This window comes from Cognatilysobacter terrigena, from assembly GCF_004361065.1.
Lineage (GTDB): Bacteria > Pseudomonadota > Gammaproteobacteria > Xanthomonadales > Xanthomonadaceae > Cognatilysobacter > Cognatilysobacter terrigena.
On sequence record NZ_SELT01000017.1, the window covers coordinates 1 to 81,383 of the forward strand.

The following is an 81,383-nucleotide window of genomic DNA, read 5'->3' on the forward strand; positions in this document are numbered from 1 at the left end:
CGCCTCCGGCGAGTGGCGCGGCCTCGGCGTGCTCGAGGCGTCGAGCACGTCGCGCGATGGCGACTAGTGCACCGGTGGCCAACGCCCAGCCCAACGCGAGTGCGACGAGTGCGGGGCGCGGTGCGACCAACGCGATCGCACCGAGACGCTCCGCGGCGAGATACGACAACGGACCGCCGACCGCACCCAGCACGGCGGCCATACTCGGGCGCAGCGCGGCGAGCGCATGGTTCAGCGTGATCGCGAAGGCGGCCCACAGCGCGAGGATCCACGCCGGCGCAGGCAGAACGCCCGAGTCCGCGGCGTAGGTCACCCAACCGGAGCGGACCAGCGCGCCGTCGAACAGCAGGCCCATCGCGACGGCGGCCGCCACCGTGCGGACATCCGCTACTCGGTGCGGCGACGCCATCGCCTGCACGATGACGAACACCGCGCAGGCGAGCACGCCGAGCGCAGCCCCGCCGCGCGACGCGGCGAGCACCGTCGCCCACCACGCGAGCTGGAAGCCGACGACGTTGAGCACGCGCGCCATCACGCCTCCAGTGCGACGCGGCGGTCGTGCGTCGACGACGACGGCCGGTAGCCCGGTCGCGCGAACAGCATCTGCGCGACGCCGATGGAGCGCTCGCGGAAGCCGCCCTCGCAGTACGCGAGGTAGAACGTCCACATGCGCATGAAGCGGTCGTCGAAGCCGAGCGCGCGCACCTGCGGCAACCCCGCGAGGAAGCGCTCGCGCCAGGCTTCGAGCGTGCGCGCGTAGGAAAGGCCCATGTCCTCGAGGTGCAGCAACGCGAGGTCGCTCGCGGTCGTCTTCGCCGCCATCATCGCGGCGATCGACGGGATGAACGAGCCCGGGAAGACATGGCGCTTGATGAAGTCGACCGAGCGCAGCGCCTGCGCGTAGCGGTGGTCCTCGATGGTGATGGCCTGCACGAGCGCGAGGCCTTCGGGACGCAGCCGGTCGCGCAGGCAGGCGAAGTAGCGCGTGAGGTTCTCGGGCCCGATGGCTTCCACCATCTCGATCGACACCAGCTTGTCGTACACGCCGTCGAGGTCGCGGAAATCGCGCAGCAGCACGTCGACGCGATCCTCCAGCCCGGCTTCCGCGATGCGCGTGCGTGCGAGGTCGTACTGCTCGCGCGACAGAGTGGTCGTGGTGACGTGGCAGCCGTATTCGCGTGCCGCGTGCAGTGCGAACCCGCCCCAGCCCGTGCCGATCTCCAGCACGCGATCGCCGGGCTGCAAGTGCAGCTTGCGGCAGATCATGTCGAGCTTGCGGGTCGAGGCGACGTCGAGCGTGTCGTCGTCGCGTTCGAAGAGCGCCGACGAGTACATGAGGTCGTCCGACAGGAACAGCCGGAAGAAGTCGTTGCCGAGGTCGTAATGCGCCGCGATGTTGCGGCGGGCGCCCGCGCGCGTGTTCATGCGCAGGGCATGCAGCCCGCGCAGCAGCACGCCCGCGAGGCGCGCGGGGCCGCGTTCCATGCCGTCGAGCAGATCGCGATTGCGCACCAGCAGGCGCACCAGGCCGACGAGGTCGTCGCAGCGCCACAGCCCGTCCATGTAGGCCTCGGCCGCTCCGACGCTGCCGCCCTGCGCAAGCGCGCGATAGAAGCGCAGGTCGTCGACGTGCAGCACGGGCGTCGGCGTATCCGGCATCGGCTCGCCGAAGGTTTCGCTGCCGTAGGCGTCACGCAGCGTGACGGTGCCCGCGCGCAGGGCGCGCAGCTGCCGCAGGACGCGCTCGCGCAGCAGGCGATCGAAGGCGCCGAGGGTCGGCGCGGAGGCCAGCGATTGCGTGGTGTCGTTCATGCGGACGGTCGCGAAGTCGGGTGGTCGTGGACGGGTGTGCGCTTGAGCCAGAGCCGCAGCGCCTGCCAGTGGATGGCGCCGAGCACCTGCAGGGTCATCGCCGGATAGCGCCAGAGCAGGCGCGACAGGCCGGCGCGGTCGAGGGGGCGACGCTGCAGCACGAGCGTGGCGTCGAACTCGCGGCTGTCGCCGTCGCGAACGTCCATGTGCACGAGCAGTGCATCGCCCGGTGGCGTGAACGTCCAGTGGTACTCGCGCTGCATGGCCATGAAGGGCGAGACGTGGAAGCTCTTGTCGAAGGTCCAGCGCAGGGCGCGGCCGCGCACCTCGGCATCGGCGACCGGCAGCACGTAGGCGTGCCGTTCGCGCCACGGCGTGTTGGTGATCTCGGCGACGATGAACTCGAGCGTGCGGTGGTCGAGGCCGTAGCAGTAGTAGAAGCTGACCGGGTTGAACGTGTGGCCGAAGTAGCGCGCATGCGTGAGCAGGCGGATCGGGCCGAAGGTCTGGCGGCCTGTCGCGTCGTGGATGCGTGCGCGCACCGCGTCGGCGAGCGGCATGGTGTCGGGGCCGAGGTAGTCGCTGCGACGGAACTCGGCGACGTTGCGGCCGTGCGTCGACCACAGCGGGTGTGCGTCCAGTACGGCGTCGATCTCGTCGAGGTCGACGAACAGCTGCGCCATGCGGTACTCGAACGCATGGGGCGAGGGCCGGTGCCGGCGATGCCGCACCGTGCCTTCGTACAGCGCGCTCGCGCGACGCCGCAGCCGTTCGCCGCCGTCGCTCATGCGCCGCTCCACGCGGGCGACGATGTCGCGATGCGGCCATCCGCACGTTCCGTGGCGTCGTCCGTCCACGGCCATGGCACGCCGAGCGCGGTGGCGACGTCGACCGCACTGCGCAGGCCGTCTTCGTGGAAGCCCCAGCCCCAGTACGCGCCGGCGAACCACGTCGCGCGTCGTCCCTGGATTTCGTGGCGACGCGCCTGCGCGGCCACGGCCTCGGTGGTGAACACCGGATGCGCGTAGTCGACACGTGCCAGCACGCGGCATGGATCGATCGCGTCGCCGCGGTTGAGCGTGACGACGACGGGCGTGGTCACGGGCAGGTGCTGCAGCAGGTTCATGCAGTAGCTGACGGTGCACGGCTGCTGCGGGTCCGGGTCGACGTATGCGTTCCATGCGGCCCACGCCTTGCGGTCGCGTGGCAGCAGGCGCGCCTCCGTGTGCAGTACCACCTCGTTGCGCTGGTAGCCGATGGCACCGAGCACTTCGCACTCCTGCGGATCGGCGTCATTCAGCAGCGCGAGTGCCTGGTCGCTGTGGCAGGCGAGCACGATCTGGTCGAACGTTTCTTCGCCCTCGTCGGTCGTGACGATGACGCCACCGGCTTCGCGGCGCACCAGCCGGACCGGCGTGCGCAGTCGCACCGACGCCGACCACGTGCGTTCCAGCGCTTCGACATAGCGGGCCGAGCCGCCCTGCACCACGCGCCACGGTGCGCGACCGGTGAGCTGCAACATGCGGTGGTTCGCCATGAACTGCACGAGATGGCGCGCCGGGAAATCGAGGATCTGCGCGGCCGGCGCGGACCACAGCGCCGACGCCATCGGCACGAGGTGGTCGTCGCGGAAGGCGTCGCTGTAGCCTTCGTCGCGCAGGTAATCGCCCAGCGTCGGGCCGGGGGACGCCACCCCGAGCAGCCGCGGCGCACGACGATAGAAGCGCACGAGGTCGGCGAGCATCCGCCAGAAACGCGGCGACGCGAGGTTGCGGCGCTGGCAGAAGAGCGTATCGAGCGACGTCGCGTTGTACTCGAGCCCGGTGCGCGCGTTGTGCACCGAGAAACTCATCGTCGTTTCGCGCGTCGGGACGTCCAGCTCGCGCAGCAGGCGCGTCAGCAACGGATAGTGCTCGGGGTTGTGGACGATGAAACCGGTGTCGACGGCGAACGTCTGCCCATCGACCTCGACGCGATGCGTATGCGTGTGGCCGCCGAGATAGTCGTTGGCCTCGAACAGCACGACCTCGTGCGCGCGCGACAGCAGCCACGCGCTGGCCAACCCGGCAATGCCTGAACCGACGACCGCAATGCGCATATCAGCCGCCCGCCTTCGCCCGCACCCACGCGGGCACCGGCTTCAGGTCGTGCACGAGGCCGAGCGCGGCGAGCAGGCGCAGCCCGTACCAGGTGATGTCCACTTCCCACCAGAAGAAGCCCTGTCGCGCGGTGCCGGGGAAGAAGTGGTGGTTGTTGTGCCAGCCCTCGCCGAGCGTGAGCAGCGCGAGCAGCGCGTTGTTGCGGCTGTCGTCGCGCGTGGCGAACCGGCGCGAACCGAACTGGTGCGCCAGCGAGTTGATGGTGACGGTGACGTGGAACAGCGCGACCGTCGACACGACGAAGCCCCAGACGACGAGCTGCGCGCCGCTCGTGCCGAGCCCGGGCGCGACGCGTTCGAGCAGCGCGCCGACCGCGTACAGCGCGACCATCAACGCGACCGGCACCACGATGTCGAACCGGTCGAGCCAGCGGAGCTCCGGAAACCGCGCGAGGTCCGGCACGCGCGTGAGATCGGTGGCGAACGCGCGTCGCGTCAGGAACCAGCCCATGTGGCTGCGCCAGAAGCCGTGCACGCGCGGGGAATGCAGGTCCTGCGCATCGTCCGCGTGCACGTGGTGATGCCGGTGATGCGCCGCCCACCACAGCGGCCCACGCTGGACCGACGACGCCCCGATCACCGCGAATGCGAACTGCATCGCGCGCGATGCACGGAACGTACGGTGGGAGAAGTAGCGGTGGTAGAAGCCGGTGATCGCGAACATGCGCACGAGGTAGAGCGCGAGCGCGACGACCAGCGCGGTCGTCGACACGCCCACCCACAGGACCGCTATGCAACCGAGGTGAAGCGCGACAAATGGCAGCGCGCGCACGAGGTCGATGCGGTCGGCATCACCGTCGTCGGCGCGCGTATCGGCAGAGGTGTCGAACCACCGGAGGACTGAAGCGGCAACAGGGCTGCGCGCAGGCAGGACACGGGACATGGCGGACATCGAAAGGCGACGGCCGCTTTATGGCATGCGCCTGCGGGCCGCCACATCCGTAGATTTGCGTAGAACCCGCGTGGGTTGCGGAAAGTACGGACATCGCGCGGAGGGCCCCTGCGTAGTTGTACGGACGGCGCGCGCGATGACCGGCGCTAACGTCCCGCCTCGCGGTGGCGGAGCGTCCACCGCGCCCTTCCCCCACGACGAGGTCGATGCATGAAAGCGTTGCTGATCGCAGCCGCCGCGCTGCTCGCCACCTCCTCCGTCCATGCCGCCGGGCCCGATGCGGGCCGCTGGTCGTTCACCGTGTTCGGCGGCGCCGACGCGCCCGTCAGCGGTGACGTCCACGACGGCGCGACGGTCGACGTCCCGGATCTGGGCCCACTCAATCCCGCGCTGGCGGGCGTGTCGGCGCAGCTGCGCATCGGCTCGCGCAGCCATTCGCGTGTGTACGACGTCGCCCCGTCCGGCGGCCTTGGTTTCGCGTGGGGCGTGAGCGATCGAATGGAAGTATTCGGCGACGTCCGCCAGTCGCGTGCGTCCGAAGGGCGCCTGCAGGTCGGCGATGCCTTCGTGCCTGCGCTCAACACCTCGCTGCCCGTGTACGGCACGTTCTCGACCTACAAGGCGCTGAGCGTCGAAGGCGGCGCACGCTGGTACTTCATGACGCCGAAGTACGCGCGGCCCTACGTGGCGGCCCGCATCGGCGGGACGCGCACCGATGACATCAAGGCGACGTTCGAGATCCCGGCGGCGGGCATCACCATTCCCGACGCGCCGTTCTATTCCAGCAACTGGGCGCTGAGCGCGGGCGTGGACGTTGGCGTCAACGTGCCGATCTCCGAGCGCGCGAGCTTCGTCGCCGAAACCGGCATTCGGTACGTCGATAAGCTCGATGGCGACGACAGCGCGATCGGTCCGCTGGGACTCGCGGGCATCAACGACACCGGAAAGCGCGTGTCGGTGCCCCTGACCGTTGCGTTGAGGTGGGATTTCTAGGCGAGCGGACCGAGCTCGCGCGCTGGACGCGCAAGGCCGTATTCCTCGGCCTTGCGCACCAGCTCGACGGTGCTGTGCACGTCCAGCGCCTGCATGATCGCGTAGCGATGCGATTCGACGGTGCGCACCGACACGCCGAGTTCCGCCGCGACCTGCTTCGAACGCAGTCCCGCGCAGACGAGCTGCAGCACCTGCTTCTGCTTTTCCGTGAGCGCCTGCTTGCGGCCATGCACCGGCGCGGCGATGACGTGCGCGGCCAGCGTCGGCGTGATGTAGGTGCGCCCGCCACGCACCGCATGGATCGCACGCAGCAGCTCCTCGCCCGCCGAACTCTTGAGCACGTAGCCCGACGCACCGGCACGCAGCGCCTGCTCGGCGAGCGCGGGTTCGGCGTGCATGGTCAGGAACACGAACGGCACAGTGATGCCGCCGTCGCGCAGTTCGCGCATCACGCTCAGGCCGTTACGATCGGGCATCGCGAGATCGGTGACGACGAGGTCGGGCGCGTACTGGCGCACCGCATCCAGCAGCGCCGCACCGCTGGCCACGCATGCGACCAGCTCGAACTCGTCCTGCAGCAGGCGCTGCACGCCTTCGGCCACCAGGCGGTGGTCGTCGGCAAGCACGATGCGCGGGCGGTCGGACGTCATCTGCGGCATTCTCGGCGCGTTCGGACCGGGCGTAGGGCCCGGCCGCGAGCGTACTCCACGACCGTCTCGCCTTGCCGCCTCCGGAGCCCATGAGCACACGCCCGCCGATGCCCTCGCTCGCGCTCGCCGCCGTGGTCACGGCGTCGGTGGCGTCGTCGCAGTGGGCCTCGATGCTGCTGTGGATGCCGAACCCGCACAGCCACATGGTCTGGTTCCCGGGCGCGGTGCTGCTCAGCGCGCTGTTGCTGCAGCCGCGTCGCCGCTGGTGGGCCTGCCTCGTCGGGACGGCACTCGGCGAAGCGGCCGCATTCGGCGTCCTCGGCGTCCCGCCGCTCGCGGTGACGCGCGCGATGCTCGGCTCGCTGCTGCTGACCCCCGCGGTGGCGGTGGGCCTCGACGCCCTGCGCAGCCGGCTGCGCTCGCCGCTCGAGGATTTCCGCCTGCTCACCGCGTTCGTGGTCCTCGCGGGACTCGCGCTGCCGATGCTCAGCGCCGGATGGATCGCGTGGTCGATCCGGGGCACGGTGCTGGCGCCGTATCTGTCGGACTGGCCGAACGTCACCCTCGCGCAGAGCCTCGGCAATCTCATGCTGGTGCCGGCGGTGGTGTGGACGGCGCTGCGTCGGCGGCGCGCGGTGCCCGTGGATGCGAGCGGCGTGAGCGTCGCGGTCGGTGCGGCGCTGCTCGTGCTGCTCTGCGTGCTCTGGACCTGGCGCGTGCCGATGGACCGCCTGCAACCGATGCTGATGGTCGCGCCGGTGCCGTTCCTGATCTGGGCGATGGTGTCGTTCCGCGCGGTCGGCGCGTCGCTGGCGATGCTCGCGGTGGGTCTGCTCGCCATGCATTTCAGCGCGGCGGGCATCGGTCCCTTCATTCGCGACGACCTCGCCACCACCACCGTCGCCGTGCAGCTGTGGACCGTCGCGCTCACCGTCGCCCTGCTCTACATGACCGTGGTCGTCGAGCAGCGCGCCACGCGCACGCAGGCGCTTCAGCATGCGCATCGGCGTCTGCAGACGATGACCGTGCAGCTGATGCGCGCCCAGGAGGATGAACGCGCGCGCATCGCCCGCGATCTGCACGACGGTATCAACCAGTCGATCGCGTCGATCGCCATCCGCATGAGCATCGAGCGCCAGCACGCGGAAGGCTCAACGCGCGCGCTGCTCAGCGACCTCCAGACCGCCGTGACCGATGTGTCGGAAGACGTACGTCGCCTCTCCCACGAACTCCACCCCAGCCTGCTGCGCTACACCGGCCTACCGGACGCACTGCGCGCGTTATGCGATGCACAAGCGGGTGCGGCGCAGGTTCGTGCCCGCATCGAAGACTTGCCCGAGCTGCCCTTGGACGTCGCCACCGCGCTGTATCGCATCGCGCAGGAAGCGCTGCAGAACGCGCACAAGCATGCATCGGCGACCGTCATCGACGTCCGCCTCGAGCGTTTCGATGGAGGCGTGCGATTGGAAATCGAAGACAACGGCGTCGGCTTCCGCGATGACCCGAGCACGCATGTCGACGGCCTCGGGTTGCTCAGCATGCGCGAGCGTGCGCGCGAGATCGGTGGGGAGCTTCAGTTGCGTGCCGGAGGGTCGGGCGGAACGAGAGTGACGGTCGTCGTCCCTCCAGCAAGACGCTGACGGCCTTGTCGCATCGTCGCTCGAACGTTGGAGCGCCGTACGGACGCTGGATTTGCGCTCAGGCAGTCGCGCCGGTCGGCCGCGGCTCGACGACCGCTGTGTCGAGTCGGAAGCCGAGACCGGCAAGTGGTCCTCGACGAAGTTGCCGGCGAGCGCTGATGTGCGCATCTCGCCTCGCTATCGCATCCGGATCGGATCAACGGCGGCGGCATTGCATACCGGGCACTGAAACATGGGCCCACCAGGATTCGAACCTGGAACCAAGGGATTATGAGTCCCCTGCTCTAACCGTTGAGCTATAGGCCCGCAGCGATTGGATTGTAGCGGCTGCAGAAACGACGAGCCCGCCATGTCGGCGGGCTCGTGCGTATTTCGATGATGCGATCGATCAGTCGATGTCGAGGAACGAACGCAGCTGTTCCGAACGGCTCGGATGACGCAGCTTGCGCAGCGCCTTCGCTTCGATCTGGCGGATGCGCTCGCGGGTGACGTCGAACTGCTTGCCGACTTCTTCCAGCGTGTGATCGGTGTTCATGTCGATGCCGAAGCGCATGCGCAGCACCTTCGCCTCGCGCGGCGTCAGGCTGGCGAGCACGTCTCGGACCGTTTCCGACAGGTTGATGTCGGTGGTTGCGTCGATCGGGGACATGACGTTCGTGTCCTCGATGAAGTCGCCGAGATGCGAATCTTCGTCGTCACCGATCGGCGTCTCCATGGAGATCGGTTCCTTCGCGATCTTCATGACCTTCCGGATCTTGTCCTCCGGCATGTCCATTTCCTTCGCCAGTTCTTCCGGCGTGGCCTCGCGGCCGTAGGTCTGGAGCATCTGGCGGGAGATGCGGTTGAGCTTGTTGATCGTCTCGATCATGTGCACCGGGATACGGATGGTGCGTGCCTGGTCGGCGATCGAACGCGTGATGGCCTGGCGGATCCACCACGTCGCGTACGTCGAGAACTTGTAACCGCGGCGGTATTCGAACTTGTCGACCGCCTTCATCAGGCCGATGTTGCCTTCCTGGATGAGGTCGAGGAACTGCAGGCCGCGGTTGGTGTACTTCTTGGCGATCGAGATCACGAGGCGCAGGTTGGCCTCGACCATCTCCTTCTTCGCCTTGCGCGCCTTCGCTTCGCCGTAGGCCATCGCGCGGCTGATTTCCTTCAGCTCGGCGAGCGTGACCTTCATGCGCTGTTCTTCGTCGATCGTCGCCTGCTGTTCGAAGACGATGCGATCCTTGACGTCGCGCAGCGCCGACGCCCACTTCTGCTTGCGCTTGAGCAGCTCGTCGACCCACTCGAGGTTGGTCTGGTTGCCTTCCCACGCGCGGATGAAGTCCTTGCGCGGCATCTTCGCGACGCGCACGGACAGGTCGAGGATGCGGCGCTCGTGCTCCTTCACCTTGGCGACGGAATCGCGCAGGTTCTTGACCAGCGCGTCGGTCAGGCCGAGCGGCAGCTTGAGCGTGACGAAGATCTCCGCCATCTCCTCGCGGATCTTCTTGGTCGACTTGTGATCCGGGCCGTTCTTGGCGTGCGACTTCTCGAACTTGCCGTAGAGGTCGGCCAGCGCGCCCATGCGGTTCGCGACTTCGAGCGGATCCGGACCGGTCGGGCCGGTCTCCTCGGCGGCGTCATCGCCGTCGACGTCGTCCTCCTCGTCCTCGGCTTCGACGTCCGTCACTTCGGCAACGGGCGGCACTTCCGGCACTTCGTCGATCAGGTCGTTGAAACCGACCACGACTTCGGCGAGGCGCTTCTTGCCGCCCTTGTGCAGTTCGTAGTCGCCGAGGATCCAGGCGATCGTGCCCGGGAACGACGCGAGCGAGGCCTGGACCTGCGAGAGGCCCTCCTCGATGCGCTTGGCGATGGCGATTTCGCCTTCGCGGGTCAGCAGCTCGACCGTGCCCATCTCGCGCATGTACATGCGCACCGGGTCGGTCGTGCGACCGCCTTCGGTATCGAGCGAGGTGAGTGCGGCCGCGGCTTCTTCCGCGGCGGTCTCGTCGACTTCGCGGTTGCCGCTGGCTTCGCCGGCGAGCAGCAGGGTCTCGGCGTCCGGCGCAATTTCATGCACCTGGATGCCCATTCCGTTGATCATGCCGATGATGTCTTCGATCTGTTCGGGATCGACGACGTCGTCGGGCAGGTGATCGTTGACCTCGGCGTAGGTGAGGTAGCCCTGCTCCAGACCCTTGCTGATCAGTTGCTTGATGTCCGACACCTGGGTCTGACGTTCGTTGGCCATGGGCTGCGCCACCTGAGTAAAGGGGTCGAGGGAACCGTGCATTATACCAGCGGGACCTGCCGGACTGGTCCGGAAAGGCGCCCGGAGGCTGAGCGGGTCAGGCCCGCAGCAGGAAGGTGACCGGGCCGTCGTTGACCAGGCTGACGACCATATGGGCGCCGAAACGTCCGGTTTCCACCGTCGGATGCGCCAAACGGCAGGCTTCGACGAGCCGGTTGAAGAGGGGTTCAGCGATCTCAGGCGCCGCGGCGGTCTGGAACCCCGCCCGCATGCCGGACGACGTGTCCGCGGCCAAGGTGAACTGGCTGACCAGCAGCAGGCCGCCACCGGTCTGGCCCAGGCTCCGGTTCATGCGGCCGCCGTCGTCCTCGAAGACCCGATAGCCCAGCAGGCGTTGCGCCATCCGCGCGACCTGCGCCTCGCCGTCGCCGGGTTCGACGCCCACCAGCGCGAGCAGCCCGGGGCCGATCGCCCCGACCATCTCGCCCGCGACGACCACGTCCGCGCGCGTGACGCGCTGGATCAGGGCGAGCATGGGCTGCGGCGAACGGGCATGCGCTCAGGCTAGCAGAGCCTCCGACGGGCCCGCCCGCTCGGCCGCGCGCGGTCGCCCGTAGACTGGCCGGATGCCGCGTGTCTTGGCCGCCCTTCTCTACGCCCTCGCCGTCGTCGTCGCCCGCCTGCCCTGGCGTTGGCTGGGCGCGCTCGGCGACGCCATCGCCGCCCGCGCCGTCCGCCGAGGCAGCCGCGAATCGCGCATCACCCTGCGCAACCTCGAGCTGATCCAGCCGGACGCGACGCCCGCGCAACGCGAGTCGCTGCGTCGCGACGTGCTGCGCGTCACCGCGCGCCAGGCGCTGGAGACGCTGCGGTTCTGGACGCGTCCGCATGCGCGCAACCTCGAGGACATCGTCGAGCACCGCGGCGCGGAACGCCTCGACGCCGCGATCGCCGCGGGACGGGGCGTCATCGTCGTCGCGCCCCATTACGGCAACTGGGAGCTGCTCAACCAGTGGCTCGCCTCGCGCACGCCACTCGCCATCCTCTACGCGCCGCCGGAATCCGCAGTGGGCGACGCCTTCCTGCAGCGCGTCCGCGCCGCGCACGGCGACGCGTCGCGCGTCACCCAGATCCGCGCCGAGGCCGCCGGCGCGCGCCAATTGTTCAAGTGGCTGCAGGGCGGTGGCGTGGTCGGCATCCTCCCCGACCAGCAGCCCAAGCAGGGCGACGGCGAATTCGCGCCGTTCTTCGGTCGCCCCGCGCTGACGATGAGCCTGCTCGGCCGCCTCGCCTCGCGCACCGGCGCGGCGGTCCTCATCGCGTGGTGCGAGCGCATCGGCGAGGACGCACGCGGCCCGCGCTTCGCGCTGCACGTGGAGCCGGTCGACGCCGCCGTCGCCGATCGCGACATCGCGACGTCGGTCGCCGCGCTCAATGGCGCGATCGAGCAGGTGGCACGTCGCGATCTCGCGCAGTATCAATGGACGTACAAACGCTTTTCGATACAGCCCGACGGAACCAACCCGTACTGGCCGGACTGCTACTGACGAAGGGGAACGACATGCGGACGATGTGGGGATCGGCCGTGCTCGCACTGGCGCTCACCGGTTGCGGCGCCGTCGACACGATGAAGGAGGGCTTCGCCCACGCGGGCGAAGTGGCATCGGATCTCGAGAAATCCGTCGGTCGGCGGCCGCAGGTCGGCTTCAACTGGACCAACGGATCCCTCGCGAGCGTCACCGTGGTGTTCGACGGCATTCCGCCCGGCGCGAGCAACGAACGCATCGCTCGATTGAGCCGCGACGCCATCGCCGCGCACTTCAAGCAGGCGCCGCGCAGCGTGACGATCAGCTACGTACTCAGCGAGTGACGCCTGCTTCGGCGGCGACGTCGCGCAGCATCGCCTCGTAGTTCGCCGCCATGCGCTCGCGGCTGTAGCGCGTGAGGGCCGCGGCACGCGCCGCGGCCCCGAGTCGCGCGGCTTCGGCGTCGTCGCGCAGCAAGTGCTCGATGGCATCCGCGAGCGCGACCGGATCATTCTCCGGCACGATGCGTCCGTCGACACCGTCGTTGAGTGTCTCGCGCACACCGGGCACGGCGCTTCCGATCACCGCGCATCCCGCGGCCATGCCCTCGATCAACGCGAGCGGCATGCCTTCGTAATGCGTCGACAGCACGCACAGGCGATGGCGCATCAGCAGCGATGGAACGTCGCGATGCAGGCCGAGGAACTGCACCTGGTCACCGAGTCCCAGCTCGCGCGCCAGCTTCTCGACCGGCTCGCGATGCACAGGCTTGCCCGCGCCCGCGAACATCACCGGCGGTGCAAGGCCGCGCTCGCGCAGGATCGCCACGGCACGCACCAGCGTCGCGTGATCCTTCTGCTTGGAAAACCGCGCGACCATCACGATGCCCGGCACGCGCGCCTGCACCGGCAGCATGTCGGTGCGCACGAACGGCGTCACGCGAATGCCGTTCGGAATGGCAATGGTGCGATCGGCCGGCATGCCCATGTCGAGCAGCACCTGCCGCACGCCTTCCGAGCAGCCGACGATGCGGGCGGTACGTTGCGCGAGCCAGCGCGTCTGTCGACGACGCCATGCGGTGTAGCGCTCGCGCGTGTTGTGCTCGACGTGCACGAGCGCCGGTACTTTCGCGAGCAGGCCGGCATAGCGGCCCCAGAGATGTTCCGAGAACCCGTGTGCGACCAGCACGTCGGGCTGCCAGCGTCGACACAGCCGCACGAGCGAGAGGATCGTCGCGATGTGCGTCGCGCCAGTGACGACTTCCAGCGGCACGCCGGCGTCGCGCAGTTCTTCGATGCGCGCGGGATCGGTGCGGCGCTTGCGACGAAGCACCAGCAGCGGCTCGATCGCCCCGCCCGCGCGATGCGCATTCACCAGCGCGATGGCGACCTGCGTCGCGCCGCCGGAGAACCCGCCGGTGACGAAATGAATGACGCGCAGGGGTCGATCGCCGGCCATCGGAGCTCCTTGGTGCGCACAGCGTAAAGCGCGACGCAGCGGCCGCCTATACTCGCAGCGTCTCCGCTGACGATCCCCCATGCCCGCACCGCTGCCCCTCTCCGGCGTCGTCATCACGCTCAACGAGGCCGACCGCATCGGTCGCTGCATCGCGTCGATGCGCGAGGTCTGCGACGAGATCATCGTGCTCGATTCGGGCTCGACCGACGAGACAGTCTCCATCGCACGCAGCCTCGGCGCGCGCGTCAAGCATCGCGACTGGGACGGTTTTGCACGCCAGAAGAACGCAGCGATCGAACGCGCGCGGCATCCGTGGGTGCTTCTGCTCGACGCCGACGAATGGCTGGAACCCGTGGCGCGAGACGAAATTCGCAAGCTGTTCGCCAGCAATATCGAGTCCGCCGACTGCTGGCTCCTGCAACGCCGCACGCACTTCCTCGGCCACGCGATGCGTGCCGGCAGCTTCGCCCGCGAACCCGTGCATCGTCTGTTCCGTCAGGCCATGCGCCATGGCGACGTGCCCGTGCACGAATATCTCGACGTCGACGGGTGGAATGTCCGGCTGTCGTCGATTGCGCTGGAGCATGACACTGCGCGCAGCGAGGACGAGTACTCGGCGAAGTTGCAGCGCTATGCGCGGCTGTGGGCGGATGCGCGCGCGACGCGTGGGAAGCGCCCGTCGGCATTACGTGGCCCGGCCGCCGGTGCGGCGTATCTATTGAAGAACCTGGTGCTGCGCGGCGGCTTCGTCGATGGGCACGCCGGATGGCGCTTCCATCGTCTGCATGCGCGCTATTCCGTGCTCAAGTACCGCCTGCTTCGGGAACGGCTGCGGCCGGGCTGACCACCGGCTTCGCGGCGCATCGCGCGGCGGCGTCCGACGGCACCAGCCACCACTCGCGACGATTGCTGTGGCCGACGAACGTGGCGCGGGCGCGGTCGATGCACGACGCCAGAGCGTCGTCTTCGAGGAGGATCCACCGGCGCGACGGCGCCTCGCGTTGCCAGACCAGTGCATCGCGTAGCTGCAGCGCGGGATCGCGCACGAAGCCGAATGTGCGCGCCGGCCGATCGGCCATCAGCAGGTTCTGTTCCTTCCACGCGACGAGCGCGAATTCGTCGGTCGGCCCGACGATGTGCGCGGCGCGTTGCATGAGGCCGCGCGCGGAGCTGGCGTCGTTGAGCAGGGGTTGCGCGGCGAGGCCGACCAGCAGCCAGAGTCCGGTGAGCGTGCCGAGGAGTGCGGCGACGCCACGACGTACGCCGAACGCGAACACCATTGCCGCCCCCCAGGCGGCGATCGCAAGCATCATGCGACCTAGCGCGTCGGCGCCGCCGACCATGCCACGCGCCTCGTCCAGACGCTGCTCGAAGCCCGGATGACCGAACACGACCATCGCCCCGGCGATGCCGAGCAGCAACGTCAGCGCTGTCGCCAGGCCGAATGCGAGACGCCGGGCATTCGGCTGTTCGATCGCCGCCGGCAACCACGCGCCGAGCGCGAGGCAGAACATCGGCAGCGCCGGCAGGATGTAGACCTCGCGCTTGCCTGCGCTGAGGCTGAAGAACACGACGACCAGCGCCACCCATGTCAGCAGCAACGCGAGCCGGCCGTCGCGTGCACGCCATGCATCGCGCCAACCGCTCCACACCCACGGCAGCGCCAGCCATGCGGGCAGCCACTGCGTGAGGATGACGACGGGGAAATACCAGACCGGCTGGATGTGATGGGACGGATCGACGTAGCGCTTGGCCGTCTGCCGCAACAGGATGTTGTCGGCGTAATCGTGCAGCGCAGGGTCCGTGCTGTGTTCCACCGCCCAGAGCATCGGCCCGAGCCACACGGCGATCGGCAGCACCAGCAGCACCGGGCCGAGCCAGGTCGCAGGACGTCGCCACCCCTGCGCACCGATCGACGCCCAGCCGCGTGCATGCAGCACCGCGGCGGGAATCAGAACGAGCAGCGCGATCACGCCGACGCCCTTCGTGATCACGCCCAGGCCGGCGGCGAACCAGCCGAGGTACCACATGCGCAGGTCCGGCCCGCGCACGAGGTGGCGCACGAGGCCGTACACCGACAGCGTCACCCAGAACACGAGCAGCGGGTCGATCTGCGCGCGGCGCGCCTGGAACGTAAACGCGAAGGTGAAGAGCAGTGCCCATGCGGCGTACGCGCCGGCGCGACGGTCGTACAGACGCGCACCGAGATCGCGCAGCAGCGCGAGCGTGCCGAGCGAGGCGAGCAACGACGGCAGCAAAAACGCGACGCGCAGGTTGCCGACCACCGTCAGCGCGATCGCCTGCAGCCACATGAAGAGCGGCGGCTTGTCGGCGTAGAGCTCGTTGCCACGCATCGGGAACAGCCACTGATGGCTGTCGACCATCTGTTTCGCGACGAGCGCGAAACGCGGCTCGTCTGCCGGCCACGGATCGCGCAGGCCGAGCCCGGCGCCGAGTACGAGCAGGGCGACGAGCCAGAACAGCCAGCGTTCGCGGGATTCGGCAGTCTTGAGCATCCGCCGATGATACGGGCGGCGCGGCTGCGCGCCGTCAGCGTTTGACGAGGCGCGCGTAGAAGAAGCCGTCGCGACCGCGCTCGCCCGGCAGCACCTGCCGACCGACGCCGCTCTCGCGACCGAAGCGCGCATCCAGCGGCTCGGCGACAGCGTCCGGCGTGCGCGCGAGAAACGCGTCGACCTGGCGCTCGTTCTCGTCGCGCAGGATCGAGCAGGTGGCGTAGAGCAGCACGCCGCCGGGCGCCACGGTCGTCCACAACGCGTCGAGCAGCTTGGCCTGCAGCGCGACCAGCGCATCGAGATCGCTTTCGCGACGGTGCAGCACGACGTCGGGCTGGCGGCGGACGATGCCGGTCGCGGAGCACGGTGCGTCGAGCAGCACGGCATCGAACGGCGTGCCGTCCCACCACGTGGCGACGTCCGCTGCGTCCGCGGCAATCAGCCGCGCGCGATCGCCGAAGCCGAGCCGATTCATAGCCTTCTCGACCTGCGCGAGACGCGCGGCGTCGACATCGATCGCGGTCATTGCGAGCGACGGATCGCGCTCGAGCAGGTGCGTGGTCTTGCCGCCAGGTGCAGCGCAGGCATCGAGCGCGCGCGCACCGCTCTTTGGCGCGAGCGCGTCCGCGACCGCCTGCGCCGAGGCGTCCTGGACGGTGACGAGGCCGTCGTCGAAGCCCGGCAACGTCGACACGGGCACGGCATGTGCCAAGCGCAACGCGTCGGGCAGCACGTCGTCGGCGAGCGCTTCGATGCCGACTTCGGCGAGGCGCGCGAGGTAGTCGTCGCGCGTGATCCTTTGCCGATTGACGCGAAGCCACATCGGCGGCGCGTGCGTGCTCGCGTCGAAGATCGCGTCGACATCACCGGGCCAATCGGCTTCGATGCGCGCGCGCAGCCAGCCGGGCCAGTGTGCGCGTGCATCCGCCATCGGAACACCGTCGCGCTGCGCGCGGCGCAGCAGCGCATTCGCCAGGCCGGCGCGATGCGCCTGCCCACTTGCGCGCATCGCGTCGACCGTCGACGCCACCGCTGCGTGCGCCGGAAGCGCGAGTGGATCGAGCTGCGCGAGGCCGACCATCAGCAATGCCCGCACGGCGCCGTCGCGGCGTGGCAACGGTTTCGGCATCCATGCATCGAGCGCGGCCGCATAGCGCGACGGTGCGCGCAGCACCGCGAGCACGATGGCTTCGGTCAGCGCACGATCGCGCGGATCGGCGAGCGTCGACAAGGCGGGGCCGAGTTCGGCACGCAGCGAACGATGACGATGCAGCACGGCGTCGAGCACACGCGCCGCCGCCAAGCGTGGCGCGATGCCGGGCGCATTCGTCGACGCATGCTCGCGTGCGGCCATCGGCACGCGTCAGGCGACGCGCAGGTCCTGCCGCGCGTTGAGGAAATCGGCGACGGTGATCGCACGCCCGCCTTCGCGCTGCAGCACGCGCACGCGCAACGCGCCGTCGCCGCAGGCGATGTCGAGGCCCTCGCGACCCGCGCGCAGCAGCGTGCCGGGCGCGGCGTTCGACGTGTCGTCGATCGCGACGGCGCCGTGCACGCGCACGCGTTCGCCGGCGATCACGGCTTCGGCCATGGGCCACGGATTGAACGCGCGCACCTTGTTCGCGAGGAAGCGCGCCGGCTGCGACCAGTCGAGGCGCGCTTCGCTCTTGTCGAGCTTGTGCGCGTAGGTGACGCCGACCCCCGGCTGCCGCTGCGGCACCGGACGGATGCCGGCACGCAACAGGCCGATGCCGTCACGCAGCACCTGTGCACCGAGTTCGGCAAGGCGATCGTGCAACTGGCCGCCGGTTTCGTCGGCGCCGATCGGCAGCGACTGCGACAGCAGCACCGGGCCGGTGTCGAGGCCCTTCTCCATCTGCATGAGGCAGATGCCGGTTTCCGTGTCGCCGGCTTCGATCGCACGCTGGATCGGCGCGGCGCCACGCCAGCGCGGCAGCAGCGAGGCATGCACGTTCCAGCATCCGTACTGCGGGATGTCGAGCACCGACTGCGGCAGGATCAGGCCGTAGGCGACGACGATCATCACGTCCGGCTGCAGCGCACGCAGCGCGTCCTTCGAGACCTGCGCCTTGAAGTTCTCCGGCTGCAGCACCGGAATGCCGCGCAGGAGCGCTTCCTTCTTGACCGGCGACGGCGCGAGCCCGCGGCCGCGGCCCGCCGGACGATCGGGCTGCGTGTAGACCGCGACGACTTCGCCGCGCTGCGCGGCGGCGCGCAGGCAGGGAACGGCGAACTCGGGCGTGCCGGCGAAGACGATTCTCATGCGGATCGGCGAAGTCGAAGGACGGCGGAGGATAGCGAGCGCCGCGCGACGGTCGCGCTACGGCGAATGTGCGCGTCGATGCGCGCGAACGAGTCCCGGTGCACGCCGCGGGTCAGCGCGACGCGGCCATGCGTCGTCAGGCGCGCTTACGCTTGGCGAGCTTCTTGCGGACCATCTCGCGCTTGAGCGGCGACAGGTAGTCGACGAACAGCTTGCCGGCGAGGTGGTCCATCTCGTGCTGGATGCAGACCGCGAGCAGGCCATCGGCCTGCATCTCGAACGACTGGCCGTCGCGGCCGATCGCACGCACCTTGATGAGGTTCGCGCGGGTGACGTCGGCGAAGATGTCCGGCACCGACAGGCAGCCTTCCTGGTAGACCTGCTCGCCCTCGCGCTCGAGGATCTCCGGGTTCACGAACACGAGCGGTTGCGAGCGGTCCTCGGACACGTCGATCACCATGAAACGCTGGTGCACGTCGACCTGGCTGGCGGCGAGGCCGATGCCGGGCGCCTCGTACATGGTCTCGAACATGTCGTCGAGGCGCTTCTGGAATGCGGGCGAGGTGACCTCGGCCGGCTCGACGGGCTTGGCGACCGTGCGAAGGCGGGGATCGGGGAATTCGAGGATGTCGAGAATGGCCATGGCGGAGTCCGGGGCGTCGCCGGCGGTTCGGGCGATCGCGGCGCGTTCATGAAATCGACGCGCGGGAAATGGGGGTCACCGTCACAACCGCAGGACGGGAGCACATTCTACCGCCCTGCGGGCATTGCATCCGTCGAGGCGGCGTGGGCTATAGTGCCAGCGCCCTTCAAGGAAGGGGCTCCGCCTGCTGGGGAATCAGGTCCATGGCCATGATGAAGACTTTCCGCGCGGTGGCTGCTGCCGCGCTGCTGACCGTTGCCGCCGCAGCTGTATCGGCGGACCATCCGGACACCTACACCGTCAAGCGCGGTGACACGCTCTGGGACATTGCCGGCCGCTTCCTCAAGAAGCCGTGGCTGTGGCCGGAGATCTGGCAGGCGAACCCGCAGATCCGCAACCCGCACCTGATCTATCCGGGTGACGTGATCTCGCTCGCCTATCTCGACCGCGTGGCCGTGCAGCCGGGTCCGCGCACCGAGGCGCCGCTCACCGGCGTGCCGCTGGCGGAAGTGGAGCCGTTCCTCAAGAACCTCCGTGTCGTCGACCGCGTCGACAACATGCCGTACGTGGTGGGCGTCGAGGAAGATCACCTGCGCGCCGTCGGCCAGCAGGTCGTCTACATCACCGGCGTCGACGCGCAGCCCGGCCAGCGCTGGGCCGTGGTGCGCCCGACGGTGCGCTACACGCATCTCGACCGCACCGCCTGCTGCGACCTCATGCACAAGGACGACCTGGATTTCCGCGGCGATCACGTGATCGACTTCGAGAACTACTGGACGTCCGCCGTGCTGCCGGACAAGGGCAGCGAGGAGCTGGGTTACGAGCTGCGCCAGCTCGCCACGGGCACGGTCAGCCGCGCCGCCGGTGGTGGCGTCGACACCGCCACGCTCGTGCTCGACGGCAACGGCCGGGAAGTGCGTGTCGGCGATCGCCTCATCCCGGTCGCGGCGCAGGAGTACGACCTGCAGTTCTTCCCGCACCCGCCGAAGGCGCAGTTCGAATACGGCCGTGCGCAGATCCTGGCGGTGGCCGATGAAATCAGCCACGGCGGTCCGCACGACGTGGTCGCACTGTCGGTCGGCGCGCGCGACGGCATCGACAACGGCACGGTGTTCTCGACCTGGCGCGTCGGCAGCCTGACGCCGGATCGCGTGCGCATGGGCGACGAACGCGATGCCGACACCATCGCGCGCACCGACCACGTCCGCCTGCCGGACGAGTTCGCGAGCCACGTGATGGTGTTCCGCACGTTCGAGAAGGTCAGCTACGCGCTCGTCATGGACGGCATCCGCCCGACCGCGGTCGGCCAGGAGCTGAAGCACCCGGACGCGACGCAGTAACGCTCGGACAAATCCGACAGTTCCACGCGACGGCGCCTGAGGGCGCCGTCGTCGTTTCGGCGCGACGCTGTGTCGATGCATGACGCGCTCGCTCTCGCCATTCTCGTCGCCGCCGGCGGCCCGCTCGCACCGCGGCGTGCGCTTCTCGAAGCCGCGGGGACGGCATCGCAGGCGCTCGGTGATCCGGCCGTCTGGGGCGCATGCGGGCTGAGTGCTGCACAGATCGCGGCATTGCGACGCCCGGCGCCGGAAATGCTGAGCACCGTCGAGGCGTGGGTTCGCAAGCCCACGCATCGCATCGTCGGCTGGACCGATCCGGACTACCCGCCTGCGATGCGCGCCGCGGCGAGTCCGCCTGTCGCGCTCTTCGTCGACGGCGACAGCTCGCTGCTGTGGCGACCGGCGATCGCCGTGGTCGGCAGTCGCGGGCCGACGCCCGGTGGTCGCGAGCACGCGGGCGACTTCGCGCGCGCGTTCGCGCACGCCGGCTTCGTGGTCGGCAGCGGACTTGCTGCGGGCATCGACGCCGCCGCGCATGCCGCCACGCTCGACGCAGGCGGTGCGACCGTCGCGGTGCTCGGCACCGGGCCGGACGTGGTGTATCCGCGATCGAACGCCGAGTTGCATGCGCGCATCGCCGAGTCCGGTGCACTGGTCAGCGAGCATCTGCCCGATACCGCGCCGCGCAAGGAGCACTTCCCGAGCCGCAATCGCCTGCTCGCGGCGTTGTGCCTGGGCACCGTGGTCGTCGAGGCCGCGGAGCGCTCGGGCGCGATGATCACCGCGCGACTCGCGGCCGACGCCGGTCGCGAGGTGTTCGCGGTGCCCGGCTCGATCCGTAACCCGCTCGCGCGTGGCTGCCATCGCCTGATCCGGGACGGCGCCACACTGGCTCAGTCCCCGATGGACGTGATCGACGCCCTGGGCGATGCCGCCGCGGCGCAGGCCGCGTCGCATCGCCTAGCGCTCGACGTCGACGCGCTGCCGAACGCTGAACCGTCGCCCAGCGCACCCACGTACACCGACGACTCCGACCACGATCTGTTGTGGAAAACGCTCGGCTTCGACCCCACGGATATGGACAGGCTCATCGAGCGGACTGGATTGACGCCCTCCCGGCTGTCCTCCATGCTGCTCGTCATGGAGCTGGAGGGTCGCGTGGCCCAGCAGCACGGTCGGTTCTTCCGGGTGGCGTAAGTCGCACGGTTCGGGTCGGCCCTGCGGGTCCCGCGCAAGGGGTTCCGGACCCACCGCGTCGCGCACGCGACGCAGGCCGAGGGACATGAAAGAAAACATCCTCGACGTACTGCTCTACCTCTTCGAACACGTTCTCGATGGCGACACCGCGCTTCCCGGCGACCCGGATGCGCTGCAGAGCAGCGCCCTGCTCGGCGAGCTGACCGACGCCGGCTTCTCGCCCGCCGAAATCAACAAGGCCTTCGACTGGCTCGATGAGCTCGCCCGCGCGCGTCCCGCGGCGCAGCCGGCGCGCGCGAACGGGCCGGTGCGGGTGTACGCCGGGCCCGAGCTGACCAAGCTCGACGCCGAATCGCGCGGCTTCCTGATGTTCCTCGAGCAGCACGGCGTGCTCGACGCCGGCCAGCGCGAACTCGTGCTCGACCGCGCGCTCGCGCTGGAGCAGGACGCGATCGATCTCGACGATCTGAAATGGGTCGTGCTGATGGTGCTGTTCAACCAGCCCGGCAGCGAGGCGGCGTACGCCTGGATGCAGACCCAGATGTTCGACGACGAGCCCGAACCGGTACATTAGTCGCGGGCCCTGGGGAGGGCCGCGAACGTATCGGGGGATACCTTGGATTGGTTCTATCACGACCCTGGACAGGGTCGCGTCGGCCCGTTGACGGCCGACGAACTGCGTAATCGATATCGCGACCGCCGCATCCAGCTCGACACGCTGGTCTGGCGCGAAGGCCTGCGCGAATGGCAACCGCTCGATCGCGTCGCCGACGAGCTGGACCTGCTGTCGGTCAAGCCGGACGCGAGCCGTCCGCCGCCGTTGCCGCCCGGCCCCGCCGCCGGCGTAGGCGGTACCGCGTACGCGACGAATGCGTCGCCCGGCTATGCGCCGGCCTACGCGAACCGCGCACCGGGACCCGGCTATCGCGCCGCGCCGCCGCCGAAGCGCGGAATGTCGGGCTGCCTGATCGCATTGATCGTCGTCGGCGTGCTGGCGATCCCGATGATCGGCATCCTCGCGGCGATCGCGCTTCCGGCCTACAACGATTACGTCATCCGCTCGAAGGTCGCGCAGCAGGCCGACATGCGCGCGAAGATGATCGAGATGCAGTTCGCGGAAGCGAAGCAGCGCCTGGGCCGTTGCCCGCAGGACGCGTCCGAACTCGGCGCGCAGGACGCCGGCAACATCAAGTTCGGCCAGATCGGCGATGGCCGCTGCGGCTTCGAGATCACGCTGCGTGATCCCAAGCCGCAGATCGACGGCAAGACCATCCTGTACGTCGAGCCGACACCGCCGTCGACCCAGTGGGACTGCACCGGCGGCGACCTGCCGGCGCGCTATCGCAACCGCATCTGCAAGCCTGAAACGGACGGCACGCCATGAGCACCTGGTACTACAGCGACACGCAGCGCAATCGTCTTGGTCCCGTCGCTGCCGACGATCTGGCGCAACTCCATCACAACGGGCAACTCACGCCGGAAGTCCTCGTTTGGCGTGAAGGCATGCCCGAATGGAAGCCCTGGCGCGAGGTGATGGCGGAGGTGCTCGGTGCCGGCGCCGTGGCGGTCGGGGCTGCTGCTCCGGCTCGCGCCACATTCGCAGTGGCGGACGACGGCGGCGGTCGCAATCCCTACGAGGTCGTCCAGCGTGTCACGCACGACGCTTCGCCTTACGCCGCACCCGGGGCGGCAGTCGGCAACGTGTATGCAGCGGCAGTGCAGGACGGCGAGGTGGTGTACGCGGGCTTCTGGAAGCGCTACGCCGCGTACTGGATCGACGCCTTCATCGTCGGCGCCGTCGGCTTCCTGGTGCAGATGATGGTCGCTGCCGTCGTCTTCGGCGGCATGTCGGCCTTGCAGAGCGATCCGGCGGGTGCACTGGGAACGGCGGGCGGCATCGTTGGCCTCCTCGCGATGTACGTGACCCCACTGCTGCTGCAGGCCGTCTACTTCGGGTTCTTCCACGCCTCGGCCAATCAGGCAACCCCGGGCAAGATGGCGATCGGCATCAAGGTGACCGACGACCATGGCGATCACATCTCGTTCTGGCGCGGCTTTGGGCGCTACTTCGGTCTGCTGCTGTCCGGTATTCCAATTGGCATTGGCTACATCATGGCCGGCTTCACCGACCGCAAGCGCGCGCTCCACGACATGATCTGCAGCACGGTCGTGGTCGATAAATGGGCTTTCACGAGCCACCCCGAGCGCCAGCGGACGGAACTCGGCACGGTCGCCACGGTGATCATCGTGCTGTCGGTTCTGGCGGTCGTGGGCTACTTCGTTTTGATCGGCGTTTTCGTGGCCGCGATGGCCAGCGCGGGCGCCCACTGACCCCCGGTCGCGCTCGCCCGGCTTGACAGCCGTGGGCGGTGCGTGATGACACTAGATATAGAGAATCAGCGCGCCCGCGGACCCGTCCGCGGGCGTCGCCGCTTCCACGCCCCGGTTTTTTACGCTGTCCTCTCGCTGCCGCGCGGACCCTCGCGCGTCGGGAGCCCCGGGCCGCCCGCCCCCACGGAGCGCCGCCATGGCCAAGAACCTCCTCATCGTCGAATCGCCTGCCAAGGCCAAGACGATCAACAAGTACCTCGGCAAGGACTTCACCGTCCTCGCCTCCTACGGCCATGTCCGCGACCTCGTCCCGAAGGAAGGCGCGGTCGATCCTGACCACGGCTTCGCGATGCGCTACGAGCTCATCGACAAGAACGAGAAGCACGTCGATGCGATCGCCAAGGCCGCCAAGAGTGCCGAGCACCTCTATCTCGCGACTGACCCGGACCGCGAGGGCGAGGCGATCAGCTGGCACATCGCGGAAATCCTGAAAGAGCGCGGCCTGCTGAAGAACCGCTCGCTCGAGCGCGTGGTCTTCACCGAGATCACCCCGCGCGCGATCAAGGAGGCGATGACCAAGCCGCGCGCGATCGCCGAGCCGCTGGTCGACGCACAGCAGGCGCGTCGCGCGCTCGACTACCTCGTCGGTTTCAACCTGTCGCCGGTGCTGTGGCGCAAGGTGCAGCGCGGGCTGTCCGCGGGTCGCGTGCAGTCGCCGGCGTTGCGGATGATCGTCGAGCGCGAGGAAGAGATTGAAGCCTTCATCGCGCGCGAGTACTGGACGATCGAAGCCGAGGCGACGCATCCGTCGCAGCCGTTCACCGCCAAGCTGACGAAGCTCGACGGCAAGAAGGTCGAGCAGTTCACGCTGACGAACGAGACCGACGCGCATAGCGCGCGCGACCGCATCAAGCGCGACGCGCAGGGCATGCTGCAGGTCACCGACGTCACCAGCAAGGAACGCAAGCGTCGTCCGTCGCCGCCGTTCATCACGTCGACGCTGCAGCAGGAAGCCGCGCGCAAGCTCGGCTTCTCCACGCGTCGCACGATGCAGGTTGCGCAGAAACTGTACGAAGGTCTGCCGATCGGTAGCGAAGGCACCGTCGGCCTGATCACGTACATGCGTACCGACTCGGTGAACCTGTCGCAGGACGCGATCGTCGAGATCCGCGACGTGATCGCGCGCGACTTCGGCACGCGCGCCGTGCCGGACAAGCCGAACGTCTACACCACCAAGTCGAAGAACGCGCAGGAAGCGCACGAAGCGATCCGTCCGAGTTCCGCGCTGCGCACGCCGGCATCGGTGGCGAAATACCTGCCGGACGACGAGCGTCGCCTGTACGAGCTGATCTGGAAGCGCGCGGTCGCATCGCAGATGGTGCCGGCGACGTTGAATACGGTGAGTGTCGATCTCGCCGCGGGCAGCGATCACTCGTTCCGCGTGTCGGGCACGACCGTGGTCGACCCGGGTTTCCTCGCCGTGTACGAGGAAGGCAAGGACACGAAGAGCGCCGAGGACGACGAGGAAGGCCGCAAGCTGCCGGCGATGAAGACCGGCGATCGCATTCCGCTCGCGCAGGTCGTTGCGGACCAGCACTTCACCGAGCCGCCGCCGCGTTATTCGGAAGCATCGCTGGTGAAGGCGCTGGAGGAGTACGGCATCGGGCGTCCGTCGACCTATGCGTCGATCATCGGCACGCTGCTCGCGCGCAAGTACGTCGAACTCGAGAATCGCCGCTTCCGTCCGACCGACGTCGGCCGCGCGGTGAGCAAGTTCCTGTCGGCGCACTTCACCCGCTACGTCGACTACGACTTCACCGCCAAGCTGGAGGACGAGCTCGACGCGGTGAGCCGCGGCGAGGAAGAGTGGGTGCCGTTGATGGAGCGCTTCTGGTCGTCGTTCAAGAAGCTGGTCGACGACAAGAAGGACAACATCGATCGCACCGATGCCGGTTCCGTCCGCGTGCTCGGCACCGATCCCAAGTCGGGTCGCCCGGTCAGTGCGCGCATCGGCAAGTTCGGTCCGCTCGTGCAGATCGGCACGAGCGAGGACGAAGAGAAGCCGCAGTTCGCGTCGCTCAAGCCCGGCCAGAGCATCTATTCGATCTCGCTCGAGCACGCGCTGGAACTGTTCGGCCTGCCGCGCGATCTCGGCGAAAGCAACGGCGAGAAGGTCACCGTCGGCATCGGCCGCTTCGGTGCGTTCGCCAAGCGCGGTTCGACCTATGCATCGCTCGCGAAGGAAGACGACCCGTACGCGATCACCTTCGAGCGCGCGGTCGAGCTGATCGAGCAGAAGGAAGAAATCGCGCGCAACCGCATCATCAAGCAGTGGGACGGCTACGACGTGCAGGTGCTCAACGGGCGCTTCGGGCCGTACCTGTCCGACGGCAAGTTGAACGGTCGCATTCCGAAGGATCGCGATCCGGCGTCGCTGTCGCTGGTCGAAGCGCAGCAGATGTTGGAAGCCACCGGCAAGCCCATGCGCGCGCGGTTCGCGAAGAAGGCGACGAAGAAGGTCGCCGCGAAGAAGACCAAGGCCTCATCGGATGCACCGGCGAAGAAGGCCGCGACGAAGGCGGTGAAGAAGACCGCCGCGAAGAAGTCGACCGCGAAGAAGGCCACGAAGAAGACCGCAGCCAAGAAGGCGGCGACGAAGAAGACGGTCGCGAAGAAGGCGGCCGCAGTCGACGCGTCGGACGACGCGCCGTTCTGACGCGATGACCACCACCGCGCCGCGGCACGACGCGACGGCCTCCGACGAGGTCGTCGCGATCGATGCGCTGGCAGCGGCGTTTTATGCACTCTTCGACAACCGCCAGGGGTTGTCGCCGCTGCTTGATTCACCGCAGGCGTTGTTCCTGCACGACGCGGTGATCGTGCGTCGCGATGGCGACGTCATGACTGCCATGTCGCTCGATGCGTTCCTGACGCCACGGCGTCGCTGGCTCAGCGATGGAACGCTCGTCGACTTCCATGAGTTCGAAACGCAGTCGCGCACCTTCGTCGCGGACGGCATCGCGACGCGGCTGTCGCGCTACCGCAAGCAGGGCCAGCGCGACGACCAGCGCATCGACGGCGAAGGCGCGAAGTCGCTGCATCTCGTGCGCACCGAAGCGGGTTGGCGCATCGCATCGGTGGTCTGGCAGGACGGCGACGATGTCGCGTGGCGTGAGGCGGCGCCATGACCGCGCTCAACATCGCCACCGCCGTCGCCGTGCTCATCCGCGGCGGTGTGATCGCGTATCCCACCGAAGGCGTCTGGGGCATCGGCTGCATTCCGTTCGACGGCGAAGCGGTGCATCGACTGCTCGCGATCAAACGTCGGCCGGTGGAGAAGGGGTTGATCCTCGTCGGCGCCGACGCGTCGCAATTCGACTCGGTGGTCGACTGGACCGCGCTCGAACCCGACACGCGCGATCGCGTGCTTGCGAGCTGGCCGGGGCCGCATACGTGGGTGGTGCCGGCATCCGCCGCCGCACCGTCGTGGGTCACGGGCGGCCACGGGTCGATCGCGGTGCGCGTGAGCGCGCATCCCGTCGTTGCCGAGCTGTGTTCGAAGCTCGGCGGTCCGCTGGTGTCGACCAGTGCGAACCTGACGGGGCAACAGCCGGCCACCCATCGCGCGGAACTGTCGGCCGCGTTGATCGCGCTGCTCGACGGCGTCTGCGACGGCGAGACCGGCGGCCGCATCGCGCCGACAACGATCCGCGACGCGCGCACCGGCGAGGTCCTTCGCGAAGAGCGGCGGTCGCTGAACCGGCGGCGACCGCAGCCGTCGGGCGGCAAGCGGCCCTCACGCAGGCGGGCGCAAGATGCGCGCATGTCGCGACGCACGGCGCTCCTGCTGACGATGGCTCTCGCTGCGACGCCAGCGGGCGCCGCATCGCCCGCGTCGTCGGCGCCCGTCACCATCTATCGCTGCACCAACGCGAACGGACAGCTGGCCCTGCGCGACTCGCCCTGCCGCGCCGGCGAGCGACAGGAAGTGCGCACGATGCTGCGGCCCACCGACCCCGCGCCCCGCGCACGCGTCACCACGTCGCGCACGCCCGCGAAGACGCCGAACGTCGTCGCGCCGACGATCGTCTACCGCACCGCGCCGCGTCCGCTCTACGAGTGCACGACGCCCGACGGTGAGAGCTACACGAGCGAGAACCCCGAGGGAAATCCGCGCTGGGTGCCGCTTTGGACACTCGGCTATCCGCTGGTCGTCGGTGTGCCGCGGCCCGTCCCGATGCCGCATCGCGGCGCGGTGGTGCAACGCGGTGGCGGCACGCTGATCCTCGACGGCGGACACGTGCCGCCACCGATCGCGTATCCGACCGTGCCCGCGGGCAGCTGGATCCGCGACATCTGCCACCCGCTGCCGGCCGCCGAGGTCTGCGCGCAGATGCGCGACCGTCGCGACGCGCTCGATCGTCGCTGGTTCAGCGCGCTGCAGGGCGATCGCGACGCGATCGAACGCGAGCAGCGCAGCCTGGACGCCCGTCTTTCGGAGGAATGTGGATGAAGCCTGTCGCGATGCTGCTACTCCTCGTCACCGGACTCGCCGGCGCGGCATCGCCGACGGTGGTGATCTACCGCTGCGTCGGCGCGGACGGACAGGTGACCATCCAGAACGGCACCAAGTGCCCGAAGGGCACGCGCGAACAGAAGCGCGTGGTCGAGACGCCCAAACCGGCGCCGGTGCCGCGCCCAGTCGTTGCCCCGGCGGCGCCGGTCACACCGGTGGTGCCTGTGGTCGCGCAGCCGGTCGTCGATGCGACGAATGCGACGACCTCGAGCACGGCGGGCAGTACGCCACCTGTAACGCCGGCCCCGCCCCTGCCTGCGCCGCCGATCTTCGTCTGCCTGACGTCGGACGCGCAGCGCTACTACACCGAAGCCGAGCAGAGCTCGCGGTGCGCGCCCATCAGCACGGTCGGGCTCGACGGACAGAGCACTACCGATGCGCAGGCCTGCGAGATGGTCGAGGACCACTGCGAGGCCGTGCCCGAAGCGGACCGCTGCGCGGCATGGACCGAACGCCGGCGTCGCGCCGAGCAGGCGCTGACGTTCTCGCCGGAACAGATCGACCAGGCGCGCGCGGAGCTGGCGCACGTCGAGGCGATGACGGCGAAAACGGTCTGCGGGCGCTGAGGCGGGATGTGCTCACCGGTTGGCGAGGTCGGACCTTCGATCATCCGCGGCCTTAGTCGACGTCGACGCGCCTGAGCGCAGTGATGCCGTGCCCGAGAGCGAGGGATCGACGGCTCCCGGCAACGCAATCACCGGCCTCGACCACGACGCCCTGCAGTGACCCGCGCTACTGCCCGTCGTCGTCCGAAGGCGGCGGCGCTTCCGGTGGAGCCGGCTGCGGTTCCGGCTCGGGCTGCGGCGGCGCGGGAATCGCGGGCTCGTCGACCGGCACGTCCTCGATCGGCGGGTCCCCGGTTTCGGGCGCGGTGAGGTCCTCCGGGTTCTCCCCGTCGACGGGCTCGGGCAGCACCTCGCCCTCGCCGCCCACCATCGATCCATCGTCCGGCATCGCCACCGGCGCGGGCAGCGCGGCGACGATCGGCCGCTGCAGCGGCGCGCCCGGGGCGAGCCGCACGGCGCTGCTCATGAAGTCGCGCCACATGCGCGCCGGCAGCGCGCCGCCGGTGACCCCGCGCATCGGCGTGCCGTCGTCGTTGCCGACCCACACGCCGACCACCAGGTCGCCGGCCATGCCGACGAACAGCGCGTCGCGGTGTTCCTGCGTGGTGCCGGTCTTGCCGAAGGTGGGCATGCCCAGCCGCGCGGCGCGCCCGGTGCCGCGGTCGACCACCTGCCACAGCATGTCGAGCATTTCCGAGCGCAGCACTGGGTCGAGCGGCGTCGATGGCGCCACCGGCGCGTTCGGCAGCCCGTGCGGCGTCACCGGCGTGGCGCCCTGCGCGAATGCGGCGTAGGCGGAGGTCAGCTCGAGCAGCGTGACCTCGTAGGTGCCGAGCGCGATCGATGGGTCGCGCCCGAGCGGGCTCGCGACGCCCAGGTCGCGAGCCGCCTGCACCACCGCGTCCGGGCCGACCTGCTCGACCAGCCGCACCGCCGCGACGTTGCTCGACTTCGCCAGTGCATCGCGCAGCGGAATCGCGCCCGAATAGTGCCCGTCGTAGTTCGACGGCGACCACTTGCCGACCGTCACCGGCGAGTCGTCGACGAGCGTGTCCGGCGTGGCGCCACTGCGCAGCGCCGCGTAGTAGGTGAAGAGCTTGAACGCCGAGCCCGGTTGACGACGCGCCTGCGTGGCGCGGTCGAACTGGCTCTGCGTGTAGTCGCGTCCGCCGACCAGCGCCATCACCTCGCCGTCGGGGCGCATGGCGACCAGCGCCGCCTGCGTCGCGCCGACGCGCCGGCCCTCGCCGGCCAGCCAGTGCTGCACCACGCGCTGGGCGAGCTTCTGCATGCGGGCGTCGAGCGTGGTCTGCACGCGGATCTCGCCGTAGTCGGCGTCGAACGCCTCGCGGGCCTGCGAGGACACCCAGTCGGCGAACCACGTGCCCCCGGTCAGGCGCTCGTTCGAGGGCAGCACGCGGGGGTCGCGCACCGCCTTGGCCTCGGCCTTGGTGATGACGCCGCCGTCGACCATCGCCTGCAGCACCACGCGCATGCGCTTGAGCGCGGCCTTGCGGTCGTGCGTGGGCGACAGCGCGCTCGGCGCCTTGATCAGGCCGGCGAGCATGGCCGACTCGCCGATCGACAGCTTCTCCGGCTCCTTGCCGAAGTAGTGGTGCGCGGCCGCGCGCAGGCCGTAGACGCCGTCGCCGAAATAGATCGAGCTGAGGTAGCGCGAGAGGATCTCGGGCTTGGACAGCCGCGTCTCCAGGTACAGCGCGATCATCGCCTCGCGCACCTTGCGGCGGATGGTGCGGTCGGGCTCGAGGAAGGCGGTCTTGGCGAGCTGCTGCGTGATGGTGCTGCCACCCTGGCGCACGCCACCCGCGTGCCAGTTGCTCATCAGCGCGCGGGCGATACCGCGCGGATCGATGCCGAAGTGGCGGTAGAAGCGCCGATCCTCGATGGCGATGACCGCGCCGGTCACGTGCGCCGGCAACGTGCGGGCATCGACCGGGGGCTCCTTCACGGCGCCGCGGCGCGCGAACGTCACGCCGTTGCGATCGACCAGCACCAGCGTCGGATCCGGCAGGGGCTGCAGCGCGCGGTCGAGCGGTAGGCGCCACGCGATCCACGCGAACATCAGCACGATCACCGCGAGCGCGATCAGCGCCACGCGCACGAGGCGTCGCTGCAGGAAAGGCATCGGGTGGTCGGAAACGGAGGGCGTCGCGTAATCCGGAGGCGGCGCCTCGCCGTCTCCGTCGTAGGGCATCTTCAGCATGGCGACGGTGTACCACCCCGCGCGTGAGCGCGACAGGTGCGCGATGCATTCCGCGCGCGCGTTCACATGCTCGCGCGCGGCCCGCCAACACTGAAACAGCTGAACTGCGTTAGCTGCGCTTTCACCATGTCAAAGCCGCCTGCTAACGGCCGTGTGCATAGGATCGGACGCGGATCGGGTGGTGAGCGGACCGCGGCGATCCGGAGACGAAGACCCTTTCCCCCCACGCGACCCAGATCGCAGACAAGGAGCTTTGGACATGGCGAGCAACAACGACGGCAACAATTCCGGCCGCAGCAATCGCGGATTCGCGGCGATGGACCCGCGCGAGCAGCGTGAAATCGCGCGCAAGGGCGGTGAAGCGGTGAGTCAGGACCGCGAACACATGGCCGCGATCGGCCGCAAGGGCGGCGAGGCGTCCGGTGGCGGCAACCGCCGCGGCAACCAGAACAACCTGGACCAGGGCGGTCGCGGCAACGAGTAAGCCGACGCAATTCGGCAATCGGGATGAAAAGCGCCCTCCGTGGGCGCTTTTCTTATTGGGCGACATCGAATCGCGGCGTCGAGCTTCGGCTTCCTTTAGGATGTCCGGTCCGGACATCGTGACTCCGCGGCGGTCAGCGAAGGACGCGCCGTCAGAACCCGTAGCGCAGGAATCCGCCGTCCACCGCAATGCATTCGCCGGTGACGTACGCGGCCGCGGGCAGGCAGAGGAACGCGACCGCCGCAGCGACCTCCTCCGGCTCGCCGACGCGCCCGAGCGGCGTGCGCACGAGCACGTCGTCGAGATAGTCGGGGTCGGACAGCTTGGTCGAGGTGCGCCGCGTGCGGATGTACCAGGGCGCGACCGCATTCACGCGCACGCCGTCGTCGGCCCATTCGACCGCGAGGTTCCTGGTCATCTGGTGCAGCGCGGCCTTGGCCATGCCATAGGGCGCGCCCGTTCGAACGTGCGTGAGGCCGGACACGCTGCCGACGTTGACGATGCTCGAGCTCGCATGCCGCGTGAGCAACGGATGCGCATAGCGCGACAGCTCGAACGCGGAGAAGAGGTTGACCTCGAAGATCTGCCGCCACTCGTCGTGGGCATAGTCCGTGGCGGGCTTGCTGAGGTTGCCGCCCGCATTGTTGACGAGGATGTCGAGCTGGCCTTCACCCTGGTCCTCGACCCAGTCGAGCAGCTCGCGACGCTGCTCCTCGACGCCGACGTCGGCGGTGAACGCCATGACCAGCCGATCCGGATATTCCTCCGACAACTCGAGGCGCGCCGTCTCCAGCGCATCGCCGTCGCGTGCCGCCAGCATCACGTCCGCGCCGAAGCCGAGCAGCTCGGCCGCGATCGCGCGCCCGATGCCGGCGCTGCCACCGGTCACCAGTGCGAGTTGGCCGTCGAGTCTCCAGCGTCGATCGTCCATGCGTCCTCCGTCGGGCTGGCGCGTAGGATAGCCGTCGACGGACGCGCCCCGTCCGCTGGAGATCGTCATGACCCGAGCGTTGTCCGCCGTCGCCGCCCTCGCCCTGCTCGCCGCGTGCTCGAAGCCTGCGGTGCCCGACAAGGACAAGCCCGTCGAGCCGCAGGCCACCGCGCGCCACGACGACCTCAAGCGCGCGATCGATGCACCGCTCGACAAGGCGCGCGGCGCGCAGGCGTCGGTCGACGCCGCGGCGAAATCGCAGAACGACGCGATCGAGGCGGCCGAATCGGGGAACTGACGCTCAGTGCAGCGTGGGGCCCGGCGCGTCGTCCTGGCAGCTGCGGGCGACTCCGAGCAACGCATCGACCGAGGCCGGCTTGCGCAGCACGCGACAGCCGTAGCGCGTACGCAGGTCGCGCGACACATTGGCGTCGACATTCGCGCTCAGCACGGTCACCGGAATCTCCGCACCGTGTTCGCGCGAACGCAGTGCGTCGAGGAACTGCCAGCCGTCCATCACCGGCATCGACAGGTCGAGCAGGATCAGGCACGGCGCCTCGTCGCTGCTCTCCAGATTGACGAGCGCGTCCTCGCCGTTCTCGGCAAGGCGCACGTCGAAACCTTCCAGCTCGAACAGCGTGCGGAAGGTGTCGCGGATGTCGGCGTTGTCCTCGACGATCAGGATGGCCCGACCGCCTGCGCGAGGCTCCTTGCTGCGAAGGTCCATGGAAGGCGTGTAACGCGATATGCGGTGAGTTCAGACTCTCGCGTGCAGCGGCCATAGCACGCGTGAAACGGCGCGGTTTCGTGCGTCCGTGTTCAGCGCACGAACAGGCTCGACAACGCGGCGTTCAGTCACGCGAGGAGCGCGAGAAGCGCGGTGGGATCGACCGGTTTCGTGAGGTGCGCATCGAAACCCGCGGCGCGCGTGCGATCGCGATCCTCGTCGCGGCCCCAGCCGGTAAGCGCGACCAGTCGCGTCGACGCCGTGCGCGGATCCGCGCGAAGGTGGCCGGCGAGTTCGTAGCCGCTCATGCCGGGCATGCCGAGGTCGAGGAAAGCGACCTCGGGCGCGAAGTCGTCGATCAGCGCGAGCGCGCCCTGCCCGCTGCCCGCGCTGCGCACGTCGTGGCCGCCGAGTTCGAGCAGCGCCGTGAGCGTCATCGCCGCGTCGGCGTTGTCGTCGACGACGAGCACACGGCGGCCGTCGGCGCGGCCCCGCGTGGCGACCGCGGCCAGGACGTCGTCGCGCGGCGATGCGGCGATGGGCAGGTCGAGCAGGAAGCGACTGCCGCGACCGGGGCCTTCGCTCTCCGCACGCAGACGGCCGCCATGCAGCTCGGCGAGGCGCCGCGCGAGCGTGAGGCCAATGCCGAGCCCGCCATGGAGTTCGGAGCCTTCGCCGCGCGCAAACATGTCGAAGATGCTGTCGAGCTGCGTGGGCGCGAGGCCGATGCCGGTGTCGGCGACTTCGATGCGCACGCACTCGCCGTGCTGGCGCACGCGCACGTCGACGCGGCCGCCAGATGGCGTGAACTTGGCGGCGTTGTTGAGCAGGTTGGTGAGCACCTGCGCGAGGCGCGTGTCGTCGGCTTCGAGCGGCGTGCGCGGCTCGTCGATGTCGACGTGAAGCGCGACGCCCGCGGCATCGAGCAGCGGTCGGCTCGCTTCGAGCGCGATGTTCACCACGTCTCCGACTTCCAGCCGGCGACGCTGCAACACGATCGCGCCGCGCGTGACGCGCGAGAGGTCGAGCAGGTCGTCGATGAGCCGCACCATGTGGCCCAGCTGGCGCTCCATCACTTCGCGCGTGCGCGACGTCATCACCGGATCGTCGGTGGCCTGCAGGAGCGCGAGACCCGTGCGCAGCGGCGCGAGCGGGTTGCGCAGCTCGTGCGCGAGCGTGGCGAGGAACTCGTCCTTGCGACGATGTTCGTCCTGCAGCTGCAGGTGCAAACGTGCGTTGTCGACCGCGGTGGCGGCCCGGCGCGCGAGATCGAGCGCGAAGGCGACGTCGGTTTCGTCGTAGCGGCACTGACTCTCGGCGTAGACGAGCGTGAGCACGCCGATCACGGTGTCGCGCGCGATCAGCGGCACGATGATGTACGAATGCAGCTGCAGGTCGAGCAGCATGCGTGCATGCTCGGCGTCGATCGCGTTGTCGAGGATGAGCTGCTCGGGAAGTTCGCGCAGCCAGTCCGGCTGGCGCGTCTCGATCACCTTCCACGCACCCTGCCCGCGACGCGGTGGATAGCGGCGGAAGAACTCTTCCGCGATGGCGATGCGCGACGGATCCGGGTGGTACACCGCCACGCGTTCGAGCTCGCCGTCGCTGGTGAGCAGATCGACCGCGAACCAGTCCGCCACCTGCGGCACGACGATGCGCGCGAGGTTGTCGAGCGTGGTCGCGTAGTCCAGCGACGCGCCCAGCGCCTCGCCCGCGTCCGCGAGCAGGCGCGTGGCGGCCGAGGCGCGGTGGCGCTCGCTCACGTCGACGGTGATGCCGAACATGCGCACCGCGTTGCCGTTGGCGTCGAACTCGACCTGGCCGCGCGTCTGCACCCAGCGTTCGCGACCGTTGCTGGTGCGCAGGCGGTATTCGATCGTCTTGAACTCGCCGGTCTCCATCGCGCGACGGGACACCTCCTGCATCGCGGGCAGGTCGTCGGGATGGATCGTGCGGATGAAGTCCTCGCGCTGGCCGACCTCCATGCCGAAGAACTCGCGCGCATTGCCCGAACACTCCACGCGGCCGGTCGCGATCTCCCAGTCCCACGTCAGCAGGCCGCCCGCGATGAGCACCTGGTTGAGGCGTTCTTCGCTGTGCAGCAGCCGCGCCTCGGCACGGCGCGCGTCGGTGACATCGTTGTGCACGAGCACGACTTCGCGGATGACGCCGGCGTCGTCGCGCACCGGGTACGCATACGCGGTGATCCAGCGCGTCGCGTCCTCGTACGCACTCACCGATGGCAATGTCCGGTGTACGTCGTAGGCGATGGCGGGAAGCGCGGTCGGCGTGCCGGCGAACGCCTGGCGCAGCAGCGTCGCGATGCCCTTTTCCTCGAGCTGCGGATCCTCGAGCACGTTGTAGTGTTCGAGCGCTCCGAACGGCAGGCCCCAGAGCCGGGTGAACGCGTCGTTGACGCCGATGGTGCGGCCGTCCGGCGCGAAGCGCTGCGTGGACAGCGGCGACTGCTCCATGATCGCGCGGAAGCGCTGTTCGGACAGGCGCAGGTCAGACTCGGCACGTTCGCGCCGTTGCAGTTCGTCCTGCAGGGAGCGGTACAGCCGCGCGTTCTCCACCGCGAGCGCCGCGCGGCGCGCGAGTTCTTCCGCGAGCAACTGGTCTTCGGCGTCGTAACGACGATCTGATTCGGTGACGCCCAGCGACATGACACCGACCACGCGACCGTGCGCGATCATCGGCACCGCGAGGCTCGATCGGATGCCGATGTCCTCGACGATCCGCAGGTGTGCGTCGTCGAGGGTGTGCGAGGCGAGCGACTCCGGCGTGATCCGCTCGATGCGCTCGGTCATGCCGCTGGACAGGACCCGGCCCGCCGGTGCCGGCGATCGCGCGGGATCGGGATTGGCGTCGGCCAGCGATTGCACGAGCGCGACCTTGTCGGCACGCACGTGCTCCGCAGCGACCCGATGCAGGCGTTCGCCTTCGACGACGTCGACGATGCAGAAATCGCCGAGCTCGGGAATCGCGAGCCGCGCGACTCCGCCGAGCGTAGTGGCGTAATCGAGCGACGCGGCCAGCTGTTCGCCCGCCCGCGCAAGAAACGCGAGCCGGTGCAGCGCGCGTGCACCGGCGTCGGTTTTCAGGCGGGAATCGTCGGACATGCGCAAGCGACCGAGCGGAGGCGGGCCACTATAGCCGCGGCTCGTGCAACGTCATGTCGCCTTCTTCACGACGCCCAAAACGACACGGGCGGCCGAAGCCGCCCGTGTCGCAATGCATCGCGAGTCAGAGCCCGCAGAAGCAGTAGGCGACCGCCTTGACCGGCGCGCCGCGACGATCGCTCGCCGAGGCCTCGAGGAACTGCAGGTCGCGTGCGGCCTGTGGCGCGGTCTTGACCAGCAGCGCGCGCGCCATGTCGGACTCGCGCAGCATGCCCATGCCGATACGGCTTTGTGCGAGGCCGGTGAAGAACTTCTCGAACGGCGTCGGCGTCTTCTCGATGTAGCGCACGTCGTACTCGCCGCGCTTGCCGAGCTTGGCGCGCGCCGCTGCGTCGTCGAGCGCGTCCTGCAGGCCGCCCATCGCGTCGACGATGCCGCGCTCCTTGCCCTGCGCACCGCTCCACACGCGGCCCTGCGCGATCGCGTCGATCTGCTCGACGGTGCGGCCGCGCGCCTTCGCGACGCGACCGGTGAAGTCTCGGTAGCCCTTCTCGATCACGGTCTGGATCACCGTGCCGACCTGCGGGTCGAGCGGACGCGTGAGGTCGAACGCACCGGCGTACGGCGACGTGCCGACGCCATCGGTGTGCACGCCGATCTTCTCCAGCGCGCGAGAGAACGTCGGGATCACGCCGAAGATGCCGATCGAACCGGTGATCGTCGACGGATCGGCGTAGATGCGATCGGCGTTCATCGAGATCCAGTAGCCGCCCGATGCGGCGACGTCGCCCATCGACACCACCACCGGCTTGCCGTCCTTCTTCAGGCGCTCGACTTCGCGACGGATCTGCTCCGAGGCGAACACTTCGCCGCCCGGCGAGTTCACACGCAGCACGACCGCGGCGACGTTGTCGTCGTCGTGCGCCTGGCGCAGCAGTTCGCTGGCCGAATCGCCGCCGACTTTGCCCGGAGGCGCGTCGCCGCCGGTGATCTCGCCTTCGGCCACGACGACCGCGACGTGCTTCTCCGGCACCACGCTTTCGAGGCCCTTGTCGAGATGCGCGATGTAGTCGTCGAGGTCGATGCGGCGGAAGCCACCCGTCGCGTCATCGTCGGCCACGCCGCGCTCGCGCATGAGGTCCCAGACCTGCTGGCGCGTCTTCAGGCCGTCGACGAGATGCTGGTTGAGCGCGAGCTGCGCGAGGTCGCCCTGCGTCGCCACGACGCCCTGCGGCAGCGTGTTGACGTCGTTGTTGAGCGTGGCGACGTCGAGCTTGCGCGCCTTGGCGATGTCGCCGAGGTAGCGCTGCCACACGTCGTTCATCCAGAACAGGTCGGCTTCTTTCGACGCCGGCGACGCGGCGTCGAGCACGTACGGCTCGGCGGCCGACTTGTACGTGCCGACCTTGAACAGGTGCACGTCGACGCCGAGCTTGTCCTGCAGGCCTTCGCGGAAATACTGGCGATAGCGCGCGAGGCCTTCGAGCGTCACCTGGCCCATCGGATCCAGGTACACCTCGTTCGCCTGCGCGGCGAGCAGGTACTGCTTCTGGTCCATCTGTTCGGAGAACGCCACCACCTGCTTGCCGCTCGCACGCAGGCGCGCGATCGCCGCGGCGACTTCGCGCAGCGAGGCCATGCCGCCGCCCTGCAGGTCGTCGACGTGCAGCAGCACGCGCTCGACGTTCTTGTCGCGCTGTGCGCCATCGAGCGCGCGCAGCACGTCGCGTAGCTGCAGCTCCTCGTTGCGGCCGCCCATGCTCTTGTTGAACGCGCGGCTCAGCGGATCGCTGGTGTACTGCTCGACCAGCGTCGCCTGCGGCGCGATGACCAACGTCGTGCGCGGCTGCAGCATCGGACGCGCATTGCCGCCGATGACGGCGCCGATGAACAGCAGCGCGAACAGGATCAGGAGGCCGAAGAAGACGATGTTGACGATCAGCCGGCGCGTGAAATTCATCACGTCCCACAGGCCGACGAAAACGCTCGCGATGGGGCCGCGACGGGTCGAAGTCATCAGGGGGTGTCTCGGAAAAATGCAGCTACAGGTTACCGATCCGGCGGTGACCGGTCATGCGCCGAAGGTCACCGGGCCGTTTCGCCCGGCGCCAGGCGGGCCACGCGCTCCGGCCGGCTGGACCGGGCGAAGCGGCCGCAGAGCAGCACGGCGGCCACGGTGAGCCCGGCGATCAGCCCCAGCCACATGCCGCGCGGCCCCCACGGCGCATTGCCGAGCAGGCCGAGGCCGAGGGTCGCGCCCAGCGGCATGCCGACGCCCCAGTAGGCGAACGCCGCGAGCCCCATCGGCACGCGCGTGTCCTTGAGCCCGCGCAGCGCGCCGGCCGACAGCACCTGCACGCCGTCGGGGAACTGGAACGCCGCCGCGTAGAGCAGCAGCGACGCCGCGAGCGCCGCGACCTGCGCGTCGTGCGTGTACAGCCGCACCAGCGCGTGGTTGCCGGCGAGCAGTACGATCGCCGACATCAGCTGCGTCAGCAGCACGATCACGTAGCCGGCGAGTGCGGCGCGCCGCAGCCCGGCGGGATCGCGGCGCCCCAGCGCATGGCCGACGCGCACCGTCGTCGCCTCGGCCACCGCCAGCGGCACCATGAAGCAGAGGCTCGCGACGTTGATCGCGATCTGGTGCGCCGCGGCCGGCACGGGACCGAGCCGGCCGATCAGCAGCGCCGTCGCGATGAACAGCCCGCCCTCCATCAACACGGTCACGCCGATCGGCAGGCCCGTGGCGAGCAGGCCGCGGATCGTCGTCCAGCGTGGGCGGTCGAACTGCCCGAAGACGCGGATGTCGCGCATGCGCGGCGCTTTCGCGTGCACGACCGCGAAGGCCAGCGCCTGCATCCACATCATCACCGACGAGGCGATGCCGAGCCCGCCGGCGCCGAGCTCCGGCAGGCCGAACGCACCGAAGGTCAGCACGTAGCCGAGCGGCACCAGCACGAGCAGGCCGCCGCCGCCGAGCAGCATCGTCGGCAACGTCCAGTGCAGCCCTTCAGCGAGATAGCGCATCGCCAGGTAGCAGGTCAGCGCGGGCACGCCCCAGCGGATGCCGTGCAGGAAGGCGGTGGCGCCCGGAATGATGTCGGGCGCGATGCCGAACGGCGCGAGTGCGAGCGGGACGAACGTCAGGAACAGGAACATCAGCAGGCCGAGCGCGAACGCGAGCCATAGCGCCTGACGGAACAGCGGGCCGATCTCGCCGCGACGGCCCGCGCCATCGAGATGCGACACCGACGGCGGCATCGACATCAACGTGCCCATCGGCACCATCATTGGCAGCCAGAACAGGCCGGTGCCGACCGCGACCGACGCCAGCGTGAGCGTGCCGTGCCGCCCGGCGATCGTGCTGTCGACGAAACCGATCAGGCCGGTCGAGACGTGGCCGGCCACCAGCGGCGCGGCGAGCGTCGCGGTGCGGCGGATCTCGTGCGGGAAACGGGCGGACGCGGACACGGCGATCCCGGAGGCGGCGGGCCATCGTAGGCCGCGGGCGCATCCACCGCCACCGCGATGCATCGCGAGGTCGCGCAAAAGGCGCGCGCATGCTGCAATGCGTGTCCACCGCGAGGGGACCGCGATGACCGATGCCATAACCGCCTGCGAGAACTGCGGCACTGTGCTGCAGGGCCATTACTGCCATGCCTGCGGGCAGAACTCGCACAACCCGCTGAGCAGCTTCTCGCACGCCGTCGAGGAAGTGTTCGAATCGTTCTGGCATCTGGACGGCCGCGCGTTCCGCACGATGCGCGACCTGCTGGTGCCGGGCCGCGTCGCGTGCAACTACCTGCGCGGCCAGCGCGTGCGCTACATCCCGCCGCTGCGCATCTTCCTCGTGCTCATCGTCATCACGTTTTTCGTCGGCCGCCTGATCGTGGGCGACGGCGACGACGGTACGTCGACCGACAAGACGAACGTGCACTTCGTCGAAACCGGCAAGGGCAATTCCCCGTTCGCGTCGGCGAAGACCGAAGCCGAGGTGCAGAAGAAGCTCGACGCGACACTGGTCGGCATCCAGCAGGCGCGCGTGCAGGCCAAGGACGTGCCGTTCATGGCGACGGCCATGGACAAGGCCGAGAAGGACGCGCGCGAGAAGGCGACCGCACGTGTCTCCGAGTTGCGTCGTCAGGCCGGGAAGCCCGCCACATCGGTGCCCGCGTCGACCGCCACACCGAGCGCGCCTGCCGCGATCACCACGACGACGAATCCGGCGACACCCGGCAGCGTCGTCCGACCCGCAACATCGAAGCCGAGCGCATCGCACAAGGACGGCGACGATCAGGACGGCGACGACACGCGCCGCGCAATGGACGAGATGGTCCGTCACATCAACGGCGCGACGTTGCGCGATCCGAAGGTGCCTTGGGACGCGCGCACGAATCCGGTCGACGTGCCGTGGCTGCCCGACTTCGGCGATCGCTGGTTCAACCACCGCGTCGGCAACTTCGCCGACAACGTGGATCGCATGCAGAAGAACGGCAACCTGATCTTCGATTTGATGTTCGCGGCGATCCCGTCGGCGCTGTTCCTCATGCTTCCGGTGTTCGCGCTGATGCTGAAGGTGCTTTACCTCGGCAGCGGGCGCACGTATCTCGAGCACCTCGTCGTCGCGCTTTACAGCCACGCCTTCCTGCTGCTCACGCTGTTCGCGAGCTTCGTGCTCGCGCTGTCACCGCTGCACGTCGCGATCACCGCGCCGCTGACCGTGTTGCTGTGGCTGTGGGCGGCGGTCTACCTGCTGCTGATGCAGCATCGCGTGTACGGCCAGCACTGGGGCATCACGCTCGGCAAGTACGTGATCGTCGCCTTCCTCTACCAATTCCTGATCATTCTCGCGGCGATGTACGTCGGCCTCGCGGGACTCACCAGTGGGCACTGATATGCTGACCTACGAAGTCACCGCCGACGTCGACGCGACACTGCGCACGCAGTACCTCGACTGGCTGCAGCGACACGTTGCCGAGATCCTCGCGCTGCCGGGTTTCACCGGTGCGGATGTCGACGAGGTGCTCGATCCGGAAGAGCCCGATCGCATGCGCGTCTGCATGCGCTATCGGCTGGTCGACGCCGAAGCGCTCGACGCCTACCTGCGCGCGCATGCACCGCGGCTGCGCGCGGAAGGCGTCGCGCTGTTCGGCGACCGCGTACGCACGCAACGCCGGGTCATGCGACCGCTCGTCGCGTTCGCGTAACGCGTCAGCGCTCCAGGCGCAGCATCAGCCACGCCGCGCGATTCGCGTCGGACGTCGACATCAAGTCACGACGCAAGGCCTCGCGCGATTGCGGCGGCGTGCGTTGCACGAGGACAGCGAGGCGATCGCGATCTTCCGCCGTCATGGCGCGCAGCGTGCGCAACAGATCGACGCGTTCGTCCGGTGGCACCTGCGCGAGCAGCGGCTGCAGGCGCGGATAGTCGGCACCGAGCACGGGGCCGAGGCGCCAACCGTGGCGTTCGCTGAGATCGAGCGTGTCGAATTCGGTGCGCAGCGCCTGCCGCGTCGTCACGTCCATCGCGGCGTATTGCGCGGCGGCCGCACGAACGCGCGCCTGTTCGTCCTGCGGCAGCTCGCGCCACGCCTGCCAGTCGGCGCGGCGTTCGCCGCGCTCGCTCGGCGGCAGGCGATCCCATGCGTCGGCGCGGGCGGTGAACGCGGCACGCTGCGCGGCGCTCCACGTCGACCAGATGCGCGCGTGCGTCTGCAGCGCGGCGCGTTGCAGCGGTTGCAGCAGCGCGGCGACGTCCTGCAGGTCGTCGGGCAGCGCCTGTGCGCCGGCCCAGCCGCCCGCGAGCAATGCGCCGACGAGTAGCGCGGCGCGGTGTCTACGGCGCATCCGTGGCCTCGCTGGTTTCGGGGATGTCGGGTGTTCCGGGCGTCGCATCGACGGACGACGCGGTAGGCGCCGGCCGCGCCGGATGGCCGACCATCCAGCTGAGGAACGCGGCGTCGTGCGCGAGTCGCGCGCCGTCGGGGTCCGCGAGGAGTTCGAAATCGGGATGCGCGATCAGGCCGGACTCGCGGGTGTAGCGGCTCGCAGGTTCGCCCGCGCGGGGCAGCGCCGTGATGCGCACGACGTCGCCCGCGCCACCGAACCAGCGCGTGCCGGCGAGCGCCAGCACCACGGCGGCGAGCGCGGCCGCGACGAGCCAGGGGCGACGATCGCGCGGCCGCGGGAAGAAGCGCTCGGTCGTGCCGGCCAGCGCGCCTTCGCGGATGCGCGTCAACTGCAGCGCGCGCGACGCGGGGAGGTCGCGGATGCGCTGCTGCACGTCGCGTTGCAGGCGCGTCCACGCGGCGGCGTCCGGCCCGCCGTCGGGCAGCTTGGGCAGCGCGAGGATCACCGCCTCGCGCTGTCGCTCCGGCGACACGCCGAGCACGCCGGCCGCGCTGGGCTCGTCCAGCCCGGCCGCCACCCGCAGCAACAGCGCGGCGCGTACGGCAGGCGACGACGGCGGCAGGCCGACGTCCGCACCCTGGCGCGACGTGCGCAGCGCCGGCTGCGCGAGCAGCGTCGTCCAGAACAAGCGCGGCCAGTCGGCCATGGGCGCGTCGACCGCGGCTTCGCGGAAGACTGCCATCGCACGGGTCAGCGCGGCATCGCCGACCGGCGCCGAGCCGGTGTGCAGCTCGGCGAACACCGCCGCGCGACGATCGACGCCACGGAGAAAGGCGGCCAGCGCGGCGGGCTGGGCGAGCGCCGGAGCGGGCGCCGGAGCGGGGGACGACATGCGCCGGATGATAGCCGTCGCGTTCGTCGGCACGTCCGCAAGTCGCGTGAAGACGGCCTTGACACGGACCCGTTCCGCGGTTCCGCCCTTGTGTGACGCGGTTCCACGGCCAAAAGCGTTGTGCACAGCCGTCACAAGGCGGTCATTCGCAGTCTGAGCGACGCCTCCAAGGCAGCATGACAGCCGTGTTTCACGCGCAACCCATTGATCTCGCTCGGAATATCCGCGGTGGCGATTTTTTCGCCAACCCACGGCCGCTCCACGTCTTTACGGGCTTGCGCAGTTCGCCCGCGGGTCCATTCACAGACTTATCCACATGCGATGTGGATAAGGGCCGATCCCCAATCAGGACGGGCACTTACGTTCGATTCATGATCCGGACGCGAGCAATGCGGCCCAAGCTCGTCCCGCGCCAGCCGGCCGCTCGCCCCTAGACTTCGCCGATGCCGACCGCACCCGCCCCTCGCCCCGAACCCGCCGCCGAACCGGTGTGGAAGATCGCGATCGGCGGCCTTCCGCTGCCACGGCTGTTCGACTACCGCGTGCCGGGCGACGACCCGGGCGGCGACGTCGTCGGCTGTCGCGTGCGCGTGCCGTTCGGGACACGCGAGCGGGTCGGCGTGATCGCGGCGGTCGGCGCACCCGATGACGAGGGCGCCGAGCTGAAGCCGGCGCTCGAGCGCCTCGATACGCAACCGCTGCTGGCCGGCGAACTCTGGGATTCGCTGCGCTGGCTCGCGCACTACACGCACGAGCCGTTCGGCGAGATCGTCGCTACCGCGCTGCCGACGCTGCTCCGCCACGGCGACCCGCTGCCGTCCACCGACCGCCTCGGCTGGCGGTTGAGCGCGGCGGGCGTCGAGGCGCTGCCGAAGATGCGTGCAGGCCGGCCGCGTCGTCTGGCCGAACGCCTGGCCGACGGCGCGCTCGCGGAGGACGAACTCGACGCGCTGTTCGACGACTGGCGCGCCGCGCTGCGCAGCCTCGACGAACGCGGCCTGGTCGAGTCCGTCGTCATGGACGCACCGACCACTGCGGCGCGCCCCGGCCCCGAGCCCAACGACGAGCAACGCGCGGCGATCGACGCGATCCTCGCCTCGCGCGAGGCCTTCAGTGCGTTCCTGCTCGACGGCATCACCGGCAGCGGCAAGACCGAGGTCTACCTGCACGCGATCGCCGACTGCCTCGCGCGCGGCAAGCAGGCGCTGGTGCTGGTGCCGGAGATCGGCCTGACGCCACAGACGCTCGCCCGCTTCCGCGCACGTCTCGGCGTGCCGGTGTACGCGCTTCACTCCGGCCTGTCCGACGGCGAACGTGCACGCACATGGGCGGCCTGCCTGCGCGGGCAGGCGCGCGTCGTCGTCGGCACGCGCAGCGCGGTGTTCCTGCCGCTGCCCGACGCCGGCCTCATCGTCGTCGACGAGGAACACGACGGCAGCTACAAGCAGCTCGACGGCATCCGCTACCACGCCCGCGACTTCGCGCTGTATCGCGGCCACGCGCTCGGCGTGCCGGTCGTGCTCGGCAGCGCGACGCCGTCGATGGAATCGTTGCGCAACGCACGCATCGGCCGCTACACGCACCTGCACCTGCGTCACCGCGCCGGCGTGGCGAAGCCGCCGTCGGTGCGCGTCATCGACGTGCGCAAGCGCGCGCTCGACGCCGGCCTGTCGAACGACCTGATCGACACGCTGTCGCGCACGCTCGCTGCCGGCGGCCAAGCGCTGGTGTTCAAGAACCGCCGCGGCTACGCGCCCGTGCTGCTCTGCCACGACTGCGGCTGGACCGCCGAATGCCCGCGTTGCGATGCGTCGATGACGGTGCACGCGAAAGGTCGACGCCTCCAGTGCCACCACTGCGGCACCGCGCGCCGCGCGCCCGATGCATGCCCGGACTGCGGCGGCCTCGCGCTGCAGCCGCAGGGCGCGGGCACCGAGAAGCTCGAAGAGACGCTCGCCGCGCGATTCCCGCAGGTGCCCGTCGTGCGTATCGACAAGGGCACGACGCGCAATCGCGATGCGCTGTCCGGCCATCTCGACGCATTGGGCGACGGCCCCGGCATCCTCGTCGGCACGCAGATGCTCGCGAAAGGCCACGACCTGCCCGGCCTGACGCTCGTTGCCGTCGTCGGTATCGACGAAGGCCTGTTCTCCGCCGACTTCCGTGCACCCGAAAAACTCGCGCAACTGCTCGTGCAGGTGGCGGGCCGCGCCGGTCGCGCGGAGCAGCCGGGCGAAGTGCTGCTGCAGACTCATCATCCCGACCATCCGCTGCTGCACACGCTGCTCACCGGCGGCTATTCGCGCTTCGCCGACGAGGAACTCGCGTTGCGCGAAGACGCGCAGTTCCCGCCGTTCGGCTACATGGCGATGTTCCGCGCCGAAGCGCGCGACATGCACGTCGCGAACGCGTTCCTCGCGCAGGTGCGCGGCCATCTCGAAGCGTCATCGCCCGGCGGGGTGCTCACCGCACAGGGCCCGATTCCGGCGCCGATGCCGCGACGGGCCGGCTACCAGCGCGCGCAGCTCGTCGTGTCGTCGAACGCACGCCCGGCGTTGCATGCCGCGCTCGACGCCGCGTTGCCCGCGATCCGCGAACTGCCCGAAGCGCGCAAGGTGCGCTGGTCGCTGGACGTCGATCCGATCGACCTGTACTGACGCGACGTCGCGTCGATGGCATGCCCACGCGACGGCATGCACAATCCGCGCTCGTCTCCGGAGTTGCCCATGCCGTCCCTGCTCGACCAGCTGCGCGAAATGTCCGCCGTCGTCGCCGACACCGGCGACATCGACGCCATCGGCCGCTTCCGTCCGCTCGACGCGACCACCAATCCGTCGCTACTGCTGAAAGCCGCCGCGCTGCCGGCCTACGCCCCGCTGCTCGACGCCGCGCTTGCTGCGGCGACGGGTGCCGATCACGATGCACGCGTCGCCGATGCGTCCGATCGTCTCGCCGTCGCGATCGGTGGCGAAATCCTCAAGATCATTCCGGGCCGCGTGTCGACCGAAGTCGACGCACGCCTGAGCTTCGACACCGAGGCAACGGTCGCGAAGGCGCATCGCCTCGTCGAGCTGTACGACGCCGCCGGCATCGGCCGCGATCGCCTGCTGATCAAGATCGCCTCGACGTGGGAAGGCATCCGCGCCGCCGAACGCCTCGAACGCGACGGCATCCATTGCAATCTCACGCTGCTGTTCTCGTTCGCCCAGGCCGTCGCCTGCGCGGAAGCCGGCGTATTCCTCATCTCGCCGTTCGTGGGCCGCATCTACGACTGGTACATCGCCAACGGCGCGGCCAAGCCCGCCACGCCGCAGGACGATCCCGGCGTGCAGTCCGTCACCCGCATCTGGCAGTGGTACAAGCGCCACGGCTACGACACCGTCGTGATGGGCGCGAGCTTCCGCAACATCGGCCAGATCACCGCCCTCGCGGGCTGCGATCGCCTCACGATCTCGCCGGAACTCCTCGCCGAACTGCAGGCCAGCGATGCAACGCTCGAACGCGCGCTGGTGGATGACGGCGCACGCGAACCGGCCCCGGTGCGCATCGACGAAGCGCAGTTCCGCTGGCAGCACAACGAGGATGCAATGGCGACGGAAAAGCTCGCCGACGGCATCCGCAAGTTCGCGCAGGATCAGGTGAAGCTGGAGCAATTGCTCCATTCGCGAGTACGCTAGCCGAAGCAGTGCCTACCGGTGTCAGCGGGCACTGCACTGGCATAGGTGTTCGAATGCGCCTGCCGTCACCCCGTAATGGACTTCACAGGAACCGTCATGGATCGATTCTTCCGGCCGCTGAGTGTGGCCTGCCTCGCTGTAGTGCTGAGCGCCTGCAGCCAAACGTCCACCTCCCAGACTGATGCAACGCCGCAGGTGTCTTCAGCGCAGCCGGCGCATGGCTCGGACCCGGTTTCCGGCACGCCCCGCGCCAACGGCGCCGAGGGTAAGCCGGCCGACGCGCTGGCTTGCGCAGAGGGCGAGGAGCTTCTGTTCGGTTGCACGATCGCCTCCTCCGGTAAGTCCGTGACTCTTTGCTCGACAGCGAGAACCGCAGCCGCGACGCGCTACCGGTTCGGAACGTCGTCCCGTGTTGAACTCGAACAGGTCGGCAGCACGGCCGGTACACCGACGTTCTCTCGCACGCCCCTGATGTTCGCCGGTGATACCGGTGGTTACGCTTACTCGTTCCAGCACGAAGGAACGACGTATGCGCTGTATTCGGTATCGGGGCGAGACGACATCGCACGCGCCGGTATCGCGGTCATCAATGCGGAAGGCAAAAAGGTGGCCGACCTGAAATGCGAGCCGGACAGCCTTCGGGAAACGGAATCGCTCGACATGCTGAGGGCAACGCAGCAATGGCCGAGCGACCCGAAGGTCGACAGGGCATCTCTCTAAAAATTCCAACGCATCGAAAGGACTCGATATGCACCCCAATCCGAACGCTGAATTCCTGCTTGAGAAGGCACGTCAGGCCGGCATCACGGATCCACGTGAACTGGCCAACTTCATGGGCCAGATGCAAGTGGAATGCGGCGGTTTCCGCCGAATGGAAGAGAGCACGCACTACTCCGCCGAGCGGCTTCTCGAGGTCTTCGGACCGCACCGAGACCGTAAGGGGCATTGGCACGACGGCCGGAATGGCCTGACAACGATCGACGAAGCCCGCGCGATTACGCAGGGCGGCGACCGCGCCATCGCGAACGCCGTCTACGGCGGCACGTGGGGCGCCCGCAATCTCGGAAATACCGAGCCGGATGACGGCTGGCGCTTCCGCGGACGCGGTTATGTGCAGCTCACCGGCCGTGATCACTACGAGTCGATGGGTCGGCGGCTCGGGGTTGACCTGGTCGGTCATCCGGAACTCGCGGCGGACCGCGACATCGCCGCGCGCATTGCGATCACGTACTGGAACGATCGCGTTCGTCCAAACGGTCATCAGTTCGACGTCGACCGTGCGACCCAGGACATCAATGGCGGGTCGAACGGCCTCGATGCTCGGCGTGAAGCTGCACGCGCGTGGGCAGAGCATCTTGGACACGGCGCACATGCGCACGCGCCACAGCCGCGCGGCCCGCAAGCAGACGCAACGCACGCGCGGCAGGCCCATCCCGCCGCCCAGCCGTCGCACGCACCCCACGCGCCGCCCGCTGGGGAGCGTGATGCATCAGTGCGCGCACTACAGATCACGCTGGATCGTCTTGGCTATCGCGACGCACACGGGCGCCACATCGCCGCCGACGGCCATTTGGGGGTGCACACGCGTGAAGCCTTGCATGCGTTCCAGCGCGATCACCGCGTTCATGGTGAGCATGACGCGCTCGGGCCCAAGACGCAGGCGGCACTCCACGCCGCGGAAGCGGCCCTGGTGACGTCGCCATCCAATCCAAACCACGCCTTGTTCGAGAAGACACTCGAAAAAGTTCGTGAAGCGGAACACGCGCGCGGAATTCCCTCGGGCCCGCACAGCGAACGCATCGCGGCAGCGCTTACGACCGAACTCGTGCGCGACGGCATCACACGCGTCGATCGTGTGGAGTTCAACACGAGCGGCACGCTCGTCCGCGCGGTGCAGGTGAGTCCGGTGCGGGACGAGCCCGGCCTCAACCGTGCGACGGATGCGATCAGCGCGCGACAGGCGTCCACGCAGTCGATCGCCGAGAGCAGTCGCCAGCTGCACGAGGTCGCGGTGAACGTGCAGGCGCAGCGTCAGGATCCGCAGTTCGTCCAGGCGCGTGCGCACGCGGCGCCCACGCCGACGTTGGCGCACTGACGGAGTCAGGCCTCGATCGGCAGCGGCACGATCGAGGCCTCGACCCGCCCGTCCGCGATCAGCAATTGGCCGACGGTGATCGGCAACTTGAAGCGCCGCGGTCCGGCGCTTCCGGGATTCACCCGCAATATCCCGTCGGAGCGGCGCTCGACAAGCGGCTTGTGCGAATGGCCGACGACGATGACATCGACGGTCTCGTCCGGCGCATGCGTCGACAGCGTCTTCAGATCGTGCAGCATGTAGATCGCGATACCGCCGAGACGGACGCACTCCGTTTCGGGCAAGCCCATCGCCCAGGGCGCCGTGTCGTTGTTGCCGCGGATCGCCGTGACCGGCGCCATCGCGCCCAGCGCCTCGAGGATCGATGCGGCGCCGATGTCGCCCGCGTGCAGGATGTGATCGCTGCCTTGCAACGCATCGAGCGCTTCGGGCCGCAGCAGCCCGTGCGTATCCGAGATGAGACCGATGCGGACCGTCATGTTTCGGGTGTATCGATGTCGGCCGAGACGTATTGCGACGCGTTGATCGGATAGTCGATGAAGCGACGCGGCACGTGGTCGACGAGCCAGACGCCGTTGTCCGCGCGATAGAACATGTGCCCCGCGGTGTGCATCGCGTGGGCCTGGATACCGAGCACCGCCGGCATGCCGTGGCGTGCGCCGACGCGACGGGCGGTGTCGACATCGGTCGATAGATGCACGTGCCGGCGTCGGCCGCGATGCAGGCCGTCACGCAGGATCGCCTGCAGATAGCGCGTCGCCGTTCCATGGAACAGGCGCTGCGGCGGTTCGACGGGTACGAGGCCGAGATCGACGTCGATGGAGTGGCCCTGGTTGGCACGGATGCGCGTGCCGGTCGCGTCGATCGCGAAGCGCTGCTTGTCGTTGGTGGCGACGATCTCGTCGAGCGTCATGCGGTCGAGTACGACGCCATGCGCGGCGGCCGCACCCAGCAGCGTGTCGATGTCGGCCCAGCCCGCATCGTCGAGCGACAGGCCGATCGACGCCGGTGCGTGCCGAAGCACGCGACTGATGAAACGGCTCTGCGGGACGAGCGACGATCGCATCAGTGCGTGCGCTTGCCGCGACGGCGGAAGAGTCCACCGAGCCCTCGACGCGGCGCACCCTGTGCGTCGCCACGTACGCCATCGCCGGTGCGTGCGTCTTCGTTCGCGATCGTCGCAAGACGCTCGTCGAGCTCGGCGATCAGTTCGTCCAGCACGTCGCCGGTCGAACGATCGGGCCAGCGCTGCAGCGCCTGCATGCCCATTTCGACGAACTCCGCGCGGGTTTCCGGCGGCAGGTCGAGCTTGCGTTCGTCGAACCAGCGCTCGAAACGCGGGCTGACCTGTGCGGCGGCGGTCGCGGGGTCGAGGTGCGGCGTCGACGGAGGGGGCGTCGGATCCATAAAGACACTCCGAAGGGCACATCCGTATATCGAATCGCGGCGCCACGACACGTGAGCGACGGGCGCTGCAGCGGCTCATCCACGCGAAAGCAATCGGCCCGGTTTCCCGGGCCGTCCACCAGAACACGTGGCGCGTCGCTTACGCGGCGAACAGGGCGCGCATCTTCTTGAGCGCGTTCGCTTCGATCTGACGGATGCGCTCGGCGGACACGCCGTATTCGTCGGCGAGTTCCTGCAGCGTCACCTTCGACTCGCTGTCGAGCCAGCGGCGCTTGATGATGTCGCGCGAACGTCCGTCGAGTTCGGCCAGGCCTTCGCGCAGCACTTCGAGGTGGTTGTCCTCTTCGTCCTCGCGCTCGTACAGCTGCGACGGGTCTTCGCCCTGCGCGGCGAGATAGGCGACCGGCGACGGCGGACCGTCCTCGTCGCCGTCATCCGGCATGTCGAAGCCGATGTCGCGACCCGAAAGGCGCGATTCCATCTCGAGCACTTCGCGCTCGGAGACGTTGAGGTCGGCGGCGACCGCGCGCACCTCTTCGGCGTTCATCCAACCCAGGCGCTTCTTGCTCTTGCGCAGGTTGAAGAACAGCTTGCGCTGCGCCTTGGTCGTCGCGACCTTCACGATGCGCCAGTTCTTCAGGATGAACTCGTGCATCTCCGCGCGGATCCAATGCACCGCGAAGCTGACGAGGCGCACGCCCTGGTCCGGATCGAAACGCTTCACCGCCTTCATCAGGCCGATGTTGCCTTCCTGGATCAGGTCGCCGATGCCGAGGCCGTAACCGTTGTAGCCACGCGCGACGTGCACGACGAAACGCAGATGCGAGTGCACCAGTTCGCGCGCGGCGTCGAGGTCTTCCTCGTCGCGATAACGACGCGCAAGGCGTTGTTCGTCGTCGACGCTGAGCACCGGAATGCGGTTGACCGCGCCGATGTACGCCTCGAGCGAGCCGAGCGGGCTCAGGCCCACCGACGCAACGGCCGGCAGGTTGTTGGTGACGAGAGCAGTGGAGGCTGTCTGGGTCATAGGGCTCTAGGTTAGCAGTCGGATTATTCGACTGCTAAAGGGTCCAGAAGTTCCGGACCGTTGCATTCGTGGGACGACGGAGGCGGAAGTCTGCCAATCGATTCATTCGCGTTGCGTAAAACCGGCGGTATGGGGCTGAACTCTCGTCATGCGGACGCCATTGCCGCTTTTCCAGCCCTGACCGATGGCAGGGTCCGCCGGGCGACCGCAGCCGGCGGCTACACTCCCGCCGGCATGACCAAGCGAACCAAGCCGACCTCGTTCGACATCGCCTACCGGGCCGGCGTGTCCCAGGCGACCGTCTCCCGCGTGCTCCGCGGCAGCCCGCTGGTGAACGAGGAGACCCGCAAGCGGGTCGAGGCGGTCGCCCGCGAACTCAATTACAAGGTGGACCGCCGGGCCTCGAGCCTGCGGACCCAGAAGTCCGGCACCCTCGCCCTGCTGCTGTTCGAGGACCCGACCCCGGACGAGTCGCACATCAACCCGTTCTTCCTGTCCATGCTGGGCTCGATCACCCGCGCCTGCGCCCGCCACGGCCAGGACCTGCTGGTCTCGTTCCAGCAGCTGTCGGACGACTGGCATTCGGACTACGAGGACTCGATGAAGGCCGACGGGCTGATCCTGCTCGGCTACGGCGACTATGAGCTCTACCGGGACAAGCTCTCGGCGCTGGTCGAGCGCGGCACGCACTTCGTCCGCTGGGGCGCGGTCGACGCCGACCAGCCCGGCGTGTCGATCGGCTGCGACAATGTCCACGGCGGCCAGCTCGCCGGGCAGCACCTGGTCGCCTGCGGGCGCCGCACCGTCGCCTTCCTCGGCCACGCGTCCTCGCACTACCCGGAGTTCCTCGACCGCTACCGCGGCTGCGCCGCCGCGCTCGAGGCCGCCGGCCTGCGCCTGGATCCCGCCCTGCAGGTCGACGCCGAGACGAGCGAGGAAGCGGGCTACATCGCCGCGACGCAGCTGCTCGCGCGCGGCCGCCCGTTCGACGCCATCTTCGGCGCCAGCGACCTCATCGCGATCGGCGCGATGCGCGCGCTGCACGAGGCCGGCATCCGCATTCCGCACGATGTTTCGGTGGTCGGCTTCGACGACATTCCGATGGCCCGCTTCACCACGCCGCCGCTGACGACGGTGATGCAGGACACGACCAAGGCCGGTCAGCTGCTCGTCGCGACGCTGATGCAGCTGGTGCGCGACGAGCACGCCGAGAGCGCGATGCTCCCGGCGTCGCTGGTGGTGCGCAAATCCTCGTTCACGCTCGGCTGAGCGCGACGCCCATCACTGCCGCGTCTTGCGGCGCTCCGCGTCCTGCAGGGCCGTGCGCAGTTCATCGTTCGTGATCGCGCCGTCGAGCACGTAGACCTCGACGCCGTGCGCGGGCACCGTCGCGTCGAGTGCACCACCGCGAGCGATCTGCATCGACGTGCCCGCGAGCTGTGCACGCCACGCGCCCGCCTGCATCCAGCGGTCGATGTGGAACTGCGTTGGTGCGTTGCCCTTGTTCAGCAGCACGAGCGCGGTCTGCCGGACGTCGCCCGACTGGATCACGCGATAGAACGCCGCGCGATCACCCTTGAACTCGAGATTGAGCTGCAGGCCGCGCTGAAGTGCGGGCGTCGACGCACGCACTTTCGCGATGCGGCGCAGCGCGTCGTGGATCGGATTCGTCTTCGCCGCGTTGATGCGCTGCTGGCCGAAGTAGTTGCGGTTGCCGGTGTGTTCGGCGGTGCCCCGCTCGAAGCCGACCTCGGAGCCGTAATAGATGACCGGGATGCCGCGCGCGGTGAACAGGAAGTTGTGCGCGTCGATGAAGCCGGTGTCGGCGGCGTCAAGGCGCGTCATGTCGTGGTTGTCGTAGAACGTCATCAGCTCGTACGGATTCGCGTACGGGCCGTCGGTCAGATAGAGACGCTCCGCAACCCGCTCGTAGCCCTTCTGCTGCGTGCCGAAGGCTTCGACGAGCCGCTCCTTCAGCGGGAAGTCGAGCACGCTGACGTCGGCGTTCCGCGGCAACGTGTGCTGCGCGATCGTCGCGGCGTCGTGGTCGAACGCTTCGCCGAACATGAAGAAGCCAGGATGCTTCGCGCGGATGCGCGCGCTGAATGCATGCCAGAACGAGTTCGGCATCCAGCCGATGGTGTCGATGCGGAACGCGTCGGCGCCCTGGTCGATCCACTGCGAGTACGCGCCGACGAAGTAGTCGAGCACCGCCGGCTCGTTCTCGTTGAGATCCGACAACTGCGCGAGGCCGCCGGACGTGTTGTACCAGCGGTGCAGCGGATTGTTCTTCGGATCGAGCTTGGCCGGCGGCAGGTTCTGGTGATCGGCCAGGAGTTCGCCATGCGGGCCGTAGATCTTTCCGTACTTGGGCTGGTCCTTCGGCATCGTGTACGCCGGCGAGCCGTGGTTGCAGACGATGTCGAGCACCGTCTTCAGACCATGCTGCTTCAGCCCGGACGTCAGGCCGCGGAAGTCGAGGCTCTTGCTGGGCAGATGCTCGTCGAGCACCCAGAAGTTGTCGCCCCAATAGCCGTGGTAGCCGGTCTTGCCGCGATCGGTCCACATGCCGCCCCACTTCACCGGATCGCCGCCGGTGAAGGCTTCGTCGGGGTTGTCGACGATGGGCGTGATCCACACCGCGCCGAAGCCCATGTCGCGGATGTAGTCGGCGTTGTCCAGCACGCCTTTGAAGTCGCCGCCCATGTAGCCGATGTTGTCGCTGTGGCCTTTCGGTGCGCCGGGCGTGGGCCGATCGAACGTGTGCAGCGTCTTGCCGCCCTGCTCGCGGTGGTCGTTGGACGGATCACCATTGACGAAGCGATCCGTCATCAGGAAGTAGATGGCGTCGCTCGCGAACGGCTCGGTGGTGCCGACGAACTGTCGTGCCGATACCGACGCCTCGTCCGCATGCACGCTCGGCAGCGCGAACGCGAGCGCAACGGCAAGAATCGCGCGCCTCACGGTGCAGCTGCCAGTCGGGCGTGGCCCTGCGGCTCGCGTACGCGCAGCACGCAGAGACCCGCCACCACCATCGAGATGCCGCCGATCACCAGCGCATAGATCGGATGGCCACCGAAGATCGTCTTCAGCAGGAAGCCGAGCAGGCTCGCCGCGACGAGCTGCGGAATGACGATGAAGAAATTGAAGATGCCCATGTACACGCCCATCTTCTTCGCGGGCACGCTGTCGGAGAGCAGCGCGTACGGCAGCGACAGGATCGACGCCCAGGCGAAGCCCACGCCGACCATCGACAGCAACAGCCAATGCGGATCGCGGATGAACATGATCGACACCAGCCCGAGTCCGCCGAGCACGGCATTGATCAGGTGGCTGGTGCGCAGGCCCCAGCGCGCGACCATCTTCGGGATCACGACCGCCGCAATCGCCGCGAAGCCGTTGTAGGCCGCGAACAGCACGCCGACCCAGTTCGCACCTTCGTTGTAGGCAGCGGAGGTCGTATCGGTGCTGTGGAAGTGCAGGTCGGCGACCGCCGGCGTGGTGTAGATCCACATGGCGAACAGCGCGAACCACGAGAAGAACTGCACGACGGCGAGCTGGCGCATGGTCGACGGCATGTCGTAGAGGTCGTCCATGATTTCGTCGAACGCACCGCGGGTCGGCGCGAAGATCCGCAGCAGCAGCGCGACGCCATACGCGACGACGAGGCCGCCGAGGATGTAGAGCTGTTTGTCGAGGCCCTTGAGGTAGACGATCGCGAGGAGCGCCGCACCGACCGCCAGCCAGATGAAGGCCGCCGTCCCCATGCGCTTTGCGTCGCGCGGTCGGGGCGGGATCGACGGTGCCTCGTCCCAGGCCTGCAGCGTCTCGGGGGGATATTCCTTCGTGCTCACGATCGTCCATGCGATCGCTGCAACCAGCACGACGCCGCCCGCATAGAACGACCAGCGCACGGTATCCGGCACAAGGCCGGCCTCGGCGGTGTTGGCGACACCGAAGTGCGCAAGCACGTACGGAAGCACGCTCGCCACGACCGAACCGACGCCGATGAAAAAGCTCTGCATCGAATAGCCCGTCGCGCGCTGCTCGACCGGTAGCTGGTCGCCGACGAACGCGCGGAACGGTTCCATCGAAATGTTGATCGACGCATCGAGCATCCACAGCAGGCCGGCCGCGATCCACAGGCTCGGCGAGTTGGGCATCGCCAGCAGCGCGACGGTGGCGAGCAATGCACCGACGAGGAAATACGGACGGCGACGCCCCAGCTTCGTCCACGTGCGATCGGAGAAGTGGCCGACGATGGGTTGCACGACCAGGCCGGTGAGCGGCGCGGCGATCCACAACACGGGCAGGTCGTCCATGTTCGCGCCGAGCGTCTGGAAGATGCGGCTGACGTTGGCGTTCTGCAGCGCAAAGCCGAACTGGATGCCGAGGAAGCCGAAGCACATGTTCCAGATCTGCCAGAACGAGAGCCGCGGCTTGGACTGCGTGTTGGGATTCATGAATGCCCTGTGGAGCGTCGAGTCGTGCGACGAGTGTGACGCGGACTTCGCGAGAAACCGGTGTGCGCTGCAACATCGAACGCACGCTTCGGATCGTCCGGAGACGATGTGCGCGGCATGGTAGAGAGCGGCGTGCCTGCACAAATTCGCCTGCAAACGTATTCAACGCGGGCGCGCGGTGACGTCCCGTCATGCTCCGTCGCCCGCGTGGAATCCTCCCGCGGCACGGAGGCCAGGGGGCCTTCGCATTCAGCGAATCGGGGTTGAGGTTTCGATGGCGACGAAGCAGTGGTGGCGCGGCGGCGTGATCTACCAGATCTATCCGCGCAGCTTCCTGGACACCAACGGCGACGGCATCGGCGACCTGCCCGGCATCATCGAGAAGCTCGATTACGTCGCGAGCCTCGGTGTCGACGCGATCTGGATCTCGCCGTTCTTCAAGTCGCCGATGGCCGACTTCGGCTACGACATCGCGGATCCGCGGGCGGTCGATCCCATGTTCGGCACGCTCGACGATTTCGATCGCCTGCTCGCGAAGGCGCATTCGCTCGGCGTCAAGGTCATGATCGACCAAGTGCTCAGCCACACCTCCGACGAGCATGAATGGTTCAAGGAAAGCCGGCAGAGCCGCGACAACGCGAAGGCCGACTGGTACGTCTGGGCCGATGCCAAACCTGACGGCACGCCGCCGAACAACTGGCTGTCGATCTTCGGCGGCGTCGCCTGGCGCTGGGAGCCGCGCCGCTGCCAGTACTACCTGCACAACTTCCTCTCGAGCCAGCCGGACCTCAACTTCCACAACCCCGAGGTGCGCGCGGCGCAGCTCGACAACCTGAAGTTCTGGCTCGACCGCGGCGTCGACGGCTTCCGCCTCGACTCGATCAACTTCTGCTTCCACGACGCGCAGCTGCGCGACAACCCGCCGAAGCCGGAAGAACTGCGCACGGGCCGTGGCTTCGCCGCCGACAACCCGTACGCGTTCCAGTACCACTACTTCAACAACACGCAGCCCGAAAACCTCGGTGTCCTCGAGGACGTGCGTCGCCTGATGGATCGTTATCCGGATGCGGCGACGCTGGGCGAGATCTCGTCCGAGGATTCGCTCGCGACGATGGCCGAGTACGTGCGGCCCGGTCGCCTGCACATGGGCTACAGCTTCGAGCTGCTCACCGACGACTTCAGCGCGGCGTACATCCGCGGCACCGTCGAACGGCTGGAAGCGAGCCTCGTCGACGGCTGGCCGTGCTGGGCGATCAGCAACCACGATGTGCGCCGCGCGGTGACGCGCTGGGGCGGCGCGAACGGCAACGACGTGCTCGCGCGCCAGCTCGTCGCGCTGGTGTGCTCGCTGCGCGGCTCCGTCTGCCTGTACCAGGGCGAAGAGCTCGGCCTTCCTGAAGCCGACGTCCCGTACGAACTGCTGCAGGATCCTTACGGCATCGCGTTCTGGCCGACGTTCAAGGGCCGCGACGGATGCCGCACGCCGATGCCTTGGAACGGCGGCGCGTCCGCCGGCTTCACCGACGGAACGCCGTGGCTGCCGGTCGCACCGACGCACCGCCCGCGCAGCGTCTCGACGCAGCAGGCCGATCCGTCGTCCGTGTTGAATGCGGTGCGCGCGTTCCTTCGCTGGCGTCATACGCAGCCGGCGCTGGTCGAAGGTTCAATCCGTTTCCTCGACACGCCGGAGCCGGTGCTCGCGTTCGTTCGCGAGCAGGCGAGCGAGCGGCTGCTGGTCGCGTTCAACCTGTCCGCGCAGCCGGTCACGTGCACGCTCGACGTCGGCACCGCGACGACGCTCGACGCGCCCGGCATCGACACCGGTGGCATCGACGCCGGCACGCTGCAGCTGCCCGCACATGGCGCGTTGTTTGCACGACTCGACTGATCCGGCGACGGCCGGATCGCGCGGCATGCGGCCGCGTGGACGCCTTGCTACAGGTCATCGTGAAGTTGGCATGGTGATGCGTCGCTCGGTCGTCGTCGCGCTCGCACTGACGTCGCTCGCAATGGCCGACTGCGCTTTCGCGGCCGCGCCGTCGTCGGCTGACTGCATGCAAGACGCTTCGTCCTCGACGCTGATTGCTTCCACCGACACGCGTGTCGACGCACGCGCCTATTGGCTCGACGCACGTACGCTGCGCTGGCCCGGCATGCCCGACGACGCCACGTATCGGCTCGTGGGCTCGCGCAATGGCGCGCTGGCGCTCCATGCAGTCGGCCACGTGCAGGGGGTGGACGTCGAACTGCCACTTGGGCCGGTCGCGACAGCGCCGAGCGCGGCGGCCATCGACGCATTCCGCTTCGTCCCCGCAGGTGCGCAGCGCCAGCTGAGCGAACGCGACGCGCGCACCTTTCGCACGAACGTCGCCATGCAGTGGTGGCTGGTGCGCGAGGCCGAGGGCGGTCGGGTCATCGATGCCACCTACATCCAGTCGCCCGGACTGCTCGACGCGGCGTTCGATGGCGACACCGCCCCGCTAGGCCCCGCAGTCGACGCACACGGCGCGACTTTCGGCCTCTGGGCACCCACAGCGCGCAATGTCGCGGTGTGCGTGTATCGCACCGGGCACGCGCCCGCGCCGCTGCCTTTGCAGCGCGACGATGCGGCCGGCGCGTGGCGGACTGACGTTCCGGGCGACCTCCGCAACGCCGAATATCTCTTCCTCGTCGACGTGTTCGTTCCCGGCATCGGCATCGTCCGCAATCGCGTCACCGATCCCTATTCGGTCACGCTGACGACCGACTCGCGGCGCAGCGTCGTCGAGGACCTGGCCGATACGAACGACGCGCGACTCGCACCCGCCGGCTGGAGCCATCGTCCGCGTCCCGCACCGGCGCAAAGCCCGGTCGACATGACCGTGTACGAGTTGCACGTCCGCGATTTCTCGGTCGGCGATGCGAGCGTGCCCGCGGACCACCGCGGCAAGTACCTCGCGTTCACCGACACGACGTCGCGCGGCATGCGCCACCTCGCGGCGCTGCAGCGCGCGGGCCTCACCGATGTGCACCTGCTGCCGGTGTTCGACATCGCGACGATTCCCGAGCACGGCTGCGTGACGCCGGATATTCCGCACGGCGCGCCGGACAGCGAAGTACCGCAGGCGGCGATCGCGAGCGTCGCGCTGCGCGACTGCTACAACTGGGGCTACGACCCGTACCACTTCGGCGCGCCCGAAGGCAGTTACGCGACCGACGCGGCCGACGGCGCGGTGCGCATCCGCGAGTTCCGCGCGATGGTGCAGGCGCTGCACGCACTGGGCCTGCGCGTCGGCATGGACGTGGTCTACAACCACACCACGACATCCGGACAGGCGGACACCTCGGTGCTCGATCGCGTCGTGCCCGGCTACTACTCCCGCCTCGACGCGACCGGCAAGGTCGAACACTCGACATGCTGCGAGAACACCGCGACCGAGCACCGCATGATGGCGCGGCTGATGGCCGACACGCTGGTGCGCTGGGCGCGCGACTACGGCATCGACTCGTTCCGCTTCGACCTGATGGGCCACCAGCCGCGCGCTGCGATGGAACGTGCGCGGCGCGCACTGCGTGATGCGGTGGGCCGCGACGTGCCCATGCTCGGCGAAGGCTGGAACTTCGGCGAGGTCGCGAACGGCGCGCGCTTCGTGCAGGCGGCGCAGGGACGACTCGACGGCACGGACATCGCCACATTCAGCGACCGCGCGCGTGACGCGCTGCGCGGCGGCGGCTGCTGTGACTCCGGTGAGGCACTGCGTGCGAACAAGGGCTGGCTCAACGGGCTGGTCGAGACGCCGGCATCGCGCTCAAATGCGCTGCACGCCGCCGACCTGATCCGTGCGGGCCTAGCCGGCACGCTGCGCGACTACACGACGACGTTCGCCGACGGCCGTACCGCAACGCTGTCCGCGCTCGATTACGCGGGCCAACCCGCAGGCTACGCGAGCGCGCCCGACGAAGTCGTCAACTACGTCGAGAATCACGACAACCTCACGCTGTTCGACGTCAACGCACTGCGCCTGCCGGCCGACACGTCGCGCGAGGGGCGTGCACGTGTGCAGGCGCTCGGCATCGCGGTGGTCGCGCTCAGCCAGGGCGTCGCCTACTACCATGCCGGCGTCGACGTGCTGCGTAGCAAGTCGCTCGACCGCAACAGCTTCGAGTCGGGCGATGCGTTCAACCGCCTCGACTGGACCTACACCGACAACGGGTTCGGCATCGGCCTGCCGCGCGCCGCGGACAACGGCAAGGACTGGCCGCTGCTCGCGCCGGTGCTGCGCAATGCGTCGATCAAACCGACGCACCGCGACATCGCGTGGACGCGCGACGTCTTCCGCGACTGGCTGACGCTGCGCGCCACCACCCCGCTGCTGCGCCTGCGGACCGCGGCCGACGTCGAGCACCGCCTGACGTTCCTCAACAACGGTCCGGCGCAGAACCCCGCGGTGATCGTCGGTCATCTCGACGGTAGCGGCCTGCCCGGCGCGCGCGAGCTGCTCTACCTCGTCAACACCTCGCCGGATGCGCAGGCGCTCGCGCTGCCCAGCGAAGCGCACAAGGCCTACGTCCTCCATCCCGTGCAGCGCGCGGGGGCCGACGCGCGCGTTCGCGAGACCCGTTACGACCCGAACGGGCGCATCACCGTGCCCGGCCGCACCGCCGCCGTTTTCGTCATCGAGTGAAGCCATGACCCTGTCGCGCCGTCCCCTCGCCGCTCTTCTGCCGCTGCTGGCACTGTTCGCCGCGCACCCGGTTCTCGCCAAGACCGTCGCCAGCGTCGACTCGCCCGATCATTCGCTGCGCGTCGAGCTGGACGTCGACGACGGCCGAATCGGCTACCGCGTGTTTCGCCACGACAAGCCGCTGATCGGCACGTCGCGGCTCGGTTTCCTCTTCCAGAACGCCGAGCAGATCCAGCGCAACCTCGCGTTCACCTCGCAGAAGACGCGCAGTGCGGACGAGACGTGGGAGCAGCCGTGGGGCGAGCGGCGCGTCACGCGCAATCACTACAACGAACTGCGCGCGCGTTTCACCGAGACGATCAACGCCAAGCGCGCGATCGACGTGACGTTCCGCGTGTTCGACGACGGCCTCGGCTTCCGCTACGAATTCCCGGACCAGCCGTCGATGAAGGACGTGCGTATCACCGAGGAACTCACGGAGTTCGACGTGATGCCGAACGCGACCGCGTGGTGGATCCCGGCGGGCGAATGGAACCGTTACGAATACCTGTACAACCGCACGCCGCTGCGCGAAGTCAGCCAGGCGCATACGCCGGTCACTCTGAAGACCGACGACGGCACGTACCTGTCGTTCCATGAAGCCGCGCTCGTCGACTACTCGAGCATGTGGCTGCGTCGCGTCGAGGGCCAGCGGCTGAAGGCGCAGCTGTCGCCGGGCAGCGAAGGCTGGAAGGTCCGTCGCACTGCACCGTTCACGACGCCGTGGCGCACGATCACGATCAGCGATCGCGCAGGTGGCCTCGTCGAATCCAGTCTCATCCTCAATCTCAACGAGCCGAACAAGCTCGGCGACGTGAGCTGGTTCAAGCCGGCGAAATATGTCGGTGTGTGGTGGTCGCTGCATCTCGACGAGAAGACGTGGGCGACCGGGCCGAAGCACGGCGCGACCACCGAGGAGACCAAGCGTTACATTGACTTCGCCGCCGCGCATGGATTCCGTGGCGTGCTCGTCGAAGGCTGGAATCCCGGCTGGGACGGCAACTGGTTCGCGAACGGCTGGGATTTCGACTTTACGAAGGCGACGCCGGATTTCGACATCGAAGCCCTCTCGAAGTACGCCGCCGCCAAGGGCGTGCACCTTATCGGCCACCACGAGACCGGTTGCGCAGTGAGTCACTACGAGCGCCAGCTGCCGAAGGCGCTGGATCTGGATGCACGGCTCGGCATCGACGTCGTCAAGACGGGTTACGTCTGCGACGCCGGCCAGATCGAACGGCAGGACGTCGAAGGCGGCCCGGTGCTGCGCGAATGGCACGACGGCCAGTGGCGCGCAAACCACCAGCTGCGCGTGGTGCAGGAAGCGGCGAAGCGGCACATCGCGATCGTCGACCACGAACCGATCAAGGACACTGGCCTGCGTCGCACCTATCCGAACTGGATCGCCCGCGAAGGGGCGCGCGGCATGGAGTACAACGCCTGGGGCAATCCGCCGAACCCGCCCGAGCACGAAGCCAACCTCGTGTTCACGCGCATGCTCGGCGGGCCTTTCGACTTCACGCCCGGTGTGCTGAGCCTGAAGGGCCGCGGCGGGCAGCAGATCCAGAGCACGATCGCGAAGCAGCTCGCGAACTACGTCGTGATCTATTCGCCGGTACAGATGGCCGCGGATCTGCCCGAGCACTACGCCGAGCACATGGACGCCTTCCATTTCATCGAGGACGTGCCGACCGATTGGGACGACACGAAGGTCATCAACGGCGAGCCCGGTGACTACGTGACGATCGCGCGCAAGCAGCGGGGCGGTAACGACTGGTTCGTCGGCTCGGTGACCGACGAGAACGCGCGCACGCTCACGCTGCCGCTCGATTTCCTCGACGCCGGGCGCCGCTACGAAGCGCAGATCTATCGCGATGGCGACGGTGCGGACTGGAAGACGAACCCGTTCGCGTTCGTTGTCGAGACGAAGCCCGTGAAGCGCGGCGACGTGCTGACGCTGAAGCTCGCGGCGGGCGGCGGCGAAGCGATCCGCCTGAAGGCGCTGCGCTGATCGCGATGGGCGCCGGTCAGTCGAGCGTGAAGCGACGCATCCGCCGTGTCGGCCACACGGACGTGAATTGCGCCCCGCCGACGAGCCGGTATGCGGCAGAGACGCCGCGATCGATGCCGCGTGCCTCGAGCACCGACCGGATCTTGCGGAACACCGTCCGCGGATCGTCGGCCTGCACGAAGAAGTTGATCGCCTTCGGGCGCACGTCGTATCCGTCGGTGCGCGCGGTCGTGCCGAGCACCGGCTTCAGCTCCTCCTCCAACGTGGCGAGAAAGCTCTCGTCGTCCAGCGACGGGCGGTAAAACTTGATGACGAGTTCGTACTCCATGGCAACGATTCTAGGCCGCCCAATGCATGCGGGCGTCGACGCGGTGCGCTCGCGGTTCGTGTTCGGAACGCTGCTGCTGGCTGCCGCGTCGGCGGCGCCGTCGCTCGCGCATGCGGCCGTGCCGCCCCTGCACAGCGAAACGCTGTCGATCATGGCACCGGGCGTCGCTCCCGGGCCGCTGCGGGTGCGCGTGTTCATTCCGGACACCTGCCGCCGCGGCGCGATGCCGGGATGCAACGCGCTGTACGTGGACGACGGCCAGGACGCCGAAGCGGTGCATCTGGCCGAAACGGTCGCGTTGCTGGCCGCCACCGGCGAAATCCGGGCGCCGGTGGTGATCGCCATCGACATGCCGCCGGACCGCATGGGCGCCTATGGCTTTTCCGATCGCGAACACGGCCGCGCCGTCGTCGCGCCGACCAAATACGGCGATGTCGGCGCCCGCGCGCAGGCCTATTCCGAATGGCTGGTGCATACGCTCGTGCCGTTCGTGGAGTCGCGCTATGCGGTGCGGCCGTCGCCCGAGGCGCGTGCGATCCTCGGCTGGTCGCTCGGCGGTGCGCACGCCTTCAACGTCGGCTGGCAGTACCCCGAGGTGTTCGCGCGCGTCGGTGCGTTCTCGCCGTCGTTCTGGTTGTCGACCGATCGGACCAGCCCTGACACGCAGCAGCGCACGCGCATCGCGCAGTCCATGGTCGCGAACACGCCGCCGCGCAATGGCGCGCGCTTCTTCTTCGCGATCGGCACCGACGAGGAGACGAGCGATCGCGACGGCGACGGCGTCAACGACGCGGTCGACGACGTGCGCGACCTGGTCGACGGCTGGAATGTCGACGCGGGCGGAATTAAGGGCCTGAAGCAGGTCGGCTACCGCGTGAACGACGATGCCGCACATCACGCCGATCGCAGCGACGTCGCGCTGTACGTGCTCGAGGGCGGCAAGCACCAGCAGGCGAGCTGGGCGCAGATGCTACCGCCGTTCCTGCGCTGGGCGTACGCGGTGCACGCGCCGCCCCTCAACGCGACCGGCCGGACGGAGAGCTGGCAGGAACTGCCGTCGCGCTTCGTCGTCGCGCGCAACGTCGACGTGTGGCTGCCGCCGTCGTACGGCCGCGATCCGAAGCGGCGCTATCCCGTGGTGTACATGCACGACGGGCAGAACCTGTTCGACCCGTCGCTGAGCTACACCACGGGCGTCGACTGGAATATCGACGGCGCGATGACGCGCCTTGTCGCCGCGCACCGCGTGCGCGAGGCGATCGTCGTCGGTGTCTGGAACACGCCGCTTCGCTTCGCGGAGTACATGCCGAAGGCGCCGGTCGCGGGCGGTTCGATCAACGTCGGTGTCGACGGCATCCCACCGGTGGATGCGGCGACGCTCCGCTCGGACGAGTACGTGCGCTATCTCGTGGAAGAACTGAAGCCCTTCATCGATGCGCACTACCGCACGAAGACGGGCCCGGCCGACACGTTCGTCATGGGCTCGAGCATGGGCGGTCTGATTTCGCTGTACGCGCTCGCGCAGCGGCCGGACGTGTTCGGCGGCGCGGGTGCGGTGTCGACGCACTGGCCGGCTGCGGGCGGCGTGAGCGTCGACTGGTTCGCGTCGCACCTGCCGCGCGCGGGTGCGCACCGGATCTACTTCGACCACGGCACGCGCACCCTGGACGCGCAGTACGCGCCCTTCCAGCAGCGCGTCGACGCGGCGATGCCCGCGCTCGGCTATCGCGCGGGACGCGACGTGATCAGCCGCGTCTACGAGGGCGCCGAGCACAACGAAGCGGCATGGAAGGCGCGCGTCGACGTGCCGCTGCAGTTCCTTCTCGGGCCGCCGCGCTGACGTCGGTCAGCGCAGCTCGAGCCAGGCGTCGTCGAGGATCTTGGGTGCGTCTGTCGGCGCACAGCCGAAGGTGTGCGAGTCGCCGTCGGGCGACAGGCCGCGATAGCCGCCGTCGTAGTCCCACGTCGTGACGTAGACCCGCGCGCCGCGCAGTGACGATGGACGTCCCAGCGCAGATGCCGGCAACAGCACCTGCAGCGTCGACGTGGCCGCATCTACGCGCAGCTGCGCGCCCGGCGTCACCGGCGCGCCTTCGTGTGTCGCGTCCGCGCCGTCGGACGCGGTCAACGTGTTGGACCAGCCGCCGATGCGCAGGCGTCGCTGCCAGCGCGCACCGTTCGGGAGCACCGCGTCCTGCAGCGGCAGGGTGGCGACGCCATCGCGCGCGTCGAGGAGCGACACGTACACGGTGAGCGCGACGTGGTCGAAACCGTTGGCGGGGTTCCACGACTTCATCAGCGTGCGCAGGCCGATGTCGAGCCGCAACGCACCGCCGCTGCCGAAGGCGCGTACGTGCGTGATGTCGCCGGGATGCGCCGCACGCCAGGCGGCGTCGGCGGGAGAGGTGTAGCGGCGGGTCGGGCCGGTGTCGTCGCCCTGAGGATCGGTGAGGTCGGCGAGCGGCGCCCATTCGCGATCGACATGGAACGTCGCGGGTGCGGAGGCGATCGCACGCGTGGCGTTGAACGCGACGAGACGATGGGCGACCTCGGGATCGACGAGGTCGGACGTCGGCAAGGTGGCTCGCCAGCGTCCATCGCGACCGGCGCTGACCGGCAGCGCGGTCGAGAGGTCGCCGTCGAGAACGAGTTGCAGGCGGGCGCCGGGATTCGCGCGTCCGGTGATGGACTGCACGTCGGCGAGCTTTGCAGGCAGCGTGTCGATCGTCGGTGCGTCGCTCGCGACGTCAGCCTGCGACGGCGTCGCATCGATCGTCCACGCATAGCCGGCGCGTGCGGGGAGCACCAGCGGACGGTGCGCATCCCATGCGGGTGCATCGCCGTCGATCGCGAACAGCGGACGCAGTCGTCCGTTCACTGGCGCGTCCAGCGCATCCAGCAACGTCGGTCGGTCCGCCGTGTTGAATGCGACGAGCACCGCGCCCTCCGCGCTGTCCATGCGATAGACGAGCGCGCCGGGCGCGGCCGGGTTCGACGCCAGGAGCGTCGGCGTGCCGCGCGACAGCACACGGTTTCCGCGTCGCAATGCGATTGCACGTTGCAGATAGCGATACCCGTCGCTGGTCGCATCGAAGTGATCGCGACCGCCCGACGCGTAGCCGTGCGCGAACATGGCCGCGCGCTGCTGCGTGAAACCCTGCTCGGTGCCGTAGTAGACGACTGGAATGCCCGGCACGGTCATCAGCATCAGAAGCGCCTGCTTCAACGCGGCGTCGCTGCCGGTGGCGCGGAACCGGTCGACGTCGTGGTTGTCGATGAACGTCGCCATCAGGTGCGGCGCCGAATGCACGCGCATGCGACGTTCGATGCGATCGGCGAGCTCGGCGGTCGGCCGGCCGCGCGCGAACACGTCGAGCGCGGTGCCGTACAACGGGAAGTCGATCATGCCCGGCAGGCGCGGCTCGCCGTTGGGGCCACGCACGTAGGTTTCGATCTTGCGCGCCTGCGTGCCGTCGAAGGCACGATCGAGGCCGAAGCCTTCGCCGAACAGGTGGAATGCGGGTTTCCCGTTCGCTTTCGCCGCGCGCAGGATGCCCGGCGCCTTCGAGTCCTCGGCGTAGAGGAAATCCTCGAAGTACTCGGGCGGGACATAGAACGCGGTGTCGACGCGGAACGCATCGACGCCGACGTCGCGGATCCATTTCGCATAGCTCGCACGCAGCGCGCGGCGCACGGTCGCGTTGTCTGTATTGAGATCGTCGAGGCCGGCGAGCTGCCACGTCTTTTCCTGCACCGGATCGCCGTAATCGACGATGTCGGGCGTCCAGTGGTAGATCGAAGCGGCGCGGTCGCGTGCACGCCGCGGATCGTTGAGGTCGAAAGGGGGTTGCGGGGGTGCGGTTCGACCTCGTCCATCGCGCACAGGCATGTACCCCCGCGACGGGTCGGCAGCGGGGTCGACGTCGTAACGGAAGTAGTCGGCGACGTGGTTCACCACCACGTCCTGCACGAGGTACATGCCGCGCCCGTGCAGGCCGTCGGCGAGCGCGCGGTAGTCGGCGAGCGTGCCGAAGTGCGGATCGACCCTGGAGAAATCGTCGGCCCAGTAACCGTGGTAGCCGCCGTAGTTCGCGCGCAGGTTCCACCACTGGTGCGCGACCGGCGGCGTGATCCACACGGCGGTCGCGCCGAGGCCGCGGATGTAGTCGAGGCGTCGCGTCACACCGGCGAGGTCGCCACCGCTGTAGTGCGCGCCGTCGGTGGGACCGAATTCGCCGGCGTGCTGGTCGTCGTTACGCGGATCGCCGTCGTCGAAGCGGTCGAGCATCACGAAATAGACGATCTGGTCGCGCCAGTCCGGCACGGGCGGCGCCTTGGGCGCGGCGGATGCCGTCGCCGACGCACCGAGCACCGCCGCGAGCAACGCCCGTCGAAGCCTGTTCATGTCGCGTCCTCCGCCGCTGGCCGTCGCGCATGTTGGTCCGACGCACGGTGCGCTGTCACAGCCCTGCCATGAATACGTTTGCAGCAGGATTTGTGCGGGGAGACGCCCCTCTACCATCGCCGCAGCTCGGTGGAGCCTGCCGCAGCAGTCCGGTTACGCGACGTCGATCGCGGGCCTTTCGCTACGAAACCTCAAGTTCGGGGAGTACCAGGGGATGTTGAATCTGAAACGCAACCTGCTCAGCGTCGCGCTCGCATCGTCGGCGATGATGCTGGCGACGGCGGCCCAGGCGCAGACGGCCACGCCGGCCGCCACGAAGACGCCCGACGCGCAGGAACTCGACAGCGTCGTCGTGAAGGGCATTCGCCGCGGCATCGAACGCTCCATCGACACCAAGAAGAATTCGACGTCGATCGTCGAGGCGGTCTCCGCCGAGGACATCGGCAAGCTGCCGGACATCAGCATCGCCGAGTCGATTGGCCGTCTGCCGGGCGTCGCCGCGCAGCGCGTCGCCGGTCGTGCGCAGGTCATCAGCGTGCGCGGCCTGTCGCCGGACTTCTCGACCAGCCTGATGAACGGCCACGAGATGGTCAGCACGGGCGACAACCGCAGCGTCGAGTTCGACCAGTATCCGGCCGAGCTCCTCAGCGGCGTGACCGTGTACAAGACGCCGGACGCCGGCCTCATCGGCCAGGGTCTCTCCGGTACCGTCGACATGCGCACCGTGCGCCCGCTCGACTTCCAGGACCAGGTGATCTCGGTCGGCGCGCGCGCGCAGTACAACTCGCTCGGCAGCGCAGCCAACACCGACGCGTTCGGTAATCGCATCAACGCGAGCTTCATCACGCAGTCGGCGGATCGCACGTTCGGCTTCTCGATCGGCTACTCGCATTCGGATACGCCGACGCAGGAAAACCAGGTCGGTCTGTACGAGCCGTGGCAGCAGCTCGGCGCAGGCTGGCGCCCGGGCGTCCCGGCCGGCACCTACTACTCCGACGGCATCAAGGCGCTGCGTCGTACTGGCGACACCAAGCGTGACGGCGTGATGGCCACGCTCGAGCTGCGCCCGAACGACATGTGGCACAGCGTCATGGATCTGTTCTATTCCAAGGCGCACGCGGAGGACACCGCCAACCAGTTCGAAGTGAACCTGGGCGGCTACAACGGCGGCTACAGCCCCGGTCTCAACGTGACCGGCGCGCAGGTCAACGGCAACGGCACGTTCACCGGCGGCACGGTCACCGGCGTGTACCCGCTGGTGCGCGGCATGTACAACGACCGCCGCGACACCATCAAGGCGTTCGCCTGGAACAACACCTTCAAGTTCGACAACGTGAAGTTCTTCACGGACGTCAGCTGGTCGAAGGCCGACCGCAACGAGCTGAGCCTCGAGAACAACCTGCAGCTCCAGCCCACGCCGACGAATTCGCAGCTCGACACGCTGCACCTCGCGTACTCGTCGGGTGACTTCTCGCAGATCAACCCGACGCTCACGTACAACGATCCGTCGAAGCTCTACCTCACGAACACGATCTACGGTTCGGGCTACGGCAAGGTGCCGAGCGTCCGCGACGAACTCGTCAGCGTGCGCGTCGGCGCGAACATCGCCGCGCCGGAATCGCTGAGCTGGTTCTCCGATTTCGACGTCGGCTTCAACTACGCCGACCGCGAGAAGGAAAAGCACCAGCCGGAAGCCTCGACGATCCTCGGCCCGCAGGGCCCCGTCGTCATCCCCTCCGACCTCCAGTACGGCACCGTCGACCTCGGTTTTGCCGGCGTCGGCATCATTCCGGCGTGGAACGTGCCGGGCGTGGTCAGCCGCTTCATGACGTTCGATCCGAGCGAGACCGCGGCCGGCTACCTGGTCGCCAAGGCCTGGACGGTGAACGAGAAGATCGGCACCACCTACTTCAAGGCCAACATCGACACGCAGTGGGGCTCCGTCCCGGTGCGCGGCAACGTCGGCATCCAGGCGGTGCACACCGACCAGTCCTCGTCGGCGAACGTGTTCGACGGTTCGCGCCCGGCCGGTCAGCAGATCGTGCCGTACACCCGCGGCAAGTCGTACACCGACTGGCTGCCGAGCCTGAACCTCGCGTTCTCGCTGCCGGCCGACCAGACCATCCGCGTCGCGCTCGCCAAGCAGATGGCGCGCCCGCGCGTCGACGAACTGCGCGCATCGCGTGACTTCGGCGTCGACACCACGAAGACGCCGCCGAAGCCGGGCGCGTCGGGCGGCAACCCGGAACTTGATCCGTGGCGCGCGAACGCGTTCGACATTTCCTACGAGAAGTACTTCGGCACCAAGGCCTACGTGGCCGCCGCGTACTTCTACAAGGATCTGTCGACGTACATCTACACGCAGACGGTCGACAACTACGACTTCTCCGACCTGCTCGTCGGCTACGTGCCGCCGGCCGGCACGGGCGTGCCGCAGTCGACCGGTAACTTCACCGCGCCGTTCAACGGTAAGGGCGGCAAGTTGCAGGGCGTCGAGCTCACCGCGTCGCTGCCGCTGAACCTGTTCACCGACGCGCTCGACGGCTTCGGCATCGTCACCAGCGCGACGTTCAACGACAGCAGCGTGCAGATCCTCGCACCGGACAGCGCGAGCAGCGTCGGCAACAAGCCGATCGACCTGCCGGGCCTGTCGAAGCGCGTGTACAACTTCATGGCGTACTACGAGAAGAACGGCTTCGAGGCGCGCGTGAACCAGCGTCGTCGTTCCGACTTCATCGGTGAGATCGGCAACTTCGCCGGCAACCGCACGCTGCGCTACGTGGTCGGCGAGAACATCACCGACGCGCAGGTCAGCTATTCGTTCGGTGACGCGACGAGCCTGAAGGGCCTGACCCTGCTTCTGCAGGTCAACAACCTGACGAACTCGGCGTACCGCACGTATGCCGAATCGAAGGATCGCCCGCTCGAGTACGTCGAATGGGGCCGCACCTACCTGGTCGGCGTGAACTACAAGTTCTGATTCCGCTGCACGCGTAACCCCCGGGCCCCTGCCGGTTCTCTCCGACGGCAGGGGCTTTTCTTTTGCGACGATGGAGTTGCCGATGTCCTCCAATGCCGTACAGGTCGCCGTCTTTCTCGCGCTGACCGCGCTGGTCGCGCTCGCCACGTGGTGGCGCTGCCGCCGCGAACGCCACACCACCGATCGCGGTCGCGACTACTTCCTCGCCGGCGGCTCGCTGACCTGGCCGTTCATCGCCGGCTCGCTGCTGCTCACCAACATCTCGGCCGAACAGATCGTCGGCATGAACGGCGCGCAGACCATGCTCATGGCGTGGTGGGAATTCGGCGCCGCCGCCGGCCTGCTCGTGCTCGCGCATGTGCTGGTGCCGATGTACTACCGCTACAAGTGCACGACGACCACCGAACTGCTGGAACGTCGCCTCGGCGATCCGGGCCTGCGCCGTGCGGTGTCGGTGATGTTCCTGCTCGGCTATCTCTTCATCCTGCTGCCGATGGTGCTGTACACCGGCTCCAAGTTCATGGCGTCGATGTTCCATCCGGACCTGCCGATCATTGCCATCGCCGCGCTGTTCGCGATCGGCGGCCTTGCGTACGCGGCGATCGGCGGCCTGCGCGCCATCGCCATTTCCGATACCTACATGGGTGTCGTGCTGCTCGTGATGGGCGTGCTCGTCACGGTGTTCGCACTGAATGCCGTTCACTGGGATCTGTCGAGCGTGCCCGTCGAGCGGCTCACGCTGATCGGGTCCGCGGATTCCGACATTCCGTGGCAGACGCTGTTCACCGGCATGCTGTTCGCGCACCTGTTCTACTGGGGCACGAACATGGTGATCGCGCAGCGCGCGCTCGCCGCGCCGACAGTGCGCGAAGCGCAGAAGGGCATCTACGCCGCCGCGTTCTTCAAGATGCTGACGCCGGCGATCGTGGTGCTGCCGGGGATCCTTGCGTTCAAGCTGTTCGGCGACGTCGACGACGATGCCTACGGTCGACTCGTCGGCCTCGTGCTGCCGTCGTGGTTGTCGGGTGCGTTCGCGGCCGCGATCACCGGCGCGGTGCTGTCGAGCTACAGCGCGGCACTCAATTCGGCCGCGGCGCTGTACACGGTCGACGTGCACCTGGTGAAGATCAATCCGTCGGCCGATCCCAAGCGCCTCGGCCGCATCGTCACCATCGCGTTCACCGTGCTGTCGCTGGCGATCGTGCCGCTGTACACGCAGTCCAAGAGCATCATGGGCACGCTGCAGCAGCTCAACGGCCTGTACTCGATGCCGGTGCTCGCTGCATTCATCGTCGCGATCTTCTTCAACGGCGTGAACGCGAAGGCGGTGCGCTGGGCCCTGGTGTTCGGCACCACGCTCTATGGCTTCTTCACCTTCGGCTGGCCGGCGCTGACGGCACGCCACATGCTGCCGCAGCCGCCGCACTACATCCACCTGATGTTCGTGACGCTGCTGGCGACGATCGCGTTCGCGCTGGTCGGCAGCCGCGCGATGGGCGGTGCGCGCCGCCAAGCGATTCCCGACGCCGCCTGAGCCGCGCGTCGGACGCACGGGCCGCCTTCGGGCGGCCCGTCGCGTTTCGGGGCGGCGTTCAGCGCGGTCGCGGCCGGCAGGCGTATGCTCGCGGCATGATCCTGGACTTCATGCTTGGCGACAGCCCGGTCATGCTGCTGCTGATCTCGGGGGTCGCGGTGCTCGCCTTCGGTGCCGGACAGCTGGCGCGGCTGGTACGCCGCGGCCGTCCGCACTGAGCCTCAGCGGGCGCGCAGCCCCGCCGCTTCGCGCGCCAGGCGACCGATGCGATCCCAGTCGCGCGATGCCAGCGCATCGGCCGGAACCATCCACGACCCACCGACCGTCGCGACGTTCCTCAGCGCGAAATAGCTCGACGCCTTCGCCGCGTCGATGCCGCCGGTCGGGCAGAAGCGGATCTCCGGGAAGGGGCCGGCGAACGCCTTGAGCGCGACCACGCCGCCCGCGCCTTCAGCCGGGAAGAACTTGAAGCGCCGATAGCCACGCTCCATGCCGATCATCAGCTCGGTGGCGGTCGCGACGCCGGGAAGGAACGCGAGCGCGCTGAGCTCCGCGGCGTCGTAGAGCGTCGGCGTCGCGCCCGGCGAAATGCCGAACACCGCACCCGTTGCTTCCACGGCGCGGAAATCCTCCGACCGCAGCATCGTGCCGGCACCGACGACGGCGTTCGGCACCTCGATCACCACGGCGCGCATCGCATCGAGCGCGCAGGGCGTACGCAGGGTGATTTCCAGCACCGGCAGGCCGGCGTCGACGAGCGCGCGCGCGAGCGGCACCGCGTCTTCGACCCGCTCGATCGCGAGGACCGGTACGACTGGGGCCTGCGCGAGGATGGCGTCGACGCGCGCGGCGCGGGTTTCGGGCGTCCAGTTCATCGATGCGTCTCCGTCGTCGCCCGCAGCGCCACGGCGGCGCCGAGCAGGCCGGGTTGCGGATGGGTGATCACGTCGATCGCGACGTTCTCGAGATAGGCGGCGAAACGTCCCTTCGCGAGGAAACGCTCACGGAATGCGCTCGACCGCAGGAACGGCACGAAGCGCGGCACGATGCCGCCCGCGATCATCACGCTGCGTGCGCCGTGCACCAGCGCGACATCGCCGCAGACGCTGCCGAGGATCGCGCAGAAGCGCGCGAGCGCGCGTCGTGCGGTGAGATCGTGCCCTTCGAGTGCGAGGCGCACGACCTCCGCCGGATCCCGCAGCACCGGCGCGTTGTGCGCGGGACGCTCGGGATCGCGCAGCACCGCGTCGATCTGCGCGAGTCCAGTGCCGCAGAGCACGCGCTCGGTCGACGTGCGACCGTGCAGCGAATCGAGCCAGCGCGCGATGGTGCGTTCCTCGTCGCCGACCGGCGCGAACGTGATATGCCCGCCTTCGGTTTCGATGACGCGCCAGCCGCTGGCGTCGTCGCCCATCGCCAGCGCGACGCCGAGGCCGGTGCCCGGGCCGATCACCGTCACCGGCGAACGCGGCGGCTGTTGCGACGGCCCGTAGAGATGCAGCACGTCATCGCCCGACAGCGCAGGCACCGCCCAGGCCACCGCACCGAAATCGTTGAGCAGCAGCAACTGATCGAGGCCGAGCGCATGCTCGAGTTCGCGACGACTGAACGACCACGCGCGATTCGTCAGGCGGATCTCGTCGGCGTTGACCGGCGACGCCACCGCGATCGCCGCGCGCGTCGGTTTCGCGCCCACGCTCTGCAGGTAGTGCTCGCAGGCGTGCTGCAGCGATGCGAAGTCGCCGCAGGCCAGCGGACGGATGTCGTGCAGCGACGGCGTCGGCGCATCGAGATCGGTGAGTGCGAAGCGCGCGTTGGTGCCGCCGATGTCGGCGATCAGCCCCAGTTGGCTCATGCGGAGAGTTCCCGGTCGCTGGCGTCGAGCAGGGCGCAGGCGCCTTCTTCGGCGCTCCCCACTTCACGGCGCATCAGCGCGAACAGTTCGCGGCCGATGCCGCTGTGGTTGGCGGAAAGATTCGGGAGTTGCGGCGCGCGCGCGTCCCACGTTGCGTCATCGACGAGCACGTCGATCGTGCCGGCGTCGGAATCGATGCGCACGATGTCGCCCGATTCGAGCTTCGCGATCGGCCCCGCCGAAGCGGCTTCCGGCGTGAGATGGATCGCGGCGAGCACCTTGCCCGACGCACCGGACATGCGGCCGTCGGTGAGCAGCGCGACCTTCTGGCCGCGATCCTGCAGCACCGATAGCGTCGGCGTGAGCTTGTGCAGTTCCGGCATGCCGTTCGCCTTCGGCCCCTGCCCGCGCACGACGGCGATGAAGTCGCCTTCGAGCAGGCCGGCGCGGAACGCTTCGAGCAGCATCTCCTGCGCTTCGAACACGCGCACCGGCGCTTCGATGACGCGATGCTCGGGCGCCACCGCCGACACCTTCACCACCGCGCGGCCGAGGTTGCCCCGCAGGCGACGCAGGCCGCCTTCGGCGTCGAACGGTTCGGCGAGCGGACGTACGACCGACGGATCCCGCGACTGCGCGGGCGCATCGGCCCACTTCAGCGTCGTGCCGTCGAGATACGGCTGCTTGGCCTGGTCGCGCAGGCTGCCGCCGTGCACGCACTTGATGTCTTCATGCAGCAGGCCGCCGTCGAGAAGTTCGCGGATGACGAAACCGACGCCGCCCGCCGCCTCGAAATGGTTCACATCCGCGCTGCCGTTCGGATACACGCGCGCGAGCAGCGGCGTGACGCGCGAGAGTTCGTCGAGATCGTCCCAGTCAATGCGCACGCCGGCAGCGCGCGCGATGGCGACGAGATGGATCGCGTGGTTGGTGGAACCGCCGGTCGCAGCGAGGCCGACCATCGCATTCACGATCGTGCGTTCGTCGACGATCTCCGACAGCGGCGTGTACTCGTTACCGAGTGCGGTGATCTGCAGCACGCGTTCGGTCGCCGCGACGGTGAGCGCATCGCGCAGCGCCGTTCCCGGATTGACGAAGGCGGTGCCCGGCATGTGCAGGCCCATCACCTCCATAAGCATCTGGTTCGAATTGGCCGTGCCGTAGAAGGTGCACGTGCCCGGCGAGTGGTACGACGCCGCTTCGGCTTCGAGCAGTTCGTCGTAACCGACCTTGCCTTCCGCATGCAGCTGGCGGATGCGCGCCTTTTCCTTGTTCGGAATGCCCGACGGCATTGGCCCGGCCGGGACGAGGATGCACGGCAGGTGGCCCCAGCTCAGCGCGCCGATCAGCAGGCCCGGCACGATCTTGTCGCAGATGCCGAGCAGCAGCATGCCGTCGAACATGTCGTGCGATAGCGCGATCGCCGTGCCGAGCGCGATGGTGTCGCGCGAGAACAGCGACAGCTCCATGCCGAAGCGGCCCTGCGTGATGCCGTCGCACATCGCCGGCACGCCACCGGCGACCTGCGCGCTGCCGCCGTTCGCTCGGGCGATCGCGCGGATCAGCACCGGGAAATTCTCGAACGGCTGGTGCGCCGACAGCATGTCGTTGTAGCTGGTGACGATGCCGATGTTCGCGCCGACCTTGCCGCGCAGCAGCGGCTTGTCGGCGCCGGCGGCCGCGAAGCCGTGCGCGAGGTTGCCGCAGCCCAGCGAGCCGCGCGCCGGGCCGTCGTGGCGCATCGACGCCATGCGCGCGAGGTAGGTCGCGCGCGACGTCGCGCTGCGCTCGCGGATGCGCGCGGTGACGCGCTCGACGGTGGGATGAAGGGACATCAGGGACTCCAGTGGACGTGCACCGTGCGCTCGGGTGCGTGCAGCAGGGCGGCGACGGGTCGCGTCGATGCATCGGCGTCGGCATACGCCGCCTGCAGGACCGCGCGTTTGGCGTCGCCGGTAACGACGACATGCAATGCACGCGCGCGCAGCAGGCGGGCCAGCGTCAGCGACATGCGCGGGAACGGCGCCTCGACGGGCAACGGATCGGGGTCGACGCGCAGCGCTTCAAGCGTCGACGTCGGGCCGAGCCCGTCCGCCAGTTGGCGCGCGTTCGGAAACAGCGAGGCGATGTGCGCATCGGCGCCCATGCCGAGCACGACCGCATCGAAATCGTCGCGATGATCGGCGAGCACCGCGCGTGCATAACGCACGGATCGATCGGGATCGCCGTCGGCGGTAGTGAGCGATTCGATGCGCACCGGGCTGCCGTCGAAGATCGAGCGCAGCTCGCCGACGTTGGAATTCGGGTGATCGTGCGGTACGCAGCGGTCGTCGGTCGGCAGCAACACAATGTGGCGTGCGCGCACGTCATGCCGCCAGCGCGCCGCGAGTGCGCGATACGCCGGCAACGGCGTACGACCGCCCGCGACCGCGAATGCTGCATGGCCGCGCATGTCGAGCGCGGCTTCGGCGGTGTCGCCCAACGTGTGCGCGAGCGCGATGGCGAGCGCTTCGCCGCTGTCGTAGCTGTATTCGACCCAGGCCATCGTCACTCGCGCCAGCTGTGACCGCTGCGGTCGACCAGCGTGACCGCCGCGCTCGGGCCCCACGTGCCCGCCGGGTACGTCTTCGGCGTGACGCCCGCCGCGCGCCAGCCGTCGTAGATCGCATCGACCCACTGCCACGCGGCTTCGGTCTCGTCGCGACGCACGAACAGCGTGCCGTTGCCTTCGATCGCATCGAGGTAGAGGCGTTCGTACGCGAGGCGGCGGCGGTACGTCGAGAATTCCTCGTGCATGTCGAGGTCGAGTTCGACCGGCGACAGCTGCAGGCCGCCACGGTCCAGGCCCGGTGTCTTGCTCATCACCTGCAGCTCGATGCGTTCTTCCGGCTGCAGGCGGATGACCAGCGCGTTCGGTTGCGGCGCAGCGCCGAAGATCGAATGCGGTACCTGCCGCATCTGCACGTAGATTTCGGTCGAGCGGCGCGCCATGCGCTTGCCGGTGCGCAGGTAGAACGGCACGCCGGCCCAGCGCCAGTTGTCGACCTGCGCGCGGATGGCGACGAAGGTTTCGGTGCGACTCGGGCGGCCGAGTTCTTCGAGGTAACCCGGCACCGCCTTGCCGTCGATCGCGCCGGCCGTGTATTGCCCGGCGACGGTTTCGCTGACGACTTCATTGCGGCCGATCGGTCGCAGCGAGCGAAGCACCTTGATCTTTTCGTTGCGTACCGCCGACGGATCGAAGTGCGACGGCGGCTCCATCGCGACCAGGCACAGCAGCTGCAGCAGATGGTTCTGCAGCATGTCGCGCATCGCGCCGTAGTCGTCGTAGTAGTCGCCGCGCCCTTCGACGCCGACCGTTTCCGCGACCGTGATCTGCACCTGCTGGATATGCCGCGCGTTCCACAGCGGCTCGAACATCGCGTTGCCGAAGCGCAGCGCGAGCAGGTTCTGCACACCTTCCTTGCCGAGGTAGTGGTCGACCCGGAAGATCCGCGACTCGTTGAAGACCGCCGCGACCGCGTCGTTGATCGCGTTCGCGCTGGCGAGGTCGTGGCCGATGGGCTTCTCGAGCATCACGCGCGTGCCGGCGTCGGCAAGGTCCATCGCCCCGAGCGCGCGGCAGATGTCGCCGTAGAACCGCGGCGCCGTGGACAGGTGGTAGACGGCGTCGCCGCCCTGGCGCAGTTCGCGGATGCGTTCGCCCAGCGCCGCGAATGAGGCGTCGTCGCCTAGCGTCGCCGGCACGTAGTGGATGCGCTCGAGCAGCCCGCGGATCTCGGCTTCGTCGCGCTCGGCCGCAGGCACGAAGCGTTCGATCGCCTCGGCGACGCTCGCGCGGAAGCCGGCGTCGTCGAACTCGCTGCGCGCGGTGCCGAGGATGCGCAGCGACGCCGGAAGCAGGCGGTCGCGGTGCAGGCCGTACAGCGACGGCAGCAGCATGCGCTGCGCGAGGTCGCCGGAGGCGCCGAAGATGGTGAGCAACGAGGCGGGCGTAGGGCTCATGGGCACGGAGGTCGACAGGACTCCCAAGCGTACGGCGCGTGCAATGAAGGGTGCGGTGCAAACGATTACAGCCGCTCAGGCCGAGAATACCCCGAATGGCAGCGCTGTCATCGCCCCGCCCGACCCTACGCTGGCGTGCGGTATATCTCGGCCCGGACGACGGCGGCCGGCGGCAGTGACCAGTCGATCGGCGCGTCGCCGCGACGGGCGAGGTACTCGTTCGCCGTGGAGAAATGCCCGCAGCCGATGAAGCCACGATGCGCGGACAGCGGCGACGGATGCGGCGCCTTCAGCACGCGGTGCTTGCGGGTGTCGATGCGCTTGCCCTTGGCCTGCGCGTAGCTGCCCCACAGCAGGAACACGAGGCCCTCGCGCTCGGCGTTGAGCACGTCGACCACGTGGTCGGTAAACCCTTCCCAGCCCTTGCCCTGGTGCGCGCCCGCGCGCCCGGATTCGACCGTCAGCACCGCATTGAGCAGCAGCACGCCCTGCCGGGCCCACGGCAGCAGGCAGCCGTGGTCCGGACGCGGAATGCCAAGATCGCGCTGCAGCTCCGCGAAGATGTTGAGCAGCGACGGCGGAATCGGCACGCCCGGCAGCACCGAGAACGCGAGCCCGTGCGCCTGCCCCGGCCCGTGATACGGGTCTTGGCCGAGCACGACGACGCGCGTTCGATCGAACGGCGTGGCGTCGAACGCGGCGAAGATCTCGTTGCCGGGCGGAAAGACCTGCGCGCCCGCATGCTTGCGCTCGCGTAGGAACGCGGCGAGGTGCTGCATGTCGTCGCGCAACAGGTAGTCGCCGACATGCGCTTTCCAGCCGGGTTCCAGGCGGATGTTGCCGTTGGGCATCGACGATCGCTATCGGTGACGACGCCGGAGTTTAGACCGATGACGCCACTGACACGTGCACGACCACGGCCTGTCGCCGACATCGGCGATCACACGCGTCTTGTAATGCAACGAGTCGGACGCAGCGACCGCGCCGGACATCAGACCGCCGCCGGCAACTCCAGGCCCGCTACGCGCAGCTGGAACAACGTCTTCGTCACCAGCAGGCGTTCTTCGATCGGCTTGAGCACCAGATCGTTCGCGCCGGCGCGCAGCAGTTCGCTCTGGTTCTGCGGATTCGCATCGCCGGTCATGACGAGGATCGGCAGGCGGCGCTTGCCGTAGCCGAATTGCACGCGGAGGCGACCGAGAAGATCGTGGCCGCTCAGCTCGCCCTTGAGGTACACGTCGGTGAGCACGAGATCCGCACCGACGTCGTCCTGCCCGCGATGCTGCTCGAAATGCGCGAGCGCTTCCTCGACGCCGATGAAATGCAGCACCTTGAGGCCATGCCGCTCGAGCATGCGCTTGGTCGCGACCGCGACCACCTTGCTGTCCTCGACGTACAGCACGCGCGCGCCGGGAATCGGCTCCGGATGCACGTAGCCGCGGATGAACGCCGCGAGCGCGGCATGGCCGAGGCCTTTGTCGAAATAGTCGGTGACGTCTTCGGTGAACGTGCGTGATTCGAGATGCGACTGCGCATCGCCGGAGACGACGATGATCGGCACGTACTTCTGCCCGGCCGCTTCGCGCACGGTGCGCGCGAGCGCGAGGCCGTCGCCATCGGGCAATGCGATCGCAGTGGTGACGAGATCGACCGGCCCCTTCGACAGCGCTTCGCGCGCCTGCGCGACGCTGTCGCAGCAGACGACGTCGATGCCCGGTACTTCCTTAAGCAGCACGTCGGCGATGAGCTTGCGGACCAGCTTCGATCCATCGACCACCATCACGCGCGCCGATGTCGACGTCAGATGGCGAAGATCCTGGTGCTCCGTGCTCACATCAATCGCCGGTCGAGCGGGTCTGCCGGAGATAGTGACCGGTCACCAGCCCCGCGCCAAGCCAGCCGATGACGCCGGCACCCAGAACTGCGACGGCGGCCCGAATCGGGTCGAAGCCCTGCAGGCGGAATGCGGAACCGTACGTCTGCGCGAGGCCGGCGATGGGCTCGCGCAGCGCGAGTTCCGCGCCGGTGAGCAGCGCGAGTGCGATCGCGCCCGACAACAGGCCGTAGCACGCGCCGAGATACAGGAACGGGCGACGCACGAAACCGTCGGTGGCGCCGAGCAGTTGCAACACCTCGATCTCGTCGCGTCGCGACTGGATGTCGAGTCTCACCGTATTGCCGACGACCAGCAGCGCACCGAGCCCGAGCAGCACGGCGAGCACCAACGCGATGCGCACGCCCAGCGTCAGCCAGCGATCGAGCCGCGTGCGCCAGGCATCGTCCTGCTGCACGACGTCGACATCGGTCAGCGACTGCAACGACGCCGCCAGAACCGCATCGTCACCGCGCGGCGTCACCCGCAGCAGATGCGGCAACGGATTCTCACCGAGCGCAGTCGCGGCATCGGCAAGGCCGCCCTGCTCGCGCAATTCCTTCAGGCCTTCGTCCGCACTCCGAACCGTCACCGCGACGACATCCGAACGCGACCGGATCTGCTGCGCCAACGCATTAGCACGATCGAGCGACGTACCCGGCACGAGATACAGGCTGACCTGCCGCGACTGCTGCACGTCGCCGGTGAATTGCGCAAGGTTGGCGAGCACCACCCACAGCCCCAGCGGCAGCGCGATCGCGATGGCCATGACGCCGACCGTCAGCCCCGTCGCCCACGGCTTGCGCAGCATGCGGCCGAGGCTCGCGACCAGGCTGTAGACGTGATGGTCGAACCAGCTGCCGATGCGCGAGCGCGTGCGCACGCCGTCGACGCGACGCGCCTTCGAGGTTTTCGACGCCTTCGGGCTCATGTGGCGAGTTCTCCCGGCGCGATGTCGTCGGCGAGGCGGCCGTGATCGAGCACCAGCACGCGCTTGCGGATGCGACGCACGAGCGCGAGATCGTGGCTCGCGACAATCACCGACGTGCCACGCGCGGACAGCGAATCCAGCAGCCCCATGATCTCGGTCGACAGCGCGGGATCGAGATTGCCGGTCGGCTCGTCGGCGAGCAGCAGCTTGGGTTCGGCGACGACGGCACGCGCGATGCCGACACGCTGCTGTTCGCCGGCACTCAACTGCCGCGGCAGCGCCTTCTCGCGATCGCCGAGGCCGACCTTGTCGAGCGTAGAGCGCACGCGCTTGGCGATCTCCGCGCGATGCATGCCGCGCAACAGCAGCGGGAGCGCGACGTTGTCGCCCACACTGCGGTCGGCGAGCAGCCGGTGATCCTGGAACACCACGCCGACTTCGCGACGATGCATCGCCATGCGGCGTCCGCGCAGCTTGCCGATGTTGCGATCCGCGAAGATCACCGCGCCGCGCGAGGCGCGTTCGGTCAGATGGATCAGGCGCAGCAGCGTGCTCTTGCCGGCACCGGAATGCCCGGTGACGAACAGCATCTCGCCCGGCGCGACCTCGAAGCTGACGTCCGTGAGCGCCTCGCGCCCGGAGGCGTAGCGCTTGCCGACGTTGTCGAAACGCAGAAGGGTCATGCGACGGAGTATCGCAGAAGCCTCGCGACGGCTGGTCGCGGCAATGTCACGTCGAGAGCACCAACGAAAACGGGCGATCGCATCGCGACCGCCCGTTCGTATCGCTCGCCACTCGCGCGGCGTGGCGTCAGTGCTGGCTGCGCGGCGCCCGCGTGATCAGCGACTTCAGCCCACGCGCGACCCGATGCAGCAGGCCGGGCTTGGCTTCGGCACCGACTTTCGGTGCGTCCACGCCAACGCGCGGGGGACGCGCATCGTGACGCGCCGGGCCACGCTCGGTGCGGCTCGCGGTCGTCGTGTTCGACTCGGCCACCACCGCGCCGTCGACCGGCTTGCCGCGACGGCGGCGGCGACG

The 81,383-nt window shown here is 68.7% G+C and carries 66 protein-coding genes, 1 tRNA gene and 3 pseudogenes; 30 read left to right on the forward strand and 40 right to left on the reverse strand.

All coding sequences use genetic code 11. The features are described 5' to 3' along the window. From EVS83_RS10530 to EVS83_RS10550, 5 genes are all read right to left on the reverse strand, one after another. On the reverse strand, positions 1–532 hold a 532-nt coding region (locus EVS83_RS10530), incomplete at its 3' end, for a DUF2878 domain-containing protein (RefSeq protein ID WP_133501006.1). After that, positions 532–1,812, reverse strand: coding sequence for an SAM-dependent methyltransferase (locus tag EVS83_RS10535; protein ID WP_133501007.1), 1,281 nt, complete (start codon positions 1,810–1,812; stop codon positions 532–534). The genes EVS83_RS10535 and EVS83_RS10530, both read right to left, overlap by 1 nt. Next, positions 1,809–2,600: a DUF1365 domain-containing protein gene (locus EVS83_RS10540; RefSeq protein WP_133501008.1), complete on the reverse strand. Its 792-nt coding sequence runs from the start codon at positions 2,598–2,600 to the stop codon at positions 1,809–1,811. The genes EVS83_RS10535 and EVS83_RS10540 overlap by 4 nt, the downstream gene beginning before the upstream one ends. After that, positions 2,597–3,910: an NAD(P)/FAD-dependent oxidoreductase gene (locus EVS83_RS10545; RefSeq protein WP_133501009.1), complete on the reverse strand. Its 1,314-nt coding sequence runs from the start codon at positions 3,908–3,910 to the stop codon at positions 2,597–2,599. The genes EVS83_RS10540 and EVS83_RS10545 overlap by 4 nt, the downstream gene beginning before the upstream one ends. Position 3,911: 1 nt before the next feature. Continuing rightward, positions 3,912–4,853: an acyl-CoA desaturase gene (locus tag EVS83_RS10550; RefSeq protein WP_246022875.1), complete on the reverse strand. Its 942-nt coding sequence runs from the start codon at positions 4,851–4,853 to the stop codon at positions 3,912–3,914. A 219-nt stretch (positions 4,854–5,072) separates the two neighbouring features. Between EVS83_RS10550 and EVS83_RS10555 the strand changes: the two genes are divergently transcribed. After that, entirely contained in the window at positions 5,073–5,855 is a 783-nt protein-coding gene (locus EVS83_RS10555) for a hypothetical protein (protein ID WP_133501011.1), read from the forward strand. Here EVS83_RS10555 and EVS83_RS10560 read toward each other — a convergent pair. Then, positions 5,852–6,505 carry a response regulator gene (locus tag EVS83_RS10560; RefSeq protein ID WP_246022877.1) on the reverse strand — a complete coding sequence of 218 codons (654 nt, stop codon included), beginning with the start codon at positions 6,503–6,505 and terminating at the stop codon, positions 5,852–5,854. The genes EVS83_RS10555 and EVS83_RS10560 overlap by 4 nt on opposite strands. 89 nt (positions 6,506–6,594) lie before the next feature. On the opposite strand from EVS83_RS10560, the gene EVS83_RS10565 reads away from it, so the two are divergent. Next, positions 6,595–8,145 carry a sensor histidine kinase gene (locus EVS83_RS10565; RefSeq protein ID WP_133501013.1) on the forward strand — a complete coding sequence of 517 codons (1,551 nt, stop codon included), beginning with the start codon at positions 6,595–6,597 and terminating at the stop codon, positions 8,143–8,145. A gap of 233 nt (positions 8,146–8,378) precedes the next feature. On the opposite strand, the gene EVS83_RS10570 is transcribed toward EVS83_RS10565, so the two are convergent. From EVS83_RS10570 to dtd, 3 genes are all read right to left on the reverse strand, one after another. Beyond that, positions 8,379–8,451 (reverse strand) — tRNA-Ile (locus tag EVS83_RS10570). An 82-nt stretch (positions 8,452–8,533) separates the two neighbouring features. After that, on the reverse strand, positions 8,534–10,387 hold the full coding sequence (gene rpoD / locus EVS83_RS10575; protein ID WP_133501014.1) for an RNA polymerase sigma factor RpoD: 1,854 nt from the start codon (positions 10,385–10,387) through the stop codon (positions 8,534–8,536). A 97-nt stretch (positions 10,388–10,484) separates the two neighbouring features. Then, positions 10,485–10,922 (reverse strand): D-aminoacyl-tRNA deacylase, encoded by a 438-nt coding sequence (gene dtd, locus EVS83_RS10580; RefSeq protein WP_133501015.1) that lies wholly within the window; start codon positions 10,920–10,922, stop codon positions 10,485–10,487. Positions 10,923–11,013: 91 nt separating this feature from the next. Between dtd and EVS83_RS10585 the strand changes: the two genes are divergently transcribed. Both EVS83_RS10585 and EVS83_RS10590 read left to right on the forward strand, forming a co-directional pair. After that, positions 11,014–11,934 carry a lauroyl acyltransferase gene (locus EVS83_RS10585; protein WP_133501016.1) on the forward strand — a complete coding sequence of 307 codons (921 nt, stop codon included), beginning with the start codon at positions 11,014–11,016 and terminating at the stop codon, positions 11,932–11,934. Between the two features lie 14 nt (positions 11,935–11,948). Further along, entirely contained in the window at positions 11,949–12,257 is a 309-nt protein-coding gene (locus EVS83_RS10590; protein ID WP_133501017.1) for a hypothetical protein, read from the forward strand. Here the strand turns inward: EVS83_RS10590 and EVS83_RS10595 are convergent. Then, entirely contained in the window at positions 12,247–13,371 is a 1,125-nt protein-coding gene (locus tag EVS83_RS10595; RefSeq protein WP_133501018.1) for a glycosyltransferase, read from the reverse strand. The two genes, EVS83_RS10590 and EVS83_RS10595, sit on opposite strands and share 11 nt — an antisense overlap. Positions 13,372–13,450: 79 nt before the next feature. Here EVS83_RS10595 and EVS83_RS10600 point away from each other — a divergent pair, with 79 nt between their 5' ends. After that, positions 13,451–14,215, forward strand: a complete 765-nt coding sequence (locus EVS83_RS10600) for a glycosyltransferase family 2 protein (RefSeq protein ID WP_133501019.1) — start codon at positions 13,451–13,453, stop codon at positions 14,213–14,215. On the opposite strand, the gene EVS83_RS10605 is transcribed toward EVS83_RS10600, so the two are convergent. The 4 genes from EVS83_RS10605 to def all read right to left on the reverse strand — a co-directional run bounded on the left by EVS83_RS10605 (position 14,175) and on the right by def (position 18,814). Further along, the gene (locus EVS83_RS10605) at positions 14,175–15,887 is read right to left on the reverse strand and encodes an ArnT family glycosyltransferase (RefSeq protein WP_166636878.1); all 1,713 of its coding nucleotides are present in this window, start codon (positions 15,885–15,887) and stop codon (positions 14,175–14,177) included. The two genes, EVS83_RS10600 and EVS83_RS10605, sit on opposite strands and share 41 nt — an antisense overlap. 34 nt (positions 15,888–15,921) lie before the next feature. Then, entirely contained in the window at positions 15,922–17,241 is a 1,320-nt protein-coding gene (gene rsmB, locus EVS83_RS10610; RefSeq protein ID WP_133501021.1) for a 16S rRNA (cytosine(967)-C(5))-methyltransferase RsmB, read from the reverse strand. 9 nt (positions 17,242–17,250) lie between these two features. Further along, complete coding sequence (gene fmt, locus EVS83_RS10615; protein ID WP_133501022.1) at positions 17,251–18,171, reverse strand: methionyl-tRNA formyltransferase; 921 nt, start codon at positions 18,169–18,171, stop codon at positions 17,251–17,253. Between the two features lie 136 nt (positions 18,172–18,307). Further along, the gene (gene def, locus EVS83_RS10620) at positions 18,308–18,814 is read right to left on the reverse strand and encodes a peptide deformylase (protein WP_133501023.1); all 507 of its coding nucleotides are present in this window, start codon (positions 18,812–18,814) and stop codon (positions 18,308–18,310) included. Between the two features lie 209 nt (positions 18,815–19,023). Between def and EVS83_RS10625 the strand changes: the two genes are divergently transcribed. The 9 genes and pseudogenes from EVS83_RS10625 (at position 19,024) to EVS83_RS15670 (ending at position 28,824) form a co-directional block, all read left to right on the forward strand. Beyond that, positions 19,024–20,154, forward strand: coding sequence for a LysM peptidoglycan-binding domain-containing protein (locus EVS83_RS10625; protein WP_133501024.1), 1,131 nt, complete (start codon positions 19,024–19,026; stop codon positions 20,152–20,154). Between the two features lie 75 nt (positions 20,155–20,229). After that, positions 20,230–21,351, forward strand: coding sequence for a DNA-processing protein DprA (gene dprA / locus EVS83_RS10630; protein ID WP_133501025.1), 1,122 nt, complete (start codon positions 20,230–20,232; stop codon positions 21,349–21,351). A gap of 85 nt (positions 21,352–21,436) precedes the next feature. Then, positions 21,437–21,925, forward strand: coding sequence for a DUF494 family protein (locus EVS83_RS10635; RefSeq protein WP_133501026.1), 489 nt, complete (start codon positions 21,437–21,439; stop codon positions 21,923–21,925). A 42-nt stretch (positions 21,926–21,967) separates the two neighbouring features. After that, entirely contained in the window at positions 21,968–22,735 is a 768-nt protein-coding gene (locus tag EVS83_RS10640; protein WP_166636879.1) for a GYF domain-containing protein, read from the forward strand. Next, entirely contained in the window at positions 22,732–23,682 is a 951-nt protein-coding gene (locus tag EVS83_RS10645) for an RDD family protein (protein ID WP_133501028.1), read from the forward strand. Before EVS83_RS10640 ends, EVS83_RS10645 begins: the two co-directional genes overlap by 4 nt. 196 nt (positions 23,683–23,878) lie before the next feature. Continuing rightward, positions 23,879–26,398, forward strand: a complete 2,520-nt coding sequence (locus tag EVS83_RS10650) for a DNA topoisomerase I (protein WP_133501029.1) — start codon at positions 23,879–23,881, stop codon at positions 26,396–26,398. 4 nt (positions 26,399–26,402) lie between these two features. Next, the gene (locus EVS83_RS10655; RefSeq protein ID WP_133501030.1) at positions 26,403–26,870 is read left to right on the forward strand and encodes a DUF4440 domain-containing protein; all 468 of its coding nucleotides are present in this window, start codon (positions 26,403–26,405) and stop codon (positions 26,868–26,870) included. Continuing rightward, positions 26,867–27,424, forward strand: a pseudogene (tsaC, locus tag EVS83_RS15660) (L-threonylcarbamoyladenylate synthase type 1 TsaC); the annotation flags it as partial. The gene EVS83_RS10655 and the pseudogene tsaC, both read left to right, overlap by 4 nt. A gap of 767 nt (positions 27,425–28,191) precedes the next feature. Next, positions 28,192–28,824, forward strand: a complete 633-nt coding sequence (locus tag EVS83_RS15670) for a DUF4124 domain-containing protein (RefSeq protein WP_166636880.1) — start codon at positions 28,192–28,194, stop codon at positions 28,822–28,824. A 166-nt stretch (positions 28,825–28,990) separates the two neighbouring features. Here EVS83_RS15670 and EVS83_RS10675 read toward each other — a convergent pair whose 3' ends face one another. Next, positions 28,991–31,048, reverse strand: coding sequence for a transglycosylase domain-containing protein (locus tag EVS83_RS10675; protein WP_133501034.1), 2,058 nt, complete (start codon positions 31,046–31,048; stop codon positions 28,991–28,993). A gap of 259 nt (positions 31,049–31,307) precedes the next feature. Here EVS83_RS10675 and EVS83_RS10680 point away from each other — a divergent pair, with 259 nt between their 5' ends. Beyond that, a complete protein-coding gene (locus EVS83_RS10680) occupies positions 31,308–31,532 on the forward strand; it encodes a KGG domain-containing protein (protein ID WP_133501035.1) in 225 nt (74 codons plus the stop codon). A gap of 151 nt (positions 31,533–31,683) precedes the next feature. On the opposite strand, the gene EVS83_RS10685 is transcribed toward EVS83_RS10680, so the two are convergent. After that, positions 31,684–32,463, reverse strand: a complete 780-nt coding sequence (locus EVS83_RS10685; RefSeq protein WP_133501036.1) for an SDR family oxidoreductase — start codon at positions 32,461–32,463, stop codon at positions 31,684–31,686. A gap of 67 nt (positions 32,464–32,530) precedes the next feature. Here EVS83_RS10685 and EVS83_RS10690 point away from each other — a divergent pair, with 67 nt between their 5' ends. After that, entirely contained in the window at positions 32,531–32,761 is a 231-nt protein-coding gene (locus tag EVS83_RS10690; RefSeq protein WP_133501037.1) for a hypothetical protein, read from the forward strand. Positions 32,762–32,764: 3 nt separating this feature from the next. Here the strand turns inward: EVS83_RS10690 and EVS83_RS10695 are convergent, their stop codons facing one another. From EVS83_RS10695 to EVS83_RS10710, 4 genes are all read right to left on the reverse strand, one after another. Then, entirely contained in the window at positions 32,765–33,190 is a 426-nt protein-coding gene (locus tag EVS83_RS10695) for a response regulator (RefSeq protein ID WP_133501038.1), read from the reverse strand. Positions 33,191–33,318: 128 nt separating this feature from the next. Next, positions 33,319–36,312: an ATP-binding protein gene (locus EVS83_RS10700; protein WP_133501039.1), complete on the reverse strand. Its 2,994-nt coding sequence runs from the start codon at positions 36,310–36,312 to the stop codon at positions 33,319–33,321. 124 nt (positions 36,313–36,436) lie between these two features. Then, positions 36,437–38,329, reverse strand: coding sequence for a signal peptide peptidase SppA (sppA, locus tag EVS83_RS10705; protein ID WP_133501040.1), 1,893 nt, complete (start codon positions 38,327–38,329; stop codon positions 36,437–36,439). Positions 38,330–38,397: 68 nt separating this feature from the next. Continuing rightward, a complete protein-coding gene (locus EVS83_RS10710) occupies positions 38,398–39,846 on the reverse strand; it encodes an MATE family efflux transporter (RefSeq protein ID WP_133501041.1) in 1,449 nt (482 codons plus the stop codon). Positions 39,847–39,907: 61 nt separating this feature from the next. Here EVS83_RS10710 and EVS83_RS16255 point away from each other — a divergent pair. Together EVS83_RS16255 and EVS83_RS10720 are read left to right on the forward strand one after the other, a co-directional pair. Beyond that, positions 39,908–40,196, forward strand: a pseudogene (locus EVS83_RS16255) (DUF3667 domain-containing protein); the annotation flags it as partial. A gap of 1,011 nt (positions 40,197–41,207) precedes the next feature. Then, a complete protein-coding gene (locus EVS83_RS10720) occupies positions 41,208–41,519 on the forward strand; it encodes a DUF4286 family protein (RefSeq protein WP_133501043.1) in 312 nt (103 codons plus the stop codon). A 4-nt stretch (positions 41,520–41,523) separates the two neighbouring features. Here EVS83_RS10720 and EVS83_RS10725 read toward each other — a convergent pair whose 3' ends face one another. Together EVS83_RS10725 and EVS83_RS10730 are read right to left on the reverse strand one after the other, a co-directional pair. Continuing rightward, positions 41,524–42,159: a DUF3106 domain-containing protein gene (locus tag EVS83_RS10725; protein ID WP_166636881.1), complete on the reverse strand. Its 636-nt coding sequence runs from the start codon at positions 42,157–42,159 to the stop codon at positions 41,524–41,526. Then, positions 42,149–43,054: a hypothetical protein gene (locus EVS83_RS10730; RefSeq protein WP_133501045.1), complete on the reverse strand. Its 906-nt coding sequence runs from the start codon at positions 43,052–43,054 to the stop codon at positions 42,149–42,151. The genes EVS83_RS10725 and EVS83_RS10730 overlap by 11 nt, the downstream gene beginning before the upstream one ends. 443 nt (positions 43,055–43,497) lie before the next feature. On the opposite strand from EVS83_RS10730, the gene EVS83_RS10735 reads away from it, so the two are divergent. The 4 genes from EVS83_RS10735 to EVS83_RS10750 all read left to right on the forward strand — a co-directional run bounded on the left by EVS83_RS10735 (position 43,498) and on the right by EVS83_RS10750 (position 48,826). Beyond that, on the forward strand, positions 43,498–45,711 hold the full coding sequence (locus tag EVS83_RS10735; protein ID WP_133501046.1) for a primosomal protein N': 2,214 nt from the start codon (positions 43,498–43,500) through the stop codon (positions 45,709–45,711). Between the two features lie 69 nt (positions 45,712–45,780). Then, positions 45,781–46,731, forward strand: coding sequence for a transaldolase (gene tal / locus EVS83_RS10740; RefSeq protein ID WP_133501047.1), 951 nt, complete (start codon positions 45,781–45,783; stop codon positions 46,729–46,731). 96 nt (positions 46,732–46,827) lie between these two features. Then, entirely contained in the window at positions 46,828–47,451 is a 624-nt protein-coding gene (locus EVS83_RS10745; RefSeq protein ID WP_133501048.1) for a hypothetical protein, read from the forward strand. Between the two features lie 28 nt (positions 47,452–47,479). After that, a complete protein-coding gene (locus tag EVS83_RS10750; RefSeq protein ID WP_133501049.1) occupies positions 47,480–48,826 on the forward strand; it encodes an XVIPCD domain-containing protein in 1,347 nt (448 codons plus the stop codon). Positions 48,827–48,831: 5 nt separating this feature from the next. Here EVS83_RS10750 and EVS83_RS10755 read toward each other — a convergent pair whose 3' ends face one another. The 4 genes from EVS83_RS10755 to rpoH all read right to left on the reverse strand — a co-directional run bounded on the left by EVS83_RS10755 (position 48,832) and on the right by rpoH (position 51,260). Beyond that, on the reverse strand, positions 48,832–49,305 hold the full coding sequence (locus EVS83_RS10755) for a metallophosphoesterase family protein (RefSeq protein ID WP_133501050.1): 474 nt from the start codon (positions 49,303–49,305) through the stop codon (positions 48,832–48,834). After that, entirely contained in the window at positions 49,302–49,892 is a 591-nt protein-coding gene (locus tag EVS83_RS10760; RefSeq protein WP_133501051.1) for an RNA 2'-phosphotransferase, read from the reverse strand. The genes EVS83_RS10755 and EVS83_RS10760 overlap by 4 nt, the downstream gene beginning before the upstream one ends. Continuing rightward, positions 49,892–50,233, reverse strand: a complete 342-nt coding sequence (locus EVS83_RS10765; RefSeq protein ID WP_133501052.1) for a hypothetical protein — start codon at positions 50,231–50,233, stop codon at positions 49,892–49,894. The genes EVS83_RS10760 and EVS83_RS10765 overlap by 1 nt, the downstream gene beginning before the upstream one ends. A 139-nt stretch (positions 50,234–50,372) precedes the next feature. Continuing rightward, positions 50,373–51,260 carry an RNA polymerase sigma factor RpoH gene (gene rpoH, locus EVS83_RS10770; RefSeq protein ID WP_133501053.1) on the reverse strand — a complete coding sequence of 296 codons (888 nt, stop codon included), beginning with the start codon at positions 51,258–51,260 and terminating at the stop codon, positions 50,373–50,375. A 234-nt stretch (positions 51,261–51,494) separates the two neighbouring features. Between rpoH and EVS83_RS10775 the strand changes: the two genes are divergently transcribed. Further along, positions 51,495–52,529, forward strand: coding sequence for a LacI family DNA-binding transcriptional regulator (locus EVS83_RS10775; protein ID WP_133501054.1), 1,035 nt, complete (start codon positions 51,495–51,497; stop codon positions 52,527–52,529). 12 nt (positions 52,530–52,541) lie between these two features. Here the strand turns inward: EVS83_RS10775 and EVS83_RS10780 are convergent, their stop codons facing one another. Beyond that, entirely contained in the window at positions 52,542–54,224 is a 1,683-nt protein-coding gene (locus EVS83_RS10780) for an alpha-amylase family glycosyl hydrolase (RefSeq protein ID WP_133501055.1), read from the reverse strand. Beyond that, positions 54,221–55,723: an MFS transporter gene (locus EVS83_RS10785; protein WP_133501056.1), complete on the reverse strand. Its 1,503-nt coding sequence runs from the start codon at positions 55,721–55,723 to the stop codon at positions 54,221–54,223. The genes EVS83_RS10780 and EVS83_RS10785 overlap by 4 nt, the downstream gene beginning before the upstream one ends. Before the next feature lie 274 nt (positions 55,724–55,997). On the opposite strand from EVS83_RS10785, the gene EVS83_RS10790 reads away from it, so the two are divergent. The 3 genes from EVS83_RS10790 to EVS83_RS10800 all read left to right on the forward strand — a co-directional run bounded on the left by EVS83_RS10790 (position 55,998) and on the right by EVS83_RS10800 (position 62,434). Continuing rightward, the gene (locus EVS83_RS10790; protein WP_133501057.1) at positions 55,998–57,611 is read left to right on the forward strand and encodes an alpha-glucosidase family protein; all 1,614 of its coding nucleotides are present in this window, start codon (positions 55,998–56,000) and stop codon (positions 57,609–57,611) included. A gap of 166 nt (positions 57,612–57,777) precedes the next feature. Further along, complete coding sequence (locus EVS83_RS10795; RefSeq protein ID WP_246022881.1) at positions 57,778–60,387, forward strand: alpha-1,6-glucosidase domain-containing protein; 2,610 nt, start codon at positions 57,778–57,780, stop codon at positions 60,385–60,387. A gap of 4 nt (positions 60,388–60,391) precedes the next feature. Continuing rightward, positions 60,392–62,434, forward strand: coding sequence for a glycoside hydrolase family 97 protein (locus tag EVS83_RS10800; protein ID WP_133501059.1), 2,043 nt, complete (start codon positions 60,392–60,394; stop codon positions 62,432–62,434). A gap of 16 nt (positions 62,435–62,450) precedes the next feature. Here the strand turns inward: EVS83_RS10800 and EVS83_RS16090 are convergent, their stop codons facing one another. Further along, positions 62,451–62,999: a hypothetical protein gene (locus tag EVS83_RS16090; RefSeq protein WP_166636877.1), complete on the reverse strand. Its 549-nt coding sequence runs from the start codon at positions 62,997–62,999 to the stop codon at positions 62,451–62,453. Here EVS83_RS16090 and EVS83_RS15910 point away from each other — a divergent pair. Then, positions 62,986–64,602: an alpha/beta hydrolase-fold protein gene (locus EVS83_RS15910; RefSeq protein ID WP_246022883.1), complete on the forward strand. Its 1,617-nt coding sequence runs from the start codon at positions 62,986–62,988 to the stop codon at positions 64,600–64,602. The genes EVS83_RS16090 and EVS83_RS15910 overlap by 14 nt on opposite strands. Before the next feature lie 6 nt (positions 64,603–64,608). Here EVS83_RS15910 and EVS83_RS10815 read toward each other — a convergent pair whose 3' ends face one another. Continuing rightward, complete coding sequence (locus tag EVS83_RS10815; RefSeq protein ID WP_166636882.1) at positions 64,609–67,167, reverse strand: alpha-amylase family glycosyl hydrolase; 2,559 nt, start codon at positions 67,165–67,167, stop codon at positions 64,609–64,611. 214 nt (positions 67,168–67,381) lie between these two features. On the opposite strand from EVS83_RS10815, the gene EVS83_RS10820 reads away from it, so the two are divergent. From EVS83_RS10820 to EVS83_RS16175, 3 genes are all read left to right on the forward strand, one after another. Further along, positions 67,382–70,147, forward strand: a complete 2,766-nt coding sequence (locus tag EVS83_RS10820; protein ID WP_133501062.1) for a TonB-dependent receptor — start codon at positions 67,382–67,384, stop codon at positions 70,145–70,147. Between the two features lie 82 nt (positions 70,148–70,229). After that, positions 70,230–71,681 (forward strand): sodium:solute symporter family transporter, encoded by a 1,452-nt coding sequence (locus EVS83_RS10825; protein WP_133501063.1) that lies wholly within the window; start codon positions 70,230–70,232, stop codon positions 71,679–71,681. A gap of 95 nt (positions 71,682–71,776) precedes the next feature. Next, positions 71,777–71,899 carry a hypothetical protein gene (locus EVS83_RS16175; protein WP_281275113.1) on the forward strand — a complete coding sequence of 41 codons (123 nt, stop codon included), beginning with the start codon at positions 71,777–71,779 and terminating at the stop codon, positions 71,897–71,899. Positions 71,900–71,902: 3 nt separating this feature from the next. On the opposite strand, the gene EVS83_RS10830 is transcribed toward EVS83_RS16175, so the two are convergent. The 10 genes and pseudogenes from EVS83_RS10830 to EVS83_RS15685 form a co-directional block, all read right to left on the reverse strand. After that, positions 71,903–72,556, reverse strand: coding sequence for a bifunctional 4-hydroxy-2-oxoglutarate aldolase/2-dehydro-3-deoxy-phosphogluconate aldolase (locus EVS83_RS10830; RefSeq protein WP_133501064.1), 654 nt, complete (start codon positions 72,554–72,556; stop codon positions 71,903–71,905). Beyond that, entirely contained in the window at positions 72,553–73,536 is a 984-nt protein-coding gene (gene glk, locus EVS83_RS10835) for a glucokinase (RefSeq protein ID WP_133501065.1), read from the reverse strand. Before glk ends, EVS83_RS10830 begins: the two co-directional genes overlap by 4 nt. Further along, positions 73,533–75,371 (reverse strand): phosphogluconate dehydratase, encoded by a 1,839-nt coding sequence (edd, locus tag EVS83_RS10840; RefSeq protein ID WP_133501066.1) that lies wholly within the window; start codon positions 75,369–75,371, stop codon positions 73,533–73,535. Before edd ends, glk begins: the two co-directional genes overlap by 4 nt. Further along, positions 75,371–76,081, reverse strand: coding sequence for a 6-phosphogluconolactonase (pgl, locus tag EVS83_RS10845; RefSeq protein ID WP_133501067.1), 711 nt, complete (start codon positions 76,079–76,081; stop codon positions 75,371–75,373). The genes edd and pgl overlap by 1 nt, the downstream gene beginning before the upstream one ends. Before the next feature lie 2 nt (positions 76,082–76,083). Beyond that, complete coding sequence (zwf, locus tag EVS83_RS10850; protein ID WP_208108736.1) at positions 76,084–77,541, reverse strand: glucose-6-phosphate dehydrogenase; 1,458 nt, start codon at positions 77,539–77,541, stop codon at positions 76,084–76,086. A 125-nt stretch (positions 77,542–77,666) separates the two neighbouring features. Then, positions 77,667–78,392: a uracil-DNA glycosylase gene (ung, locus tag EVS83_RS10855; RefSeq protein WP_133501069.1), complete on the reverse strand. Its 726-nt coding sequence runs from the start codon at positions 78,390–78,392 to the stop codon at positions 77,667–77,669. A 140-nt stretch (positions 78,393–78,532) separates the two neighbouring features. Next, entirely contained in the window at positions 78,533–79,321 is a 789-nt protein-coding gene (locus EVS83_RS10860; protein ID WP_133501072.1) for a response regulator, read from the reverse strand. A gap of 55 nt (positions 79,322–79,376) precedes the next feature. Further along, positions 79,377–80,345, reverse strand: coding sequence for a permease-like cell division protein FtsX (ftsX, locus tag EVS83_RS10865; protein ID WP_133501070.1), 969 nt, complete (start codon positions 80,343–80,345; stop codon positions 79,377–79,379). Beyond that, on the reverse strand, positions 80,342–81,028 hold the full coding sequence (ftsE, locus tag EVS83_RS10870) for a cell division ATP-binding protein FtsE (protein ID WP_133501071.1): 687 nt from the start codon (positions 81,026–81,028) through the stop codon (positions 80,342–80,344). Before ftsE ends, ftsX begins: the two co-directional genes overlap by 4 nt. A gap of 127 nt (positions 81,029–81,155) precedes the next feature. Then, a pseudogene (locus tag EVS83_RS15685) lies at positions 81,156–81,383 on the reverse strand (hypothetical protein); the annotation flags it as partial.

Bases quoted from the DNA above. Each gene is read 5' to 3' on its own strand.
- EVS83_RS10565 (WP_133501013.1), top strand. From the start codon at position 6,595: ATGAGCACACGCCCGCCGATGCCCTCGCTCGCGCTCGCCGCCGTGGTC.
- EVS83_RS10535 (WP_133501007.1), bottom strand. From the start codon at position 1,812: ATGAACGACACCACGCAATCGCTGGCCTCCGCGCCGACCCTCGGCGCC.
- zwf (WP_208108736.1), bottom strand. From the start codon at position 77,541: ATGAGCCCTACGCCCGCCTCGTTGCTCACCATCTTCGGCGCCTCCGGC.
- EVS83_RS15670 (WP_166636880.1), top strand. From the start codon at position 28,192: ATGAAGCCTGTCGCGATGCTGCTACTCCTCGTCACCGGACTCGCCGGC.
- ung (WP_133501069.1), bottom strand. From the start codon at position 78,392: ATGCCCAACGGCAACATCCGCCTGGAACCCGGCTGGAAAGCGCATGTC.
- EVS83_RS10685 (WP_133501036.1), bottom strand. From the start codon at position 32,463: ATGGACGATCGACGCTGGAGACTCGACGGCCAACTCGCACTGGTGACC.
- EVS83_RS10800 (WP_133501059.1), top strand. From the start codon at position 60,392: ATGACCCTGTCGCGCCGTCCCCTCGCCGCTCTTCTGCCGCTGCTGGCA.
- EVS83_RS10545 (WP_133501009.1), bottom strand. From the start codon at position 3,910: ATGCGCATTGCGGTCGTCGGTTCAGGCATTGCCGGGTTGGCCAGCGCG.
- EVS83_RS10775 (WP_133501054.1), top strand. From the start codon at position 51,495: ATGACCAAGCGAACCAAGCCGACCTCGTTCGACATCGCCTACCGGGCC.
- EVS83_RS10730 (WP_133501045.1), bottom strand. From the start codon at position 43,054: ATGTCGTCCCCCGCTCCGGCGCCCGCTCCGGCGCTCGCCCAGCCCGCC.
- ftsE (WP_133501071.1), bottom strand. From the start codon at position 81,028: ATGACCCTTCTGCGTTTCGACAACGTCGGCAAGCGCTACGCCTCCGGG.
- EVS83_RS10585 (WP_133501016.1), top strand. From the start codon at position 11,014: ATGCCGCGTGTCTTGGCCGCCCTTCTCTACGCCCTCGCCGTCGTCGTC.
- EVS83_RS10635 (WP_133501026.1), top strand. From the start codon at position 21,437: ATGAAAGAAAACATCCTCGACGTACTGCTCTACCTCTTCGAACACGTT.
- EVS83_RS10690 (WP_133501037.1), top strand. From the start codon at position 32,531: ATGACCCGAGCGTTGTCCGCCGTCGCCGCCCTCGCCCTGCTCGCCGCG.
- EVS83_RS10830 (WP_133501064.1), bottom strand. From the start codon at position 72,556: ATGAACTGGACGCCCGAAACCCGCGCCGCGCGCGTCGACGCCATCCTC.
- EVS83_RS10735 (WP_133501046.1), top strand. From the start codon at position 43,498: ATGCCGACCGCACCCGCCCCTCGCCCCGAACCCGCCGCCGAACCGGTG.
- def (WP_133501023.1), bottom strand. From the start codon at position 18,814: ATGGCCATTCTCGACATCCTCGAATTCCCCGATCCCCGCCTTCGCACG.
- EVS83_RS10560 (WP_246022877.1), bottom strand. From the start codon at position 6,505: ATGACGTCCGACCGCCCGCGCATCGTGCTTGCCGACGACCACCGCCTG.
- sppA (WP_133501040.1), bottom strand. From the start codon at position 38,329: ATGACTTCGACCCGTCGCGGCCCCATCGCGAGCGTTTTCGTCGGCCTG.
- EVS83_RS10550 (WP_246022875.1), bottom strand. From the start codon at position 4,853: ATGTCCCGTGTCCTGCCTGCGCGCAGCCCTGTTGCCGCTTCAGTCCTC.
- EVS83_RS10750 (WP_133501049.1), top strand. From the start codon at position 47,480: ATGCACCCCAATCCGAACGCTGAATTCCTGCTTGAGAAGGCACGTCAG.
- EVS83_RS10745 (WP_133501048.1), top strand. From the start codon at position 46,828: ATGGATCGATTCTTCCGGCCGCTGAGTGTGGCCTGCCTCGCTGTAGTG.
- dprA (WP_133501025.1), top strand. From the start codon at position 20,230: ATGCATGACGCGCTCGCTCTCGCCATTCTCGTCGCCGCCGGCGGCCCG.
- EVS83_RS10765 (WP_133501052.1), bottom strand. From the start codon at position 50,233: ATGGATCCGACGCCCCCTCCGTCGACGCCGCACCTCGACCCCGCGACC.
- EVS83_RS10700 (WP_133501039.1), bottom strand. From the start codon at position 36,312: ATGTCCGACGATTCCCGCCTGAAAACCGACGCCGGTGCACGCGCGCTG.
- dtd (WP_133501015.1), bottom strand. From the start codon at position 10,922: ATGCTCGCCCTGATCCAGCGCGTCACGCGCGCGGACGTGGTCGTCGCG.
- EVS83_RS10590 (WP_133501017.1), top strand. From the start codon at position 11,949: ATGCGGACGATGTGGGGATCGGCCGTGCTCGCACTGGCGCTCACCGGT.
- EVS83_RS10555 (WP_133501011.1), top strand. From the start codon at position 5,073: ATGAAAGCGTTGCTGATCGCAGCCGCCGCGCTGCTCGCCACCTCCTCC.
- ftsX (WP_133501070.1), bottom strand. From the start codon at position 80,345: ATGAGCCCGAAGGCGTCGAAAACCTCGAAGGCGCGTCGCGTCGACGGC.
- EVS83_RS10605 (WP_166636878.1), bottom strand. From the start codon at position 15,887: ATGCTCAAGACTGCCGAATCCCGCGAACGCTGGCTGTTCTGGCTCGTC.
- EVS83_RS10625 (WP_133501024.1), top strand. From the start codon at position 19,024: ATGATGAAGACTTTCCGCGCGGTGGCTGCTGCCGCGCTGCTGACCGTT.
- EVS83_RS15910 (WP_246022883.1), top strand. From the start codon at position 62,986: ATGCCGGGATGCAACGCGCTGTACGTGGACGACGGCCAGGACGCCGAA.
- EVS83_RS10680 (WP_133501035.1), top strand. From the start codon at position 31,308: ATGGCGAGCAACAACGACGGCAACAATTCCGGCCGCAGCAATCGCGGA.
- EVS83_RS10720 (WP_133501043.1), top strand. From the start codon at position 41,208: ATGCTGACCTACGAAGTCACCGCCGACGTCGACGCGACACTGCGCACG.
- EVS83_RS10755 (WP_133501050.1), bottom strand. From the start codon at position 49,305: ATGACGGTCCGCATCGGTCTCATCTCGGATACGCACGGGCTGCTGCGG.
- EVS83_RS10725 (WP_166636881.1), bottom strand. From the start codon at position 42,159: ATGCGCCGTAGACACCGCGCCGCGCTACTCGTCGGCGCATTGCTCGCG.
- rsmB (WP_133501021.1), bottom strand. From the start codon at position 17,241: ATGGCCGCACGCGAGCATGCGTCGACGAATGCGCCCGGCATCGCGCCA.
- EVS83_RS10760 (WP_133501051.1), bottom strand. From the start codon at position 49,892: ATGCGATCGTCGCTCGTCCCGCAGAGCCGTTTCATCAGTCGCGTGCTT.
- tal (WP_133501047.1), top strand. From the start codon at position 45,781: ATGCCGTCCCTGCTCGACCAGCTGCGCGAAATGTCCGCCGTCGTCGCC.
- rpoH (WP_133501053.1), bottom strand. From the start codon at position 51,260: ATGACCCAGACAGCCTCCACTGCTCTCGTCACCAACAACCTGCCGGCC.
- EVS83_RS10650 (WP_133501029.1), top strand. From the start codon at position 23,879: ATGGCCAAGAACCTCCTCATCGTCGAATCGCCTGCCAAGGCCAAGACG.
- EVS83_RS10710 (WP_133501041.1), bottom strand. From the start codon at position 39,846: ATGCATCGCGGTGGCGGTGGATGCGCCCGCGGCCTACGATGGCCCGCC.
- EVS83_RS10825 (WP_133501063.1), top strand. From the start codon at position 70,230: ATGTCCTCCAATGCCGTACAGGTCGCCGTCTTTCTCGCGCTGACCGCG.
- rpoD (WP_133501014.1), bottom strand. From the start codon at position 10,387: ATGGCCAACGAACGTCAGACCCAGGTGTCGGACATCAAGCAACTGATC.
- EVS83_RS10695 (WP_133501038.1), bottom strand. From the start codon at position 33,190: ATGGACCTTCGCAGCAAGGAGCCTCGCGCAGGCGGTCGGGCCATCCTG.
- EVS83_RS10655 (WP_133501030.1), top strand. From the start codon at position 26,403: ATGACCACCACCGCGCCGCGGCACGACGCGACGGCCTCCGACGAGGTC.
- EVS83_RS10820 (WP_133501062.1), top strand. From the start codon at position 67,382: ATGTTGAATCTGAAACGCAACCTGCTCAGCGTCGCGCTCGCATCGTCG.
- EVS83_RS10540 (WP_133501008.1), bottom strand. From the start codon at position 2,600: ATGAGCGACGGCGGCGAACGGCTGCGGCGTCGCGCGAGCGCGCTGTAC.
- glk (WP_133501065.1), bottom strand. From the start codon at position 73,536: ATGAGCCAACTGGGGCTGATCGCCGACATCGGCGGCACCAACGCGCGC.
- EVS83_RS10860 (WP_133501072.1), bottom strand. From the start codon at position 79,321: ATGGTGGTCGATGGATCGAAGCTGGTCCGCAAGCTCATCGCCGACGTG.
- EVS83_RS10790 (WP_133501057.1), top strand. From the start codon at position 55,998: ATGGCGACGAAGCAGTGGTGGCGCGGCGGCGTGATCTACCAGATCTAT.
- EVS83_RS10795 (WP_246022881.1), top strand. From the start codon at position 57,778: ATGCAAGACGCTTCGTCCTCGACGCTGATTGCTTCCACCGACACGCGT.
- pgl (WP_133501067.1), bottom strand. From the start codon at position 76,081: ATGGCCTGGGTCGAATACAGCTACGACAGCGGCGAAGCGCTCGCCATC.
- EVS83_RS10675 (WP_133501034.1), bottom strand. From the start codon at position 31,048: ATGCTGAAGATGCCCTACGACGGAGACGGCGAGGCGCCGCCTCCGGAT.
- EVS83_RS16175 (WP_281275113.1), top strand. From the start codon at position 71,777: ATGATCCTGGACTTCATGCTTGGCGACAGCCCGGTCATGCTGCTGCTG.
- EVS83_RS10645 (WP_133501028.1), top strand. From the start codon at position 22,732: ATGAGCACCTGGTACTACAGCGACACGCAGCGCAATCGTCTTGGTCCC.
- EVS83_RS10785 (WP_133501056.1), bottom strand. From the start codon at position 55,723: ATGAATCCCAACACGCAGTCCAAGCCGCGGCTCTCGTTCTGGCAGATC.
- edd (WP_133501066.1), bottom strand. From the start codon at position 75,371: ATGTCCCTTCATCCCACCGTCGAGCGCGTCACCGCGCGCATCCGCGAG.
- EVS83_RS10595 (WP_133501018.1), bottom strand. From the start codon at position 13,371: ATGGCCGGCGATCGACCCCTGCGCGTCATTCATTTCGTCACCGGCGGG.
- EVS83_RS10600 (WP_133501019.1), top strand. From the start codon at position 13,451: ATGCCCGCACCGCTGCCCCTCTCCGGCGTCGTCATCACGCTCAACGAG.
- EVS83_RS10815 (WP_166636882.1), bottom strand. From the start codon at position 67,167: ATGAACAGGCTTCGACGGGCGTTGCTCGCGGCGGTGCTCGGTGCGTCG.
- fmt (WP_133501022.1), bottom strand. From the start codon at position 18,171: ATGAGAATCGTCTTCGCCGGCACGCCCGAGTTCGCCGTTCCCTGCCTG.